Genomic DNA, 115,343 nt, shown 5'->3' with positions numbered 1-115,343 from the left:
GTCGCCGACCCCGAACCCGAGACGACCCCCGAGCCCGGGTCCGCATCGGCAGGGACCGCCGCTCCGTCGACCGTGACCCCGGTCGAGCCGGACGCCGCTCCCGGCACTCACGGCATCCAGGGCGAACGGGCATGACGGCGGCCTCCCCGCTCTCCGTCTGATGGTCGAGATCCAGGTCGCGCTCCCGACGGGACTCACCGCCGTGTCCGCCGACTGGACAGTCGGCGACAACGGGGCGACGGTGATCGTGGCCCACGGTGCAGGGACCGGCAAGGACCATCCGTTCCTCACCGGCTACGTCGATGCGCTGAGCACGATGGGCTTCTCGACCCTCCGCTTCAACTTCCCGTATGTGGAGCAGGGGCGACGGATGCCGGGACCCGCCGCGCATGCGATCGCCACATGGAACGCCGTCGCGGCCTTCGCACGCGAGTCCGATCCCTCGGCGACCCTGTGGGCGACGGGCAAATCGTACGGCGGACGCATGGCGTCGATGGCGGTCGCCGAGGGCATGCGTGTCGACGGTCTCGTCTACCTCGGGTACCCGTTGCATCCGCCCGGACGTCCGGAGAAGCCACGGGTCGAGCATCTGCCGGGGATCACGGTCCCGCAGCTGTTCGTGGAGGGGACGAACGATCCCTTCATCCAGCCGATCTCGCAGTTCGAGGAGGCGATCGCGACCTGTCGGGATGCGCGCGTCGTCTGGATCGACGGAGGAGGACACACCTTCGAGGTGAAGGGCCGCAAACGCCCCGCCGCGGAGATCGGGGCCGCACTCGCCCCGATCGTGGCGGAGTTCGCCCTCGGCGGCGCGGAGGAGTGAGGGCCTCGGTCGGACGCCCCCTCAGTCGATGAGCCTCGACAGCTCCTCATCCGCGAGCACGCGCCCCACGGTCGAGATGCCCAGTGCGCTCATCCGCGGGTTCGATTCCGCGTAATACCATCCGAGCCCGAGCGCCTGCTGCAGCGCCCATCCCGCGCCGCGCCGCCACTCGAGGTCGTCGACAGCCAGGCCCTCGCGGAGCAGGTGTCGTCCCGGCGCGTCGAAGAGGTGCCAGGCGGCGACCAGGTCGAGTGCGGGATCCGCGGGACCGAAGTCTCCGCCGTCGAGCACACCGGCCAGGCGGGTATCGCCCTCGTGCTCCGCGACGAGGAGATTGAACGGCGTGAGGTCCCGGTGGCTCATCACCGGAGCGCTGGCGGACGGGAGCTCGCGCAGCACCGACCAGAGCCGCCCTGCGCGGGCCGCATCGAAGAGATGCGCACTCCGCCTCAGGCACGTCGCGACCCATTCGTCGTGGTCTCCGAGGTCTCCGCCCCGGCCCCTGCCGTCGAACACACGGTCGCGCACGTCGACGGTGCGCAGCGCCCGGATGAGGGCGACCAGGTCGTGCGCGAGCGTCTCGGACGTGGAGGAGAGCACAGGATCCGCCGGGTCACCCTCGATCCACGTCTGCACAGCCCAGGCCGAGTCGAACTCCTCCGACGCGGAGGCGGTGCCGTAGGAGCGCGGCGCGGGGAACGGGCTCGACGCCGCGAACTCCTCGAGTGCTGCGGCCTCGCGGACGAGCTCGTGCGCCGCTGCCCCGAGGAGGGGGAAGCGGGCGACGAGTCCGTCGCCCACCCGGATGATCCTGTTCACCGTGCCCGTCATGGGGACCGGTCGCAGGGTCTCGCCACGGAGCTCGGGGAAGCGGCGCGCGATCAGGTGCGCCGCGACCTCGGTCTCGAGTGCGAGCTCGCCCTCATGCATCCGTCGGTGTCAGCTCTGCAGTCGCGCCATCCACGCCTCGACCTCGTCGGCCGTGCGGGGGATGCCGGCCGAGAGGTTCACGGGGCCGTCGTCGGTCATCACGATGTCGTCCTCGATGCGCACGCCGATGCCACGGAGTTCGGCCGGCACGGTGAGGTCGTCGATCTGGAAGTAGAGTCCAGGTTCGATCGTGAACACCATGCCCGGGGCGAGGATGCCGTCGTAGTACATCTCGCGACGGGCCTGGGCGCAGTCGTGCACATCGATGCCGAGGTGGTGCGAGGTGCCGTGCACCATGTACCGACGGTGCTGGCCGCCCTTGTCGGCATCCAGAGCCTCTTCGGCGGTGACGGGCAGCAGACCCCACTCGGCCGTCCGCTCGGCGATGACCTTCATGGCGGCTCCGTGCACGTCACGGAAGCGTACACCGACCCGAGCGGCGGCGAATGCCGCGTCGGCGGCCTCGCGCACCGTCTCGTAGACGCGCCGCTGCACGTCGGTGAACGTGCCGGAGACGGGCAGCGTGCGCGTGATGTCGGCGGTGTAGAGGCTGTCGGCCTCCACACCCGCATCCACCAGGATCAGGTCACCGGGAACCACGGTTCCGTCGTTGCGCGTCCAGTGCAGGTAGCAGGCGTGCGGGCCGGAGGCGGCGATCGTGTCGTAGCCCTCGCCGTTGCCGTCCTCGCGTGCGCGGCGGTGGAAGACGCCTTCCACGACGCGCTCGCCGCGTGCATGAGCCGTCGCGGCAGGAAGCTCGCGGATGATGTCGTCGAAGCCGTTCGCCGTGATCTCGACGGCGCGGCGCATCTCGGCGATCTCGAACTCGTCCTTGATGAGCCGCAACTCCGAGACGAAGCGGGTGAGGGTCTCGTCCTCGTCGAGCACCAGCTCGCCCTCGACGGCTTCCCTGTCGTCCAGATGGGCGGTGGCGATGTCGAGGTCGGCGGCGACGCCGGCGAGGGACGGTCGCGGACCGATCCAGAACTCTCCGACCGTGGCGTCGGCGTAGAACTCCGTCGTCGTGCGGTCGGCGCGCTCGCGGAAGAAGAGGGTGACGTCGTGGCCGGTCTCGGTCGGTGCGAAGACGAGGACCGAGTCGGGCTCGGCATCCGATGCCCACCCGGTGAGGTGTGCGAAGGCGGAATGCGCGCGGAAGACGTAGTCGGTGTCGTTGCTGCGTTGCTTGAGAGAGCCGGCAGGGATCATGAGGTGCTTGCCGGGGAAGGCCGCGGAGACGGCGGCGCGACGCGTGGCCGCGTACGACGCCTGGGTGCGCGGCGCGGGAAGCGTCTCCGGGCGCTCGGCCCAACCGGTCGAGATCGTGTCGAGGAAGCCCTGGGGGAAGGGCTGCTTGCGGTTGGTGGTGCCGTTGTCGACAGACGCTTCGACGGTGGGTTCTGCGATCGTGTCGCGCTCTCCTGTGCTCATCCCTCCAGTCTGTCACCTGGCGGGCGGGTGCGGGAGTCAGCCGGCGGGCTCGAGCTGCACGACCAGAGCGCGGTGGTCGCTGCCACCGGCATCGTCCAGCACGACCGACCCCGTCGGAGACCAGTTCTGCGACGCCATCACATGATCGATCGGGGCGCCGGCGAGGGCAGGGAGAGAGCTCGGCCAGGTACCCGTGAGGCCGTTGCCGGTGCGGGATGCGACATCGCGGCAGTAGCCGATATCTCCGCCCTCGACTCCGAGAGGGGCCATGTGGTCGATCGTCGCGTTGAAGTCACCGGCCAGGATGAAGTCGCCCTGGGGGCACTGATCCGCGATCCACTGCAGGTCGCTGCGCCACTGCTGCATCTCCTCCATGCGCGGCGCGACCGCGTGCACGGCGACGATGGTGGGGCCAGAGCCGTCGATCGGCATGAGCACGACGCTGGGCACCGAGCCGGTGTTGCTGGTGCCGTCCTTCGCCGACTCGATCACGGAGTACTCGCCGAGGTCCGGGGCGACCAGCACGGTCGTCTGCCACGACTGCGGCCCGTCCTGCACATCCGGGCGGAACTGCACGTGGTGCACCCACATCGGGTGTCCCTGCTCGCGGAGCATGATAGCGATGCGCTCGCCGACGGCCTCGGTCGTCTCGGGGAGGGCGACGATGTCGGCCCCCTGATCGAGGATCTGCTGGGCGATCGCCTCGGCAGACACCGCTTCTCCCGCCGTGTTCCAGGTGAGCACGCGGACACTGTCCTCGGTCTTCTCCGGGAGTGCGGATCCCCCGAAACCGCGAACGGCACCGATCGCCGCGGTCGCGCCGGCGCCGAGCAGCGCAACGATCAGGACGGAGGCGGCGAATCCGCGGAGCGGACGGGCGAACAGCAGCAGGAGCGCGAGCACCGCGACGACGAGGAAACCGCCGAGCACGATGCCGCGCGCGGACACAAGCTGCGCGAACGGGTAGGTCTGCTCGAGACGGAAGAACTGCGGCCACACCACGACCGCCGTCGCGATCGCGAGCAGCACGGTGAAGAGGATCCCCAGGAGACGAAACATCCCCACCAGCCTAGGAGCGTCGCCTGTGAAGTCCCTGCCTCGACATCCGCTTCCGTGCGCCTCCGCGTCCGCGCGGGTCGCCGCTCGGTACGCTCGGAGGATGGCCACTTCGTCCCACGGATTCGCCGGTCCCGCCGACCTGCACCTGCACTCCAACCATTCCGATGGCACGGAGTCGCCGGCCGAGGTCGTCCGGCAGGCGCACGCGCACGGGGTGCGCACGCTCGCGCTGACCGATCACGACCGCTCGACCGGTTGGGGCGAGGCGGGAGACGCCGCCGTCGCACGGGGGATGACCTTCATCCCGGGGATGGAGCTCTCCGCGAAGCACGAGTGGCGCAGCGTGCATGTTCTCGGCTACCTCTTCGATCCGGAGGATGACGCGCTGCGGGCCGAGACCGATCGCATCCGCGGTGATCGGATCGGCCGTGCCGAGCGGATCGTCCGCAACATCGGGCGAGACTACGACCTGCAGTGGGACGACGTGGTGGCGCAGACGGCACTCGACGCGACGGTGGGGCGTCCGCACATCGCCGACGCCCTCGTCGCCCGCGGCATCGTGCGGGATCGGAGCGAGGCGTTCGACGGCATCCTGCATCCACGGGAGGGGTACTACGAGCCGCATTACGCACCCGATCCGCTGACCGCTGTGCGTCTGATCACCGAGGCGGGGGGAGTGGCGATCATCGCCCACCCCGTGACGGCGGGGCGCGACCGCGTGATGCCCGTGGCGTTCATCGAGCGCCTCGTCGATGCAGGCCTCGGCGGGTTCGAGATCGAGCATCGCGAGAACACGGAGGCAGGCAAGCGGCTGTTGCGAGAGATCGCCGCGAAGCACGACCTCATCATCACGGGCTCGAGCGACTATCACGGCGACGGCAAGCCCAACCGTCCCGGCGAGAACACCACCTCTGACGAGATGGTGGCCAGGCTCATAGCACGCGGCACGGGCACCGCCCCGCGTTTTCCCTGATCCTCGGCATTCTGGCGGTCATCTCTCGGCGACCTGTCGAGCGGGACCGATACCGTCCGAGGCATGCAGCGAGCGACTTCCCTCGAGCGACGCGTCGACGCGTGGGCTCATCGCCTCCTCCGCGATTCCCCGTCGAACGGCATCCGCGCCGGCCTGATCGAGTTCGCGGTGTTCGTCGTCAAGCAGGCGTGGGCGTGCATCTTCGGGGCGGCGCTGCTGGTCCTGATCGTCGCCGCGCGTCTGTGGTACCCCGACGATGCGGTGCTCGCCCGCAACGACGCACTCACCATCGCCGCTGTGCTCATCCAGGTGGCGATGCTCGTCTTCCGACTGGAGAGCGGGCGTGAGCTGTGGGTCATCGTCCTGTTCCACATCACCGGCACCGCCATGGAGCTCTTCAAGACCGACGTGGGGTCGTGGGCGTATGCCGCGGACGGGATTCTCCGCATCGGCGGTGTCCCGCTGTTCAGCGGTTTCATGTATGCGGCGGTCGGGTCGTACATGGTGCGCGTCTATCGACTGTTCGACCTCGGGTTCACGCGGTATCCGCGGCGATGGATGACGGCCGTCCTCGCAGCGGCGATCTACCTCAACTTCTTCACCCACCACTGGTGGTGGGATGCCCGCTGGGTGCTCCTGGCGGGAGTCGTGGCGCTCTGGCTGCCCACAGTGATGCACGCGCGGGTGTGGCGGCGCACGATCCGTCTGCCGCTCCTGGCCGTCTTCGGCGGGGTCGCGGTGTTCATCTATCTCGCGGAGAACATCGGCACGTGGGCGGGCGCATGGGCCTACCCGGATCAGGCCGGAGGCTGGCAGCCGGTCTCGTTGAGCAAGCTGAGCTCGTGGTTCCTGCTGATGATCATCTCGGTCGTGCTGGTCGCCTGGGTGTATCCGCCGCAGGTGCCGGCAGCCGTGCTGCGCACGGCCGACGAGGCACGCGCACAGGAGTCGGATGTCGGCGACCGACGGTGAACCCGCCGCAACCGGCTCTCGGCTTCCGCGTCCACACATGCGAGAGGGCGCATACGCCGGAGTGAACCCGGTGGATGCGCCCTCTCGGTGACGTGCTCAGGCCCCGGTGACGGGAGCCGCGCCGGCGCCGGAACCGCCACGGCGACGACGGCGACGACGTGCCGGAGCCGGCTTGCCGTCGTGGTGCTCCTTGCCCGCACCGTCATGCGTGCCCGCGCCCTCGGCACCGCGATCGGCGGCCGGTGCGGACTGCCCCTCGCCGGACGTCGAGTCTGCCGCGCCTTCGGTGAAGGTCGAACCGACCGGAGTCGTGCTGTTCCGACGGCGACGACGGCGGCGGGTGCCGCCCTCATCGGTCCCCTCGGCGGCGGCGTCGGCCGCGCGCTCGGGTCGACGGGTGCGCTCGGTCTTCACGGACTCCGTCTTGGGCGCCGACACCAGGCGGCCCTTCGTGCCCTGGGGGATGTTGAGGTCCTCGTACAGATGCGGGCTGGACGAGTAGGTCTCGATGGGCTCGGGCTGGCCGAACTCGAGGGCGCGGTTGATCAGGGCCCACTTGTGCAGGTCTTCCCAGTCGACGAAGGTGACCGCGATGCCGGTCTTGCCCGCGCGGCCCGTACGGCCTGCACGGTGCAGGTACGTCTTGTCCTCATCCGGGATCGTGTGGTTGATGACGTGCGTCACGTCATCGACGTCGATGCCTCGGGCGGCCACGTCGGTCGCGACCAGGACGTCGCGCTTGCCCGCCTTGAAGGCGGCCATCGAGCGCTCGCGCTGATCCTGACCCATGTCACCGTGCACGCCACCCACATTGAAGCCGCGGTCGCTCAGCTCGTCGACGAGGCGCTGCGCCGCGCGCTTCGTGCGGGTGAAGATCACGGTCTTTCCGCGACCCTCGGCCTGCAGGATGCGGGCGATGACCTCGTCCTTGTCCATCGAATGCGCACGGTAGACGAGGTGCTTGATGTTCGCCTGCGTGAGGCCCTCGTCGGGGTCGTTCGCACGGATGTGGATCGGGTTCGACATGAAGCGACGCGCGAGGGCGACGATCGGGCCGGGCATCGTCGCGGAGAACAGCTGCGTGTGACGGACGGCCGGGACTTTCTGGAAGATCTTCTCGATGTCGGCGAGGAAGCCGAGGTCGAGCATCTTGTCGGCCTCGTCGAGCACGACCTCGGTGGCGTGCGAGAGGTCGAGCAGGCGCTGACCGGCGAGGTCGATCAGTCGACCGGGCGTGCCGACCACGATCTGCGCGCCGGCCTTGAGCTGGTCGATCTGACCTTCGTAGGCCTTGCCGCCGTAGATGGCGACGACGCTGGTCGAGCGGTTGCTGGTGAGCAGGTCGATGTCTTCGTACACCTGCACCGCGAGCTCGCGCGTCGGCACCACGATGAGTGCCTTGACGCCGTGCTCCGGGTCCTTGCCGAGGCGCTGGACGACGGGGATGCCGAAGCCGAAGGTCTTGCCTGTTCCCGTCTTGGCCTGACCGATGATGTCCTGGCCGGGAAGGCCGAGGGGGATGGTCTGCTCCTGGATGGGGAACGCGTCGACGATGCCCTTGGCGGCGAGTGCGTCGACGATGTCCTGATCGATGCCGAGATCGGCGAAAGTTGTCACTTTATTCAGATTGCCTGTCCGGCGAGCCTGCGGGATCGCCACGTTAACGGATCCACGCCGTCTCTTGTGCCACAGGCGCGGGGCCCCGCTCCGACGGCGGGGACACGCCCAGCCTACCCGAGGGGCGCATCCGGCCAGGAAGGAGCGTTCGGCACGAGTATTGTGAACGTCGTGGTGGACTCGGGAGGACGACCTCGTGGTTAAGTGGTTCTGGCAGCGCGACGACGCGCCGCGACGCACCCTCGCGCTGCGCGGCAGAGGCGAGCAGGGGGATGCGACGCGCATCGATTTCGCCGAACTCGCTCCCGAGCTCAATCGGTTCCTCGGGCAGGCCGCCTATCTGCAACTGGGCTACTTCGAGACGCTGACGCGTCTCATCCGCGCCACGACCGCGCTCTCCGAGAAGGAGTCGCTGTCTCGTGCGGCAGGGGCCGCCTTGACCAAGCATCGGGGGATCGTGGAGCTCATCGCCGAGCACGGTGACGACCCCACGCAACTGATGCTCCCGTTCCGGGAGAACCTCGACGCGTTCCGTCGAAAGACCATCGGCGCGCGCCCACGGGAGACGCTTCTCGCCGTGTACATCACCGCCGGAATGCTCGACGACTTCTATCTCGCGCTGGCGTCCAGCTACGGAGACACCGGGCGGCGCGTGGCGGAGATCCTCCGCGAGGACGACGCTCGACACGAGATCGTCGCCATCATCCAGGAGACGATCGAGAGCGACGAGGAGTGGCGTTCGCTGCTGTCGATGTGGGCGCGCCGCCTGGTCGGCGACACGATCCTCGTCTGCCGCTCTGCGCTGCGGCCCGAGCGTCTCGAGATCGACGAGGAGCGCATCGAACCGGTCTACACCGAGCTCATGGGTGCGCACGCTCGTCGCATGGACGCGATGGGACTGGCGTCCTAGGCGACACAGTTCGACGGCTCAGATGCCCAGCGCCGCCCTGCTCTGCGCGTCGGAGCGCTTGCGCATCCCGGTGATGGCCACGGTCGCCAGTGCGGCCACGACGGGAGCGCCGAGGACGCTCGCGAGCCACAGCCAGATGCTGTCCTCGCCCACACCGGCCCACTGCAGGCCCGTGTAGGTGAGCGCCGAAACGGCGGTGGCGATCGCCGGGGTCAGGGCGACGCCGCGCAGCTCGCGATCACGGATCAGGAAGTGCGCGGCGATTCCCAGAGCGCACGCGCCGATGAGTGCGAGGAGGATGTACATCGCGCGGTCAGGCGACGAAGCCGACGCGGCGCGATTCCTCGGTGCCCAGCTCGATGTAGGCGAGGTTCGCGGTCGGGACGATGTAGGAGTTGCCCTTCACGTCGGCGAAGCTCACGTGCGACGCGCTCTGCTCGAGCGCCGCGGCGACCTGGGTGCGGACCTCTTCAGCGCTGGCGCCGGTGTCGAAGCTCAGTTCACGGCCGGTGTTGATGATGCCGATGCGGATTTCCACGCGTGCTCCTTGAAGTTCGGGGACTGCGCCAACTCTACCCCGCGGGCACCGGGCAGGATCGGCCGCGGGGACCGGTTTCGCCGTGAGCGCACAGCGCGGACGACTGCGACCCCGGACGTGCCTGGCGGGTGCGGGCTGCGATGTCCGCACGTCCGGATAGCGTGGAGGTCATGACACCCGATACCGCTCAGCGCGCTGTGATCGCCGCAGAGCCGTCGGCATCCGGTGTCATCATCGGCGCGCCGGGAACGGGCAAGACGCGCACCCTCATCGAGCGTGTCGTGCACCTGCTCGACGTCGAGGGGCTGCGCCCCGAACAGGTCCTCGCCCTCACCCCGAACCGCCAGGCGGCGACGGCTCTGCGCGATCGGATCGGCGTGCGCATCGGTCAGGCGACGCCGGGACCGTTGGCCAGATCGCTCGGTTCCTTCGCCTTCCAGATCGTCCGTGGAGCGATGGTGCGAGAAGGAGCCGAACCGCCGGCGCTGCTGACCGGTGCCGATCAGGACCGCATCATCGCCGAGCTGCTCGCCGGAGATGCGGAAGACGGGCGCATCCGGTGGCCCGACGCGCTGAGCCCTTCCGTGCGCGCCTCGAAGGGGTTCCGCTCCGAGCTGCGTGCCTTCCTCGCCGAGTGCACCGAGATCGGCGTCGGCGCCGCGGAACTCCGGGCCTCGGGAAACGAGGTGTGGGTGGCGACGGCGGAGTTCCTCGTCGAGTACCGCATGGTCCTCGACGCGCTCCGCTCGGCGCACCGCGACGCCGCTGATCTGCTCAGCGAGGCGAGCACCATCCTGGATACGGCAGACGCGAACACCCTCGGCCCGCTCGCTCCCTTGCGCGTGGTGCTCATCGATGACGCGCAGGAGCTCACCCGCGGTGGGATCGCCGTCGTGACGGCCTTGCGCAGCCGCGGGATCGCCGTGCACGCCTTCGGCGATCCTGACATCTCATCCGGGTCGTTCCGTGGAGCCAGCCCCGAGCTGTTCGCCCAGCTCGCCGGCGTGCTGGGAGACGTGCACGTACTCGACGGGCCGCACCGCCAGCGTCCGGCGCTCACGGCGCTCACCCGCACCGTGACGCAGGCGATCGGCGTGTCCGGACGGGTCGAGCACCGGCGCGCTCCGGTGCCGGTGACCGCCGAAGAGGTCGAAGCCGGAGTCGCGACGTTCGTTGCTCCTTCCCCCTATGAGGAGCTCGATCGCATCGCCGGCGTCATGCGCGAGTGGCACCTCTCCGACGGCATCCGCTGGGACCGGATGGCGGTCATCGCCCACGACACCCGGCAGGTCACCGCACTCGAGACCGAACTCGCCGCCAGGGAGATCCCGACACGAGCGGCCGGTGTGCAGCGCCCGCTCGGCAGCGAGGGGATCGTACGCGACATCGTCGGCATCGTGCGTCTGGCACTCACCCCGGTCGAAGAGCGCACGTCGCCCGCACTCGAGGAGGCGCTGCGCACCCCCTTCGGAGGGATGGACGCGATCGGGCTGCGGCGACTGCGTGCGCGCCTCCGACACGTCGAACTCGAGCAGGGAGGATCGACGCCTGCACGCGAACTGCTGCGCCGGGCGATGGCGAATCCTGCGCACCTCACGCTGATCGACGCTCCGGAATCGCGCACGGCCGAACGGTTCGCCGAGACGATCGAAGCGCTCTCCCGCGGTGCGGCGGCGGGGGAGACGATCCACGACCTGCTGTGGCGGGTCTGGGATCAGGCTCGGGCCGTCGACGGCCGGCGGCTGCAGATCGCCTGGCGCGAGATCTCGCTGCTGCCGACGGGAGCGGAGACGGCTCGTTCGCTCGATGCGCTGGTCTCTCTGTTCGACGCCGCGAAGCGCTTCGTCGAGCGTACGCCGAACGAGAGGCCCGAGGTCTTCGTGCGCGACATCCTCGACAGCGAGGTTCCGGAGGATTCGCTGTCAACTCCCGACCGGCCGGGAAAGGTCACGCTGCTGACCCCCGCCACCGCCCTCGGCACGGAGTTCGACGCGGTCGTGGTCGCCGGCGTGCAGGACGGCATCTGGCCGAACGTGCGGTTGCGTGGCGGTCTGCTGCAGACCTGGCGTCTGCCGGATGCGATCCAGGCCGCCCGCACGGGGATCTCCATCGAGGCTCCAGGGGTCCTCGACCGTCGACGTGCGGCACTGCACGATGAGCTCCGGCTCTTCGTGCGCGCTGTGTCGCGCGCACGCGATCGTCTCCTGATCACGGCGGTGGACGACGACGACCTCACGCCCAGCCCGTTCTTCGGCTTCCTTCCTGCGCCGGAACCACCCGAGCGGCATGCCTCGGCGGAGCACCCGCTCACCCTGCGCGGACTCGTCGCGCGGCACCGACGCACGCTCACGACGACGGTCGCCGAGCCGGTGCGCCGTGCCGCCGCGGCACAGCTCGCCGTCCTCGCTCGCGAAGGCGTCCCTGGAGCCGACCCGGCGGAGTGGTACGGGATCACCCCGCCATCGACGCAGGCGCCGCTGCGCGATCTCGCCGTCACCGGAGCCCGGGTATCGCCCTCGAAGATGGACTCCTACGAGGAATGTGGCCTCAACTGGGTCGTCTCGGCGCTCGGCGGCGACACCGTGATGCCGCCGACCGCCGGCATCGGCACGATCGTGCACGAGGCGATGGAGAGGGTACCCGAAGGAGATCTCGAGCGGATGCGGGAGATCGTGGCCGAGCACTGGCCGGAGCTCGATTTCGAGACCGAGTGGATCGGGCGCAAGGAACGACGTCGTGCCGATCTGCTCGTCGATCGGCTGCACACCTACCTGGGCGACGTGCGCCGGGAGGGAGGGCGCGTCATCGGCAGTGAGGTCGAGTTCCGCTTCGCCGTCGACGTGGCTCCCGCGACCGACGAGGAGATCGCGCCGACGGTGCACGCGGTGGGGGAGGACCAGGCGAATAAGGCGATCATCCACGGCTACATCGACCGTGTGGAAGCCTACCCGCCGGGCGCCGGCGAGCATCCGACAGCTCGAGGCCGCGGCTGGGAGCCGATGTCGGGGGGTCCTGACGGCCCGACGGTCGTGGTCGATCTGAAGACGGGGAAGAATGATCCCGAATCCGACTCCGGTGTGATCGAGCACGCGCAGCTGGCCGCCTATCAGGTGGCGGTCCAGCAGGGACTGATCGAGGGGGCGCCGTCGTCGTCGCTGGCCGGCGCTCGACTCGTGATCGTCTCCAAGACACTCGCCAAGAGCGACTACCGCATCGCCCATCAGCACACGCTCGACGATGAGTCGCGAACGGCGTTCCTGAAGCGCGTGTCGGATGCGGCTCGCGGTATGTCGGCATCGAGCTTCACCGCGCAGGTCGAGTCGCACTGTGCGGACACGCAGCGCCGGGTGCACCCCTGCCGCATCCATACTGTGCCGGCGGTGAGCTCATGACGGGCGTGAGCGGGCCGGAGCGGAGCGGAGCAGGGTGGAGCGGCGGTGCGGGCATCTCCGCCACAGACATCGCGGCTGCGCTGGGGCAACCGTCGCCGACACCCGCACAGCAGCGGGTGATCGAAGCGCCGCCGGAGCCTGCCCTCGTCGTCGCCGGAGCAGGAAGCGGTAAGACCGAGACGATGTCGGGGCGGGTGGTCTGGCTCGTGGCCAACGGGCACGTCCGCCGCGACGAGATCCTCGGCCTCACCTTCACGCGCAAAGCCGCAGGAGAGCTCGCGGAACGGATCGCCCATCGGCTCGCGGTCATCGACGAGTACGGACGCCGGGGGCTCCTCCCGCATCTGCCCGAGATCGTGGCGGACGGGTCACTTCGGAGGGTCGACGAGGCCGTGCCGGGCCGACAGCGTGAGCTGGTGCGCGCGCACGTGCTCGACGAACTCGCTGCGCACCGCGGAACGGGATGGGATCCGGTGACCCCTCGTGCTGCGGAAGACCTGATGATCCGGCCGCGCGTCTCGACCTACAACGCCTTCGCCGACGGCATCGTCCGTGAGCACGCGGCGCGCATCGGACGGGACCCCGACGTGGCGATGCTCAGCCAGGCCGCCTCCTGGATGCTGGCACGCGAAGTGGTGCTCCGCAGCGACCTCCCCGAGCTGGAGAACATCGATTTCGCGCTCGGCACGGTCATCGACGCTGTGCAGAGGCTCGCCGGCGATGCCCTCGACCACCGCGTCGACCTCGACCGTGCCGAGCACATCGCCCGCGATCAGGCACTCGCGTTCGAGCCCTATCGGGGCAACGCCGACGTCGAGAAGGCGGCGGTGAACCTGCTCAGTCTGCCGACGCTGACCCGCCTCGTGCGCGACTACATCGCCGAGAAACAGCGCCGAGGCGTGCTCGACTTCGCCGACCAGGTGGGCGGGGCCTACGACATCGTCGAATCGGCTCCCGACGTACGGGCCGAACTGCGCGAGCAGCACCGTGTCGTGCTGCTCGACGAGTACCAAGACACGTCGGTCATCCAGACCCGCTTCCTCGCCGAGCTGTTCCGCGACTCCGCGGTGATGGCCGTGGGCGACCCGCATCAGTCGATCTACGGTTGGCGAGGTGCGAGCGCCGACAACCTCTACGCCTTCTCCCGCACGTTCTCGAGCACCGCAGCGGCGCAGACCTACAGCCTCATGACCAGCTGGCGCAATGATCGAGGCATCCTCGGGATCGCGAACCGCGTGCTCGAACCCCTGCAACGCCCGGGGCTCGACGTGCCGCCGCTCGAACCGCGCCCCGGCGCCGGGGAAGGCACCGTGACCATCGAGTACCCGTTCACGGTGGACGAAGAGGCATCCGCCGTGGCGGAATGGTTCGCCGAGCGCCGTGCCGCGCACGACGCCCGCAGCGCCGGTGAGTCCCCGGGCGCGAAGCCGCACACCGGAGCTATCCTGTTCCGTTCGAAACGCCACATGCAGACGTTCGCCGCCGCGCTCGCGGCGCGTGGCATCGCGCACCGCATCCTCGGCCTCGGCGGTCTGTTGGCGACGCCGGAGGTGGTCGACGTCGTGTCGACGCTGCGCGTGGTGCACGACCCCACCGCGGGGTCGGCGCTCATCCGCCTTCTCACGGGTCCTCGTTTCGGTGTCGGCGTTGCCGACATGGCGGCGCTCTACGACCTCGGGCGCACACTCTCCGAGCGCGACCCCGCCATGGCTCCGTTGCCCGAGGAGGTGCGCGCGCGGCTGCGTTCCTCGCGGGGGGCCGACGAGGCGGTCTCGATCATCGACGCGGTCGACGTGGTGCGTGCGGTGCGCGACGACTATCGGCTCCTCGCGTCCATCACGCCCGACGGCAGGGCGAGGGTGCGTGCGGCGGGGGAGATGCTCGAGCGACTGCGCCGCGCGTCCTCCCAGCCGATCCCCGAGCTGATCCGGCTGGTCGAGCTCGAACTGCGGCTGGACATCGAGTTGGCGGCCAACGAGACCAGAGGCCCGGCCCGTGTCGCCGCGACCCAGCTGCGGGCCTTCGCCGATGAGGTACGAGCCTTCCTCGCGGCGGACGAGCGGGGGAGCATCGGCAGTCTGCTCGCGTGGCTCGACAAGGCCGAGAGCACCGACGAGCTCATGCCCCGGCCCGAGCCGCCGGAGGCCGGAGTCGTGCAACTGCTGACGATCCATGGGTCGAAGGGGCTGGAATGGGACGCGGTCGCCGTGGTGCGGCTCGTGGTCGACGAGCTTCCCAGCCGGGTCTCCGACACCTCCGGCTGGTTCGGCTTCGGAGTCGTTCCGTTTGCTCTGCGCGGTGACCGCGACGCGCTGCCCCGATTCGAGTGGGATCCGGTCGAGGCGATGGGCGACGAGGCCGACCCCGTCAAGCGCCAGAAGCTCGCGCAGGCCTCACTGTCCGGTGGTGCGACGAAGGCGAATCCCCGGGGCGGCGCGATCAAACGCTTCAAGGATGCCTACCGGACCTATCAGCAGCAGGAGGAGCGGCGTCTGGCGTACGTCGCGGTCACCCGCGCGCGCACCGATCTGCTTCTCAGCGGTGCGCATTGGGCAGGACAGAAGTCTCCGCGCACCCCGAGCCCCTATCTGGTCGAGGCCATCGAGGTGCAGGGGCTCGACGAGGTCGAGGCGGTCGACCCCGACGACAACCCCTATGACGGCCCCGGTTCGACGTTGCGGTGGCCCCTCGACCCGTTGGGGGCACGACGAGAGGTCGTGTCCGCGGCGGCTGCGGCCGTGGATGACGCCGCCCGCAGAGGGACGGCGGAACCGTCGGTGGAGCTCGCCCGCCTGCTGGCCGAGCGTGCGGCGAGGCAGCGCGGAACCGACGCGGACGCCCCGACGCGCGTCCCGGCATCGCGATTCAAGGACTACGTCACCGACTTCTCCGGCACGCTCTCCTCGATCGTCAGACCCATGCCCGAGCGACCGTACCGGCAGACCCGGCTCGGCACGCTGTTCCACGCCTGGGTGGAACAGCGTTCGGCGCTGGTCGGTGTCGGCAGCCGTCCGGATGAGGCCCTCTGGGAGCTCGACGAGGATGAGATCGCGTCGGAACCCGCGCAGGCGACGGTGGAGACGCGGGAGGGGGCGGCAGCGACCGCAGATGCCGCCGATCTCGCCGCTCTGCAGGCGACCTTCGAGCGCAGCGAATGGGGAGGACTGCAGCCGATCGCCGTCGAGATCGAGATCGACTTCGCCCTCGGCGCCGGACTTCCCTCGTCGGAGGTGGCAGGATCGCACATCGTCATCTGCAAGCTCGACGCCGTCTACCGACGCGCCGACCGTGGTGGACGCATCGAGATCGTGGATTGGAAGACCGGGAAGGCTCCGCGAACGGCAGACGAGCGCGAGGAGCGGATGCTGCAGCTGGCGCTCTACCGTCTGGCGTACCATCGGCGCTTCGACGTGCCTCTGGAGGACATCGACGTCGCGCTGTACTACGTCGCGGACGACCTGATCATCCGTGGCGACCGTGTCTACTCGGAGGAAGAGCTCTTCCAGCGCTGGAGCGCCGCCCGCGCCGCACGCTGAGCTTCGTCCGAGTCGGACTCGTCGTACTCGGCCGCAGCGTCCGATGCGGAAGGACGTGTCTGTTCGCGGGGCTCGAAACCACGGGTACCCGCGAAGATGCTCCGCGCCTCGGAGAGATCCTCGGTCTCGACATTGAGCATCTCGGTGCGGTGAGCGCTGTCGTCCTGGTCCCGGTCGGTCGTGCGTCCGGTGTCGATGGTGCGCACCGGTTCCAGTGACTCCGTGTCCTGCGGCGACGACTCCGCCTCCTCCGGGACTTCGATCCACAGTTCTTCGGGGTTGTAGGCATCGGTGTGCATGGAGGTGTCGACCTCGGCGACGGTATCCCGGGGCACGCGGTCGAGCGCGTCCATGGCGGAGTCGACGCCGGCAGCGCGGGCATCGATGATGCTGAGGTCGTCCGTTCGCAGGCCCTCGGCGAGAGCATCGAGCAGTGCGGCGGCATCGTCGACGATGTCCGGCCGATGCATGGAGTCGCCGTGCACGAGCCAGCGTGCGAACTCGAGTTCGGCGAGCAGGCGGGCTCGCACCTCGAGGCCGGGATCGGGGGCACGGTCGACGGCGCGGGCATACGCGGCGTGGACGTCGTCTGACGCATCGGGAGCTGCGGAGAGCCAGGAGAGGTCGACCGCCGGGTCTCCCACCGCGAGCCCATGCCAACCGACGAGGCCGACCACTTCGGGCCCGCGCTCCGGATCGTCGTCGAACAGGAACGAGGTCGACTGCACGCCTCCGAGGACCACGGTGGACTCGAAGCGCCAGAGGTCGTCGTCGGCGACGGCATCGCGCCAACGCACCGTGAGACGTGCCGGCACGCGCCCGGTGGCCGCCGCGGTGTCGATCAGGCGCTCCAACTCGGCGCGGCTCTCCTCGGCGGTGCGGGTTCCGAGTCCTGCGCCCCGGACGACCGAGGTGGGAAGGCCGTGCACGGCGGCGATCGCGGCTCCCATCGACGGCGCGGCACCGCGCCCCGCGGGCACCAGGGCCGCCTCGATCTGGAAGCCGGGGAGGAGCTCGGTGACGAGCGCGCGACCCTCGCCGATGCGCGTCTCCCCGATGTAGGCGGGCACGCGGAACGGCAGCATGGCGCGGGCGCCGTCGGTGAGCGCTCGAAGAGCGAGGGCTTCGGCGGCGAGTTCGCGCGCCGTCTCGTCGTCGTCCGCGACGCGGATCGCGAGTTCACGGCCGTCCGCCAGCGAGGCGATGGCGGAGTCGAATCGACCGTCGCCGTCCGCGCTCAGACCGCGGGCACCCGTGACCTCCGCCCCGGGCAGTGCGGCGGTCACTGCCGCGGCTAGAGTGAAAGGAGAGCGTCCCATGCCCCCAGGGTAGGTCGGCTCAGGGGCGGTCCCGCCTCCGCCACGCCCGTGAAAGAGGGAGTCGATGACCATTCAGCGCCCGTCCCTCGACCGTGCAGCCGAACTCCGCGAGGAGCCGGATGTGCTCGATCGTCTGCGCGCCGACCCGGCGACCCGCGTCATCGTCGTGCGTGAGGGACGTGTCCGGGTCGTCGATTCCGCGCTGCTGCGCGTCGCACCGGATGCGGTCGTCGAGGCGACCTGGGCTCTCCTCGGCCGCGATGTCGACGGCACCGTGCTGCTCCTCGCCGCCGCCCCGCCGGAGAACGACGCACTCGACACGGCCCCGGACGAGATCTGGCTCGGCCTCCGTGACCTCGGCGGACGTCTCGACGGGCAGGAGTCCGAGCTCCTGATCGGCGCGATCGCCCTCGCGGGATGGCTGCGCGATGCCCCGTTCTGCCCTGCGTGCGGTGGAGCGACGCGACTTCAGCAAGGCGGATGGTCGCGGCGCTGCCTCGTGTGCGGGCGCCAGCATTTCCCGCGCACGGATCCAGCGGTGATCGTCGCCGTCGAGAGCCGGGACGGCGAGCGCCTCCTGCTCGGCGCCAACGCGAACTGGGGCGGACGGATGTTCTCGTGCTTCGCGGGCTTCACCGAGGCCGGGGAGTCCCTCGAATCGACCGCGTATCGCGAGATCGAGGAGGAGTCGGGCGTGCGGCTGTCCGCCCTGCGGTACGTCTCGTCCCAGGCCTGGCCGTTCCCGCGCTCGCTCATGGTGGGCTTCCGCGCCGTGGTCGACGACGAGTCCGCTGCACGCCCCGACGGGGAAGAGATCATCGAGGTGCGCTGGTTCACGCGCGCGGAGATCGGCTCCGCACTCGCCGGAGACGGGCCTGTGGGCCTTCCGGGCCCGGCATCCATCGCCCGTGCCCTGATCGTCGAATGGTACGAGGACCACGCGTGAGCGCACTCGATGCCCTCGATGAGCGGCAGCGGGCAGCGGCATCCGTGCTGCGGGGACCCGTCGCCGTGCTCGCCGGTGCCGGGACCGGAAAGACACGGGTGATCACGCATCGCATCGCGCACGGCGTCGACACCGGCGCCTATTCGCCTTCGCGTGTCATGGCCGTCACGTTCACCGCCAAGGCCGCGGGCGAGCTCCGCGGTCGCCTGCGTGCTCTCGGAGTCGAGGGTGTGGCTGCCCGCACCTTCCACGCGACAGCACTCGCTCAGCTGAACTTCTTCTGGCCCACGCTGGCCGGTTCCCCGGCGCCCTCGATCATCGACAACAAGGTGCGGATGCTGGGGCAGGCCGCCGACGCGATACGCCTCCGTCCCAGCACGGCCACACTGCGCGACATCGCCTCCGAGATCGAGTGGCGCAAGGTCTCGATGCTGTCGATCGACCAGTACGCGGCACTCGGGCGTCCGATCAGCGGTGTCGATGCGGGCCAGCTGATCGAACTGATGCGGGGATACGAAGCACTGAAGGACGATCGTCGTCAGCTCGACTTCGAAGACGTGCTCCTCGCCTGCGCGGGCATGCTGGAGGCGGAGCCCCGGGTCGCCGCATCCGTCCACGAGCAGTACCGGCACTTCACGGTCGACGAGTTCCAAGACGTCTCGCCGTTGCAGAACCGGCTGCTCGAGCTCTGGCTGGGCGATCGCCATGACATCTGCGTGGTCGGCGATGCCAGCCAGACCATCTATTCGTTCGCGGGGGCCGAGCAGCGGTTCCTGCTCGATTTCGAGCGCCGCCACCCGGACGCGACGGTTGTGAGGCTGGAGACGAACTACCGCTCGCAACCGCCGATCCTCACCGCAGCCAACGCCCTGATGCACGGCCGCCCCGGCGCGTTGGAGCTCGTGCCGGCCCGGGAGCAGTTCACCGCGGATGCGCCGACCATCACCGCCTACGACACCGAGGGGGAGGAAGCCGCGGGGATCGCTGCGGCCATCTCCGCCCGCATCGAGGCGGGTGCCTCCCCCTCGGAGATCGCAGTCCTCTACCGGGCGCACGCGCAGTCCGCGGTTCTGCAGCAGGCGCTCGCGGCCGAGGGCATCGCGACGTCGGTGCTGGGCGGCACACGCTTCTTCGCCATGCCGGAGGTTCGTCAGGCGATCCTCGCGCTCCGGGCCGCCGCCGTGGCTCCCAGCGAGCAGGGCTTCCTCCCCGGGGTGGAGCGGGTGCTTCGCGAGCTCGGTCTCACAGAGGAGCCGCCGGCGGCAGGGGGAGCGCAGCGCAGCGGATGGGAGGCGCGACGTGCCATCCTCCGGCTCGCGGAGGAGGCGGGGCCCGAGGCGGATCTGCGAAGCTTCAGCGACGCGCTGATGGCGCGGGCGAAGGACCAGCACGAGCCGACCATGCGCACCGTCACGCTGTCGACCCTGCATGCCGCCAAGGGGCTGGAGTGGCCGCACGTGTACCTCGCCGGATGGGCGGAGGGATCGCTGCCGATCTCGTATGCGACGACGTTCGAGGCGATCGACGAGGAGCGGCGACTGGCCTACGTGGGCGTCACGCGCGCCGCCCGTACGCTGGCGCTGTCGTGGTCGAGATCAGCGGGTCGGGGGGAGCGCTCTCCGTCGCGGTTCCTCGCTGAGATGGGGACCACGGGCCGCGGCACCGGCATTCTTCGTGAAACGACACCGGACGCCACTCGCGGGAACCGTCCGCGCTGATCCGCACCATCCTCCCGGACGCACCTTCGTCGTCGGCGAGGAGCAGCGCGGCGAGCCGCCCGGCTTCAGCGACCTGCGCGGCGCGGATCGGGCCCGGATCACGACCGATCATCTGCGTGTGCAGCAGTGGCCAGGCCGGGTCGAGGTCTCGGGCATGGGCGTCGCGACACGCGAGACAGGCGGACACACCGGGGACCACGAGCGGCCCGACGGTCACGCGGCCGGGCTCGAACGCGACCGGTAGGTGCGCGACGTCCTCGCGCAGGTAGCGGGCGAACTGCAGTGCCGCGGACACGCCGTTCACGAGCACGATGGCCACGCCGGGCCGGTGACCGATGTCCACGAGTTCGATGCCTTCGTCGGAGAGCGCCTCGCGCATCCGGTACTCGCTCCGGCCGTCGGCGATCCCGATGTTCTCGACCCAGGCAGGGCGTGCCGCAGCGACATCGTCGAGGAGCACGTCGTCGAGACGCGCGAGGAGTGTGCGTGCCGCCTCCCGCGGAGCGCCGGCCGCGTGCGCGATCACGTCGAAGGAACCCCGCCGGAAACCGGAGCGCAACCGGCTGAGAAGCAGTTCCACCCAGGGGTCCTCCGCATCGATGCGCAGGCCGCCGTCATCTCCGAGCTGAAGGGTGTGCTCGTCGCGCCACAGCAGGGGAGAGCTCGGGTGCAGACGTGTGAGGAGCGGAGGGGTGAGCGGCATCTCTCCGATTGTGGAGAGGATGGCGGCATCGCGGGGCCGCAACCGGGCATCCGTGGACAACTCGCCGACGTTCGTCGAGCGGGGGAGGAGAGGTGCGGGCATCCTCGGACGCCCGCACCCTGCCTCAGACCGGTCGGTCGCCCTCCGGGGCCGCGTCGCCGTCTCCGTCCGCTTCATCCGTGGTTCCCGCTGCGGGCTCGTCGGCCGAGAAGTCGTCGCCGTCGAGCAGGCGGGCCAGTGCTTCATCGAACTCGTCGGCCACCGGCTGTTCGCCACGCTCAGCCGCCTGCAGCCGGGCGACGAGTCCGCTCGGGTCGTCGATGTCCTCGGCCGTCGGCATCAGGTCGGGGTAGTCCCACAGCGAGTCGCGTCCGCTGATGCCGACGGCGTCGGTCACCGCCTGCCACATCGCGGAGGCTTCGCGTATGCGTCGGGGGCGCAGCTTGAGCCCGACCAGTGCGCCGAGTGCGTCTTCCGCAGGACCGCCGACGGCGCGTCGGCGTCGAGCGGCTTCCGCGATGCGGGCACCGTCGGGCAGCCGCGAGGTCGCCTCGGCTGTCACCACGTCCACCCAGCCGTCGATCGTCGCGATGAGGTTCTCGAGTCGGGTGAGCGCCTCGCGCTGCGCCTCGCTCTGCACGGGGAGGAGAGCGCCGCCCTCGATCGCCGCGCGCAGTTCCTCGGGGTCGGAGGGATCGAGGCGGCTGGCCACGTCTTCCAGCGCGTCCACATCGACGGTGACTCCGCGCGCGAAGTCGGTGATCTGCGCCATCACGTGCAGGTGGAGCCACTTCGCGTGCCGGTAGAGCCGCGCGTACGCGAGCTCGCGGGTGGCGAGGTAGAGCGCGATCTGGTCTTCGGGGATCTCGAGACCTTCGCCGAACGCGGTGAGGTTCTGCGGGATGACGGCCGCCGTCCCCGCGGGGAGCACGGGGATGCCGACATCGCCTCCGGAGACCACCTCGAGCGAGAGGTTGCCGAGCACCTGACCGAACTGCGCGGCGAACACCGAGCCGCCCAGGCCTCGCATCAGCTTGCCTGCCCCCTGGACGACGTCGCGCATCTCCTCCGGCACCTGCGTGTCCAGGGCGGAGGTCAGCGCGTCCGCGATGCTCGTCGACACCGGGTCGGCGATCTCCTTCCACACCGGCAGCGTCTTCTCGACCCACTCGCCGCGGGTCATCGCTGTCGGTGTCTCGGAGAGCTCCGAGATCGTCGTCGCCTCGCCGAGCCACAGATTCGCCAGCGCGAAGGAATCTGCGAGCGAGGTGCGTGAACCGTCGGTCACACCCTGCCCGTCGCGGTTGGCGATGAACAGGGCCTGGCGCAGCGCGTTCTCCCAGGGATCGCCACCGAAGGCGCCCTGCAGCTGCGACATGATCGTCTGCATCATCGCGGGATCGAGTGTGAAGCCGTCCATCCCCTCGAAGGCGCCCCGGAGCGCTTCGGGGTCGATGTCCCCGCCGCCCTGATTCGAGAGCATCTTCCGCAGGAACTCCTGGAAGTCCTCGGGTGTCGGGTCGTTGTCTGCCATGTCGCTCGCCCTCTCAGCACTTCTGTTGCCGTGGCCTCTACGCTAGTCACAGGTTTCTGCGCGCGAACCCGATGCGGGCAGATCGGTGTACGCCGCTCGCGAACGACGGAGGAATGCAGTGGATCGAACGCGGTCTGGGAAGCTCGGACTCGGAGTCTGGGCGCTGATCGTCGCGCTCATCGCCCTGGTCGTGCTGACGTTCCTGCCGTCGCCCTACGTGATCCAGCGGCCGGGCCCGGTGTACGACACCCTCGGCACTGCGGAGGGAGCGGACGGCGAGCAGGTTCCGCTGATCAGCGTCGAGGGCGCCGAGACCTTCGAGACCGCGGGCACTCTGGACCTCACGACGGTCCAGGTCGTCGGCAACCGCGAGCGCACACCGAGCTGGTTCGAGCTGGCACTGGCGTGGATGGACTCGTCCAAGGCGGTCGTCCCGCTCGACACGGTGTTCCCGCAGGGGGTGACGAGTGAGCAGCGCGACGAGCGCAACGCCACGCTGATGGTGGACTCGCAGCACGAGGCGACGGCCGCTGCGCTGAACGAGCTCGGGTACGACACCGGTGCTCAGGTCGTCGTCGTCGACGCCGTCGCCGACTCCCCGGCCGCCGGCATCCTCGAAGCCGACGATGTGATCACCGCGATCGACGGCACGCCGGTCACCTCTGCGACGCAGCTGCGCGAGGCGATCCAGGCTGCCGAGGGAGCCCCCGTGCAGCTCACCGTGCTGCGCGCCGGAGCCGAGCAGACCGTCGAGATCACTCCCGAGAAGCACACCGAGGGCGACGCGACCCTGTGGCTCATCGGCATCACGCTCCGCACCGACTACGACTTCGAGATCGACGTCACGATCCAGCTCGACAACGTCGGCGGCCCCAGCGCCGGGATGATGTTCGCGCTCGGCATCATCGACACCCTGACCGAGGGCGAGCTCAACGGCGGGAAGGACGTGGCCGGTACCGGCACGATCGACGCGGCCGGCACCGTCGGGCCTATCGGCGGCATCCGGCAGAAGCTCTACGGTGCCAGGGACGCGGGGGCCGAGTACTTCCTCGCTCCCGAGGCCAACTGCGACGAGGTCGTCGGGCATGTGCCGGACGGGCTCCAGGTCATCCGCACCGCGACGCTCGACGAGTCTCTCGCCGCGCTCGAGGTCATCGCGGACGACGGAGACGTCGCCGCTCTTCCGACCTGCGAACGCGCCGGGAGCTGAACACACATGTGCGGCCGTGACCTCGCCGTGACCGGGATGACAGCCTGCCCACAGTGAGCGATGCCTAGGATGGTGGGGTGACCTCCTCGCCTTCAGCTCCGAACCCGGCCACGCCTCGAACCTCACGACGCATTCTCGGCATCTCCCTGGTGATCATCGCCGCCTTGATCGCGGTGTTCTTCGTGTTCGCCTCCCTGTACACCGAGTTCCTCTGGTTCGACCAGGTGGGCTTCACCGGCGTCCTCACGACGCAGTGGATCGCCACGGCGGTGATGTTCGTGGTCGGCTTCCTCGGGATGGCCGTTCCGCTGTTCGTCGTCATCCAACTCGCGTACCGCCTGCGTCCGGTGTACGTGCGACTCAGCTCGCAGCTGGATCGGTACCAGGAGGTCATCGAACCGCTGCGTCGCCTGGCGATGTGGGGCATGCCCATCTTCTTCGGACTGTTCGCCGGCTTCGCGGCCGCGGGGCAGTGGAAGACCGTCTGGCTCTGGGCCAACGGTGTGGCGACGTCCGACGTCGACCCGCAGTTCGGCATCGACACCGGCTTCTACATGTTCGCGATGCCGTTCTACACGATCCTGCTCGCCTTCATCTCGGCTGTTCTGCTGCTCTCGCTCCTGGTCACCGCCCTCGTGTCGTACCTGTACGGCTCGGTGCGCATCGGCCAGGGTGAGCTGCGCATCTCGAAGCCCGCACGCATCCAGCTCGCGGTCATCGCGGGCCTCTACCTGCTGGTGCAGGCGGCGAGCCTCTGGCTCGATCAGTACAAGACGCTCGTCGAGCCCGACGACCGCATCACGGGCGCGGCGTACACGGGCGTGAACGCGACGATCCCGGGTCTCGCGATCCTCGCGATCATCGCCGCCGTCGTCGCGATCCTCTTCTTCGTCACCGCCGTCATCGGCCGCTGGCGCTTCCCGCTGGCCGCGACGGCGCTGCTCATCGTGGCGTCGCTCGTCGTCGGCGTGGGATACCCGTGGGTGGTCACCACCTTCCAGGTGAAGCCGAACCAGAACGCCTACCAGGCCGAGTACTACCAGCGGAACATCGACGGCACGAAGGAGGCGTACGGGGTCGCGGACCTCGAGACCACGCCCTTCGCCGCCAAGACCGACGCAGAGGCGGGGCAGCTGCGCGCCGACGCCGAGACCACCGCCTCGACGCGCATCATGGACCCGAAGGTCATCCCGCCGACGGTACGCCAGCTCGAGCAGTACCGCGGGTACTACCAGTTCCAGACGACGATGGACGTCGACCGGTACGAGATCGACGGGAAGATGCAGGACACCGTGGTTTCCGTGCGCGACCTCGACATGTCCGGACTCGGCGACGGCGACAACTGGAACAACCGCGTCGCGGTCTACACCCACGGCTACGGCCTCGTCGCAGCCGCTGGAAACCAGCGCACCACGGACGGCGAACCGGTGTTCCTCGAGCGCGGCATCCCCACCTCCGGGTTCCTGTCGGACCGCGAGAACTTCGAGCCGCGCGTGTACTTCGGCGAGAACTCGCCCGAGTACTCGATCGTCGGCGCCCCCGAGGGGTCGGAGCCTGCGGAGATCGACTACCCGCGCGGCAAGGACGGCTCGAGCGAGACGAAGACCACGTTCGAGGGGAACGGTGGTCCGAAGATCGGTGACACGTTCACGAAGCTCCTCTACGCGCTGAAGTTCCAGTCCGAGCAGATCCTGTTCTCGAACCTGGTGAACGAGGACTCGCAGATCCTCTACGACCGCGATCCCAAGACGCGCGTCCAGAAGGTGGCGCCGTACCTCGAGCTCGACAGCGACCCGTACCCGAGCGTGGTGGACGGCCGCATCGTCTGGATCGTCGACGGCTACACCACGAGTCAGACGTACCCGTACTCGACGAGCGTGAGCCTGTCGGATGCGATCGCCGACTCCAACATCCCGTCGCCGACGCTCGCCATCGACGACATCAACTACATCCGCAACTCGGTCAAGGCGACGGTCGACGCCTACGACGGCTCCGTGACGCTCTACGCGTGGGACGACGAGGACCCGGTGCTGAAGACCTGGCAGAAGGTCTACCCGTCGACGGTGAAGCCGATCAGCGAGATGTCCGGCGAGCTCATGAGCCACGTGCGCTACCCGACCGACCTGTTCAAGGTGCAGCGTGACATCCTCGGGGTCTACCACGTCGACAAGGCCGGATCGTTCGCACAGCAGGACAACCGGTGGCAGACGCCGAACGACCCGCGCAGCGAATCGATGCTGCAGCCGCCGTATTACCTGACCATGCAGATGCCGGGGCAGGACACTCCGAGATTCTCGATGTTCTCGACGTTCATCCCGAACTCGCAGGGCGCGGGTGGAAGCCGTGACGTGCTGATGGGCTACCTCGCGGTCGATTCGGACGCCGGCTCGGAGAAGGGCAAGAAGGCAGAAGGTTACGGCCAGCTGCGCATGCTCGAGATCGACACCGACACGACCGTCCCCGGCCCCGGTCAGGTGCAGAACACCTACAACTCGGACACGTCCGTGGTGCCTCAGCTCAACCTGCTGCAGCAGGGGGAGTCCGAGGTCATCTATGGCAACCTGCTGACACTGCCCGTCGGTGGCGGTCTGCTCTACGTGCAGCCCGTGTACGTGCAGTCGTCCGAGGGGACGCAGCTGCCTCGACTGCAGAAGGTGCTGGTCGCCTTCGGTGACCGCGTGGCCTTCGAGAACACGCTCACCGAAGCCCTCGATACCCTCTTCGGCGGTGACTCCGGTGCAACCGGCGGCGATGACACGGTCGAACCCGATCCGGACGCTCAGGTGCCCGATACCGGCGAGGTGCCGACGACGGAGCCCACGCAGCCCACGGGGGCCGAGGCGGAGGCGCTGGCGGCTGCGCAGTCTGCCTTGGTCGACCGTGAGACGGCACTGAAGGCGGGAGACCTCGCGAAGTTCGCCGAGGCGGACGAGCGTCTCACCGCAGCGGTGCAGAAGCTGATCGAGCTCGACTCCGCCGCAGGCAACTGATTCGAGACATCCGCATCGAATGGGCCTCCCTCCGGGGGCGCCCATCCGCGTCTCTCCGGTGGACCTTCCTCGGTCAGGCGGGCCGAAGTGCGGCGGAGGCGGCGTCGATGGCCTCGACGTCGAGGGAGTAGTACGCCCAACGTCCACGCTGCTCGCGCCTGACGAGTCCCGCGTCGGAGAGGAGCTTCATGTGGTGGGAAACGGTGCCCTGAGAGAGCCCGACGGGCTCCGTGAGATCGCAGATGCACGCCTCCCCGCCGTCACCGGCGGCGATGAGGGAGAGCAGACGCACGCGGGTCGGATCTCCCAGCGCCTTGAACACGCGCGCCACCCTCTCGGCTTCCTCGGTGCTGATGGTCGAGGTGATGCGCGGTACGCAGCAGGAGGTGCCGGCGTCGATCGTGGCAGGGATGGTCATAGGGCCATGCTACCCACGTATTGACAAACATCGATAGATCACGCACTGTGTTCATATCGAAGTTCATCAATGTAAGGAACGTGATGTCCGAGCTTCCCGTCGTCGTCATCGGCGCAGGCCCCCAGGGGCTGGCCGTCGCCGCACACCTCACCGAGCGCGGGTGCGATGTGATCGTGTTGGAACGTGGGTCGAGCCCCGCCACCGCGGTCTCCGAGTGGGGGCACGTGCGCTTGTTCTCCCGCTGGCCCGAGCTGACCGATGCGGCCTCCCGTCGCCTGCTGGAACCCTCGGGATGGACCGCTCCGACGGACGGGTATCCGACCGGCGCGGAGTGGATCGTGCGGTATCTCGCGCCCCTCGCTGAGGTGCTGGGGGAGCGGGTCCGCTACTCGACGACGGTCACCGGCGTCGCGCGCAAGGGGCGGGACCGTGTGGTCGAGAGCGGTCGCGCAGGACAGCCCTTCGTCGTTCATGCGCTCGGCGCGGATGGCGAAGAACTCCGGATCGGTGCACGAGCCGTCGTCGATGCGAGCGGTACCTGGGGTCGCCCCAATCCGGCCGGAGCCGAGGGGCTCCCCGCGATCGGCGAGACAGGCTTCGCCTCGCATATCTCCTACCGGATTCCGGATGATGTCACGGCCCAGGCCGGGCGGCACGTGGTCGTCATCGGGTCCGGGCACTCGGCCACGCACACCGTGCTGCGCCTGACCGCGTTGGCGCGACGACACCCCGGTACACGGGTCTCGTGGCTGATGCGCCGGGGAAAGGCGGCGTCCCGCCTGCTCGGTGGTGCAACGGGCGATGCGCTTCCCGAGCGCGCGGCGCTGGGCGCGCGGGCTCGAAAAGTCATCGAGTCCGGTCTCGTCGATGTCATCCAGGGGTTCCGCGTCGCGGAGTTCCGCGCGGACGAAGAGGGTCTCACGATCATTGCGGACAGCGGAGGTGCGGTGAGGGGCGTCTCGCACGTGTTCGCCTTGACGGGATTCCGTCCCGACCTCGGCATGCTCTCGGAGGTGCGTGTGGCATGGGACCCCACTCTGGAGGCGGTGGCCGGCATCGCCGCGGACATCGACCCGAACGTCCACTCCTGCGGGTCGGTCGGGGCGACAGGGGCGGCCGAGCTCACCCAGCCGGAAGACGATTTCTACATCATCGGCGCGAAGAGCTACGGGCGTGCGCCCACATTCCTGGCGCTCACGGGATTCGAGCAGGCACGCAGCGTCGCCGCACGGCTCGCGGGCGACCTGATCGCCGCGCGGAGCACGCAGCTCACCCTGCCTGCGACGGGTGTCTGCGGGGGATCGGGTGACTTCGATGGCGAAGGCGGCAGCTGCTGTGGGAATCCCCTCGTCCAGGTCGGCACGGTTCGGGCGAGAATGGAGTTGATTCCGGCAACCGCCGATCACGCCGCAGAGAATTCCGACAGCACGCCCGCGAGGAGCATCCGATGACCGACGTACCCGTCAAGCCCTCCGTCCTCTTCGTCTGCGTGCACAACGCCGGCCGCTCGCAGATGGCCGCGGGTTTCCTGCGTGACATCGCGGGGGATCGGATCGACGTGCGCTCTGCCGGTTCCCTGCCCGCGGATCAGATCAACCCGGTCGCGGTGGAAGCCATGGCCGAGCTCGGTGTCGATATCACGGCGGAATCGCCCAAGGTGCTGACCACCGAAGCCGTGCAGGCCTCCGATGTCGTGATCACGATGGGCTGTGGCGATGCCTGCCCGTTCTTCCCGGGAAAGCGCTATGAGGACTGGGAGCTCGACGATCCTGCCGGACAGGGGATCGACGCCGTGCGACCGATCCGGGACGACATCCGCGCCCGGATCGAACGTCTGGTGGCCGACCTGATCTGAGCCGGGTGCGACGCACTCGATCGAATCCGATCGAGTGCGTCGCACGCGAAGCAAAGCGAAAGGCCCCCTGACCTGGATTTCTCCGAGTCAGAGGGCCTTTCATTTGTTGCGGGGACAGGATTTGAACCTGCGACCTCCGGGTTATGAGCCCGGCGAGCTACCGAACTGCTCCACCCCGCGGCACAAGAAGTAACTTATCACGGATTCCGGAGTCGGTCGAATCGAGAGGGCATCGGGACGACGTCCCGGGCGTGTCGATGCGAGAGGATGGAGTCATGTCCGAGATCGCAGCCGTCCCCGTCGCCGTGTGCCAGTTCGCGCCCACCGCATCCCGAGCCGACAACCGCGAGCGGATCGCCGAATTGACGGCCGATGCCGCCGCGCGTGGTGCGAAGCTGGTCGTGTTCCCGGAGTACTCGAGCTACTTCGTGGATCCTCTGGACGAGAGCCTCGCGGCGAACGCCGAGGACCTCGATGGGGAGTTCGTCGCGACCTTGGCCGCTCTGGCCGCCGAGTACGCCGTCGTGATCGTCGCCGGTCTCGCGGAGCGGGCCGCGGACGGTGAGCGGGTGCGGAACTCCGTCGTGGCGGTGCGCGGCGACGGCATACTCGCCGTGTACCGCAAGCAGCATCTGTACGACGCATTCGGGCAGCGGGAGTCCGACTGGGTCGAACCGGGTGAGCTGGGCCCAGCGGCCACCTTTGACCTCGGCGGTCTGCGCTTCGGACTCATGACCTGCTACGACCTCCGCTTCCCCGAGGTGGCCCGTTCGCTCGTCGATGCGCAGACCGACGCCCTCGTCGTGCCGGCGGAGTGGGTCAGAGGACCGCTCAAGGAGCATCACTGGACCACGCTGCTCGCCGCCCGTGCGATCGAGAACACCGTCTATGTGATCGCCGCGGACCACCCGACTCCGATCGGCGTTGGACATTCGCAGGTCATCGATCCGCAGGGCGTGATCCTCGCCGGTGTGGGCACTGCTCCCGGGATCGCGGTCGCCGTGGTGGAGGGGGAGACGATCGCGCGCGTGCGGGCGACGAACCCGTCGCTGCGGGTGCGGCGCTACGCGGTCGTGCCGCATGACACCGTCCCCGGCGGAGCGGTCGCCCCCGGGGCTCCCTCCTGATCCGCAGTCAGGCGGAGAAGCCTGCGAGACGCGCAGCTGCCTCTTCGAGCACGTCGACGCGCTTGCAGGCCGCGAAGCGCACCAGGCCCGAGTACTCGCCCCGGTGCGCCTCCGAGACGAAGGCCGTGAGCGGGATCGCGACGACGCCCGCGCGTTCGGGCAGAGCGCGGCAGAACGCTGCGGCGTCCGCGCCGCCCAGTGCGGTCGCATCGGCGACGGTGAAGTAGCCGCCCTGCGGGGCGTGCACGGTGAATCCGGCCTCCCTCAACCCGGCTCCGAGGATCTCGTGCTTTCGCGCGAGCGCGGCGGCCGCATCCGCGAAGTACGCGTCGTCCATCCGCAGCCCCACAGCGATGGCAGGCTGGAAGGGGGAGCCGTTCACATACGTGAGGTACTGCTTCACCGTCAGCACGGCCGTGATGAGCGCGGCCGGCCCGTGCACCCAGCCGATCTTCCATCCCGTCGTGGAGAAGGTCTTGCCGGCGGACGAGATGGTCAGTGTGCGCTCGGCCGCTCCGGGGAGGGTCGCGATCGGCGTGTGCGGCGCATGGAAGGCCAGGTGCTCGTACACCTCGTCGGTGACGATGATCGCGTCGTGCCTCTCCGCCAGACGCACCACCTCGCTGAGAACCTCGCGCCCGAACACCGCGCCCGTGGGGTTGTGCGGGTCGTTGACCAGGATGATCCTGGTGCGGTCGGTCACCGCTGCCGCGAGTCGGTCGAGGTCGGGCTGGAAGTCCGGGGCCCGCAGCGGGACGGTGCGAAGGCGCGCCCCCGCGAGAGCCACGGCCGCGGCGTAGGAGTCGTAGAACGGCTCGAACACGACCACCTCGTCGTCCGGGCCGTCGATCAGCGCCAGCAGTGCCGCGGTCAGCGCTTCCGTCGCCCCGGCCGTCACGATCACCTCGCGTGTGGGATCGACGGTCAACCCGTAGAAGCGACGCTGATGAGCGCTGATGGCGTCGAGGAGATCCGGGGTTCCGCGACCGGGAGGATATTGGTTCGCTCCATCTGCGATGGCCTGTCGCGCCGCCTCCAGCACCGCTGCGGGACCGTCTTCGTCGGGGAAACCCTGACCGAGATTGATCGCTCCGGTTCGGGCCGCTGCTGCCGACATCTCTGCGAAGATGGTGGGCGCGACGGTTCCGTCCGCAGCGAGCAGACCTGCACCCGCTGCTGTACGACGCCATGCGCCGGGAGTGACACTCATGAAGAACAGGCTAAGGCCATAGCTGAAACTCATCTTCGGCATAAGGAACGCACAGATACAGGCGTCATTCTGAAATGGTCGTCGAAGGAGCACACACCATGAACGAAGACAACCCCCAGGACCAGTCGGCACCCGCGTCGAACGACGCCGTGCCGTCCACCGAGGCCGCAGAGGTCGCCGCTCAGTCGGCGACGGATGCCGCCGCTGACAACGCCACACCGGCGCCCGCCACGCCGGCGTCGGCCGCGCCGGCACCCGTCACACCGGCGTCGGCCGCGCCGGCACCCGCTGCGCCGGTGCACGGGCATGAGATGCCGTCGACGTTCGCCTCGCAGGCCCCGGCCGCACCGGTGATCGCACCGGTCCCGCAGGGCTACGCGGCACCCGCCGCCACCGCGCCGGCAACCGCCACCGCGCAGGGCGCGGCGTTCGGCATCCCCACCACATCGTCGTACACCCAGCCGACGCAGCCGCTCGACGGCGGTGCCGGCCTTCCGGGCGAGGGGACGAAGACCAAGGAGCAGAAGCCGCGTAGCGGCGCGAAGTTCGCCGCTTTCATCGTCGCGGCCGCTCTGGTCGGCGGGGTCGCCGGTTTCGGCGGAGGCGCTCTGCTGAACGGGCTCCAGGACCAGCCCTCCTCGGGCACGGCGACCGGGCCGCAGACGGTGACCGTGAACAACCCCGGTTCCGTCAACGAGACCACGGCTGTCGCGACCGCCGCACTCCCGTCCGTCGTCACCATCGAGGTGGCGGGCTCCGACCAGGCAGGCAGCGGATCCGGTGTCATCATCAGCGATGACGGCTACGTGCTCACCAACACGCACGTCGTGACGCTGGGCGGCGCTGTCGCGGATCCGACGATCCGGGTGACCACGTCCGATGGACGCATCTTCGAGGCGACCGTGGTCGGCACCGACCCGATCTACGATCTGGCCGTGATCAAGCTGAAGGATGCCAAGGGGCTCACCCCGATCGACTTCGCCGATTCCTCGAAGCTCAACGTCGGCGATACCGCGGTGGCGCTCGGAGCCCCGCTCGGGCTCGCGAACTCGGTCACGACGGGCATCGTGAGCGCGCTGAACCGGAGCATCCAGATCGCTTCCTCCGCTCTGCCCGACTCGTCCTCCGAGGACGCTCCGAACCAGCAGCAGACGCCCGATCAGGGACAGGGCCAAGGGCCGTTCCAGTTCGACATCCCGGGCAGCGGCACGCCGCAGACCTCGGACTCCATCTCGATCGCGGTGATCCAGACGGATGCCGCGATCAACCACGGGAACTCCGGTGGTGCGCTCGTGAACAGCAAGGGCGAGCTGATCGGTATCAACGTGGCGATCGCGAGCTCGGGAAGCTCCGAAGAGTCGGGCTCGATCGGCATCGGCTTCGCCATCCCGTCGAACATCGCCAAGCGGGTCTCCGACGAGATCATCGCCGACGGTGCGGCGACGCACGGCCTTCTCGGCGCCTCGGTCCAGGACGCGTCGAGCGTGCAGGGTGCCACCGTCTCCGGCGCGTACATCGCCAAGGCGACGGACGGCGGCGCTGCGGCTGCGGCCGGCATCCAGGAGGGTGACGTCGTCACCACGTTCAACGGAGTCCCGATCACCAGCGCGAGCGATCTCACCGCTCAGGTGCGTGCGGCGGCGGCCGGCAGCGATGCCAAGGTCACCTACGTGCGCGGCGGCAAGCAGTACGACGTCGAGGTGAAGCTCGGCGAACTCGCCGGCTGAAGCCCACCGCGCGCCGAGAAGGACGCCACCCCGCGATAGGCTCGCGGGGTGGCGTCCTTCTCTTTCGGCACCGGCAATGCGGCCAAGCTCCTGCGGATCCCGCTGTATGCCGTCGGACGCATCGGCACGGTCCTCCTTCCGCGCGGTCGGCGCTGGGTCTTCGGCTGCGGAGCCGGGGTGGGCGACGGCGCCCTCGCACTGCAGCGCTTCGCATCGGCGGCCGGCCACGACACGATATGGCTCACATCGTCGGAGCGCGAGGATCGGGATGCGGCGGCGCTCGGCATCCGGTCCGCGCGCAAGGGCGGGCTTCGCGGCTGGTGGCACACAGCGCGGGCCGGGGTGCTCGTCGTGACGCACGGGCTCGGCGATGTGAACCGCTACGCGAACGGCGGTGCCTTCGTGGTGCAGCTCTGGCATGGGATTCCCCTGAAGCGCATCGGCCTGGACTCGCCCGCGACCACCCAGGTTCCGAACGTTCCCGGCGCAGCGCTGCTCCGCCGTGCCGTCGGCATCCTCTACCGCGCGGCGGCCCAGCGCATCCGAGTGCTCCCCGCGGCTTCGCACCGCGCGAGAGGGCGTCTGGAGTCCGCCTTCGGACTCGGGGGCGACCGCGTAGTGGTGACTGGAGAACCCCGAGTCGACGTGCTCTCGCGTGGTGCGGTCGACGAGGTGCGGTCGGCGGCATCCACTCTTCTCCGTGCAGTGGCGGGAGAGATCCCGGAGACGGCGCGCTCCATCCTGTATGCGCCCACCTGGCGTGACGGTGCCCCCGACCCCGCGGTTCCCACCGCCGACGAGTGGATCCGCATCCTCCGGCTCCTCGAAGAACGTGACGCCGTTCTTTTCGTACGCTCGCATCCTCTCGGCGAAGGCGGTTATGCTCCGCCTCTTCCGAGCAGGCGGGTGCGCGCGCTCGGGGCCCCAGTGCTGTCGGACGTGACGCCGGCGCTCGCGGCATTCGACGTGCTCGTGACCGACTACTCGTCACTCGCGTACGACGTCGGTCTCCTGCGCATGCCGGTGCTCTTCCTGGCTCCCGATGCGGAGGAGTACGCCACCACCCGTGGCTTCTACGGTCGGTTCGATGACGTCGCGGGCCCGGATGCCGCCGCTGACTGGACGGAGCTGCTCGCGCAGCTCGACGCCCTCCTCGCAGACGATGCCGTCCGCGACGCGGCATCCGTCCGTTCCGCTACGCTCAGCGCGGAGATGCACGCGTATCGGGACGGACGCAACACCGAACGCGTCTATCAGGTCATCCGCGCACGGGGAATTCCCGCGCCGAAGGGAGCAGTATGACAACGGCCCGCATCGATGACGCGGCGGAGGCCCTGATCATCGAAGGGACCGGTCAGCGACCGGAGACGGCCGACCTGCGCGGACCGCGGGCGCACGTCGAGGCTCGTATCAGCGGAGGCGGCGCGACCTGGAAGGCGACGTTCCCGCTGCAGGCATCGCGTTGGGGCGGGCCCTCGCTCCCGCTGCCGACCGGCTCCTACGAACTGCGGATCGCCGGCGCCGACCTCGACGGCGTGCGCATCGCTCCGGTGGTGCTCACCGGGGTGCGCATCGCCGTCGAGGCCGGTGTCGTGCGCATCGCCGCGCCGATCGATCCGGTGTACGAGACGGCGGAAGGACGATCCACCCTCGAGGAGAGGTACGTCGCACAGGCGGGAGGCACGGAGAACGCCGTGTTCTTCGAGAGCTTCTACGGACGCAGCGTCGGCTGCAACCCTCGGGCCATCGACCGGGAACTGGCGGCGCGAGCCCCCCAGGTGCGACGGTATTGGAGTGTGGTCGACCTCTCCGTCGAGGTGCCGGAGGGCGCGATCGCGGTCGTCGAGGGCAGCCCGCAGTGGTGGCACGCACGCGGAGCCGCTCGACTGCTCGTGGTGAACGACTGGCTGCGACGGCGCTTCGCTCGCAAGCCCGGCCAGAAGGTGCTCCAGACCTGGCATGGCACACCCCTCAAGCGGCTCGCGCTGCACCGTCCCGGTTTCGATCCGCGCCGGATGGCGGCGGTCGTGAAGGAATCCCGGCGCTGGGACGTCCTGCTGGCGCAGAACCCGTATTCCGAGCGCATCCTCCGGAAGGCGTACGCCTTCTTCGGGCGACCGATCTGGGTGGAGGGATACCCCAGGAACGATGCGCTCACGACGGGTGATCCCGTCGCGGTCCGTGCAGCGCTCGGCATCGGCCCCGATGAGCGGGTGCTGCTCTACGCGCCGACCTGGCGTGACGATCGCGCCGAGATGGTCGACTTCGTCGACGCGGAGCTTCTGGCACGCCAGGCGAACGCCGTGGTCCTCGTTCGCGGTCACTCCCGCACTCTGGAACAGGGGCGGGATCTCGCCGGTGCACGGGTCATCGATGTGACCGGCTACCCGGAGACGGCGCGGCTGCTGCTCGCCGCGGATGCGCTGATCACCGACTACTCCTCGGTCATGTTCGACTTCAGCGTCACCGGCAAGCCGATGTACTTCCTGGTGCCCGACATCGATCACTATCGCGGACAGCTGCGCGGTTTCTACTTCGATCTCGCGGAGAGGGCGCCCGGTCCGCTCGTGCGGACGCAGGAGGAGCTCACCGCTGCCCTCGACGACGAGCGCCATGAGGCGACGTATGCGGATCGCTATGCCGCCTGGCGTCAGCAGTTCAACGCTCGCGACGACGGTCATGCCGCGCGGCGCGTGGTCGACCGCATCCTGGACCTCGGGTTCGTCACGGCCTGAGCGCGGCGGGGCGCGAGCACGCTCGCGTGGAACACCTCCGGCGAGAGATCTCGTCAGCGAGGGCGTCAGCTCGACGGTTTCCGTGCGAGGGGGTCAGGGCAGCGGGGTGTTGCGGGTGCCGAGACGCGAGGCGTCCACGGTGTCGTGGGCTCCCCGGAGCACGCCGCCGAGGAAGCCCAGACCCCAGGAGATGTGCATCGTCGGCAGGACGAGGAGCGTCCACATCCGCTGTCGCACGCCCCCTCCGCCGGGAGCCAGCGCGACGCCGAGGATGAGCAGCAGGTAGAGGGCGAGCGGTCCGTACACGAGAAGGGAGGCGACCATCGAGGCCACCCCGGTGAGCACGCCGGTCACCTGCAGGACCCCGACGAGGACGGCGAGGGCGACGACCACGACAAGCGCGGGCGGGGCGAAGTATCGAAGCCCGTTGCTCCGTCCGAACCGCCGAACGAGCTCGCCCCGCCAGGCCCCGGTGGCACGGAACTGTCGGGCCAGACGCAGCCAGCTCTCCCGTGGCCAGTAGGTGACGGACAGGTCGGGGTCGAACCAGACCCGATGACCTGCCTGGCGGATCCGGAGGTTGAGCTCCCAGTCCTCGCCGCGTCGAATCGACTCGTCGAACAACCCGACCTCGTCGAGCACGTCACGCCGCATCACGCCGAGGTAGGCCGACTCCGCCTCGCCTTCCTGGGAGCTCCCGTGATATGCGCCACCACCGAGCCCGACCGGCGAGTTGTACAGACGCGCCACGGCCTTCTGGAAGGGGGTGCGTCCTTCGGCATGCATCACGCCGCCGACGTTCGCGGAGTCGGTGCGTTCCAGGGTCTTCAGCGCCCGAGCGGCGTACCCGGGGGAGAGCTCGGAGTGCGCGTCCACGCGCACGATCGTGTCGTAGCGGCTTGCGCGGATCGCGGCGTTCAGGCCGACGGGGATGTGCGCCGCAGGATTGTCGAGCAGCCGGATGCGGTCGTCCGCGTCGGCGAGCCGTCGCGCGAGCTCGGTGGTGCCGTCCGTCGACGGCCCCAGCGCGAGCACGAGTTCGGTGGGAGCGTCGACATCCTGTGCGAGCACCGACGCGATCGCGTGTTCGAGGTATGCACGCTCGTTGAGCACCGGCATCACGAAGGACACCCCGGGCCGGGGAGTGGGGAATTCGTCTGCGGGCACATGACGATCATGGCACGGCGTCGACGGACGTTGCCTGAGGGTGTGGGAGGGGCAGACCTCGGGTACGTGGCTGGGGCTCAGCCGGAGGAAGCGACGCGGACGAACTATTCTGGAGGGATGGGTGCACTGTCTGACGCGAAGAAGGCATATCGTCTGCTGAAGCGGGCGCTCGCGTCTCGCACCGCGGTGCAGCGTGTGCGGCGGCGTCTCGCCGAGCGCGAACCGCTTCCGGCCGATCATTTCAAGGTCGCGGTCTACTTCGCCGACGGCGCGGTGAACATGTACCAGATGCGCCAGTGGTACCGCCCGCTCGCCGAGCTCTCGAAGCGCTGGCCCGTCGTCGTGCTCTCCCGCCAGGCGACCGGGACCGAGAAGCTGCTCGAGGAGGATTCGCCGCCCGTGGCTTTCGTGCCGAAGGTGCGCGACATGGAACGCTTCATCGCGACCCAGGACATCCGCCTGGTGCTCTACGTGAACCAGAACACTCGGAACTTCCAGATGTTCCGCTACGGGCGGCGTTGGCACGTGTTCATCAACCACGGCGAGTCCGACAAGATGTACATGACGACGAACCAGTACAAGGCCTACGACTACGCGTTCGTCGCCGGACAGGCCGCCCGTGATCGTCTCTCGCGCACGCTGTGGGACTACGACGTCGACCGCCGCACGATCGAGATCGGTCGCCCGCAGGCCGATCATTACGCCGGCACCCTTCCGTACACTCCCGATGAGCGCACCGTGGTGCTCTACGCGCCGACGTGGGAGGGAGACCGACCCAGCGCGCACTACGGTTCGATCGCATCGCACGGCGAGGTTCTCGTGTCTCGCCTGCTCGCGACCGGCGCCCACCGTGTCATCTACCGTCCCCACCCTCGCAGCGGGGTCGTCGACGAGGAGTACGGAGCCGCGCACCGACGGATCGTGGCTGCGATCCATGCGGCGAACACGGCGGACCCGAACGCACACCACATCTACGATGCAGCTCCGGAACTCGGTTGGCAGCTGACGGCGGCTGACGTCGCGATCGTCGACATCTCCGCGATGGTGTACGACCGGCTTGCGGCGGGGAAGCCGCTGATGATCACGCGTCCGACCGACGAGCAGGCATCGATCGACACGCAGGGCTACCTGGCGGACTGCGAATGGTTGACCGCCGAGGCGGCGGCCGACATCGTGGCCGAGGTCGACCGCGTCCGCGCGGATGAGGCTGCGATCGCCCGGTTGCGGATGTGGGTCCAGCACTATTTCGGTGACACGACGCACGGGGTGGCCACCGCGAAGTTCCATGCGGCTGTCGACGGCCTCATGCAGGAGTGGGAGCGCTGGCAGGCTCACGAGGTCGGGACCGTTCGAACCGACGAGGATGACGACGACGACGAGGAAGCCGACGAGGACTCCTGATCATGGATCTCCCCCTCGCGCGTGCGATCGCCGCTCGTCTCGATCTGGTGGGTGCCACCGGCTCCACGAACGCCGATCTGCGCGCGCACGCGTCCGATGCCGACGCGTGGCCGCACCTGGCGGTCCTGGTCACGCACGACCAGACGGCCGGACGTGGCCGCCTCGACCGCACCTGGACGGCACCCGCGGGCGCGGCCATCGCCGTCTCGGTCCTGCTTCGGGCGCTTCCCGCCGATCCTGCCGCGCGCGGGTGGATCCCGCTCGCCGCAGGGGTGGCCATGGCGGAGGCGATCGCTGAGCAGCTTCCGACGCACGACGTCGCCGTGAAGTGGCCGAACGATGTCCTCGTGGATGGACGCAAGATCTGCGGCATCCTCGCGGAAGCGACGACGGACGCCGTCGTTCTCGGCGCCGGCGTGAACACCGCCATGACGGCCGAGCAGCTTCCCGTGCCGTCGGCCTCGTCGTTCGCCGCACTCGGCGCCGTCGCGGACGACGATCTCCTGCTCTCCAGCTACCTCGAGAGACTCGACGGCCTGCTCTCCGCGCTGACCGTCACGGAGAACGCGGTCGTGAGCGGTCTGCACGGCGCCGTGTCGGCGCGGTGCGCGACTCTCGGGCAGACGGTGCGGGTATCGCTGCCGGCTGGACGCTCTCTCGAAGGAGTGGCGACGGCGATCGACCCGGACGGTCGTCTTCTCGTCGAATCCGAAGGTCTCCAGCACGCGATCTCTGCGGGGGATGTCGTGCACGTGCGCCCGGCCGGAAGCTGACACGCCGCCGCACAGACGGCTTTGTCGCAGATCACGGGCACAATGGTGGGGTGACCCAGCCTGTGACGCTCGGCGGGCGGCCCCTGATGCCGCCGCCCGGTACGCCTTCGGAGGAGCTGTTGATCGCGCGCTTCCGAAGCCACGCACGTCGGCTGTTCTGGTCGGCTCTCGTCCTCATCGCCACCTTCGGAGCGACGGCGTACTTCTTCGGCAACCTCCCGGCGGGGTTCGAGGACTGGATGCTCCTCGCCGCGGCGTGTGCGCTGTTGCTGTTCGCCGTCGTGCTGCCGTTCATCGTCTGGTACTCGCGGAGCACCACCGTCACGACGCGGCGGGTCATCGTCCGCCAGGGGATCGGTTCTCGTCGGCGCCATGAGATGTCGCATGCCCGGGGCTACACGATCGCCGTTCGGCGGGGGCCCTTGCAGCGGTTGTGGGGGTCGGGCACGATCACCCTCTCGAACGGCGTCGACGCGCCGCTGCGACTGCCGAACGTGCCGAACGTGACTCTGGTGCACGAGACGCTTGCCGACCAGATCGAGGTCGGGCAGATCCTCGCCCACCGCGACGCGCAGGCCGTCGGCGACTGAGTTCCCTCGCCGGGCATGCCGCGGAGCGAGCCGGCGCCGGCGACGCCCATCGGCAACCGGTCGTGCGCGCCCGGTCGCGTGCGGAAGAATGGGTGCAGACGAATGGAGGCGGCACATGGCGTTGCGTGTTGGCGTGATCGGCGGAGGACAGCTGGCCCGGATGATGATCGCTCCGGCGGTCGAGCTCGGGATCGAACTGCGGGTGCTCGCAGAGGGGGAGGGGATGTCTGCCGAGCTGGCGTCCACCGCCGTGGGCGACTACCGCGATCTTGATACGGTGCGGGCTTTCGCGGCCGGCGTCGATGTCGTGACCTTCGACCATGAGCACGTGCCGCAGGACGTTCTCCGACAGCTGGTCGCGGACGGCGTCTCCGTGCACCCGGGGCCGGATGCGCTCCAGTACGCCCAGGACAAGCTCGTGATGCGCGCGCGCCTCGCAGAGCTGGGGATCCCTCAGCCCGAATGGGCGGCTGTGCGCACCGCCGCCGAACTGCAGGCCTTCCTGGACGAGCACGCCGGAGCAGGCGTGGTGAAGACGCCACGCGGAGGCTATGACGGCAAAGGCGTGCGGGTCGTGCGTGCGGCGGAGGAGGCACAGGACTGGCTGGCGGCGCTCGCCGACGGAGACGCCCTGCTCGTCGAGGAGCTCGTCCCCTTCGTGCGTGAGCTCGCCCAGCAGGTGGCGCGTGGCGTCGGCGGCGAGATCGTCGCCTACCCCGTCGTCGAGACCGTTCAGCGCGACGGGGTATGTGCCGAGGTCATCGCCCCGGCTCCTGCCGCGACCGAGCGTTTGGTGGAGGTCGCGGAGTCGATCGGTCGCACCATCGCGGAAGGTCTGGGCGTGACGGGCATGCTGGCGGTCGAGCTGTTCGAGACCGACGACGAGCGGATACTCGTCAACGAGCTCGCGATGCGTCCGCACAACAGCGGCCACTGGAGTCAGGACGGCGCCGTCACCGGCCAGTTCGAACAGCATCTGCGGGCGGTCGCCGACCTTCCTCTCGGGAGCACCGCGCCGCGCGCCGCGTGGTCAGTGATGGTGAACATCCTCGGCGGCCCGGCCGAAGGGACGTTGGACGAGCGCTTCGGGGCCGCGATGTCTGAGCACCCGCAGGCGAAGATCCACACCTACGGGAAGGCGCCCCGGCCCGGTCGGAAGGTCGGCCACGTGAACGTTGCAGACGATGATCTCGACGATGCGGTCTACGTCGCCCGTGCCGTCGCCGCGCACTTCGTCTGATCAGATCGCATGTGGCGGCTCTTCGCCGACACATGCGCGGCAAGTGGTGTGCCGTTCGGGGAATCTCACAGCGGCAGACCGTACCCTGATCTGGTGACCGAGCCACTGCACTCTTCCGCCGAGCCCCTGGTCGGCGTCGTGATGGGATCCGACTCCGACTGGCGCGTGATGAGCGATGCATCTCAGGCGCTCACGGATTTCGGGATCCCCCACGAGGTGGAGGTCGTCTCCGCGCACCGCACACCCGACAAGCTCATGTCGTACGCGCGCGACGCGCGTTCACGCGGCATCCGCGTCATCATCGCCGGTGCCGGGGGAGCCGCCCATCTGCCCGGGATGCTCGCCTCCATGACACCGCTTCCCGTCGTCGGCGTGCCGGTGCCGCTCGCATATCTCGACGGCATGGATTCCCTGCTGTCGATCGTGCAGATGCCCGCGGGTATCCCGGTGGCGACCGTGTCCATCGGCGGGGCGCGCAACGCCGGTCTGCTGGCCGCGCGGATTCTCGGAACGTCGGATGAGGCTCTCGCCGATAGCGTCGAGGAGTACGCACGTGCGCTCGAGGCGCAGGTCGAGGAGAAGAACGAACGGCTGAAGGGTTCACTGTGACTCTTGCGCCTCCGCGCGCAACACGGCGCCCGCTCATCGAGACCCGGCCGCTGCGGCATCCTGATCCCGCCGATTCGGGGACGATGGTCAAACGCGGGTGGTGGCTGATCGCGGTGAACCTCCTGGTTCCGGGCTCCGCGCAGGTGCTCGCCGGCAACCGTCGCCTCGGGCGATTCGGTCTCGGTGCCACGTTGCTCTCCTGGTTCCTCGCGATCGTGGCACTGGGCCTCGCGCTCTTCGCCCGCCCTGTCCTGCTCTGGCTCACGATCGGTGGCGGGTTCTTCTCCGCCGTGGTCCTGACGATCGTGCAGGTGCTGCTGGTGGGGTACGTCGTGCTCTGGGCCGTGCTCACCTTCGACACTCTCCGCCTGGTGCGACTCGTGAAAGTGCCTGGGCCGTCCCGATTCGCCATCCCGGTCGTCGCGTTGGTGCTGTTGGGACTCGTGGGAGGCGGCGCAGGCTACGCTGCGACCGCCGTCGGATCGGTGCGCAACACGATCGGCTCGATCTTCGGACAGAGTGGACCGAGCGTGCAGCCCAGCGACGGCTACTACAACATCCTTCTCCTCGGCGCCGACAGTGGTGACGGGCGCGATTCGATGCGGTTCGACAGCATCTCGGTGGTCTCCGTGAACGCCGACACCGGGGCTGTCACGATCACCGGTATCCCGCGAGAGCTTCCGAATGCGCCGTTCAGCGACGGCAGTCCGATGCAGGAGCTGTATCCGAACGGGTTCGAAGGCCATGGCTCATCGACCTGCGGCTGGAACGGCTGGATGAACCATGTACGCAACGCCGCGGAGGTCTGTCGAGAGGATGGTGGCACCGGCCTCTATCCGGATGCCAAGGCCAACGGCTCGGAACCCGGGATCGAGGCGACGAAGGACGCGGCGGAGGGAGTTCTCGGAATCGAGATCCCGTACTACGTCTTCGTCGACATGCACGGCTTCGCAGAGCTCGTCGACGCTCTGGGCGGCGTGGAGATCGACGTCACCGAGCGTCTGCCGAAGGGCGGCCCGCCGGAGGGATGGACGGGCAGCGATGTGAACGAGTGGGCTATCGGATGGATCGAGCCCGGCAAGCAGCGCATGGATGGCGATACGGCGCAGTGGTACGCCCGCTCGCGGTACACCACCAGCGACTGGGATCGCATGAAGCGTCAGAGAGAGCTGCAGGCCGCGATTCTGGCGCAGTTCACCCCGCAGACGGTTCTCACGCGTTTCAACGAGGTGGCCGCGGCGGGGACGGCGCTGATCAGCACCGACCTTCCCTCCGACAAGCTCCCGGAGTTCTTCGATCTGATGCTCAAGGCCAAGGAGCAACCGGTCACCTCGATCGAACTCACACCCGAGACCGGCGTGGACGAGCACCAGCCCGACTACGCATTCATCCACGAGATGATCCAGCAGAAGCTGCATCCTCCGACGGAGACGCCGACTCCTGAGCCGTGACCCCGGGTGTCCCGGAGCGGCGGAATTCTGTGCTGGTCCGTGCCCGCTGGAGCGCGAGGTCAGTGCGCATGACAAAGCCCACGGTCGCCTCCCGAAGGAGAGCGGCCGTGGGCTTCCGGTGGGTTCCACCGGATGCACCAGACGACGGTGATCGGAGGGGGAGGGATCACCGTCGTCCAGTCGACCACCGCACGAGGCGGCAGCCGGACCTAGGCGCGCTTGCGGCGTGCAGCTCCGACCGCGACGAGTGCTCCGCCGGCGACCAGCGCAGCTGCTCCGCCGCCGAGGATCCACGGCGAGACGTTCCCGCCCGTGAGGGCCAGCTCGATACCCCCGCCGGTGAGCGGCAGCTCAGAACCTGCGGCCGCGACTCCAGGATCGTGGTCGCAGCTCACGGCAGCATCGTGGCCGTGCGAGACCGTGATCGTCGCCGTGTACGCACGCGAGCCGTTGAAGGCGACGGCGTAGGAGCCCTCTCCGTCGGACGGCGGACGGAACGTGAGCGTCAGGCTGCCGTCTCCGGCAGCGGTGTTGCCGGAGACCGCGGCTTTCCCTGCGTTGTAGCCGGAAACCGAAACGTTCACGTTCTCGGACGGCAGGAAGTAGCCCGGTCCGAACACGATCGTCGAGGCTTCGCAGATGTCGATGATCGGATCGCCGACCTTGGCGCCGGGAGGCGTCGGATACGAGTCGGACGACGCGGACGGAACCGTCGGCGCAGCGGTTGCGACGGTGGGCGCGACGAGTACGAGCGCGCCGGCGGCAAGGCTGATGGCAGCCAGTTTCTTCAGCATGATTTCTCCCCAGAATTTCACGCGGAATCGCCTTTGGATACACCCCTGCATCCAACTGCGTGACGTCGTCCTGCCCCCACGGCAGGATTGCGGACGTCAGATATTCCCCAGTGAGTCGACAGTACCCTATCGAGCTGTTAATGTCACGAAGCGCATCGGAGCGGTGATCGACTCGTGACGGGGGTGTCGATCAGCGGGGTGTGCAGCACTTCGGTGAGACGCTCACCTGCGCCGGTGCCCTGGAACTCGATCGTGATCGTGGTCGATTCTCCGGGCGCGAGGGAGACCTCGTGCTGCACCGCCGATCGATCCCCGATCATCGCCGTCTGCACGCCCTCCTCTGCGCCGTCCCGATCGATATGCGACGGTGTCGACCCCTCGGGGCCGTATACGGCGATCAGAGTGCGCACCGTTCCTGCCGGTACGCCGTAGAAGCCATCGGCCGTGACGTAGGCGGGCAGGGTGGTCGCGGCGTCGGCGGGGGCTGTGTTCGTCCACGTCACCCGCACCTGCGTGGTGGGTGTTCCCTGGCACGTGCCGACCGATGTCGAGATGGCGGCGCGGGTGTAGTAGTCCATCTTGCCGCCGGTGGTGTCGTTCATCAGCACCCCGACGGAGGTCGTATCGGAGGTGTCGTCGGGGATCGTCCCGCCCAGGGCGGAAGCCGCGAGCACGGTCTCCTCGGGCTCGTGGGCACTCCAGATGCGGATGCGTCCCTCGGCCGCCGAGTCAGAGAGAGCTCCGAGCAGTGCGCGCGGTTCCGCGCGGGACAGGGCGGCACCGAACAGGGCTCCAGCGGCCTGAGCGAAGATCTCGTCCTGTACCGCGGGATCGGGGACGGCAGCGTAGATCTCCGACAGGAGGATGTCGGTGATGTTCTCGGACGTGGCCGTGAAGGGGCCGAACGTGAGATCTCCGGTCGCGGCGATCAGATGCTTTGCGACGACGGCGTCCACGGCGATGACGCCGTCCACGGTCCCGCCGAACCGTCCCTCCCACCGCGCGGCGATGGCGGCGCCGGCCTCACGGAAATCAGGGATGCTGGTGAGATTCTGCAGATATCGGCCGGGGCGATCCTCGAACAGGGCGATCGTGGAGTCGCTGAGAGGCAGGCCGGTCTCCAGCGGAGGAAAGTCCCGAGTCGATGCCTGGGTCTGAAGCGAGATCTTGCCGCCCTCGGCATGCAGCAGGGCGATCGATCCGATGATCCCGCCCGAGGATCGCAGCTCCGCGTTGTTCTGCATCGCGAGCACATAGTTGCGCGGGCCTTCGCCGCCGAGCATCGTCGGCAGCAGCACGGCGGCGCCGTGGAGCGAGCCGACGACGGTCGCCGCCTCGTCGACCGATGAACGCATGGTGCGGATGGCATCGGCGAGCGGGGGGAGCGTGGCGTCCGCGTCGATGCGTCTGCCCTTCGACTCCGCGGTGCCGAGCGCCGTGTCCGCGGCGCCGAGCGGGCCGGCGATCTCGGCGAACGGTGCGAGGTCGATGGTTCCGCCGGCGAAGCCGAGGCTCGCCAGGTCGAAGTCCGCGGCAACATCCAGGAGCGGCGTGAGGGCGTCGTTCGACACATCGTCGGCGATCTCGGCGATGTCGCTCACAGCGCTGAAGTTCGGTCCGATCCAGGGGAGGGCGCCGAAAGCGTGCCACACCGGGTCGGAGGTCAGGGCGTGCGCAGACTCCGCGTTGTGAGCGATGCTCCGCGCGATCGGCCTCGCGCCGTCGAGATCACCGGTAGCGATCGAGGCCTTCAGCTGCGAGGCACCCTTCGCGACCTGCTGAAGGTCGTTCACGGCGCCGATCCCGCGGACGGTGACCCAGCCGACGGCGATGAGGAGAAGGGTCAGCAGAATGCCGACGGTCCACCCGATCCATCGGCGCCGGACGGGAAGTCGACCATCGCTCACCCGAGCATTCAAGCATGAACCGCTGCGGCCGTGGTGGGCGAAAACTGTGCGAACGCTGACACTACGGTGGCGCGGGCGCTGACCTCACGGGGGGAGCGGCACAGCGGGGATAGCCTGTGTGCATGGGTGCTCGACTGCGTGTTGTTCTGGATCAGCTCGTGGATGTCGTCGATGCCGATCACGCGGACGCCGCGGTGGGAATCACCGCCGGCCTGGTCGCGACCGCCCCCTCCGGTTGCGCCGTGGACGCCATCGTTCCGGCCGGCGCGTCCGTGCCTGTGGCGGGAATAGGGGACATCCGCACGCTCGGGATGGGGCGTCGTGAACTCGCCGCAGCCTGGCAGCTCGGGATCGCTCCGGGTGTCGGCGGCGGACTCATCCATTCGCCGACGCTGATGGCGCCCCTTGTGCGCCATGATCGGGTGCACGACAACCACCAGACCACGGTCACGGTGTGGGATCTGCGAGCCTGGGATGCGCCGGAGCTGCTGTCCAAGGGGAATGCGGCCTGGCAGCGAGGCATGCTCCGTCGAGCTGTGAGACATGCCGACGCGGTGGTGGTGCCGTCTCACGCCGTGGCTGAGCGTCTTTCGGAGCTGGCGAAGATCGGCGACCGCGTTCGGGTGATCGCGGGCGCACCGCCGCAGGGATTCGACGTTCCCTTCGACGCTGCTGCGCGTCGGAACGCGCTGTCGCTGCCCGACCGCTACATCGTGGTCAGCGGATCTCCGTCGGGACTTGCCGACGGCATCCGAGGTGCGGTGGCCGCGGGGCTCGACGCGGTGGTGTTCGACGCTCCCGAGGGGTCGGAACCACACTATGTGGAAGTCGCCTCTGCCGCCGGGCTGCCTGAGCGGCGCGCGCACGTCCGCGGGGTGCTGTCGATCGAGGATCGCGCCGCCATTCTCTCGGGTGCATCCGCCTATGTCGCCACCAGTGCCGTCGCCGGGTGGCCGTGGCGCGCCGTCGAGGCGATGGCACTCGGCATCCCGGTGGTGGCAGTCGACAGCGGGTCGCACCGTGATGTTCTCGCAGACGGCGGGGTGCTCGCTAGCGCCGATGAACTCTCCGAAGCCGTTGCCGCAGCTACCGGAGACTCCGCGACACGCCTCAGTGTCCTCGCCGCCGACCGTTCGCGAGCGTTCTCGTGGGCGAGCGCAGCTGAGCGGCTCTGGGCCCTTCACGCCGACCTCTGATTGGCTGAGAGCCACCTGCGCATACGTGCGACACGCCGGAAACTTGTGGTGCGATCCCGGCAACAGTGGCATCATCCCGCAACTTCCGTCACACTGGTCACATGTCTCGACGTGCCCCACGCTCGCGAAACACCCTGAGGACCGCCCGTCTCCTCACCTGTTTCCTTGCTGCCTCCGCCCTGGTCCTCGGCACCGTGGCCCCCGCCACTGCTGCCACGGCGTCGGTCTCCTTGAGTGCTCCGAGTACGTCTCGAACGATGGTCGACCCCGCCGCGAGCGGGATCGTCAAGACGACGCTGGCCGGCTTCACGCCTGGCAACCTCATCAGCGATGCCGTGTTCACGGACAAGACCACGATGACCGAGGCTCAGATCCAGGCATTCTTCAACAGCAAGGTGTCACGGTGTCAGGGGGGAAGGGACGAGAACAACGAGCCGATCGTGTGCATCAAGGACTTCACGATGAACACCGTCACTCGTCCGGCCGACGCTTACTGCAGCGGGTACTCGGGGGCGGCGAACGAATCGGCGGCTCGCATCATCTATCGCGTCGCGCAGGCCTGCAACATCAACCCGCAGGTGCTTATCGTGATGCTCCAGAAGGAACAGGGGCTCGTCACTCACATCTGGCCCAGCGCATGGCGCTACCGGATCGCACTCGGGCAGGGATGTCCTGACACCGCGCCCTGCGACCCGAACTACATCGGGTTCTTCCATCAGATCTACGGCGCAGCACGTCAGATGCAGATCTACATGGAGGGCAAGTGGTTCCAGTGGTATGCCCCGGGCAGGACCTGGAACATCCTCTACAACCCCAACGCCAACTGCGGGAGTTCACCGGTGTACGTCGCCAACAAGGCGACGTCGGCTCTCTACTACTACACGCCGTATCAGCCCAACGCCGCTGCGCTCAACGCCGGATACGGTCTGGGAGACGGGTGCTCCGCGTACGGAAACCGCAACTTCTACAACTACTTCACCGACTGGTTCGGATCCACCCAGGTCTCGTCGGGCCTCGCCACGGCGACGGCAGCGATTCAGGGTGAGTACCTGGCGCAAGGCGGTGCTGCCGGGCCCGGAGCCCCGGTCTCCGACGTCACTCGTCTGCAGCAGAACGGCGGGGGCTACGGGCGTGCGTTCTCCATTGCCTCGATCTACTGGACGGGATCCTTCGGAGCGAAGACGGTGTGGTCCGGTCCGCTCCGGGAGTACTACTTCGCGCGGCAAGGCGCCGACGGGCCCCTGGGGTGGCCCGTGCTGAACCAGCAACCGCTCACACAGGGCATCGGGCAGCTCTTCTCCGGAGGATCCGTGTATTCGGGCTCCAAAGGTACGTTCGTCGTCGCGGAACCGTTGCGCTCAGGCTATTTCGCACAGAACGGTGCGAACGGTGAACTGGGGATGCCTACTGCCGATCAGGTGTGTGCGGGTGGGGTGTGTTCTCAGACCTTCGAGGGTGGGATGGTGTCGTCTTCTGGGGCGGGTGCGTTCGGTGTGTCGGGCCCGGTCTATGCGGCGTATGCCGCTGCAGGCGGGATCTCCGGTTCGTGGGGGGTGCCGGTTTCTGCGGTGGCCGCTCTGCCGGGAGGGACCGGTCAGGCGTTCGGGAGTGGTTCCGCGTATGCGGTGACGAATGGGACGGCGTTCTTCGTGTCGGGTCCCATCCGTGATCAGTACTTCACGCTTGGTGGGGCCACGGGTCGGCTCGGTTTCCCCGTGGGGGCGCAGACGTGCACGTCCACGTTGTGCTCGCAGGAGTTCCAGTACGGGTGGATCAGTTGGTCGGCGGCTGCCGGAGCGCGGGTGGGTGCGCCTGCGATCGATGCCGTGGCGACGGCTCAGGCCGCGACGCTGGGGGCGAGGATTCCTTCGTCGTTCGTCTATTACTCGTTCAACGGCGGGGGGATGGCCGAGGGATTCGCGAATGGCGCCGTCTTCTTCAAGCGCACCCTGGGTGCGTTCGCGGTCACCGGAAAGGTTCGCGATGCGTACTTCGCCGCGGGAGGTGCCTCGGGTTCGTACGGATGGCCTACCAGCGCACAGGTGTGTGCGGGTGGGGTGTGTTCTCAGACCTTCGAGGGTGGGACGATCCGCTTCTGAGGGGGCGTGAGGCCTTGGGCACCGGTCCGTTCATCGGCCGGCGCCCAAGGAGTCCTCAACCAGCGTTCAAGTAGGCGTTCAGCGTCTCGCGGAACGGAGCCGGCTCGAATCCGGATTCCACGATCTTATCTAGCGCGAGCACACTGTTCGCCGGGCGCGGGGCGACCGGCGTCGAGGCAGAAGCGAAGTACTCGGAGGTCGAGACACCGCTCACGCGCTCGGGCGCATTCCCGGTCAGAGCGAAGACTTCGGCAGCGATCTCCGCCCAAGTTGCGGGTTCGCCCGTACCGGACAGGTTGTAGGTGCCGTAGGCGGCGTCGGTGTGAAGAAGGTGCACGATCGCCGCAGAGATGTCGCTCGTGAACGTCAGCCGTCCCGTTTGATCGTCGACCACTTGCGGATCGATGCCGCGCTCCGCAAGCGACACCATGGTGCGGACGAAGTTCTTGCCTTCGCCGATCACCCATGACGTGCGGACGATGTAGTGCCTCGGCACAGTGCTGACGATCGCGTCGCCCGCAGCTTTGGTCTGGCCATAAACTCCGAGCGGGCGGAAACAGTCGTCTTCGGTGTAGGCATCTTCCTTTGTGCCGTCGAAGACATAGTCGCTCGAGACGTGCACGAGGGTGATGCGGTTCTCCGTTGCCACTTGAGCCAGCGCAGCGACTCCGGCGACGTTTGCCGCCCACGCGGCGGCGCGGCCTTCCGGTGTCTCCGCGAGGTCGACCGCGGTGAACGCGGCGGCGTTGATGATCGTCTCGTAGTCACGCCAGCGCCGTGCGGAGGCGAAGCCGGGGTCAGTGAGATCCAACTCGCTGCGTCCGGCGTACTCGTACTGCGCCGAATCGCCGAGGAGTCTGCGCAGAGCGACACCGAGCTGACCGTTGGCCCCGATCACCAGGGTCTTCTTTGCCGGAATCGGGGCGATGTCCGCGAGGCGCGGATGTGCGAGGTCCTTGGCCGAGATCTCGACCTCGGACAGCGGGATGGGCCACTGGACGGACGCGGTCTCGTCAGCCAGATTCAGGAACGAGTACTCCGCATCCGCCGACCAGTGGTCGTTGACGAGATAGACATAGGCGGTGTCCGGCTCGAGTGTCTGATACGAGTTCCCGACTCCACGCGGGACGAAGATCGCGCGTGACGGATCGATCTCAGCGGTGAACACCGCGCCGAAAGTCGGGCCCTCGCGGAGGTCGACCCACGCGCCGAAGATGCGCCCGGTCGCCACCGATACCCACTTGTCCCACGGCTCCGCGTGGATGCCACGTGTGGTCCCGACCTCGTCGTTAAAGGAGATGTTGTTCTGCACAGGACCGAAGTCCGGAAGACCTGCGGCGATCATCTTCTCGCGCTGCCAGTTCTCCTTGAACCAGCCACGGGAGTCCCCGTGAACGGGAAGGTCGGCGATCAGGAGTCCGGGGATGCCCGTCTCCGACACTGTCAGCGACTTTCCGAACTCCGTCATCACTGTCCCTTGGATGCGTAGAACGTCTCGGTCGCGTCTTTGGAGGGAGCCCACCACGCCTCGTTGTCGCGGTACCACGCGATCGTCGAGGCGAGACCGGATTCGAAGTCCCCGTATGTGGGCGTCCAACCGAGCTCGTTCCGGAGCTTGGTCGAGTCGATCGCGTACCGCAGGTCGTGGCCCGCGCGATCCGTGACGTGATCGTACGCGTCCGCAGGCTGACCCATCTCGGTGAGGATGAGTTCCACGACCGACTTGTTGTCCTTCTCGCCATCGGCGCCGATCAGGTAGGTCTCGCCGATCTCGCCCTTGTCGAGGATCGTGAGAACGGCTGACGAATGATCGTCGGCGTGGATCCAGTCGCGCACATTCTGTCCGGCGCCGTAGAGCTTCGGACGGATACCGCGCAGCACATTCGTTATCTGACGCGGGATGAACTTCTCGACGTGCTGGTACGGACCGTAGTTGTTCGAGCAGTTCGAGATCGTGGCGCGCACACCGAAGGAGCGCACCCAGGCGCGGACGAGGAGATCGCTGCCTGCCTTGGTGGAGGAGTACGGAGAGGAGGGGTTGTAGGGGGTCTGTTCGGTGAACCTCTCGGGATCGTCGAGCTCGAGATCACCGTAGACCTCGTCTGTCGAGATGTGGTGGAAGCGGCGGTCATGACGGCGCGCTGCCTCGAGAAGGGTGTAGGTGCCGATGATGTTGGTGTCGAGGAACGGACGCGGATCGTGCAAGGAGTTGTCGTTGTGCGACTCCGCCGCGTAATGCACGACGGCGTCCACCTCGGAGAAGAGGTCGTCGACAAGCTCGGGGTCCGCGATATCGCCTTCCACGAACCGGAGACGATTCGCCGGGAGGCCCTCCAGCGAGGCCCGATTGCCCGCGTAGGTGAGCTTGTCGAGCACGGTGACATGGGCATCGGTCTTCTCGATGACGTGGTGCACGAAGTTGGAACCGATGAAGCCGGCGCCGCCGGTGACGAGCAGTCTCTGCATGACGACCAGCGTACCGGGTAGGGTCTGCCCGATTCGGGGCGTTTGTTCAGGCGAGCGCGATCAGGGAGACTAGTGATCATGCGTGGCATCATTCTCGCCGGCGGCACAGGCTCCCGGTTGCACCCGATCACCCTCGGCGTCTCCAAGCAGCTGGTCCCGGTGTACGACAAGCCGATGATCTACTACCCGCTGTCGACGCTGATCCTCGCCGGCATCCGCGACATCCTGATGATCACGACGCCCCACGACGCAGAGTCCTTCCAGCGTCTGCTCGGGGACGGGTCGAAGTTCGGTGTCTCCATCACGTACAAGACCCAGCCGTCCCCGGATGGCCTTGCGCAGGCATTCATCTTGGGGGAGGAGCACATCGGCGACGACTCGGTGGCCCTCGTCCTTGGTGACAACATCTTCTACGGCCAGGGCATGGGCACGCAGCTTCGTCAGTACACAGAACTCGACGGTGGCGTCGTCTTCGGCTATTGGGTCGACGACGCCGCGGCATACGGGGTGGTGGAGTTCGACCGCGAAGGCAAGGTGGTCTCCCTCGAGGAGAAGCCCGCCCACCCGAAGAGCAACTACGCCGTTCCCGGGCTCTACTTCTACGACAACGACGTGATCGAGATCGCGAAGGCTCTCAAGCCCTCACCTCGTGGAGAGCTCGAGATCACCGACATCAATCGCGAGTACCTCGACAGGGGAAAGCTCAAAGTGCAGCTGCTCACCCGTGGCACCGCTTGGCTCGACACGGGGACATTCGATTCACTCGCCGAAGCGACGGACTTCATCCGCACGGTGGAGAAGCGCCAGGGACTCTCGATCGGTTGCCCGGAAGAGGTCGCGTGGCGGATGGGGTTCCTCACGGATGACGAGCTGCGAGAGCGCGCGGAGCCGTTGCGCAAGAGCGGGTACGGCGAGTACCTCCTCAAGGCGCTCGCACAGGGACGCTGACTAGGCTCGTCCGAGTTCAGTGACATTCCGCGCTTGGCGCGGGCATGAGTTGTGCCCTCCCACCGAGGGTCTGGAGGGATCAGATGACGACGCCGGGGCAGAAATCAGCGACATTTCCTGATGGCGGGAAGCGGCTGGTCATCTACGTCGTCTACGACCGTCGTGGGACGGTCGAGGAGTTCGTCCGGTTCGCGTTGGAAGGCATGCGAGACGACGCCGCGCACATTCTCGCGGTGGTGAACGGGCCTCTGGACGATGCCGGTCGAGCCACGCTCGAGAGCGTGACCGACGACATTCTGGTGCGCACCAACACCGGTTTCGATATCTGGGCGCACAAGGAGGGACTGGCGCATATCGGCGATCGAATCGCCGAGTTCGACGAGGTGCTGCTGACGAACGACACCTGGTTCGGCCCGGTTCGTCCGTACGGTCCGGTCTTCGAGCGGATGAATGCTCGTGAGGTGCATTTCTGGGGCATGACCGATCACGAGTGGGAGCCGCTCAACAAGTTCACGAACGAGGGTGAGCTTCCGTATCACCTCCAGTCCTTCTGGATCGCCGTCCGCAAGGAGATGTTCTTGTCTCCCGACTGGCAGGAGTACTGGCGGGATCTGCCGGAGATGCCGTCCTACTTCGATGCGGTGCTCAAGCACGAGACACAGTTCACGAAGCATTTCCAAGAGCGCGGCTACTCTGCTTCGGTCGCTTTCGCGTCGCACGACTATCCGACCGAGCACCCCTCGCTGTTCAACGCCGATCTTCTTCTTGCCGACGGCTGCCCTCTGGTCAAGCGTCGTCCCTTCTTCCACTATCCCCCCTTCCTCGACCGGCATGCCGTCATCGGACGGCGGACGGCTGCGGCGATCGCCGGATACGGCTATCCGATCGAGTTGATGTGGAGCAACCTCGCGAAGAACGTGCAGCCGAAGACGCTGAACACCGATGCGGGAATGCTCGAAGTGCTCGACGAGAGCGCTCATGCCCCGGCACCGAGCAGACGCATCGCGGTCCTTGCTCACTGCGCGGATCCGCGGACGATCGACCATATTCTCAATCGGCTCGAGCAGATCCCCGTCGATTTCGATCTGGTGGTGACGACACTCGACGACGACAGCGCGACCCGTATCCGGACGGCGATCGATGATCGGCGACTCACGAAGGCGACCGGCTTCGACATCCGTGTCGTGCCGTCGAAGCACGGACGCGACATGAGCGCGTTCTTCATCGGATGTCGGGACATCCTCGTGTCCGACCGGTACGACCTCGTCGTCAAGATCCACTCCCGCGCCCCGCGGAAGCGCGGGGCGAACATCGCACGGTACTTCCGCCGCTACCAGCTCGAGAACCTCATCTCGAGTCCCGGGCAGTTCTCGAACCTTCTCGCCCTGTTCGAGCGTGAACCAGGACTCGGAGCGGTCTTCCCGCCGATGATGCATATCGGATACGCCCTCGCCGGGCGAGGATGGTCGCAGTACCGGGAGCCCGCGCTCGAGATCAGCGAGCGTCTCGGCATCAACGTGCCGTTCGACGGCGCCTCGCCCCTGGCCCCGATGGGCGGCATGTGGGTTGGACGTCCGAAGGCTCTCCGCCTGCTGCTGGATGACCAGCTCCGTTATGAAGACTATGTCGCCGCGAAGCGTGGCGGGGCCGACCTCGCCCGCGTGCAAGAGCGTCTTCTGCCGCTTGCACTGGGCGAGATCGGCTACCACTGCCGCACGGTGCTCAATCAGGAGCACGCGGGGATTGCCTACGCGAATCTTGCGTACAAGCTCGATCAGCTCTCGATCACGCCCCCGGGCTACCCTCTGGAGCAGATCCAGTGGCTGCATCGCGCAGGATGGGCCGGCGCCGGCGGAATCGTCGCGATGACCCGCATGTATATGCGTTTGAACCATCCGACGACTTCCGCGCGTCTCGCGCCGGTCATGCGCCCGTTCGTCGCCGTGGCCCGCATCGGGATGCATACGCTCCGCAAGGTGCTCCGACGAGGACGTCCGATCGAGGGAGAGCTGCTGTGATTGTCAACGATCAGCCATCGGGACTCACGTCGGAGAGCAGACGCGCGGTCATCTACGTCGTGTTCGACCGCCGCGGCGCGGTCGAGGACTATGTGCTGTATGCGCTGGAGCAGATGCGCGCAGACGCGGACCACATCCTCGCGGTCGTCAACGGCGCCCTGAGTCCGGAGGGACGCGAGCGTCTCGAGGCAGTGACGGACGACATCCTCGTGCGTCCGAACGAGGGGTTCGACATCTGGGGCCACAAGGCAGGTATCGATCACCTGGGCGACGGCATCGAGAAATTCGACGAGGTCGTGCTCACCAACGACACCTGGTTCGGTCCGGTGCGACCGTACGGGCCGGTGCTGGACAGGATGGCGTCGCAGGATCTGGACTTCTGGGGCATGACGGACAACGTCCGAATGAAGAATCCTGCGACAGGTGAGGGGCGGGTGCCTGACCACCTGCAATCGTTCTGGATCGCGGTGCGCAAGCGCATGTTCATGTCCGGCATCTGGCGCGACTACTGGCGCGATCTGCCGGCTATGGATGATTACTATGCGGCTGTCCTCAGTCACGAAGTGACGTTCACACAGCGGTTCCATGACGCGGGTTTCGTCTCTGCAGCGGCTTTTTCCGCCGAGAACTATCCGACGGATCATCCCGCGCTCTTCAACGCCGATCTGCTCATCGCCGACGGATGCCCGCTCGTCAAGCGTCGTCCGTTCTTCCACTGGCCGCCGTACCTGGACCGTCACGGCGTGATCGGCAGGTGGATCGCCGAGGACATGGCATCGCACGGATATCCCGTCGAGTACATGTTCTCGAACCTCGCCCGCAATGTGCCGCCGAAGGATCTCAACGTCGATCTCGGGTTGAACGATGTTCTGGGCGACATCGACCACGGGTTCGACCCCTTGCGCGCCCCGCGGGTCGTCGCCATCCTCCACATCTTCTACGTCGACATGACGGACGAGATGCTGGACCGCGTCGACATGCTCCCCACCACCTACGACCTCGTCATCACGACCCAGGATGAGAGGCGTGCTGCGGACATTCGTGAGATCGTCGATGCGCGGCCGCGTGACGGTCGCGCGGTCGACGTGCGCGTGGTCGCGTCGAACGATGGTCGTGATCAGAGCGCGTTCCTCGTGGGCTGCAAGGATGTGCTCCTCGACGGCGGCTACGATCTCGTCGTCAAGCTTCACTCGAAGAAGACCCCCCAGGATGGTTTCAACGTCGGGCGCGCCTTCAAGGAGCAGCAGTTCACGAATCTGCTCGCAAGTCCGGGATATGCCGCGAACGTGCTCGCCCTGTTCCAGCGCGAGCCGGGACTCGGGATCGTCTATCCGCCCATGGTGCACATCGGCTACCCGACCATGGGGCGCGCCTGGTGGGCGAACAAGCCGGGATTCGAGAAGCTTGCTGCCCAGATGGGGATCATGGTGCCTCTCGACGACATCTCACCGCTTGCGCCGTACGGTTCGATGTTCATCGCGCGACCGGAGGCGCTTCGTCTCCTGGTAGAGCAGCCGTGGGAGTACTCGGACTTCGGAGGTGCTGAGGCATACCAGGACGGCGGCCTCGCCCACGTCCTGGAGCGGGTACCGAGCTATGCGGCCGCGGAGCTCGGGTTCCACACGCGCACGATCACGAACGCCGAGTACTTCGCCGTGAGCTACACGACGCTCGACTTCAACTTCGACGAGATGTCCTCGACCGTTCCCGGACGCACCTACGAGCAGATCACCTTCCTGCGCGGTATCGGACATGTGGGGGAGGGGAAGCTGCGCGATTTCGCGCGGATGTACATGCGTCGCAACCACCCTGGCGCCGGAGCCCGAATCCGTGCCGCGCGCGAGCGTATCGTCGGCGGCATCCGCCGGCGCCTCCCCGGGCATCGGTGAGGCGCGCCGCGCCGAGGCACAGGTTCTGCTGAGGATAGGCTCAGGGACGACCCGAACACCCGAAAAGGAAACCCCCGTGGACAGATTCACTCGGCTCGCCGCCGAGCCGTTCACCACGATCGACGCGCGCGGACTCCGCGACGGTGGTCGTGGCGGCAAGGTCGGCGAACTGTACCGACGGCGCGAACTTCTGATACTGCTCATCCGTCGCGACCTCCAAGCACGCTATCGCGACAGCTTCCTCGGGTTCCTGTGGACCGTGATCCGCCCGCTGGTACAGTTCCTGGTCTATTTCATCGTGCTCGGACAGATCCTCGGCGCTTCACGGGGGATCGACAACTTCGCGATCTACCTTTTCGCCGGTTTCACTCTCTACACGTTCTTCGCCGACGTGATCTTCGGCTCGACGGGGTCGATCATCTCCAACGCCGGACTCGTGAAGAAGATCTATCTCCCGCGTGAGATCTTCCCGCTGGGAAGCATCGGTGCGGCCAGCTTCATGTTCCTGGTGCAGCTGGGTGTGCTGCTGGTCGCGGCGCTGCTCCTCAACGGACTCCCAGAGCCGGTGCACATGCTGTGGTTCTTCCCGTCGCTCGGGATGGTGCTGCTGTGGGGAATTGCGACCGGGCTGCTGCTGTCCGCCCTCAACGTCTACCTTCGGGATATCCAGTACCTCACCGAGGTCGTCATGATGCTCGCGATGTGGGCCTCGCCGATCGTCTACTCGTGGACCATGGTCAAGACGGTGGTGGCGCAGTACGACCTTCCCGCGTGGCTTCTCGAGGTGTACCTCGCGAACCCGCTCACCGTGGGGGTATTCGGATTTCACCGGGCGTTCTGGGGCTCCGGCACCGTCGCCGACTACCCCCCGAACCTCGGGCTGAGGATGGCGATCATGAGTGTCATCGGGCTCGTGTTCCTCTGGATCTCGCATCGCGTCTTCACGCGCATGCAGGGCAATTTCGCGCAGGAGCTGTAGGCCATGATCGATAACACCGACCTCTCATCCCGCCCGGACATCATCCGTCTCAAGGGCGTGAGCAAGAAGTTCCGCGTGCGCAAGGACAACAACCTCAAGGACCGCATCGTCCACTTCGGAAGGCACGGCAAAGCCTTCCGAGAGGAGTTCACCGCTGTCGACGAGATCTCGCTCGACATCAAGGCGGGCACGACCGTCGGGCTGCTGGGCCAGAACGGCTCGGGAAAGAGCACGTTGCTGAAGCTCATCGGCGGTATCGTGGCGCCGACGACCGGTACCGTGGAGGCTCGGGGGCGCATGGCCGCGCTTCTGGAGCTGGGCGCAGGGTTCCACCCCGATCTCTCCGGCAGGGAGAACGTCTATCTCAATGCCGCGATCCTCGGGCTCAGTCGCGCTCAGATCGACGAACGGTTCGACGACATCCTCGAGTTCAGTGGAATCGGCGAGTTCATCGAAACCGCCGTGAAGTTCTACTCGTCCGGAATGTATGTGCGACTGGCTTTCGCTGTTGCGGTGCACACCGATCCGGACGTGCTTCTCGTCGACGAGGTTCTCGCCGTCGGCGATGAGGCTTTCCAGCGCAAGTGCATGGACCGCATCCACCAGTTCCGTGAGGAGGGCCGGACGATCATCCTCGTGAGCCACTCCGCGCAGCAGGTTCAGGAGCTCTGCGACCGCGGCATCCTGCTCCATCACGGGAAGCTGGTGTTCGACGGGGACATCAATCGCGCGGTGGACGGACTGCGTGACGTGCTCGCCGACCGCGAGGTGGGCGAGGCGCCTCCGGAGGAGACCATCCATCCGATCCAGGTGAAGCGCATCGAGCTGGTGGACGACGATGGCGCAACCATCAAGGAGCTCCAGACGGGCGATCCGTTCACGGTCCGTGTGCATGTCGATACGCTGCGGCCGATCGAGCGATGGGAGATCGGCTTCAGCATGGACACCCCGCTCGGGCAGATGGTGATGGCCTCGAACACCGAGGTGCTCGGCGTGGTGCTCGATCCGATCGCAGGCAAGACCGTCGTGGATCTCCGCATCGCCCAGGCCGGATTCGGTCCGGGGGACTACTTCGTGAATGCGAACGCCGCCGGCGTGAGCGAACCGAGCAGCCACGGCCTCATGCGCGGCGCCACGTTGCGGGTGCGGACCGACGACACCACGATGGGTACCGTGGCGGCGAAGATCACCGTGGACTCCTCGGTGGGACGATGACGCCACCGCCGAAGGTCGCCGCTGTTGTCCTGGCCTACCGTCCGTCATCGAGCATCCGCGACAACCTTGCGAAGCTCGCCGCCCAGGCAGACCACATCTACCTGGTGAACAACTCGCCGGACGACGAAGGCACTGAGAAGCTCCTCGCCCCGTTACGCGACGGTGACGCCCTGACCGTCCTGGACCAGACGAAGAATGTCGGCGTCGCCGCAGGATTCAACGCGGGGATGAGGCAGGCTCTCGGCGCAGGATTCGACTATGTGTGGGTCTTCGACCAGGACAGCACTGTGGCAGACGGGATGCTTGAGGCGCTCATCGGTGCCTTCTCGCCTGCCGGCCGTCCCGTCGCCATCGCCGGGCCGGCGCTGCGTGCCGAGGAGACCGGCCACTTGTACGACGGCGAGAACCGGGTGGGTGTCGAGGAGCAGGTGGCAGTGATCTCCTCGGGTGCGCTCTTCTCCCGGGCGGCGCTGGAGAAGATCGGGCTTCACGATGAACGCCTCTTCATCGACTACGTCGATCACGACATTTCGCTCCGAGCACGCCGAGCGGGTTACCGCGTGGTCAAGGTGTACGACACGGTACTCGACCATCGGTTCGGCGACTCGGTGCCGTCTACTTTCCTCGGCAGACGGATCTACCTCTCGAACTACTCGCCCATGCGTCAGTACTACATGACGCGTAACCGCATGATCATGATCCGACGGTACGGCTTCGGCCGTTGGTTCTGGGACGACGCTGCATACGCGACGAAGGCCTGGATCAAGATGCTGCTCTGCGAGCGCGAACGGGGCCCGAAGATTCGCGCTGGCATACGCGGGTTCATCGACGGAGCGCGGTTTCGTCAGGTGAGATCAACCGTCGGCTGAGTGCGTGCCTTGGGCGGGCCGGCCTGCGAACGGGGGAGCACCGCGTTCTCAGGCTTGATCAGATCCTGTCGATAGGATGTGACCTGCTGTTCGGCTCGACGGGCAGTTCCCTCTTCCCGCCATCATGGCAGTGATCTAGTGAGGCATGAGTTGTTGTCATCGTCAACGCCCCCGAACGAGGCAGGGTCCAGGCCGTCCCGCTGGGCGGCGGTCCGAGATTCCTACCGCAGTTTCGTCATGCCGAGGGAGGACGGGCTGCCCAATCGTCGAGTCCTGCTCGCCCCTCTGAGCCTGCTGGCAGCGGTGTTCGTGCTACTGGTCATCCTCGGCATCACCGGTTCGTCCACGGGAGTGATGCACGGCCTCGTTAGCAACGACGCCGATTCGGATCTGATCGCAGGCATGCCCGAGCCGATCCGGAGCGACGAGTGGTTCGTGCAGACGACATGGACGATCTCGCAGGTCGAGCAGGGGCTGCCTACCCGCAACGAGACCTTCCCGGGCGGCATGGACGCGACGGTCCAGCATGACCTGCCGACGCGCGACTGGTCGACAGCCCTCCGCCCGCACCTCGTCGGCTTCCTCTTCCTTCCACTCGACCAGGCGATGGCCGTGAAATGGTGGCTCCCGGCATTCGCATTGGTCGCCGCCGCGTTCCTGTTCGCCGTGACGCTCCTCCCTCGACGCCCGATCACCGCCTTGCTCCTGTCTTGCGGCTTCTTCCTCGCGCCATTCTTCCAATGGTGGTTCTTGTCGATCACGCTTTATGCGCCCGCGTGGGCGCTTCTGGTGATGGCGGCGATCGTCTGGTGCGTGAGGTCTCGGCACCGGACGGGGAAATGGGTGCTGGCGGCGCTCGTGGCCTACCTCACCGCGACGATGGGAACGGGAATCTACGTGCCGTTCATCGTCCCCGTCGTGTGGGTGGTCGCTGCCTTCGGCGTCGGATTCGTCCTCATGCCCTCTGTCGACAGACCGCGATTCGTGGACCGTCTGAAGGCGGTGGTCCCGGTCTTCATCGCCGGTGCGGCCGGTGTGGCACTCCTCTGCATCTGGCTGGTGACCCGTTGGGACACGATCGTGGGCTTCACGAGCACGGTCTATCCCGGGGAAAGACTCCAGCCGGTCGGTGGGGGTGGCGGGTACGAGCTCGCGGCTTTGTTCAGTGGTCCCTTCTCGCCGATCATCGGACCGTCCGGCGGCGTGCCATGGGGCATGAACAGCTCCGAATCGGCGACATTCGTACTTCCCGGTCTCTTCCTGCTCGTGCCGCTCATCTGGATCGCTCTTCGCCGCTTCCGAAGAGGCGAGGGGGTCGATTGGCTCACCGTATGCCTCTCCGTCGTCGCCGTGGTGTTCCTGGCATACATGTTCCTGCCCGGGTGGGACCCGGTCTCGCACCTGCTCCTGCTGGATCGAACAACCTATGGCCGGGTGAGGCTCGGATTCGGACTTCTCAGCCTCGTCCTCGTCGTGGTCGCCGGCACCCGACTCGCCGATGAGCGCGGTCGGGGCGGCGGTCTTCGGCTGCCTGCCGCGGTCGCGACGATACTCGCCGCCGCGAGCGTCGGGGTCGCCGCTCTCATCGGCGCTTCCGGCGACTTCAGCTTCCGGGACTTCGCCGCGGCGAATCCATTGGTCGCGGGGGCCACGGTCCTGTGCGTCGCTCTGTTCGTCGCGAGCGTGTGGCTGTTCGCGACCAACCGGATCGCTGTCGGGGCGGGGCTCGTGCTCGTGCTGTCGCTGCTGTCCACGGCGGGTGTCAATCCGCTCTACCGTGGTGTGCTCGACCTCCGCGAGACGCATGCGGTGGATGCCATCGAGAAGATCGACGCGACGGAACCGGGGGATTGGGTGGGCATAGCCGACTCTCCGCTGCCGACGATGATGCTCGTTCAAGCCGGGGTCGCCTCCTACAACGGTTTCCAGAGCGCACCGTCGCCGGAGATGTGGGAGGAGATCGATCCGACGAACAGCAGTGAGAAGAACTGGAACAGGCTGGCGAACGTCTCGTGGGTGGTAGGCGACGGAGATCCCGATCCCCGCAACCCGGCACCGGATCAGATCCAGTTGACCTTCGATTCCTGCAGTGCGTTCGCGCAGGCGAACGTGGAGTACGTGATCGCCGAGAGCGACATCTCGCAGGACTGCGTCCGTCTGGTGACCACGACGACGGACGGACCGACCAAGATGCGCATCTACGAAGTCGTTCCCGTGTCCTGACGGCGATTCGGACGTCGGCGGAGGAGCCGGCGTCCGAATCCGCTCAGTCCAGGAAGCCGGCCCTCCGGCAGATATCCTCCGCGATGACCAGGGCACTCGTGGCCGCCGGTGAAGGTGCATTCAGCACGTGCACCTGCTGAGGGGCGATCTCGAACAGGAAGTCATCGACGAGTTTGCCGTCCTTCGTGATCGCCTGCGCGCGGATACCGGCGGGGGACGAGGTCAGGTCACGGGCTTCGATACCGGGGACGAGGACCGACAGACTCTGCGCGAACATCCGTCGGGAGAACGAGCGCAGGACCTCTTTCACGCCGACCGGGATGTTGTGAGAGGCCATGCGGAGGAACCCGGGGTAGGTGATGTCGCCGATCGCCTCGGGAATGTTCAGTTTCGCCCAGCTGTAGCTCTCTCGTCCGAGTGCGGTGACCGCGTTCGGACCCGCATGGCGACTGCCGTCGATCATCTTCGTCAGGTGGACGCCGAGGAACGGGAGGTCGGGGTCCGGAACCGGGTAGATCAGTCCCCGAACGAGGTGTTCCTTCTCGGCCGAGAGGTGGAAGTACTCACCGCGGAAGGGCACGATGCGTGCCGAGGGGCGCAGCCCCGCGAGTCGCGCGACCTTGTCGCTGTGCAGACCGGCGCAGTTGATTAGGAAGTCTGCACGTGTCGTGCCCTTAGTGTGCTCGACGACGACGTGCCCGTTCTCATTGCGGATCGCTGTGGCCTGGGCTCCGAGGATCATCTCTGCGCCGTGCTCGGCCGCCATCTCCGCGAGACGTCGGCTCACGGCGGCGTAGTCGATGATTCCCGTCGTCTCGACGCGAAGTGCGGCCACACAGGCGACGTGCGGCTCGTACTCGTGCGCCTCCGCGGCCGTGAGCCAGCGGGTGGGGACGCCGTTCGCCTGGGCGCGCCGCTCCAGCTCCTTGAGGTTCGGCAACTCGGACTCATTCGTCGCGACGATGAGCTTGCCCGTGAACTCGTGTGGGATGCCGTGCTCGACCGCGAACCTCCGCATGCTCGCGTTGCCCTGGACGCACATCTTCGCCTTCAGGGAACCCGGCTTGTAGTACGGTCCCGCATGAATGACGCCGGAATTGCGGCCCGTCTGGTGCAAGGCCCACGCCTCTTCCTTCTCGAGGACCACGACGCGCTGTCCCGAGCGTGCCGCGCGCTCCGCAACGGCGAGGCCGACGATGCCGCCGCCGATGATGACGACACTGGTTCCTGGCACGGTAAATCTCCTTGACGACAACAAGCGGGTAGGATGGCGGTGGCGATTCTGGTGCCCGCACCACGTTTCGATCCTACGGCTCCGAGTGCCGTGAACTCTCCGAACCCCACTTCAAGCGAAAGGTGAACGATGGCGCACACCGTCGCTCTCGGCGAACCGACTGTCGGACCAGAAGAGCTCGCGGCGGTTCAGCGCGTGTTCGATTCGGGATGGCTTTCCGGAGCAGGACCGACGTGCCGTGAGTTCGAAGGGCGCTTCGCGGAAGCGGTCGGCACCGCGCACGCACTCGCCACGAGCAACTGCGGATCTGCGCTCCACCTCGGGCTCGATGCCCTCGGCGTCAAGCCGGGGGATGAGGTCATCGTCGGCGACTACACCTTCCCTGCCACCGGACACTCCGTCATGTGGACGGGGGCGAAGCCGGTGTTCGCGGACATCCGTCCTGACATCTGGTCGGTGGATCCGGCGGCAGTCGAGGCGTCGATCACCGAGCGCACCGTGGGCATCCTCGCCGTCGACGTGTTCGGTCAGCCTGCGGATTACGACGAACTTCGCGCCATCGCCGACAAGCACGGCTTGTTCCTCATGGAGGACGCGGCCTGTTCTGCCGGAGCCTCCTACAAGGGGCGGCCCGCGGGAAGCCTTGCGGACGTGGCGACCTTCAGCTTCCACGGGCGAAAGGGCATCACGGCCGGCGAAGGCGGAGCCCTCGTCACCGACCGTTCAGACCTCGCCGAGCGCGCACGAAAGCTCCACACCTACGGCATCGCGCCCGCCCTGTCGCGCGAGGGGAGCTCGGACCTCCCGATCCCGTCCTTCGACGAAGCGGGCTACAACTACCGTCTCTCCGACATCTCCGCGGGGATCATGCTCGCGCAGCTCGATCGGCTTCCTGGGCTCGTGGCTCGCCGCGGCGAGATCGCCGCCGCCTACGCGGAGCGTCTTCGTGGCCTCGAGGGAGTCACCGCTCCGGTCGCCCTGGACGACCGCACTCACCCGTGGCAGTCGTACGTGGTGACGCTCGATGCTGATATCGATCGGGGGCTCGTCGCCGCGCATCTGCGCAACAGCGGTGTGCAGTGCAACTTCGGAACCTACGCATCGCACATCCAGCCTGTGTACGGGTTCGAGGGTTCACTGCCGGTGTCTGCAGACCTTTTCACGCGTCATCTCGCGATCCCGATGCACGCGAATCTGACGTTCGACGACGTGGATCGTGTCGTTGAGGTCCTTGCCGAAGCCATCCCGCTCGCGCGTTGACGCGGGCTGTTTCCACTTACCAAAGGAGTATCGATTCAATGAGTGACAAGAAGGTCTTCGTCGTCGGAGGCGCCGGGTTCATCGGGCTTCACGTGGTCCAGCGACTGCTCGACGAGGGATGGACCGTTCGCATCTTCGACAACATGTGGCGCGGTGACCGCGACGCAGCGAACGAACTCACGAAGACGGGCCGTGTTGACGTCATCGATCAGGACATCCGCAACGGCGCAGCCGTTCGGAACGCCATGGAGGGATATGACTACGTCATCAACCTCGCCGCGGACTCCATCAACAAGTCTGTCGCTGATCCGTACGCTTCGTTCGACACCAACGTCGTCGGCATGCACAACGTGATCGCCTCCGCATCCGAGCTCGGCGCGAAGCGCATCGTGATCGCGTCCAGCGCATCGGTGTACGGCGACCCGGAGAAGCTCCCGATGCACGAGGATGACCGCCTCAACCCCCTCACGCCGTACTGCATCGGTAAGCGCACTGCCGAGGACATGCTCGGTTACTACCAGCGTCAGACGAATCTCCCGTGGATCGCGCTGCGCTTCTTCAACGTGTACGGCGAGGGACAGAAGACGACGGCCTACTACACGTCGGTCATCAACCACTTCGTCAACCGCCTCAAGAACGGTGAGGCACCGGTCATCGACGGCGAAGGCAAGCAGTCCATGGACTTCATCCATGTCAAGGACATCGCCCGTGCTGTGGTGCTCGCCCTCACCTCGGAGAAGGCCAACGTTCCGGTCAATGTCGGAACCGGAATCGATACGACGGTCGCCGACCTCGCGCGCATCCTGATCGCCGCGGTCGGAGCTGACGTGGAGCCGCAGTTCAATCCGCGTCCGGTGCTCGTCTCGCGTCGTGCGGCAGACACGACGCGCGCGAAGGACGTGCTCGGGTTCGAAGCCGAGATCGACGTCGTGTCGGGCATGACCCGACTCGTGCAGAACTCCTGACGCGGGTTCACCCTACGAGATGGGGGCGCGATGGCCACGCCGTCGCGCCCCCAGTTCGTTCATTCGGCGCAGAGGAGCGACCATGACCAGCCTTCCGGACAACCCCTACAATCCAAATGCCTGGATCATCGGCGAGCCGCGCATCGGTGCGGGCACCTGGATCGGCGCATTCACGCTCATCGACGGGTCGGGCGGACTGTCGATCGGCGAAGGATGCGATATCTCCTCCGGAGTGCACATCTACACCCATTCGAGCGCGAAGCGCTGCGTTTCGGGTCGCGCGTACGATCAGGTCGACCGGCAGCCCGTGGCCATTGGCGACCGCGTGTTCATCGGCGCGAACGCCGTGATCAACATGGGCGTCACGATCGGTGATGAGGCGGTGATCGGTGCCGGTGCAGTGGTCACGGGGCCCGTCGCTGCGCGGAGCATCGTCGCGGGCGTACCTGCGCGGGTGATCGGTACTGTCGACTTGTCCGAGCCTGCAGATCCGAGCTTCGAGCCTGTCACGAAATCCCGTTCAGATCGCGCCTGACACCGTACCGAGACCGGTGAGCACGGCGATGACGGCGAGCAGCATCGCGAACCAGCGGTTGCGTATCATCAGCAGTGCGAGCATCGCGAGCAGCGGTGTGAACGCGCTGGAGTAGCGATCGACGATCGGGAAGTCGAACCCGAAGTTCATCCAGTTCATGATCCGCAACGCCGGCGGATACACGATGATGGTCGCGAGGGTCCCGAGGGCGACGAGATTCACCGAGGCGTCGAAGGCGGTCGGTGCCCAGCCCCGGGCACCAGTGACCTGCGCGCGCGGCAGGAGAGCGTCGACGGTGCTGAACTTGTACCATCGCTGGAGCAGCAGTGCGACGACGATGCCACCGAAGATGAGCGTTCCGATCCAGATGGGCGCTCCTTCGGAGAAGGCGTGCGCGAGCCGCCCGATGAAGCTCTCAGGCTGGCTCTTTATCCCGTGAGTCTCTCGCCAGGGCGTGTGCAGCAGAGAGAGCTCCAGAGTCGCCCCGACCAGAATGTCCTTCTTGCCGCTGGGGGGGAGGAAGCCATACAGCGCTTCGTTCGACACCGTTGCTCTCGCAGCGATGAATCGACCCCAGGCGATGATCGGCAGCAGGACCAGCGCTGAGAGGGTTCCCAGTTGCCACCATCGTGGGTGCCACTCCAGCTCGCGGAAGAACGCGGCTCGCTTCCAGATGAGTGCGACGAGCATTGCGAGGCCGAAGCCACCAGCCGGCAGCACGACGGTGACTGCGATGGACGACGCGAACGCCACGGAGAGCGCGAACCAGACGAAGCCCCTGCCTCGCCGCATCCATAGCAGCCCGGTACCCCCGATCAGTGCCCCTGCGAGTACGGATGTCGACGTCGGGTTCACGATCGTGCCGGCGAAGACGACCATCGAGGTCGCGATCGGCACAGCGGTGACGGCGATCAACCGGGCACCCCGCAAGCCGAGCAGCCAGCCGAAGACGGCGGTCGCCACGACACCGAGGAAAAGCGTGAGGGCGCTGAAGACGCGAAAGCCCTGGAGGAGATCCTCGGAGCCGGTGATTGCGCCGAAGATCTTCTGGAACCCCGCCGCTGCGAAGAAGTAGGTGGGATAGTGCCCGTAGCCTGTGCTGTACTTACCCGATGGAATAGCGTCGGGCGTGACTCTGGGGTCGCCGCACGGGTAGGGGATGTCTCCTCCTTCGTGCCCGACGCCGCAAGCCCACTCATCCAGGAGTTCCTGGCCGAGAAGCATGCCCCGGTAGGGCAACTCGCCCTGCCCCGCCTTGACCGCCGTGTCGAAGTGGATGTGCTCGTCGATGACGGAGAGCGGATGTCCGTCCTGCGCGATGGTGAACAGCCCCGCCCCGAAAAGCGAGATGAACAACGAGAGAACTACGAGGGGGATCGCCCTCCGCGCCGCCACGACGCCTCTTCTCGGGAGATCCTTACCCACGGCCTGCGAGAAGGGCAGCGATCACCATGTGCGCGGGAGCGATCGAGCTTCGCTCGGCGTCGGCGTCGGCGTCTCCGTTCACGAGGTCGACGAAGTGGTCGAACTGCGCCGCGAGCGGCTCTCGCGAGGTCACGAGTTCGGGAATGTCGATCGTTGTCTGCTGGCGGTAACCCCGTCCGTCCACGTCTACGGCATCTGCTGAGACATGCCGGTAGACGGTGACGTCGCGACGAAGGAGGTCGATCTCCACCAGACGATCGAGTTCGTGGATCAGCAGGCTCCGTTCCTTGCGCTGGCCGATACGGCTTGCTGACAACTGTGCGACCTGACCTCCGCTGAACCCGAGCGTAGCCGTCGCGACATCCTCCGCGCCGGACTCGGAGTCCGGGTGGAAGTAGCCGAGGCTTCCCTCGATCTTGGTGGGTTCTCCACCCAGCAGGCTGATCGCCAGGTCGGCGTCGTGGATGAGGAGATCCCATGCGACACCGGTTCGAATGCGCGGGGCGTAGGGGGAGTGGCGCACGGAGGTGACGTGCAACGGTTCGTTGATCAGGTGGCGAGCGGTGAGAACAGCGGGATTGAACCGCTCGAGCAGACCGCACAAGATCGGCACGCCGGCGGCTTCCGAGAGAGCGAGGATTTCCTGCGTGCGCTCGTAGCCGTTGACGACCGGTTTCTCGACGAGGAGGGGCTTGCCTGCAGCCAGGACCTGTCGGGCGAGGGCGTCGTGCGACTCGGTGGACGCGGCGACGATCACAGCATCAATGTCGTCGAGGTCGCCCAGCTCGGGTGCCCACTCGGAGTCGTACTTCGTTGCGACTGCCTCGCCGACGGAGCGTCGGCCGTCGATCACTCGCGCCAACGAGGCCCGATCGGAGGAGGCGACGACGCGGGCGTGATACGACCCCATCGTGCCGGCTCCGACGAGTGCAATACGAGGCTGGCTCATGACTCTCCTTCAGCGACGGTGCGGACTGTTGCGATGATGGTGTCGAGCTGCTCGCGTGTCAGGTGATTGTGCACGGGGAGTGAGACGACCTGGGCCGCGAGCATCTCCGCGACCGGCGTCGGCTCGATCACCACATCGGGGCGGTTGCGGTATGCGTCGTAGTCGAACACGAGTCTCGGGTAGTACACGCCCGCGCCGATTCCCGCGTCGTTCATTCGCTCGACGAACTCGTCTCGCGTCACCGCAGCGTCGGGAGTGACACGAATCGTGTACTGGTGCCACACGTGTCGGCGACCGGGAAGCTCTCCAGGGGTGATGACCCCCTTGACGTCGGCGAGACCGGCGCTGAGGTACGCGGCATTGTCGCTGCGCGTCTCGACGATGCCGTCGTAGCGATCGAGCTGCGGCAGCACCAGTGCCGCCTGGAGGTCGGTCAGACGATAGTTCTGGCCGAGCATGGCGTAGTCGTAGCGGGCGCGCATCCCCTGGTTGCGGAGGATGCGCAGGCGGTCGGCGAGTTCGTCATCGTTCGTGGTGACCATCCCGCCTTCGCCGGTGGTCAGGTTCTTCGTCGCGTAGAAGGAGAACGAGCCGATGTCGTAGCTGCCGGCCGCCTGGTCGCCGAGCTTGCTTCCGTGGGCCTGTGCTGCGTCCTCGAGGATTCGGAGGCCGCGGTCTCTCGCGATGCCGGAGATGGCTTCCATCTCGGCGATCTGGCCGAAGATGTGGACGGGCATGATCACCTTGGTGCGGTCGCTCAGGCGCGACTCGATCGAGGCAGCCGTGATGTTGAAGTCTTCCTCGGAGATGTCCGCGAAGCGTGCGGTCGCGCCGGCCTCAAGGATCGCGTTCAGTGTCGCCGCGAAGGTGAAGGGGCTCGTGATGACCTCGTCGCCGGGCTCGAGGTCGAGGCACTGCAGGGATGCGATGAGCGAAGTAGTGCCGTTGTTCACCGCGATCGCGTGTCGAACGCCCGTGAGTTCGGCGAAGCGCTTCTCGAACTCCGCGACGAGCGGACCCTGGGCGACTCGACCGGAGCGGAGGACCTCGAGCACGAGACGCTCTTCCTCGGCTCCGAACTCGACGACGGTGATTGGTATCATGAGACCTACTCATCTGGATGAACGTGAACCAGACCAGCATAACGTCGAGTGACCGTGCCCCCAGTTCACACGGCGGAAGCCCATATGTCCGGCGTCACCGCCTTGCTTGCAAAGAAAGAGGGAATCCTCATCGCTGAATCCCGCAGCGCCCGCTCCTGGGTGCTTCTGATCCTGCGCTATGTGCTGCTGGCACTGGTCCTCGGGTTTGCTGCGTACTATCTCATCTCGCAGTGGGACGAGGTCTCGGCCGCCATCAAGCTGATCGCCTGGCAGTCTGCTGTTCTGTCGTTCCTGCTCGTGCTCGCAGGCCTCGCGCTCGGCACGATCAGTTGGATCGCCATCCTGAACGGTCTCGGTGAGGACAGGGTGCCATTTCTTCGAGCGGCCCAGATCCTCCTGGTCGGACAACTCGGGAAGTACGTGCCGGGATCGGTGTGGTCGTACGTCATGCAGATGGAACTCGGGCGCCAGTACAACGTCTCGAGGCCGCGCGTGCTCATCACCGCTCTCTACTCTGCGGGCGTCGGCGTGGTGGCCTCCCTCATCCTCGGCGCGCTGGCCGTTCCGCTGCTCTCCCAGGAGCAGCCCGAGTTGCTGTGGTTGTTCGCACTGCTTCCGGTCGGGCTGATCTGCCTGCATCCCGCAGTGATGACCTGGTTAGCTTCCCTCGTTCTGAAACTGTTCCGGCGACCGCCGCTCGATCATCGGGTCAAGGTGTCGACGGTGCTCATCGCCCTCAGCACCTCCATCGGGTCGTACATCTGCTACGGCTTGCATCTGACATTGCTGGTCAACTCCCTGGCGGATCCCGACCCGCAGACCGTGGTGTTGTTGACGGGTGCGATGGCGATCGGGTTCTCGCTCAGCCTGTTCGCCTTCATCCTTCCGTCGGGGATCGGGGTGCGCGAGGCCGTGCTCGTCGCAGCGATGGCGACGATCGTCACCGTCCCGCAGGCGGCCGCCGTGAGCGCCGTGTCGCGGATGATGTTCACCGTCGGCGACGTGGCAGCGGCCGGGGTCGCGGTGCTCTTCGTCATCATCATGCGCCGTCGACTACGTGACGAAGGGTCGATCAGCACCCTCGACCTGAGCGGGGAGCACGAAGCTCCCTCACATGAGCACCCTGCAGCGCCTGTGCGCGGCGAGGATGACGCAGCCGTGAAGAAGGATTCCTCCTCGTGAACACGATCCATCCGAGCGCACATGTTTCCCGCGGGGTCGAACTCGGCAGCGGAAACGTCGTCGGGCCCGGGGTCGTCATCCATCCCGGGGTGCGCCTCGGCGACGACAACTGGATCGGTGCGGGTGTCGTCCTCGGCGCACCGCCGGAGGTCAGATCGTTCGCCCATCCTCGCGACGAGGAGGATTCGTACGGAGCTGGCCTTCTGATCGGGTCGCAGAACGTCATCCGCGAGGCGGCGCAGGTCCATCAGGGTTCCCAGCGACCGACCGAGATCGGCGACGGCGCCTTCATCATGAACCAGGTGTACGTCGCGCATGACGGCAACATCGGGAACGGCGTGACGCTCGCGTCCAGCGTGTTGCTCGCAGGTCACGTCACGGTCGGCGAGCGGGCGAACCTCGGTCTGGGCGTGGCGGTTCATCAGTTCCGCACCGTGGGCGTGGGAGCGATGGTGGGAATGGGTTCGGTCGTGACCGCCGATGTTCCCGCCTTCGCCAAGGTCTACGGCGTGCCCGCGCGGGTCGTGGGTGCGAACGTGGTCGGCATGCAGCGTTCAGGCATCGCGAACGCTGATGCCGAGGATCTCGATCGCCGCTATCGGGACGGCACAGCATTCGACGATGTCCTGTCCCGGCTGCTCGGCTGACGCGGCGCTCGCTGTCTGACCCTCACACTTCGATCAAGACTGGGAAACTGACGTGTCTACATTGGATCTCCTCGTAGTCGGTTCGGGCTTCTTCGGCCTCACCGTCGCGGAACGCGCTGCCGAGGCCGGCCGTCAGGTGACGGTCATCGACAGGCGTCCTCACATCGGTGGCAACGCCTACAGCGAGGCAGAGCCCGAGACAGGGATCGAGGTCCACCGCTACGGAGCGCACCTCTTCCACACGTCGAATCCGACGGTGTGGGAGTACGTCAACCGCTTCACCTCATTCACGAACTACGTGCATCGCGTCTACAGCACGCACAAGGGCACGGTCTTCCCGATGCCGGTGAACCTCGGCACGATCAATCAATTCTTCCAATCCGCGTACACACCCGATCAGGCTCGTGCATTGATAAGGGAGCAGGCAGGCGAATTCGATGTGAAGACGGCTGCCAATTTCGAAGAGAAGGGCATCGCGCTCGTCGGGCGCCCGCTGTTCGAGGCGTTCTTCCGCGACTACACCGCGAAGCAGTGGCAGACCGATCCTCAGAAGCTCTCCGGCGACATCGTCAGCCGCCTCCCCGTGCGCTACACCTACGACAACCGCTACTTCAACGACACTTGGGAGGGGCTGCCTACGAACGGCTACACGGCGTGGCTCGAGCGGATGGCCGATCACCCGAACATCGACGTGCAGTTGGAGGTCGACTTCTTCGACGAGTCGCAGCCGTTCAACAAGAGGGCCACGGTCGGACAGGTGCCCATCGTGTACACGGGGCCCGTCGACCGCTACTTCGGTTATGCGGAGGGTGCTCTGAGCTGGCGGACCCTCGACTTCGAGCAGGAAGTCCTCGACGTCGGCGACTTCCAGGGCACCAGTGTGATGAACTACCCCGATATGGATGTGCCGTATACCCGAATCCACGAGTTCAAGCACTTCCATCCGGAGCGCAAGGACGTCTACGACTCCGACCGAACGGTGATCATGCGCGAGTTCTCGCGCTTCGCGAGCCGTGACGACGAGCCGTACTACCCGGTGAACACGGCGGCTGACAGGGGCGGCCTCCTGGCGTACCGTGAGCTCGCCAAGGGCGAGACGGGTGTCCACTTCGGCGGACGCCTCGGCACCTACCAGTACCTCGACATGCACATGGCCATCGGCTCGGCGCTGTCGATGTGGAACAACAGTCTCTCGTAGACTCGACATCGTGAGTCACGCTGCTGTCGGGGCGCCCGGGACGCCCCGGCGATATCTGCATTCGTTGTGGCTGCTGTCGTCCCGTGACCTGAAGGTCCGCTACTCGACCAGCCTCCTCGGGTATCTGTGGTCGGTGCTGGATCCGCTCGTGATGAGTGCGATCTACTGGTTCGTGTTCACACAGGTGTTCAACCGCGACGTCGGCGAAGAGCCCTACATCATCTTCCTGATCAGCGCGCTGCTCCCGTGGGTGTGGTTTAACGCTTCGGTGTCCGACTTCACCCGTGCGTTCAAGAAGGACGCCCGGCTGGTGCGCTCCACCGCCATCCCGCGCTCGATCTGGGTGAATCGGATCGTGCTCAGCAAGGGCATCGAGTACTTGTTCTCGCTGCCGGTACTGGTGCTCTTCATCGTCGTGAACCTGTTCGTCGAGCTGGATCCGGGGCGAACCGTGCACGTCGGCTGGGGCATCCTGTGGATGCCGGTGGCGATGATTCTGCAGACCGTTCTCCTCGTCGGGTTGGGCCTGCTCATTGCCCCGCTCTGCGTGCTCTTCGTCGACCTCGAACGCACGACGGCACTGGTTCTGCGCGCGATGTTCTATGCGACACCGATCATCTACAACGTCACCGATCTTCCCGGCATCTTCCAGACGCTCGGGGCATTCAACCCTCTTGCGGGAATCATGATGCTCTATCGCATGCCTTTCTTCCCTGATCAATGGAACCCGTTCACCCTGACCATCAGCGTCGTCATGAGTCTGTTGATCCTCGGACTGGGCATCTGGACATTCCGGAGCCTGGAACGACCCGTCCTGAAGGAGCTGTGATGGGCGCGGCCATCGAAGTGCGGGGGCTCGGCGTCCACTTCCGTCGCAACAGGCGCGGCAGCCGCAGCTTCAAGGATCTCTTCGCCGGTGCTTCTCGGCGTTCGCGCCCGGGTGAGTTCTGGGCACTCCGCGACGTGACGTTCTCGGTCGAACCGGGGGAGTCGATCGGTGTCGTCGGGCGCAACGGTCAGGGGAAGTCCACTCTCCTCCGTCTGGTCGCGAAGGTGCTTCTGCCGGACGAGGGCACGGTCGAGGTGAACGGCGGAGTGGCTCCGCTCATCGAGATCACCGGGGGGTTCGTCGGAGATCTCACGGTTCGGGAGAACGTGCGTCTGACCTCGGGTCTGCACGGGATGTCACGCGAAGAGGTGAGTCGACGCTATGACGGCATCATCGAGTTCGCCGAGCTCGCTGGATTCGAGGACACGCCTTACAAGCATCTCTCCAACGGGATGAAGGTCCGACTCGCCTTCGCCGTCGTCTCGCAGCTCGACGAGCCCATCCTGCTCGTCGACGAGGTGCTGGCGGTGGGCGACAAGGCTTTCCGTGAGAAGTGCTACACGCGCATCGACGAGTTGCTGGCAGACGGGCGCACGCTTTTCTTCGTGAGCCACAACGAGCGCGACCTCCGGAGGTTCTGCACTCGGGGACTCTACCTCGACAAGGGTGCGCTCGTCCTCGACGCCTCGATCGGCGAAGTCCTCGACATGTACAACGCGGACCACTCGGGGTGAGATGTCCCCAGCCGGAGTCTTGTTAGGCTGGTCAGCTGTGCGCGGATTCCCGCGGTCGCACGTATCGAAATGGACTGGGCATGAGAATTGCAGTCGTAAACAACTTCTTCCCGCCTCGCCCTGGTGGCTCGGCGCATCTCGCTCAGCACCTTGCGAAGAAGTATGCAGCAGCCGGGCACGAGGTCCTCGTGCTCACCGCGACATACGGCGAGGCGCCGCGGGAAGAGACGAAGGACGGGATAAGGATCGTGCGGATTCCCGCCTGGACCCTGCCCAAGACGCGGTTCGCCGCGAACTTCGACATCGGGTTCGTCTCTTCCCCGAGCGCGAAGCGTCGTGTATTCGAACTGCTCGATGCGTTCGCGCCCGACGTCGTCCACCAGCACGGGCAGTTCTTCGACCTCACCTGGCTCAGTGGATGGTGGGCGAGAAAGCGACGTGTGCCCACCCTCCTGAGCATTCACACCCGGCTGGAAAGCCCGTTGAGCAAGTTCAACTCGTTCGTCTACGGGGTCGCCGACCGGATGCTCGTCGCTCCTCTCATGCGGGTCCATCGGCCGAAGCTCGTGGTGATGGACATCCTGATGGATCGCTACATCGACAAGCGGTACGCGCGCTGTATCAGTGGAAAGGTGAACATTCCGGTGGGCATCGATCCCGCCGTCATGCGAGGCGGGGATGCCTCCGTCGCGATCGCGAAGCTGGGGCAGCCGGGCAAACGCATCATCGTCTCGATCGGACACGTGATTCCGCAACGGAGCCGCATCGCGCTCGTTCGCGCTCTGCCGCAGATCCTCGTCGAGCACCCCGACACCCTGGTCGTGGTCGTCGGCGGGGTCTACCACGATGAGTTCCTGAAGATCGCGGCTGAGCTCGATGTCGAGCACGCCGTCGTCGCGCTGGGCGCTCTGCCTCAGGCAGAGGTGCCCGACTATCTCGCTGCGGCGGAGATCGAAGTCCACGAACTCGAAGGTGGTGGGTTCGGGACAGCGAGCCTCGAAGCGCTCGCATCCGGTATCCCCGTGATCGCGGCGATCGAGCCGGACAACTTCCTCGATCTCGTCGTGGAGAGCGGGCGAGAACTGTTCATCGTTCCGCCCGTGAGTTCGAAGGATCCCGGAGCCGATCCCGTGGCGCTGGCCGCTCTGATCAATCAGATTCTCGACAACCCCGAAGCGACGCGCGAGGCCGTGTCGATGAATGCTCGGGCGTTCATCGACCAGAACTTCACCATCGATGCCGTCGCCGGGCGCCACCTCGAGGTCTTGAAGGAGCTCGCGGAGGAACTGATTCAGACGGGTTCACGCTCGAACCGCGCCGGGTAGGCCGGACAGCCGGCGTGAACGTGGTTGCCGTGCCGACAGCAACCACGTCTGCCCGCTAAGAGCGGGCGACCACCCGCGCGGGGTTGCCGAGGACCTGGTCGCCGGCAGATACCTCGCGAAAGACCACGCTCCCGATTCCGATACGTGCACCCGCGCCGACCCGGACCCGGTCGATGAGCGTCGCGTTGGGGCCGACCCAGACGTCATCTCCGACTGCTGTGCTTCCTGCCAGGACCGCACCCGCGGCAACGAACACGCGTTCCCCGAGCTGGCTGCCGTGGGCGATCATCACGTTGCAATCGATGCGACAGTCTGCGCCGAGGCGAGTGTGGCGACGAGAGAAGCCACGTCCCACAACCGTGAGCGACCCGATCTCGGACCCTTCGCCGATGACCGTCTCCCCGTCGTGGACGACGCTCAACACGCCGCGGCTCGTTCGCTTGTGCTCGAATCCGCTGGTGCCGATCACTGCGCCCGCCCTGATCACGGCGTTGGCGCCGATCCGGGCCGACCGCAGAACGGTCGCGTTGGCCTCGATGATCACGTTCGCGCCGATCTCGACGCCGATGGGGTCGACGAACGCTGTCGGATGGATCGAGGCGCTGTCCGCGATGACACTGGGTTCCGTCTCGAGCGTCGAGGTCAGCGCGACCTGATTGTGCAGTGAGTAGAACGCCCAACGGGGATCGTCGGTGACGACGATCACCACGTCGTGAAGAACCGCCCGTGCATCCGTCTCCAGCGGCGTCGCGACCAGGAGGACGCGGAGGGCAGGGTTGGCTGCGGCCTCCGGCAGGAAGCGGGCGTCGTCGATGAAGCTGAGAATCGACCGACCGGGATCCGTGCCTGCCATATCCAGCCCGGCAACTTCGAATGGCTCTGCGGCTTCTATGTCGGTAGCGCGGCGGAGGTCGTCGTGAGTGATCATCTAAGTGATTCTATTCGGCCCTCGACGCCTCTCTGAGAGTCCCGAGGGATATACTTTGTGTCGTGCGTCGAGAAGTTCGATGCCTGAGAGGAGTCAGCCGTCGTGATGTCATCTGCGGAACTTAAGTCGCTCATCGATGAGGCGCTCGGCGGTGTGCAGCCCGACGGTGCTCCCAGCGATCGTCTCTGGGACTCCCTCGACCAGCTCGAGATCACCACGCACCTCCACGACCACCTCGGCGACGGCGTGAGCGACATCGACGCGCTCGCCTCGTTCAAGGATTTCGACGAGCTCGCGGGCATCCTCAGGACAGAGGGCTTCATTGAGTAAGCTCTGGGTCTACGGGCCTTCGACCGCGCTTGGTTCCGAGAGGATCGATGTCGCCGAGCTTCTCGAACAGTACGGCCCGGTGCGCCCTGACTTCATGGACAAGACCGGGTTCCACACGTTGTACGCCACACCGGACGACGTCTCGGCCATGGATCTTGCCGTCGAGTCGATCGAGAAGATCGACGATGGTTGGTGGCGGGACGCGGTCGACGGACTCGTGCATGTCTCGTCGACGAGTGTCTTGACGGCCCCGGGCAACGCACATCTCCTTCAGGCGCGGCTCGATCTCAAGAAGGAGACGTTCGTCCTCGACATCAATGACGCGTGCACCGGATTCGTCCGCGCACTGGCCGTCGTCGACGCGATTATCGCCGCGGGGCTCGCGCGTACCGTGCTTCTTGTCGCCGCTGACACCTACACGAAGCTCTACGACCCGTCGGAGCTCAAAGTCTCGCCGTTGTTCTCGGACGGAGCAAGCGTGCTCATCGTGAGCGGCGCGCCTCTGTCCAACGTTCCGGACGGTGTCGTCGCACACGAGTGGGAGATCATCGCTTCGACATTCCGATCCGAGGGAGGCCACGCAGCGGACCTCTGCATCACACCTGATGCGCTCCGCGAGTCGGGGCATCTCACGATGAATGGTGGAGCGGTCTACACGTTCGTGCTGCGCAACATCGCCGAGGTCGTCCAGGACCTGACCGACCAGGCCGGTTCGCTCGATGATGTCTCGTGGTATGTGCATCAGGGATCGAGAACTGTGGTCACCGCCGTCGAGAAGGTCCTGAACGCAGAGCAAGGCAGTCTCTTCCGCTCCGCAGGCTACGGCAACGTGGTTCAGAGCTCCATCCCGTTCCAGCTTGCGGACGCTTCGGGTGATGAGTCGATGATCGGATTCCTCGGGTTCGGAGTTGGGCTGACCATTGCGGGTGCCGTCGTCAGGCAGCGCCGCATCTGAGGTTCCTGCGCGACCCACGCGCACGATTCATCGAACCGGGGATCGGCCCGCGTTCGACGAACCGTGCGCGTGGGTCTCTTCGTTCACCTCAGCGTGCGTCTGTGAGTCGTTTCGACTCGGCCAGGCTCCACAGCGTCGTGAACTCCGCATCGAGCGTGTTCTTGGCCTCCAGCATCGACTGGATGAAAGTGCGCGCCCCAGGGGCCGTGCCTCTGAACTCGGCGGCGTCAGCTTCCGTCACGTTGCGCATGTTGCCCAGGGCGGCTTTGAGGCGCTCATACGGGCCGACGCTCGCGCTGTTGAGAGCGAAGTGGATCGGGTGGACATCGATGATCGTAATCTCATCCGACGTACCGCGATCCGTGATGAAGCGGGGCCCGTCCCAGCGGGGTTCCTCAGCGAAGAACTCGAGGTCGTCTTCCCAGACGTAAGCGAATCGAGTCAGGCTGCGTCCATGGTCCAGAGGCAGCGTCGAAGGAGAAACCCCGCTGAGGTCTCGCAGGTAGACGCTTGCGTCGACACTGATGGGGCTCGCGTCCACGACCGTCTGCAGGATCGGGGTCGATTGCACGAGGCAATGGGTCCTCATCGTGCGCGCTTCGGGGGCGAAGCGAAGACACTCGCTGATGACCTCCTCGGGGCTCTCGCCGTGGCTGGAGCCCGGGAGGAAGTTTGGGTGAACGCCGATCTCGACGAGTGTCGGGTGCTCACGCAGAACGTCGAGCATCGGAGATTCATGCGTGACGAACCACGTCGACGGTGTCTCAGCCTCCACGAGTACATCCAGTAACTGTTTCATCGCCCAATCGGGTGCCCAATCGACATCGACGGTGAGTACGACGTTGTGCATTATTGCCCTTCCGTATTGTTCTTCCGCTCACAGACCCAGGAGGGACTGAAGTTCGTGGGCGGAGGCTCGGGCTGCGGCGACAGCCGCCTTCGTCTCGTTTCCGGCAGAGGCGGCCGTGCGCAGATCTGACAGCGTCTGACCGTAGGCGGTGACGCCATCGCGCCACATCTGGTCGATCGAGGCCGGCGGTCGCGCATCCGACAAGCGCTGCGCATCCATCTGGAGGCTGTCGATCACCGACACCGCATCCTGCGCATCTGAGCTGGAAACGATATCGAGACCGCGATCGGCGGCGCCTAGCCATCCGCCCACCTGAGCACGGAAATTCTCAAGGCTCGGGTCGGTCGGCGCGGGGGGAGTGATCTCCGGCGTGCGCGTGGGAGAGCTCGACGGTGTGGTCGTCGATGACGGGTCCGGCGATGCCGTCGCCGCTGGGCTGGGAGATCCGCTGACTCCAGGCGTCGGGCTCTCGCCGCGCGGGAGAAGGAGGATCAGCAGAATGGCGAGGACCGCCAGCCCGGCGATCGCGAGGCCGACGATCAGCCAGATTCGGCCCCTGTTCCTCGGCTTCGGTTCGATCGGTGCCCACCGGAGCTCGGGGGACGGCTCACTCATGAGGCGTCTTCCAGCGCGGGCATGGGCTTCCAGGAGCGGTCGCGGCTGATCTTGCGGCCTTCCTTGAGCCCGCGGAACAGGTTGCTCGTGCCGCGGACGGTGCGCTCGACGAAGAAGAGGCGGATGAGCTCCTTCGCGAAGGTCATCCCGGTGCCGAGTCCGAACAGCACGGGGTTGTAGTTGTCGTGCGCGCGGTAGTAGTGCTTGATGTAGGCGCGATTGCGCATGATGTAGAAGCGGTAGGCGTTGCTCGAGGCGTTCATGTGGCGGATGCCCATGTCCCACTGCTTGATCTCGCGTGTGCGGCGCAGCACGAACTCGTCGACGATGACGGCCGTGGTCTTTCGCGAGGCCAGCCACCCGTACATCTGGTCATCCCAGTAGATGAAGAAGCGGTGGTCGGGCAGGCCGATCTGCTTCACGATCGATCGGTGGATGAACATGCCTTCGAAGCAACCGCTGTTCATCTCTTTGAAGCCGGAGTCGTCGAAGCCCGAGGGAGCGAAGGGGATCGGGATGCCCATGCGCTCCGCGATGCGGTACTGCCAGTAGAACTCGCTGCCGTCGTAGTCGTAGCGGCGACCCTGGATGCTCTTGAAACGAGGGGCCCACTTGCCCATCTTCGCGAGACCGTCCGGAACGACCTCGACATCGTCGTCCATCATCCAGATCCACTCGGAGCCGAGCTCATACGCGGTGCGCATGCCTTCGCTGAACCCGCCGGAGCCTCCCGTGTTGGTCTCCAAGCGGCGATACACCACCTCGGTGTCGATGGTGTCGCGGAAGGATTCGACCACGTCGGTCGTGTCGTCGGAGGAGGCATTGTCGATGATCACGACGCGCCCGGGTTTCGGGTCCATCGCCGTGATGCTGGTGAGAAGTCCGGTGAGCAGATGCGATCTGTTGAAGGTGACGACGACGATCGTCGCCGCTTTCGGATCGAATGCAGCGGGCGCCGCGGTCATACCTTCTCCTCGAAGATCGATGGCAGTTCAGGGGGCTGAGGGCTCCGTCACCACGTGTCACCGTCGGGGACGATGCGGGACATGACGAGCAGTGAGTAGCCTACCGTCCGCTCCCTCGGGATCAGCGGAGAGGCTCACCTCGGCCGCAGAGAGACGATGGTTAGACTGGCTGCGATGAAGGTACTGATCACCGGCGGCGCCGGATACATCGGATCCACTGTCGCCACCGCGTGCATCGAGGCGGGGATGCAAGTGGTCATCCTCGACGACCTGTCCACGGGCCTTCGAGCGTTCTGTGAGGGGCGCGATCTCTATGAGGGCGACATCGCCGACCCGGAGATCCTCACCCGTCTCCTTTCGGATCACCCCGACATCGATGCTGTCGTCCACTGCGCGGCCCGCATCGTGGTGGCCGAATCGGTAACCGACCCCCTCGGCTACTACGACACCAACGTGGGCAGGACCATCGTGCTGCTCCAGCGACTCCGTGACGCGGGTATCTCCCGCATCGTGTTCAGCTCGTCGGCGGCGGTGTACGCGGGGGAGAGCGGTCAGGGCGCCGACGAGAACAGCCCCCTCGCACCGTCCAGCCCCTACGCCACGACAAAGGCCATGGTCGAGCAGATCTTGAAGGACGCGGCGACGAACGACGACTTCCGCGCGATCGCTCTCCGCTACTTCAATCCGATCGGAGCCGATCCGCAGATGCGTACCGGCCTGCAGAACCCCCTGCCCTCGCACGCGCTGGGGAAGATCATGCGGGCCCGCGCGACCGGCGAGCCGTTCTCGATCACGGGCACCGACTGGCCCACCCGCGACGGCTCAGGGCTGCGCGACTACATCCATGTCTGGGACCTCGCGCTCGCGCACGTGGCCGCTGTCAAGAGGTTCGACGACGTCTCCACACCCGATGAGCCCTACCAGGTGATCAATATCGGTACAGGGGAGGGCGTGACCGTCCGCGAGCTCGTGGCGGCGTTCGAGCGCGTCACCGGTGAGCCCCTTCCCACGATCGACATCGATCGCCGCCCCGGAGACCAGGCGGGCGCCTTCGCGATCGTCGATCGCGCGGCGGATGTCCTGGACTGGCGTGCGGAGCGCTCTGTGGACGATGGCGTGCGCGACGCGATCACCTGGGCGGCGAAGCTTCCCTCGGTGCGCTGACGACGCTCTCCGGCTACTCCTGCGGACGCAGCGTCGGGATGGCGCCCGTATGCGCCGCATCGATGTTCTCGCGCCACGACCGCGATTGCCCGGCACGTAGGGCGCACAGCACGAGCATGAACCACCCGGCGCCGACGAGCGTGAAGCTCTCGAACATCGAGTCGACCGCCAGGGTCACGAGCATGATCGGGGTCCACGCGTAGACGACCGATCGTCGTGTGCTCGCCACGAGCCAGGAGCGGATCAGGGCGACACCGCCCAGGAGCAGGAACACCACCAGGCCCGCGGCGCCGAGTTGCAGGAGCACGTCGAAGAACGCGTTGAGCGCGCTCTGGTGGCGATCGTCGAGCTGGAAGTTGATGTAGGTGAACGGGTATTCGCCGCGAGCCCAGTCACCGAACCAGCCCCAGCCCTGGATCGGCTTCACCGCGACGAAGTCCAGGATGGTGTTCCACAGCGAGGCGCGGAGCGAGAAGTCGGATCCGGCGTCGAGCAGGGCGATGATCTGGTGGCGCAGCGCGAAGCCGGCAGCGAGAGCGAGGGTGACCACGACCCCGAGCATCCATTGCACGATCGTCCGTCGTTCCGGAGGCGCATGCCGGACGATCGTGAGCGCCACCGTGACGACGCCCACGGCACCGGCGAGCACCAGGACGGTCGGAGAGGAGGAGAGCACCGCCAGGAACCCCGCCAGCCCTATTGAGATCACGGCGAGTGGTGCGTTCACCGATTGCGTCCGCCACTCGATCACGAACGTGATCAGTGCGATCACCGCGATGAACCCGAGCATGTTGCGACTGCCGAACAGCCCCTGGATCGGGCCGCCCGCCGCGAGGTCGCCCTGCACGCCGAGGAATGTGAACGGCAGGTCGAGAAGCACGCCCGACAGGATCTCCACGGCGAGCGAGGCGGCGAGGAGCACCCGCAGCGTGTCTCCGATCGCCCGCACGGTCTGGAGGGTGTCCCGGATGTGTCCGATCGTGATCGCCAGGAACGCATAGCCGAACAGGGACATCCAGCCGAAGATCGTATCGGACTTGTCCGTGCTCCAGAAGACGCTCACGAGGGCCCACGCGAGGAATGCGAGCAGCGACGACGGCGCGATGCGCAGAAGGGAGAGCTCGTCCCTGCGCACCCACAGGATCGCCGCGCCGAGCAGGCACAGCGCCGCGATGATCGTCGCCAGCGTGACGGCTGACGTCATCTGCCGGATCGCGTACGATCCGAACACCGCGGTCAGGGCAGCGAGCGTGAACGCACGAGCCAGCTCCACCGATCCGAGCAGGCGGACCATCGGGCGCGCCGGCGTCACGGCACCCGCCGCTGCCGAGCGCCGCGTTCGAACAGGAGGTCGCGCTCGCCGACGCCGACCAGCGGCACCGACTTGAGCTTGAACGACAGGAGCACCAGGAGCATCCACCCCCACAGCATGATCGGGGTGGACTCGGAGAAGCCCTGCACCAGCAGCACCACCGTGAACAGGCTGGGAAGCAGGGTCAGCGGGGAGAACGGTCGTGCGCCGTCGAGATCCCAGCGGGGACGGTCGACGGCGAAGAACCAGGAGCGCCACAGCAGCGTGCCGTACGCGACCGCCATGAGCACAACGCCGACGACACCGAGCTGGAGCAGGACGTCCAACCACATGTTGTGCGCGTGGAACACGGTGATGCCGTGGTCGGTGATCCACTCGTCGAAAGCGGGGTCCGTCGGGATCCAGGGGCTCGAGAAGCCGTTGCCGAAGATCGGGTGCTCGCCGGCGCGCTGCAGCACCTTGGTCCAGATCTTGTCCGAACGGCCGGTCAGATCGGCGCTGCGGCCGAGGAGACCGAGCAGCGGCTCGCGCAGCAGCCAGACGCCCAGGGCCGCGATCGCCGCGCCGCCGATGGCCACGATGTAGATGCGCGTGCGTGCGCCGGGGGTGCGGGCGCGGCGCATCAGGAGTGCGACGACGAGGACCACCGCGACGGCGGCTGCGCACACCATCGCGGTGGCCGATGCCGTACGGAACAGGAAGTACGCCGCGAGGAGCATCCACAGGGCGAGCGTCGTGCGCCACCGCGCTCTGGCGGCGAACAGCACTCCGAATGTGATGATCGCGAAGAGCGAGATGATCGCCAGGAGATTCGCGTTTCCGACGATGCCCTGGATCCTGCCCCCGTCGAACAGGTTGTCGCGCACCCAGTACCACTGCGGATCGATCTTTCCGTCCGGGAGTTCGAGGAAGTTCGGCAGCAGCGGTCCATGAAGCACCAGAGAGACCCAGAGCTCGATCGCCAGGGAGAGGCCGAGGATCCACTTGAACGCGGAGGAGAGAGCGCGGACGATCTCATGCCAGGTGAGCACGTGGGCGATGAAGAGAGCGTTGACCGTGACGGACGCGAGCAGGACCCAGGTGATGAGCGTCGGCCCGCGCCACTGCGACCAGGCCACGGATACGAGCGCGAGGGTCGTGTAGCCGAGCGCGGTCCAGGGCAGGCGACGCCAGCGGAAAGGCTGCGGGCGATTGCGGGCGAGCATCGGAACGCCGATGCCGAGCGTCGCCAGCGTGAAGACGGCGAGCGTGATCGCGGCGCCCTCCGGCCCGAGCAGGTTGTAGACGGCAGAGTGGGCGAAGGTGACGAATAGCACGATGATCGCATACCCGCGCAGCAGGAGATGCCCCGTCGACTCGCGCTCCGGCGCGGTGGGCGGGGCAGACACCGGATGCTTCGTGTACTGGGCCATCGCGTTCAGGCTACCGCCCCGCGCTCCCGACGTCGCTGAACGCGGCGACGCGGCTCTACGCTGGTGGCATGCTGCTGAGCCTCACCAACACGCCCCGTGATTACGCCTGGGGATCGGACTCCCTCCTCGCCGGACTCGAGGGACGCACACCGACCGGCGCTCCGGAGGCGGAGGTCTGGTTCGGCGATCACCCCGGTGACCCCGCCGACGTCGCCGGTGGTGGCACACTCGATCAGGTCACGGGAGGCACGCTTCCCTACCTCCTCAAGCTGCTCGCGGCGGGACGCCCGCTCTCGATCCAGGTGCATCCGACGATCGAGCAGGCGCGCGCGGGGTGGGCGCGGGAGAGCGGTCTCGACGCCGACGACCCGCAGCGCAACTATCGGGATGACAACCACAAACCCGAACTCCTGGTGGCGCTCAGCGATCGGTTCGAGTCGCTGAGCGGACTGCGTCCCGTCCCCGACACGCTCTCTCTGCTCGAGGCGCTCGATGACAGCCGTGGGGTCCGACAGCTGCGCGCACGTCTGCGCGCCGAGGGCGACGCCCTCCGCGACGCGATCGCCTGGCTGCTCGGCGGTGAGGCGGACGACGAGGTCGACGAGATCATCGGCGCGATCGTCACGGCCGCGGCTCGGGGCGAGGCGGGGGAGTGGAGCACGACGCTCCGCGCTATCGCCGACGTCGCGGAGACGTACCCGGGGGACCCGGGGGTCGTCGTGGCGCTGCTCATGAACCATGTGGTGCTCGCGCGTGGAGAAGGCGTGTTCCTGCGCGCCGGTCTGCTGCACGCCTATCTCTCCGGGCTCGGCGTCGAGATCATGGCCGCGAGCGACAACGTGCTCCGCGGGGGCCTCACGCCGAAGCGCATCGATGTGCCCGAGCTCCTGGCCATCCTCGACACCACTCCCGGGGAGGTGCCGGTGCTGCGCGCAGAGAGCGCGGGGCCGGTCACGCCGTATCCCGTTCCGGTATCCGACTTCGCCCTCGAGCGCGTCGTGGTCGACGGAGCCGTCCTCACCCTCGACGTCTCCGGGCCGACGATGGTGCTCGCCACCGCGGGCGACGTCACCGTCTCTTCGGCCTCCGGGGACGAACTCGTGCTCGCGGTCGGCACGGTCGCCTTCGCCGACGCGGACGAGGCGACCGTCACGCTCTCGGGCGTGGGCGAGGTCTTCATCGCTGGTCCAGGGCGATGATCCCCGCGGCCGATCACCGCATCCCGACACGCCGGTGATGGTCCATGAACCTTCAAGAGTCGCTTGAGGGTTTACGATCCGCGACTTGACCGGAGCGAATGACACGGGTGTAATTAGTCATGCGCACGGCCCGCCGGGGGGCGGAGACAGGGTTGGAGATCGAGATGACGGGTTACCGTTCAGACGTACCGGAGAACTGGTTCGTCGATCCGATCAACCTCGGTGTTCCCGGGGTTCGACGCACCGATGCCGGCGATGACGACAACGCTCTCGCCTGGCAGAGCGACGCTCTCTGCTCGCAGACCGACCCGGAGGCGTTCTTCCCCGAGAAGGGTGGATCGACGAGGGACGCCAAGCGGATCTGCACGTCGTGCGACGTCCGCGGGGAGTGCCTGGAATACGCTCTCAACAACGATGAGCGGTTCGGCATCTGGGGTGGCCTGTCCGAGCGCGAGCGCCGGAAGCTCAAGCGCCGCGCGAGCTGAACGGACCCGCATCGGCGCGAGAGCGACGATGCCACCGGCTTCGCGGGCGCGCCGTATCCGGTGCGTCGACGTCGCCCCTCGCGCGCATAGGCTGACGACGTCATGCCAGCCCGAGTTCACGCCATCATCGTCGCGCGCACTGGATCCTCTTCCCGAGCGCAACTCCTCCGCACTCTCGACGCCCTTCGCACGCAGACCACCCCCGCGGCGGCGGTGACCCTCGTCGTATGCGGCGATGCGTCGTCCGTGCGCGAGAGCGACGTCGTGGCGGGCACCGTCGAAGGGATCATCGAGGCGCGTGCCTCGACGTCCTTCGCCGAGGCGGTGGAGCTCGCCCGACCTCGAGTGCCCGAGGGGTCTGCGGTCTGGCTGCTGGCACAGGACACGACGCCGCACCCTCGGGCGCTGGAGCGTCTGAGCGGCACGCTGGAGCGCTCGCCGTCCGCCGCCATCGTCGCCCCCAAGCTCGTCGCCACGGACAACGAGCGCGAGATCGTCTCGCTCGGCGTCAGCATGACCGCGTGGGGCCGCTCCGTCGAACTCGCGGCGGGAGAGCTCGATCAGGGTCAGCACGACCGTTCCGACGATGCTCTCGGCGCCGATGTGCGGGGGATGCTCATCCGCGGCGAGGTGCGCGATGCCCTGCGACCCGATCCGGCCCTCGCGGGGGCCGATGAGGGACTTGACCTCGGGGTCCGTGCACGCCTCGGTGGTGGCCGTGTCGTCCTCGCGCCGAGTGCGCGGGTCTCAGCATCATCGGGCGGTCCTGCTGCGCTTCCGCCGGGTCGATCGCGCCGCGCTTACGTGACCCGCCTGGCCCAGCTGCACCGACGGCTGGCGTACGCGCCGGCCGCGGCCGTGCCGCTGCACTGGCTCAGCCTGCTTCCGCTCGCGCTGTGGCGCTCCATCACCGACCTCGTCGGCAAGCGGCCCGAGGCTGTTTTCCCCGAATGGGGGGCTGCCCTCACGGCCATGTTCCGATTCGGTGCGGTCGCACGTTCCCGCGCCGGCATCCGCGCCTTCCGCACTTCCGCCTGGGCCAGCATCGCTCCGTTGCGCGTGACGTCCTCCGAGCTGCGACGGCGTCTGGATGACGGGCACGGAAGCGAGGGAGGTGCGGTCAGCGAACTGCGTTTCTTCTCCGGTGGTGGGGCCTGGGCCGTACTCGCGGCCCTGGTCGTCAGCATCGCGTCCTTCACGAGCCTGCTCGCCTGGCCGACGCTGGGGGGCGGGGGACTGCTGCCGCTCCGTCAGACCATCGCCGCGCTCTGGAGCGATGCGGCGTGGGGAACCCGCGACGTCGCCCTCGGCCTCGTCGGCCCTGCCGACCCCTTCGCCTCCGTGGTCGCGGTACTCGGGACGCTCTGGCCTGCCGGCCCTTCCTTCGCCATGGTGCTGTTGTGGATCCTCGCCCTCCCGCTCGCAGTTCTGGGAGGGTGGTTCGCCGCCACGCGAGTGACCGATCGCGGAGGGCTCCGGATCTTCGCCGGCATCGCGTGGGCGCTCGCGCCCACGTTCCTCACCGCCCTGGTCGACGGACGCCCGGCCGCGGTGCTCGTCCATCTCCTGCTTCCCTGGCTCTTCCACAGCGCTGTGGTCGCCCATCGGTCATGGGGCGCCGCCGGGAGCGCGTCGCTGCTCCTCGCCGCCGTGCTCGCCTGCGCACCGTCGCTGGCACCCGCCCTTGCGCTGCTCTGGATCGTCGCCCTGGGCATCGTGCTGGGAACGGCGCAGTTCCGTGGCGCGGGGCGACTGCTCTGGCTGCCGGTGCCGACGATCGCCCTGTTCGCACCACTGGTGATCTGGCAGCTCGCTCACGGCACGCCTCTGGGGATCCTCGGCGACCCCGGACTCATCTGGGCGAGCCCCCAGGCCGCCGCTGACGCCGCCGGACGCCTCGCGATCGCCGGTGGCTTCCCGACATCGGAGCTGGGCGGCTGGATGGCGCTTCTGCCCGCACCCATCGCCGTGTGGGCACCACTCCTGTGCGCACCTCTCGCCGTGCTGGCGCTCGGTGCGGCGGTCGCTCCACGCTGGCGCGCGGGGATCACCCTGCTCGTGGTCGCCCTGTCCGGGCTCGCCACGGCGTTCCTCGCGGTCGGGGTCACGGTGAGCTTCGCGCAGGGGACGCCGGTGGCGATCTGGCCGGGCACCGGACTCAGCCTGGCGTGGATCGGTGTCGTAGGGGCTGCCCTCGTGACGCTCGACACCGCGCTCACGCTTCCGCGTCTGCGGATCTTCACGGCCGTCGCCGCGGCGGTGACACTGGCGGTCTGCGCGATCCCGGCGCTCAGCGCGCTGCACATGGGGCGCTCGGTGCTCACGAACGGTCCTGAGTCGACGCTGCCCTCGTATGTGGCCGCACAGGCCGCAGGGGATCGGCCGATCGCGACCCTCGTGCTCACCCCGCAGAACGACGGAGGACTGGCCGCAGAAGTGGCCTGGGGAGCCAGCGAGACGCTGGGGTCGCAGTCGACGATGATCTCCACCGCGGTCGAGCCGCAGGGAGCCGACATCTCGGCCCTGGCCGTGGATCTCCTCTCGGCCCGCGACTTCGATGCTCCCGGAGCATTGGCCGCCGAAGGGATCAGCTACGTCCTGGTCGCTGAGGTTCCTGGTGAAGGGGACAAGGCGCGGGCGCTTCGTACCGCGGCGGTCGCCTCGATCGATCAGCGTGCCGGCCTCGTGCACGCGGGCACCACCGATCGCGGCGTGCTCTGGCGTCTCGATGCCGACGCCGCCGAACAGCCACCGCTGACATCCGCCCAGCAGGGCACTGCTCGCCTCGTGATCACCGTGCAGCTGCTCGCAGTCTTCGCGGCCCTCCTGCTGTCCATCCCGACCCGTGCGTCGCGTCGTGCGGCTCGCGCCCAGTCGCGCATCGTCGGTCGCGTGCCTGAGGAGCCGATCGTGCTGCCTCGGCACGCGGAGGACAGGGATTCCCTCGATGAAGCGCCCGTCGGGGTGATCGAGGACCCCCAGGACGCGCCCGCCCTGAACGACGAGGCACTGGCGCCGATCGCTGATCCGGTGATCGATGACGCCGCTGGGCCGGTGGACGAGGTGACAGTGGGCGACGCGACAGCGGGCGACGCGACGGTGGGCGACGCGACGGTGAGCGAGGCGACAGCGGACGGTGGGTCGGCGGACGGCGCTTCGGCGAGCCCCCACGACGAACACGCGAAGCCGATGGAGGAGGACCGATGAGCAACGGGAACCGCGCCTTCCGGGTCGCCGCGACCAGCGCCCGTGTCATCATGGGCGTGGCCGTGATCGCCGCCTGCGTCGTCGGTGTCGCCACGGCGATCCATGCGCCGTGGCCGACCGTCGCGCACGACCCCGCGCAGGTCGAGGTCACACCCGTGCCCGGCGACAGCGTGCTGGTCTGCAACGGCGATCTCCGTGCTCTCGGTCGTGACGCGTCGGCCCCCCTGGACATGCTCTCCGCGGCACCGACGAGCCTCACGTCCGGAGGCACGGCCGGAAGACCGTCGTCCGAGACGCTTGAGGTACCCGATCTGCCCGATGCGGGTGGACCGCAGGTGCTCACCGGCCCGGTCGATGGGCGTTCGGCACCGCTGATCGCCGGTGCCGAGTCCGTCACGATCGCCGCGGACGACCTCGCGGGGTACGCCGCCCTGCCCTGCGGCGTGCCGAGGCTGGAGTCGTGGCTCGTGGGCGGGAGCATCGACACCGGCACCGAAGACATCATCACCCTCACCAACGCGACCGAGGTCCCGTCGACGGTGACCCTCGCCGTGTACGGAGCCGCCCGCAGCACCCGGACCGTCATCGTCCCTCCGCGTTCGCAGACGGCGCTTCCTCTGACCTCGTTCGCCGCCGGCAACGATCTGCCGGTTGTCAAGGTGAGCGCGGTGGGAGCTCCGGTGAGAGCGGCCCTGCAGTCCTCGCTCGTGCGCGTCCTCGATCCTGCGGGCATCGATCTCCAGGACTCGGTCGCGGGCCCCCAGCAGAGACTCGTCTTCACCGGAGTGCAGGCGTTCCCGGCCAACGGCGATGACGCGGAGATGGCCGTTCTGCGGGTGCTGGCCCCCGGCGTCGACGCTCGGGTCCAGGTGAAGGTGCAGGCCGAGGGCGCCACGGTGCCTGTAGACGAGTTCACCGTGCCCGTCGAGGCGGATCTTCCCGCTCAGGTCTCGCTCTCCGGCCTCGAGCCCGGTCGGTACACCGTCGAGGTCGAATCCGACGTGCCGCTCCTCGCCGGGGTCAGACAGCAGGACGGCTTCGGTCTCGATTCGGACTTCGCGTGGGTCACCCCCGCGCCGGAGATCGACGCCGAGGTGGTCTTCGCCGTGCCCTCCGGTCCCGATGCACGACTGCAGGTGTCGAACACCTCGGACCGGGACGCGACCGTCACACTCGAGCCGGTCGACGGCGGTCAGGCCCAGGAGGTCGTCATCCCCGCGGGGGAGACCGGCGGGATCGCGGTGGAGGGGCGGACGACGTACCGGATGCGGACGACGGCGCCCGTGCACGCGGCCGTGACCCTCACGGCACCCGGGGCGCTCGCAGTGCTCCCGGTGCAGGCGAGCAGCGGCGGAGAGAAGCCGATCACGGTCTATCCCTGACGGAATGCGGGGGCCCCGGCCGCCGGAGTGTCAGTGCTCGTGACCGAGATCCCACGGTTCACGGCCGACGTACTCCGCGGCGGCCCGGAACACCGCGCTCTCGATGGCCATGCGTCTGTGGGCGGCATCGTCGTGCCCCGGAGGCAGGAGCCGCTCGATGGGAAGTCGGAACAGGACGATACGTCGATTGTCGCGATCGAGGTACCAGCGCGGCACCTCTTCGCCGGCGTCGAAACCCGGGATCGCGCCGATCTCGAACCGGACGTCCTGCAACTCTGGCCACGTCCCGCGGAGGAACTCCACGGCCGTTCCGACGGTGAGGTCGAATCGGTCGAGGCGGCCGTCGAGCGGAGCCAGCGGCGGTCGTACGACCTCGCTGCGGCCGAGACGCCCGTGTCGTCCGTGCCGTGCACCGCGCCGCGGGGCAGCGGAGGCATGAGCGGTGCGACGGCGGGGCATGACGAAAGTCTAGGCGGTGCGAGGATCACTCGGCGCGGCATCCGGCGCTCACCCGGGGCGCGCCGTACGCTGGCGGAGATGGACGGACGACTGTGCTCGAAGGTCGGCTGCGCGCGCGAAGCCGTAGCCACCCTCACCTACGACTACGGCGATCAGATGGCGGCGCTCGGCCCGCTCGGCGCCGCGAACGACCCGCAGGCACATGATCTGTGCTCACCGCATGCGGACCGGCTCTCGGTTCCCGCGGGCTGGCTGGTCGTCCGTCACGAGGCCCTCCGCGCCTGACGCGTTGCGTCGACACGCGGACGCAGCCGTCGGCGAGGATCCGAAGTCTGGATACGCTGACCGCAGGCGTGCCAGGGCGGCACGGCCGGAAAGGCACTCGTGATCGTCTGGCGTCGCTGGATCTTCCCCCTGCTTCTCGTGCTGGTCTTCGGAGCGTGTGCCGCGGCACTCGTCAAGATCGCGTTCTTCCCCGACCGCGCGGAGAGCGTCGTCAGCCCTGAGGCGGGGATCACGGATCCGGTGGTGGTGGTGGAACGCGGTTCGGTGGTCAATGCGCTGAGCCTGAGTGGGAACGTGGCCAGCGACGACGCCTACGTCGTCCGCGGCGAGCTCAACGGCACCGTCCTCGCCGTGCACGTGGGTGAAGGAGCAGCGGTGGCCGCCGGCCAGAAGCTCTACACCGTGCGCCAGGAAGAGCCGCGGAAGGACATCGACGTCGTCGCGCCGGAAGCGGGCGACGTGTCGGAGTTCGCCATGGTCAAAGGCCAGGCCACCACGGTCGGGACAGAGGCGTACAAGCTCACCCCGGCCAAGTACCACCTGCTCGCGACGGTCGACCCTGTGCAGCTGTACCGCCTCGTCAACGCGCCCACGGAGGCGACGGTCACCATCACCGGCGGTCCCGCGCCGTTCGCGTGCACCGGAGTCGGGGTGCAGGTCACCGCGGAGGGCACGGCGAGTGTGCGCTGCGCCATCCCCGTCGATCAGACCGTCTTCGCCGGACTCCCCGCGAAGATGGACCTCGCCCTCGGCCAGGTCGACGATGCTCTGGTGATCCCGGTCACCGCCGTCCAGGGCGGCGCGGGATCCGGCAAGGTCTGGGTGGACGCGGGCGACGGATCCGACCCCGAGGAGCGCGCCGTGACGCTCGGCGTCAACGACGGCGTCACGGTCGAGGTGACGGAGGGGCTGGCCGAGGGGGACAGCATCCGTCAGTTCGTCCCCGGCTTCGTGGCTCCCGTCGAGGAGTTCTGCTACGAGGTCTCCCCGGGAGTGGAGCAGTGCGACAGCGGGATGAACTGGTGAGTCTCGTCGCGCTCGACGACGTCTCCAAGAGCGTGCTCCTGGCGGACGACTCCCGGCTGGAGATCCTCCGCGGGATCACCCTCGAGGTGGGAGCCGGTGACCACGTCTCGATCGTGGGTCGGTCGGGATCCGGGAAATCCACCCTGCTCAACATCCTGGGCATGCTGGACGCACCGACATCGGGCTCCGTCGCATTCGAAGGACGCGAGGTGCGCAGGATGCGCTCCGGTCGGCTCGACCGCCTGCGCGGGGACAACGTCGGCTTCGTCTTCCAGCAGTTCAATCTTCTTCCCGGGCGCACGGCGATCGACAACGTGATGATGCCGCTGGGCCACGCCAAGGGGAAGATGTTCTGGAACCGTCGTCAGATCGCCGCCGACATGCTGGAGCGGGTCGGCCTCGGGCATCGTGTCGAGCAGATCGCGGACAAGCTCTCCGGCGGCGAACAGCAGCGCGTCGCGATCGCCAGGGCGCTGGTCCGCCGACCCGTCCTGATCCTCGCCGACGAGCCGACGGGCGCGCTCGACATCGACACCGGCGCATCCGTGATGTCGCTCCTCGACGAGGTGGCCACCGAGACGGACGCTGCACTGGTCACGATCACCCATGACCTCCATGTCGCGGCACGGGCACGTCGGCACTACCGCCTCGATGCGGGCCGCCTGGAAGCCGCCGACCTCAGCCGCGCCTTCGAAGCGTCGACCCTCGCGGCGTCGGTGCCTTCGGCGCCGCCGGAGGTGATCGCATGACCGGCTTCCTCGGTGCTCTCTCCGACGCCTGGGCCGAGATCCGGGTGCACAAGCTGCGTGTGCTGCTCAGCCTGATCGGCATCGCGGTGTCGGTGGGCGCTCTGACCGCGGTCGTCGCGTTCTCCGAGTACCAGCGCCAGTTCCAGGCCGAGCAGTCCGACCGGTGGGGCGGGCGCGCCGCGACCGTCGTCGTTTCCGTCAACAGCGATGACGGCTCTCCCGTCGACGCCGACGGCTTCGATGCCCGCTTCAGTCGTGTGTCCGAGCGGTTCGGCTTCAGCCACACCGCGCGCATCTCCCAGGGGCTGACGGTCGACCTGCAGCTTCCCGACGGCATAGCGCCGGTTCCGGCGCGCATCATGGATCCTGCGTTCTCGCAGATCCATCGCGAGCGGCTTCTGGACGGGCGCTGGTTCATCGACTCGGACACCGAGGCGATGGCACCCCCCGTCGTGATCACCGAGCCCCTCTGGGACCGTCTGGGGCGTGTGCCGCTGTCGCAGCACCCGACGGTGGCCCTGAGCGGTCCGGCCGGTGGCACGTACCAGGTGATCGGAGTCACACCTCGCCAGGGCTTCGGCGACGAGGAGCTTCGCGTCGATCTGCTCTACGACGCATACCGGGCCCGCGTGGACGCGTTGCCCACGGAGGCGTGGACCCAGTACGAGATCTGGATGGGCACGGGGCAGGTCGACCAGATCGCCCCGGTGCTCGCGATGGACCTCCGGGCGGGCCTGCCTGCCGGACAGACGGTCACGGTGAACAGATCGGACTGGGCGGCGCAGCCCGGCGCGATGGACGCCCAGGCGACCTTCGAGATGATCACCGGAGGAATCGCCGCGCTGATCCTCGCCCTCGGAGCGCTGAGCCTCATCAACATCCAGCTCGTGGCGATGCGCCAGCGCGTGCGCGAGATCGGTGTGCGACGCGCGTTCGGGGCGAGCTCGGGCCGGGTCTTCTTCGCGGTGTTCCTGGAGAGTCTGGTGGCGACGACGGTGGCCGGCGTGATCGGGATCGCGATCGTCGTCGCGGTGCTGCGGTCGGAATGGGTCATCACATCGCTGTTCTACGGCATCCAGGACATCCCGCCGTTCCCGATGCGGGCGGCGCTCATCGGGCTTCTCGCCTCCGTCATCGTCGGCGCGGTGTCGGGCTTCATACCCGCTCTCGTCGCCCTGCGGGTGAAGGTGATCGACGCGATCCGTTTCTGACGCACCGGCGGGCTCGATCGGGTCGCCCGGTGCTGGTGGGAGGGTTCCTGCGGACGTCCGCTAGACGCCGACCCGACGGCCGGTGAGCCGTTCGGCACGACGATCGGAGTTCTCCAGCGCGCGCCGCTCGCGCTCGCGACGCAGAACGGTGATGCCGATCAGAACCTGCTCGGGCGGCGCCGAGGGCAGCGGGGAGACGAACGGGCTCGCCTCGGTGAGCAGATCCTGGGCGACGCGTGCCCGCGCCGCCGGGATCATGCGCGGGGCACTCTGCAGGAACTGGGAGATCCGGCGTGCGAGACGGTCGGGCAACCGGGCGACGTCGGCGATCTGCGCCCAGCCGGCCAGCGGTGAGGGAAGGACGGGGACGTGCGAGCTCAGAGCGGGTGTGCGCACGCGCTGGCTGTAGGTCCCGGCGACGAGGTCGCCCAGACGCTGCGATCGCGCGGTGAACGCGCCCGTGAGCACGGCGATCCCGCCGAAGGTCATGTAGATCTCGAGGACGCCGAGCAGCCCGCGGATGAACGCGTGACGGAAACCCGCGGCGCCGCCGTCCATGCGCACGATCCGTCCACCGACCGCGAGCTTGCCGAGGCTGCGTCCCTTCAACGCGACCTCCATCGTGATCGGGAGCACGACGAAGCTCACCACGAACGCCGAGACCACGGCGATGCGATCCGTCGTCTCATCGAGCACGCCCGCGTCCAGCAGCCAGATGCGCAGGAAGATCCACAGGATGAAGACGGCGTAGCCGAGGAGCATGTCGATCGCGGCGCCGAGCGCTCGCAGCAGGAACCCGACGGGCTGCACGTCGAGCGCGACGGCCTCGCCGGACAGGACCTCGTCGGAGACGTCGATCGGGACGGACATGAGTACAGTAAATCAGGTGGATGCCGATGCGCTGACAGATGCACGCCGCGCCGAATGGGAGCGGCTCGACCAGCTCAGTCGCGCCCGTCTCGACGGCGACGGGGTCGATGAGCTCATCGTCCGGTATCGGGCGGCCTCCGCCGATCTCGCCGAACTGAAGACGTCCGTCGGCGACTCGCCGCAGGGCGCGTACCTGTCGACGATCCTGGTTCGCGCCCGGCTGCGACTCACCGGCGCATCCGACAGCATCCTCACCCAGACGAGCCGCTTCTTCCGGTGGCAGCTGCCCGCGGCCCTGTACCGCTTGCGTTGGACGACGCTGGTCATCGCGATCTCGTTCATCGCGGTCGCCGTCGGCACCGCCGCATGGATCGCGAGCGACCCCGCGATCGTGGCCACGCTGGGGCCGCCTGCGGCCCTCGCGCAGTATGCGGAGGAGAGTTTCACGGGCTACTACACGGAGAACCCGGCAGCGGCGTTCATGGGCATGGTCTGGACGAACAACGCCTGGATCGCCATGCAGTGCGTGCTCTTCGGCGTCACGGGGATCTGGCCGGTGTACGTGCTGGTGCAGAACGCGATGGGTCTCGGCACGACCGGGGCGATCATGGCCGTCCACGACAAGGCCGACCTCATGGTGCTGTACATCCTTCCGCACGGGATGCTCGAGATGACCTGCATCTTCGTCGCGGCCGCCGCCGGGCTGCACGTCTTCTGGGCCTGGGTCGCCCCGGGGCACCGTACGCGTGGGCAGGCGCTCGCCGAGCAGGGAAGGGCGCTGGCGACCGTCGCGATGGGTCTGGTCTTCGCGCTGTTCCTCGCCGGGCTCGTCGAGGGATTCGTGACGGGCTGGGCACTGCCCTGGCCGGTGAAGATCGGGATCGGTGCGGCCGCGCTCGCCGTGTTCCTCATCTACATGCTGGTGATCGGCGGGAGGGCGCATCGCGCGGGTGAGACCGGCGACCTCGTCGAATACGAAGCAGGCACCCCGCGCCTGGTCGTCGGCTGACGCGATCGGTTGGGCGTCAGAGTCGACCGGCGGCCTTCAGCTCGAGGTAGCGGTCGGCGATCCGCGGTGGGAGGTCTTCCGGATCGGCGGCGATCGCTTCGCCCCCGGCCCTGCGGATCGCATCGGCGACGTTCTCCGCGTCGCGGAGAGTTCGCTCGGCGGCCGCGGCGAGATACACGTCCTCGCGGGAATCACGACGGCGCGCGAGAGCGGAGATGCCGTCGTCGGTCACGGATCCGACGAGGACCGTGGTCGCACGTGAGGCGTTCGGGAAGGCACCGAGGAAGCCACGGGCCGACTCGGCCGCGTCCTGCGCCGTCAGGGCCACGATCAGCGAGGGCCGCGTCGTGAGCGAGCGCACGGCGGCGAATGCGCCGTGCCAGTCCGTGTCGACGAGCCGCGCGTGCACGGGAGCCATGGCGTCGGTCAGAGCCGGAAGCAACGCGGCGCCGTCGACCCCGGTGACCCGACCGCGGACGACCCTGTCGTACATCAGCAGGTGCACGTGATCACCGGCACGCGAGGCGAGCGCCGCCAGCAGCAGTGCCGCCTCGAGCGCGGCATCAACGCGCGTACCGTCGCCGACACGAGCTGCCGCTGTACGTCCGGTGTCGATGATGATCACCACATGACGGTCCCGTTCCGGTCGCCAGGTGCGCAGCATCGTCGTTCCTGCGCGGGCGGTCGCCCGCCAGTCGATCGAGCGCACGTCGTCCCCGCGCACGTACTCACGCAATGAATCGAACTCGGTACCCTGACCGCGCACCTGGATGCTCGTGTTGCCATCCAGCTCGCGCAGCCGAGCGAGGCGGGACGGAAGGTGCTTGCGCGAGGAGAAGGCAGGGAGCACGCGGATCGCTCCGCGGACGGAATGCCGTGCCTGCCGGCCCGCGATGCCGAGTGGTCCGCGGGAGCGGATCATCACGAACTCGCTGGCCAGTTCCCCGCGACGGCGGGGGAGGAGCGGAATGGCGACACGGCCGCGCTCACCCGGCGGGACGACCAGGTGCTGCCGGTCCGACGGCGCCCCCGCCGTCGGCTGCCATGCGTCGCGAAGCAGGGCGTGCAGTGGCTTGGTGCCGTGGTTGTGCACGGCCACGCTCACCGGGACCGGCTCCCCGATGCGCACACGCGCGGGCACTCTGCGACTCACCGTCACCGATCGGGGGCTCGCCGCGAGCGCGACGTCGACGGCGACGAGCAGCGCGCACAGGCCGATCCAGGCGCCGAGGACCGCGTACGCCGGATAGCCCGCGAGTCCAGCGATGACGAGCGGGAAGACGCCCACGGCGAGGGCGACGGCGAGGCGGCCGGTGACGAACACCTAGATCGGCACCCGGGTCTGCTGCACCACGGAGGTGAGCACCGCGTCGGCGGACACGCCTTCCATCTGCGCGTCGGGTCGCAACTGGAGGCGGTGACGCCACACGGGCACCAGCATCGTCTGCACGTGGTCGGGGGTCACCGCGGAGGAGGCGTTGAGCCACGCCCACGCCTTCGCCGCCGCGAGCAGACCGGTCGATGCGCGCGGGCTGGCACCGAGTTCGACCGACGGAGACTGACGGGTCGCCCGAGCGAGGTCTACGACGTAGCCGAGCACGTCGTCCGTGACCTCGACGGCGGCGGCCGCCTGCTGGGCTGCGCGGATCTCGTCGGCGGTGACCACCGCCTCCACACCGGTCAGCTCGCGCGGCGAGAAGCCCTCCGCGTGCCGACGCAGCACCGAGACCTCCGCGTCGCGTTCGGGCATGCCGACGACGAGCTTCATCAGGAAGCGGTCCAGCTGCGCCTCGGGCAGCGAGTAGGTGCCCTCGTGTTCGATCGGGTTCTGCGTCGCGGCGACGAGGAACGGGTCGGGCAGGGGGCGACTGACACCGTCAGCCGACACCTGGCGCTCCTCCATGGCTTCCAGGAGCGCGGCCTGGGTCTTCGGCGGCGTGCGGTTGATCTCGTCCGCGAGCAGGATGTTCGTGAACACCGGGCCGGCGCGGAAGTCGAACTCGCCGGTGCGCGCGTCGTACACGAGCGAGCCGGTGACATCGCCCGGCATCAGGTCGGGAGTGAACTGGACGCGTTTGGTGTCGAGGCCGAGCGCTCGTGCGAAGGAGCGGACGACCAGCGTCTTCGCGACGCCCGGCACACCCTCGAGGAGCACATGGCCTCGGGCGAGCAGCGACACGAGCAGCCCGGTGACGGTGCCGGCCTGGCCGACCACCGCCTTGTCGACCTCGGTGCGCACCCGGTGCATGGCCTGGCGCAGTGCGGCGTCGTCGGTGGGATGGTTCTCAACGGTCACGTGTTTCCCTCTGCTTCTCGGGGATGGGTGGTCGGTTCTGATCGGTCGACGTGCGTGCTGTCGTCCACTGCGGTCTCGAGCTCGTCGAGGCGTCTGGCGAGGTCGACCAGAGCGGCGTCGTTCTCGGGGAGCGGCCCGGCGATCAGCGCCTGGAGCGTGCCCCGGGGAATCCGCAGTCGATCAGAGGCCGCATCCGCGACCTCGTCTGCGCCTGCGTGGACGGCGAGTCCGAGCCGTCGAGCCAGTCGTCGCTGGGTTCCGTCGCGGAGCGCCTGCCCGGCGTGCGGTGCATCTGCGGCTCTGGCCGTGAGACGCGCACGTCCGTGCATCGTCTCCGACGCCCGCACGGTGACCGGCAGCGTCTCGGCGACCAGGGGACCGAACCGCTGACCGCGCCAGATCGCCGTGGCGATCCCCGCGATGATCAGCAGCAGGATCGCAGGTGTGACCCAGGGAGGCGTGAGACTGCCGAGGGTGTCGACCGGCTCGGCCTCGATGTCGGAGTCAGCGAAGCTGGGGACGTACCAGACGACGCGATCGGTCTGACCCAGCAGCGCCAACCCGAGGGCGGCGTTGCCGTTCTCGGCGAGATAGGCGTTGCCGAAGAGCCTGGTGCCCTCCACCACCACGCGTTCGGGCGTGGAACGGCGGTCCACGAGGACGGCGGCGCCCTCGGCATCGCCGAAGCAGGCCTGCACGCCGTCCGCCGGGGTGAACAGGCGGTCGGCACGGATGGTCCCGACCCTCGCGAACTCGGCGACGTCGCAGTCGGGGGCCGCCGCCGGCAGTGTTCCCGTGGCGTTCTCTCCGATGCCGAGCTCGTTCAGCAGGTGCGTGCCCGTCGAGAGGAACACGACGCGCCGCGCCGGAGCGGTGAGCGTCTCCAGGGCTTCGTCGGTCAGGGTGTACGGGTTGGCCATCACGAGTGTCGTGTCTTCGTCGATCGCTGTGAGCGCCTCGGCCCGCGAGCGGCGGACGTCGACCTCGACGCCCTGATCGCGCAGGATGTCCGCGAGCGCGAGGGCGCCGCCGTCGTCTCGGGCTTCGGGGTCGAGGGCACCGCGCGCGCCGGGGGCGGTCACGGCGACACGCAGTCCGACCGCAGCGACGATCAGGACCAGGGCGGCGACGATCGTCCATCCGATGATCGTCTTGGCCCGGCTCGGGCGGTGTTCCGCCGTGGAAGGGGCAGCCGGAGAGGAGGCGGCGTGGTCAGGCTCGATCACGGTCATGCCGGCACCGCCTCGGGGCGGCGTGCGCGGATCCGATCATCGATGTCGACGAGATCCCGATAGGTCTCGGCGCTCGCGGTGTGCCCGAGGTAGCGGACGTCGTCGAAGGAGGAGGCTGCTCGACGCATGGCGGCTGCCTCGTCGACGAACACCGTGCTCGCCTCGCGGGCGATCGACTGCGCCGTCGCGCCCGGCGCCGGATCGATCAGATCGCGCTCCCGCAGGCTGCGCGCGATCGCCCGGTACCGGAGGATCGTCGCGGCGTCCCAGTCTCGTTCGCGGGCGGCCCGCTCGGCATCCGATCTCAGCTGCGCCGCACTGCGGTCGTCGGCCGCTCCGAGGAGGTCCCCCTGTGCCCGCCTGACGGCGCGAGAGCTGCGCGGTCTGCCCCAGATGATGAGAGCGGCGACCAGCGCGGCCGCGATGATGACGATGACGATGATGAGGGCGGGCGGCCCGATGCCCGCCCCGTTGCCGGAGCTGAACAGGTCGGCGAGGAAACGGCCGATGTCACGCGCCAGGAGATCGAACCACGTGGGCTTCGCGTCGGCGTAGCGAGGGTTGGAGAGCTCTTCCTCCGCCCAGCGTCGGGCTTCGTCCCCGTCGGGGACGAACAGGTCGTCGAACGGTCGGATCATGCGGTGCCGTCTGCGCCGGGCGCGGCCCACCCGCCGTCATCGGGTGCTGCTTCCGCTGAGGGCACGCTCGGCATGGTGGATGTTCCCGATGCGGCGGTCGGCGCGGTCGGCGGCGGTGGCGGGAACGCGACGGCAGGCGGTGTCACGGGCGCCGCCGCCGGATACGGCATCGAAGGCTGCGCCGGCTGGCCCTGCGCCGGCTGGCCCTGCGCGGGGTACGGCTGTGCGGGGTACGGCTGTGCGGGATACGGCTGTGCGGGATACGGCTGCGCGGGGTACGGCTGTGCGGGATATGCCTGAGGCGCTCCCGGCTCTCCGAACGTCGGCTGTGCGCCGTAGCGCGGATACCCGTAGCCCTGCGACATCATGACGTGCTCCGGCACCTGGCGGGGCGGCGGTGCAGAGGTGACGGCCCGTGACGGATCGACGCGGAACGGATCGTCCTGCTGCTCGTCGGTCCAGCCGAGGTCACGGCGCTCCACGTATGCGATCAAGGTCTGGTCCAGACCCTCGTAGCGCATCCGGCAGTCGAGGTAGACGAGCGCCGATCCGGTGCTCTGGACCACGAGGGTGATCGCCTGGATGACGAGGAGCAGGATCTGCGGGGCGATCAAGGTCACGACGAAGGCGACCACCGCACTAGGGTCCTCTGCTCCTGTGGGCGCGACGACCGAGCCGAGGAGAGAGCCGAGCAGCGTGGCGGGGACGCTGACGACCTGGGCCGCGATGCCCATGATCGCGCTGATGAGGAAGGTCACACCGAACGCGACCCAGAAGCGCCCGCGGGTGAGCCTCCAGGAGCGGACGAAAGCGTCTCGGAAACGTGCACGCTCGAGGACCAAGATCGACGGTACGAGCAGCAGCTTCGTGGTGAGCCACACCGCCAGCGGGATGCAGGCGAGGACGATGACGATCACCACGAGCACGACGATGCCGACCATCTCGGCGCTCCCGCCCATGCCGCCGGCGATGAAGGCCGCGATGACGACGGCAGCGATGATGAAGATGCCGAACACGGCCGCGACGGAGAGGGAGGCGAAGCCGGCGAGTCGCCAGAACGCCGGGGCCATCCGGCGCCACAGCATCCGCAGCGTCGCCTTCACTCCGATCGCGGCATAGCCGATCTCCGCGGCGACGACGCCTTGCATCATCGCCGTGAAGGCGATCGAGGCGACACCCACGGCGAGCCCGGCGATCAGGTTCACCGCGATGGTCCCCGCCATCACCGCCTCGAAGTCCGGAGAAGAGGGAGAGACGGTCTCCAGGCGGCTGAACGTCGTGAAGAAGACGACGCCCATGACCACGGCCGTGACGACCACCACGACGAGCTGGATGACCACGGCGAAGCCGAAGAGCACCTTCGGGTTGTGGCGAAGCGCGGCGAAGGCCTTTCCCAGCAGCATTCCGAACGAGAGCGGATGAAGGGGGATGATGCCCTTCTTCGGGGCAGGCGTCCACGTCTGTCCGGTCACAGGCACTCCCTCTCCATCGTGCGCTCCCATCGTGTCATATCCCTCGCGCGGTGCGTCATATCCCGCACACGGTGCGCAGACCTGGGATCGCTGGGACTCGGTGCCATAAGGTAACTCTTATGACCTCACGTATTCTCGTGGTCGACGACGACACCGCGCTCGCCGAGATGATCGGGATCGTGCTGCGGACCGAAGGCTTCGAGCCGGTCTTCTGCGCGGACGGTGCGCGCGCCGTCGACGAGTGGCGAGCGCAGCGACCCGACCTCGTGCTGCTCGACCTCATGCTCCCCGGCATGGACGGGATCGAGATCTGCACCCGCATCCGTGCCGAGTCCGGCGTGCCGATCATCATGCTCACCGCGCGTAGCGACACCGCCGACGTCGTCCGCGGGCTCGAGGTGGGTGCCGACGACTACATGGTCAAGCCTTTCAACCCGAAGGAACTGGTCGCCCGCATCCGCACCCGGCTTCGTCCCACGCCGCAGGCCACGAGCGAGCAGCTCCGCGTCGGCGACCTCACCGTCGACGTCGATGCGCACGAGGTCCGTCGGGGGACGGCGCCGATCGCGCTCACGCCGTTGGAGTTCCAGCTTCTCGTCGCACTCGCGTCGAAGCCCCAGCAGGTGTTCTCCCGGGAGATGCTCTTGGAGCAGGTGTGGGGCTACCACTACAAGGCCGACACCCGACTGGTGAACGTGCATGTGCAGCGCCTGCGCGCGAAGGTGGAGCTCGACCCCGACAACCCGAAGATCGTCATGACGGTGCGCGGCGTGGGCTACCGCGCCGGGAGCGTCGGCTAGGAGCACGATGGCCGCGACGACAGCGACCACCGCGACGGTCGCTGTCCTGCGCGACTGGCGAGGTTGGCCGACGATGCTCGGCATCCTGTGGCGCCGCTCCTTGCGGTTCCGCACGCTCTCGATCACCCTGCTCGCGACCTCCCTGGCGATCTTCATCACGTGCGTGACGATGGCTCTCGTCATCCAGAACGATCTCTTCATCTCCCGCAAGGACGTCGCCCTCGAAGACTCCCGCCGCGCGGTCGATCAGGCGCAGGGGATCCTGGACGTGGCCGAGGTGGGGGATGACTCCGCGGCCCTCACCGAACTGTGGAACAGCGTCCAGTCGAATCTCACCCGCACGTCCAGCACCGATCAGCTCGCCGGCTTCAAGATCGACAATGCGAACGGGGTCCGACTGAACGGCTTCGAGGCCGGGCTGAGCAGGAGCCTGCTGAGCCCGGAGCTCCAGGCGCGCGTCGTGGAGTTCGACGACCGCCAGGCCTGGCAGTCGGTGGCTCTGCCCTCCCCGGACGGGGGAGAGGTTCCCGGAATCATCGTCGGGCAGCAGCTCCAAGTGCCGGAAGCCGGGGCGTTCGCGATCTACTTCGCCTACGACCTCGGCGACGCGGACCAGACCCTGGTGTTCGTGCAGCGGACGCTGTGGATCGCGGGGATCGGTCTCGTGGCGATCGTCGCCGCGATCTCATGGATCGTCCTCCGCGCCGTCTCGACCCCGATCGTGCAGGCTGCGGAGACCAGCGCGCGGCTGGCGGCGGGGGATCTCGGCGTGCGCCTCGAAGTACACGGAGAAGACGAACTCGCCACTCTCGGACGGTCGTTCAACGCGATGGCCGACAGCATCGAGTCGCAGATCAAGGAACTCGGCGAGCTGTCGATGGTGCAGCAGCGGTTCGTGTCGGACGTGTCGCACGAGCTGCGGACTCCGCTGACCACCATCCGTCTCGCCGCGGACATGCTCAACGATCAGCGTGAGGAGTTCGACCCCACCACCGCCCGCACGGCCGAGTTGCTGCACGCCCAAGTGCAGCGCTTCGAGACCTTGCTGTCGGATCTGCTCGAGATCAGCCGTTATGACGCGGGATCGGTGCAGCTCGAGTTGGAAGCGACCAGTCTCACCCACCTGGCCGAGGACATCATCGAGCAGATGCGTCCGCTGGCCGAGGGGCACGGCACCGAGCTGCGGCTGGTGGCACCGGGCGGCTACTCGCCCGTCGACATGGATCCGCGTCGGGTGCGCCGGGTGCTGCGCAACCTGATCGGCAACGCGATCGAGCACGGCGAGGGACGCCCGGTCGTCGTCACGGTCGACAGCAACCAGCACGCGGTCGCCGCCGGGGTGCGGGATTTCGGCCTGGGCATGGAGCCGGCCGATGCGGAGCGTGTCTTCGATCGCTTCTGGCGCGCCGACCCTTCGCGTCAGCGCACGATCGGGGGGACGGGACTCGGGCTCTCGATCGCCCTGGGAGATGCGACCCTGCACGGCGGTACCCTCGACGTCTGGTCCGAACTCGGCGTCGGGACGAACTTCGTGCTCACGATTCCCCGACACGGTGGAGTGCTGGACGGTCCGAGCCCGATCCCGATCGAACCCCAGGAGCCCTTCGCGGAGCTCGGCGACGCGACCCAGCCGATCTCGCTGACGGACGCGCCCGCCGGCATGTTCGATGAGGAGGACTGGTCGTGACCGAGCGGAGACCGAATCGGCGGCTGCGAGGCCTCGCGCTGATACTCGTCGCAGCGCTGCTTCCCGCATGCGCGGGGTTGCCGACGAGTGGTGACGTCGCGGTCGGCCTCAAGCTGGGGGAGTCCCCGCAGGACGTCGACATCCTCCCCGTGGCCTCCGGCCCGATCACCGGTGCGGGACCCGAGGAGATCGTCGAGGGCTTCCTCGAGGCCGGTATCACGACGACCGACAACTGGGACACCGCACGCGACTTCCTCGCGCCTTCGTTGCAGCGCAGCTGGAGCCCGTCGGCAGGGGTGTCGATCGACATCGGCACGGACACCAGGACCGTCACCTCTTCGGTCCCCGACGATGAGGTGGAGAGTGCGGACACCGCAGAGGTCCAGGTCACGCTCGACCTGGTCGCGAGTGTCGATGACGCCGGAGAGTACTCCGAGGCCCTCGGATCGTCCAACGTGGCATTCACGCTGCAGCGGATGGAGAACGGCGAATGGCGCATCACGCAGGCGCCGGACGGCGTGGTGATCGATGAGACGCGATTCACCAAGGTGTTCGAAGGGTATCCGTTGCAATACTTCGACCTCGGCTGGTCGAGGCTGGTGCCCGACATGCGCTGGTTCCCGCGGCGCCAGAGCCCCGCGACGACGGTGACACGGGCGCTCATCGGCGGCGAGCCCAGCGAGTGGTTGGACCCCGCAGTGCAGAACGCGTTCCCCGCCGACGTGCAGTTGGCGCAGGATGCGGTTCCCATCGTCGGCCAGGTGGCGGATGTCGCGCTCACCCGCCCCGCCTCGGGCCTCGATGCCGCCACGCTCTCCCGGATGCGCACCCAGCTCCAGGCGACCCTCCGCGCTGCCGGCGTCGCGGTGACCGAGGTCCGGTTCACGGTGGACGGCCGCAACCTCGAGGCCGGGGTGGCGGATGTCGTCCCCCCGTCGGCCACGACGGGCACTCTCGTGCTGCAGAACGGCGCGTTCGGACGCATCGTCGGCGATGAGATCTCGCCCATCCCCGGTATCAGCTCGGAGATCAGCGCCGTCACGCAGCCGATCGTCTCCATAGACGTCGCCGCCGATGACTCCCGCGCCGCCGTGCAGCTCGCCGATCAGCACGTCTATCTGATCGGCGAAGGCAGCCTCGACGAGCTGGACGCCCGTCCTGGTCTCATCAAGCCCTCACTCGATCCGTACGGCTACACCTGGTCGGTCCCCGCGGGAGCACCGGCGGCGGTGCAGGCGGCGGGAAGCGATGCCGTCGGGCATCAGATCGCGAAGGCATGGCCGAGCGCATCGACGATCTCTCATCTGCGGGTATCGGCAGACGGCGCCAGGGTGGCGGCCGTGGTGACCGTCGGCAAGCAGATGTGGGTGGTCGTCGCGGCGGTCGTCCGTGACGCCGCCGGCATCCCGATCGAGCTCGGCGAGTTCACGCAGCTGACCCAGCTCTCCGAGCCGGCGATGGGTTTGGTGTGGCTGGGGGCCGATCGTGTGGGTGTGCTCGCCGACCAGAGCAGCCCGCGTCTCCTCACCCAGGTGGTCGGCGGTCCGGGGTCGGCGGAGGCCGCACCGAGCAACGCCCTCTCGATCGCCGGCGCACGCACCGCGTCCGGGGTGAGGATCCTCGGCTCCAACGGCGAGCTGTTCGCGCACGCGGGGTCGGCCTGGCGCGAGGTCGCCTCCGACGTCTCCGTGCTCGCGACACGCGTGGGTGAATGACCTTCCCTGCACGGAGGGGACCTGCCTTCAGCTCATTCGCGCAACGGGGATGATCGGCAACTCCGGCGGAGGTCGAGGGCGCAGGATCTTCGAATGTGGAAGACAAGGGGTCCCCGCGGCGTCGGTGCCGAGATCGCCGCATTCCTCCTCGCTGCCACGTGTGCCGGATGCGATGAGCCGGCCACGCTCCTGTGCGGGCGGTGTGAAGCGGCGCTCCGGCCCGCCCTGCAGCTCGGGCAGACCCCTCGAGGCATTCCGGTCCGAACCGCCCTCGTGTTCGATGGGGTGGCCGCGCGCTGCATCCGTCGTCTGAAGGGAGAGGGGGAGACGCTTCTCGCCCGCCCCCTCGGCGCCGCCCTGGCGGCGGTGCTCGAGCCTGTGGTCACGCCGAGCACGTGGATCGTGCCGGTCCCGACCAGGAGAAGCGCGTTTCGGCGTCGCGGATACCGCGTGCCCGAGCTCTTGATCCGTCGCGCGCACGCAGAGCCTCAGCGATTGCTCTCGCTTGCGGACCGTACCGCCGATCAGCGCGGCCTCGGTGCACGCGCACGAGAGTCCAACGTGCATGGTGCGATGCAAGCACGCCGGTCAGGTGGGGGCGCAGAGGCGGTCGTCGTCGACGACGTCGTCACGACGGGGGCGACCCTCGACGAAGCGGCACGAGCACTGGAATCGACCGGCTTCCGCGTCGTGGCGGCGGTCGCGCTCGCCGCCACGCCGCGTCGTGGCGGATTCTGATGAAGCTCATCGGGAATGCACCGGCGACACAGCGGAATGATCCCGTGACATCCGTCGGCGGGCGGACTACGGTGGGGGGACACAAGGCGACCACGGTCCGCCCTTGGCCGGGAGGACCGGGACAAGGAGGCAGCAATGGAAACAAGCATCGTTGGCGTCGGAGTGGGTATCACCGATCGCTTCCGAACCGTTGTCGAAGAGAAGATCGCCAAGATCCAGATGCTCGCGTCTCGCGCGCAACGGCTGGACGTGAAAGTCACCCATCGCGTATATCGCAACGGTCATGTCCCGGATGAGACCGTCGAGCTGACCTTGATCGGCAAGGGTCCGGTCGTCCGCGCAGAGGCGACGGATGGAGACAAGTTCGTGGCCCTCGACCTCGCGGTCGACAAGATGTCCGAGCAGCTGCGTCGCGCGAAGGAGAAGCGAGTCGACGGACGACAGCATCCGCGCGGCGCGCATTTCGAGAAGGAGAGTGGAGCGCTCGAGGGCATCGACGTCCAGCCGGCATCGGCCGACATCCTGCACGCGGTCGCGACCGGCAGCGTGCCGGTGCAGCAGACCGAAGAAGACGACTATTCGCCCGTCGTCATCCGCACGAAGAGCTTCGATGCGGAGTGGATGACCGTCGAAGAGGCGGTCGACAGGATGGAGCTGGTCGGACACGACTTCTTCCTCTTCGTCGACGTCCGCACCGACCACCCGAGCGTCGTCTATCGACGCAAGGGCTGGGACTACGGTGTCATCGCGTTGAGCACTCAGGCTCCGCCGTCCGAGGCGCTCGCCTCCTGATCTGAATCGCAGAACGGCCCGATCCCGCGAGGGACCGGGCCGCTTCTGTGTCGAGGATGGACGGAGACTGAATGTCAGTCGAAGATGCCGTCCAGCAGACTGCCGATCACGAGGCCACCGAGGATGCCCGAGGCGAGATCGCCGCCGCCACCGCCGCGCCGTCCGCCGCCGCCGCCCCAGCCGCCGCCGCCCCAGTTCTGATCCTGGGGACGCGAGGAATCGATGTCGCGCTGCGCGAGCTGCAGCGCTTCGGAGGCCAGGTGCGCGACGCGACGCGCCTGGACGAGCGCCGCTTCGCGAGTGTCCTCGGCTGGGAGGAGGTCGGACAGATCGACGCGAAGGCGCTCCGCCTCGGCGAGGCGGGTGCGGGCGTCGGCACCGATCCAGCCGCGGTGTCCGGAGATGAGGCCGCGCGCCACCCCCAGCTGCCGGTCGGCATCGTCGATCGCGTGCTGCACCTGAGCGATGCTCGGGAGAGGGTTCTCGGCGCGGTGACGGGCCTGAGCGATCGCCTGGTCGAGGGCCGAGTTCGCGTCGCGCAGCTGCGACAGTTCGGCGAACGGGTCGTTGGGCTGTCCGGAGGGCGTCAGCGCGCCCAGCGCGGCCTGGAGTGCGGCGACCGCCTGGGCGACGGCAGGCACGTTCGGGGCTGTCCGCGCCGCGATGAGATCGCCGCGGGAGTCGGCGACCACCTCGGCCAGGGTGGATTCGGCGCGCAGGGCCTCGATCTCGAAGTCCTCCACCGCATCGAGCAGGGCAGACGCACGGCGGGTGGCTTCCGTCGCCGTCTCGAGGGCGACGTTGGCCTCCTCGTTCTGCTTCGCCGCGCGACGGCGTTCCGACACGTCGGCGCTGTGCGTAGCGAAGCTGATGAGCTGCTCCGCCTCCGCCGCGCTGGCGGTGATCTGGTGCATGGCGGAATCGGCGTACCGGGCCGAGAGGCGGGAGACGGCTTCGTTGGTCTGGGGGATGCGGGCGCTGAGCGCGGCTGCCTCGGCCCGCACCTGCGCGATGATCTCCGGGGCGCGTCGCACCTTGGCGACCGACTCGGCGAGGACGGAGGTCTTCTCGTCGAGCAGGTCCTGCGCCCAGTCGCAGAGCTGGAGGATGCGCGCGTTGCGCGTACGCAGCTCCTCGTCGGTGTCCGGGATCTCGTCGTGGTTCAGCTGGTGGAGCTGGAACGCTTCGCGCAAGTGGGTGCGCACCGCAGCGAGTGCCGTGCGCAGATCAGCGGTGAGCGACTCGCCGAGCTCGGCTTCCGCGAAGGAGAGCTCGTCGGAGGTCGTGCGGATCCGCTCGTCGGCGCTGACCAGGGCCTGCTCAGCACGTCGAGCCAGATCGGCATCCTGTGCGGCGAGTTCTTCCTGTTCGCGTTTGCGTCTGCCCCAAAATCCAGCCATGACCCGATCCTAGTTTCCCCGGGCACAGGGATGGCTGAGCATCCGCTCGGGGCGAACGGCGATCCCGTGTCCGTCCTGGCGTGCGGAGCGCGCCTGTGACGTGGGTCAGAGTGCCGGGAGGGCGTCGGACATCGCCGACACGGTCTTCGCGGGTCGCCCGCGCTTGGGGCGATCGGCGGTGAGCTCGAGCGCCATCGCATGGCGGGGATGCCCGCTGAGGCGCTGAGCGGTGTGATCGAGCCAGCGCACCTCGGCCTCCGCGGCGAAGATCATGGAGTCGGTCAGGAGGGCCCACGCGAGTCCTTCGGGATCGTCGGCGTCGCCCCGCGCTCGGCGCTCCTGCCGAAGAGCTTCCAGCTGTCGCAGGGAGGCCGATCGCTGGGCGAGGATGGCTGCGGTCGCATCGACGCCCGGAAGAGTCGCCGCGACCGCGAGCTTGATCGCGAGTTCGTCCCGGGTGCCCTGGGGGCGCACGACGGGGGAGGAGAGCCACTCGTCGACGTCGGCGATCCCGGCGTCCGTGATCCGCCAGTACACGTGTCCGCGATCGTCGGCCTCGCCGCGCGACACCAGGCCGTCGCGTTCGAGGCGCTCGAGGGTGTTGTAGATCTGCCCGACGTTCAACGGCCAGACCGATCCGGTGCGGCGATCGAATTCGTGGCGGAGCTGGTATCCGTAGCAGGGCCCCTGCGCGAGGATGGCGAGCAGGCTCTGGCGTACTGACATCGTTCGTCCCCCGTGACCGTTCTTTGGAATGCGATACCGAGTATATGGTTACCGGGCAACCCGACGATCCGACGCGCGGGACCGCCATGCAGGCGACGTGCAGGTCACAGCCCGGTAACATGGCGAAGTATGCCTGGCGTCGGGTTCACCGATGACCGGCGATTTACCCACTGACAGGGAGATGACATCCGTGGCCAATCCTCTTGAGAAGCTGCTGCGTGCGGGCGAAGGGCGGGTCATCCGCCGCCTGAATCAGGTCGTCAAGGCAGTGGGGGCGCTGGAAGAGGACATCTCCAAGCTCACCGACGACGAGCTGCGCAACGAGACCACGGAGCTGCGTGCTCGCTTCGAGAAGGGCGAGACGCTCGACCAGCTGATGCCCGAGGCGTTCGCCGCGGTGCGCGAGGCCGCCAAGCGCACGCTCGGAATGCGCGCGTACGACGTGCAGATCATGGGCGGCGCCGCACTCCATCTCGGCAACATCGCCGAGATGAAGACCGGTGAGGGCAAGACGCTGGTCGCCACGCTCCCGGCCTACCTGAACGCGATCGCCGGCAAGGGCGTCCACGTCATCACGGTCAACGACTTCCTCGCCAGCTATCAGGCCGAGCTCATGGGACGCGTGTTCCGCGCGCTCGGGATGACCACCGGCATCATCGTCTCCGGTCAGACTCCCGCGGTGCGCCGCGAGCAGTACGCTGCCGACATCACCTACGGCACGAACAACGAGTTCGGCTTCGACTACCTGCGCGACAACATGGCGTGGCGCAAGGAAGACCTCGTGCAGCGCGAGCACTTCTTCGCCATCGTCGACGAGGTCGACTCGATCCTCATCGACGAGGCGCGCACGCCGCTGATCATCTCGGGTCCGTCGTCGGGCGAGGCCAACCGCTGGTTCGCCGAGTTCGCGAAGATCGCCCGCACGCTCGAAGTCGGCGAGGACTACGAGGTCGACGAGAAGAAGCGCACCGTCGGCGTGCTCGAGCCCGGTATCGAGAAGGTCGAGGACTACCTCGGCATCGACAACCTCTACGAGTCCGCGAACACCCCGCTGATCTCCTTCCTCAACAACTCGATCAAGGCGCTGGCCCTGTTCAAGAAGGACACCGACTACGTCGTCATGAACGACGAGGTCATGATCGTCGACGAGCACACCGGCCGAATCCTGGTCGGTCGTCGCTACAACGAGGGCATCCACCAGGCCATCGAAGCCAAGGAGGGCGTGCCGGTCAAGGCCGAGAACCAGACCCTCGCCACCGTCACCCTGCAGAACTACTTCCGCCTGTACGACAAGCTCGCCGGCATGACCGGTACGGCCGAGACCGAGGCCGCCGAGTTCATGTCCACGTACAAGCTCGGTGTCATCCCGATCCCGACGAACCGTCCGATGATCCGCAAGGACCAGTCCGACCTCGTCTACAAGAACGAGACGGCGAAGTTCGCACAGGTCGTCGAGGACATCGCCGAGCGTCACGCATCCGGTCAGCCGGTGCTGGTGGGAACGGTGAGCGTCGAGAAGAGCGAATACCTGTCGCGCCTGCTCGCGAAGAAGGGCGTCAAGCACGAGGTCCTCAACGCGAAGAACCACGCACGCGAGGCCGAGATCGTCGCTCGGGCCGGTCGCCTGGGAGCCGTCACCGTCGCCACGAACATGGCCGGACGAGGAACCGACATCATGCTCGGTGGTAACGCCGAGTTCCTCGCCGTCCAGGAGCTCAAGGGCAAGGGCCTCGACCCCGTGGAGACGCCCGAGGAGTACGAGGTCGCGTGGGATGAGACCTACGAGGCGATGAAGGCCGTCGTCGCGGAGGAGGCCGAGAAGGTCATCGAGGCCGGCGGCCTCTACGTGCTCGGCACCGAGCGTCACGAGTCCCGCCGCATCGACAACCAGCTCCGTGGCCGTTCCGGACGTCAGGGCGACCCCGGTGAGAGCCGCTTCTACCTGAGCCTCACCGACGACCTGATGCGTCTGTTCCAGTCGGGGGCGGCCGAGGCGATCCTCGCCCGCACGAACTTCCCGGACGACGTGCCGATCGAGTCGGGGCTCGTGTCCCGTGCGATCCGCAGCGCGCAGTCGCAGGTCGAATCCCGCAACGCGGAGATGCGCAAGAACGTCCTCAAGTACGACGACGTCCTGAACCGCCAGCGCGAGGCCATCTACGCCGACCGCCGACACATCCTCCAGGGCGATGACATCGCCGACCGGGTGCAGCACTTCATCGAGGACGCCATCAGTGGCGTCGTGAAGGATCACACCGGGGAAGGTCACAACGAGAGCTGGGACTTCGATGCTCTCTGGACCGAGCTCAAGACCCTTTACCCCGTCGGCGTGACGATCGATGAGGTGGTGGCCGAGGCCGCCGACCGCAAGGGCGGAATCGATGCCGATGGACTCACCCGTGAGCTGCTCTCCGACGCCAAGATCGCGTATGAGGCGCGCGAGGAGTCGCTCGGCGAAGCCGCCACACGTGAACTCGAGCGTCGTGTCGTGCTCCAGGTGCTCGACCGCCGCTGGCGCGACCACCTCTACGAGATGGACTACCTCAAGGACGGTATCGGCCTGCGTGCGATGGCTCAGCGCGACCCGCTCATCGAGTACCAGCGCGAGGGCTACGCGATGTTCCAGTCGATGATGGGGCAGATCAAGGAGGAGTCGGTCGGCTACCTCTACAACCTCGAGGTCGAGGTGCGTCGTGCCGGTGACTCGCAGACCGCAGAGGTCGAGGCGAAGGGCCTCGCCACGGACGGCGGCGAGCAGCGACTCGAGTACTCCGCCGCGAACGATGCGGGAGAGGTCGAGGTGCGCAACGACCGCGGTCAGGTCCAGCAGGCGGCCACCGATCGCGTACGCCAGGCGGCGGCTCGCGCGCAGGCTCCGCAGACCGAGCCGGAGGAAGCGCCGCGCGGGGCTTTCGGTCAGCGCACCGATGCAGAGGCGCCCGCTGCCGGGAACCGCGAGCAGCGTCGCGCCCAGGGCAAGAAGAAGAAGTAGCGTCAGCGCAGGGAGGGCCAGTCCGCGTGGATTGGCCCTCCTTTCGTCGCTGTAGGCTTGGCCGATGACCCCAACGCGCAACTTCGACCAGTCGTCGAAGCTCAAGAACGTCCTGTACGAGATTCGCGGAAACGCCCTCGTCGAGGCGGCGCGGTTGGAAGCCGAGGGACACAAGATCCTCAAGCTGAACACGGGCAATCCGGCGATCTTCGGTTTCGACGCTCCGCACCAGATCGTGCGCGACATGCTCGCGGCGCTGCCGACGGCGCACGGCTACAGCGACAGCAAGGGCATCATCTCCGCACGGCGTGCTGTCGTGAGCCGCTATGAGGAGATCGAGGGCTTCCCTCGATTCGACCCCGATGACGTGTATCTCGGCAACGGTGTCTCCGAGCTCATCACGATGACCATGCAGGCGCTGCTGGATGAGGGCGACGAAGTGCTCATTCCGGCGCCGGACTACCCGCTCTGGACGGCGATGACCAGCCTCGCCGGCGGGACGCCCGTGCACTACCTCTGCGACGAGGATGACGAGTGGCAGCCGGACCTCGAGGACATCCGCTCGAAGATCACACCACGCACCAAGGCGCTCGTCATCATCAACCCGAACAACCCCACGGGCGTCGTGTACTCCCGTCAGATCCTCGAGGGGCTGGTGCAGATCGCCCGCGAGCACCAGCTGCTGCTGTTGTCGGACGAGATCTATGACCGCATCCTGTTCGACGGCGCCGTGCACATCCCGACAGCGACCCTTGCTCCCGATCTGCTGTGCCTGACCTTCAACGGCCTGTCCAAGACGTATCGGGTGGCGGGATACCGGTCGGGTTGGATGGTCATCACGGGACCACAGGACCACGCCAAGGGCTTCCTGGAGGGCATCACGCTCTTGGCGTCCACGCGACTCTGCCCGAACGTCCCGGCACAGCATGCCGTGCAGGCGGCGCTCTCCGGAGTGCAGTCGATCGAGGCGCTGATCGCTCCAACCGGTCGCCTGCACGAGCAGCGCGACATCGCGTGGGAGGGGCTCGAGTCGATCCCCGGCGTCTCCTGCGTCAAGCCGCAGGGGGCCCTGTACGCATTCCCGCGGCTCGACCCGAATGTGCACGAGATCCGGGATGACGCACGGCTGGTGTACGACCTGCTGGTCTCGGAGCACATCCTGCTCGTTCAGGGCACCGGCTTCAACTGGGCGACCCCGGACCACCTCCGGCTCGTCACGCTCCCCGAACCCCGAGTGCTGAGCGAAGCCGTCGAACGACTGGGGAACTTCCTCTCGAGCTACCGGCAGTAGCGGTCTCCGCCTCGGCGGGACAGAGCGTCGTCGCCAGTCGTCTCACGGCGGCAGCGAAGGGCGAGCGGGGAGCCACATCGGTCATGGGGCGCGCATGCAGCAGCGCCGCGTCGGCCGCGCGCTGGTCGAACGGCAGGAAGACGACGTCGGTGATGCCCGCGAACCTCTCGAGCGTGCGCCGCACCTGCCCTCGCGCATCGATCCCGAGGGGCCCCGATCGCACCCGATTGACCACGACGACCACGGGAGTGCGTGCGGCGATGCGTCGCAGCTCGGCATGGTCGCGCACGAATCTGCTGATTCCGAGCGGATCGGCCGAGGCGACCGCGATGATCAGATCAGCCTCTTCCAATGTCGCCGAGGTCGCCGCGTGACGACGTGGCCCCGCGAGATCGTACGTGACCTCGTCGTCGGCATCGAAGGCGTCGGACACATCGACGACGGTCTCCTCGATCCACTCGCGGCAGGCGGCGAACGTGGCTCTGAGGCGCGTTGCAGAGAGCTCCGGCCAACGGCTGGGACGGTTGATGCCGGGCAGCACCTCGACGTCCCCTCCGCCCGTGGAGACCGTGGTGGCGAGTCTGGTCAGTTCGGCGGAGTCGAGAGCCCCGCGCTCCGCCCGCCGGCACGCGGCGGCCACGCCCGGTGAGTCGTCGCCGAGCCCGAGCAGGAGAGCGAGAGCCGGAGCGACGGTATCGGCGTCGACCAGAGCGGTCCTGCGTCCGGTGCGGGCGAGCTCGGCCGCCAGCTGGATAGCCAGCGTGGATCGCCCCGGGGCGCCATGCGGACCCCAGACGGCGATGACGCGGTGGGGGAGGATGGACGGCGGCCGCGGCGCCGCATCCGCCTCTGTCGCCAACGTGGCTGCGACCTCCCATCCCGCGGCGTCGGCGCGCAGGGCCGCGGACAGCCCGAGACGGCCCAGCAAACGGCTGTCCGCTCCGCCGAGAGCCAGGATGCGCACGCCGGCCCGATCGCAGGTGGAGATCAGTTCTGGGGTCAGCACCGCGCGCGTGGCGGGGACGATGACGGCTTCGGTGCCGGGAGGGATCTCGACGCCCGGGGCGGGCACGACGATCGAGACCACCTCGATGCCTTCCAGTCCGAGTTCCGCGGCCAGCACGCTCGCGCGGGGCTCGGGAACCGCCACGACGACAGCCGTCACGATCCGGACCCGACCGGCACGACCGAGAGGGCGGCCCCACCGGTGATCGCGGCGAGCACGTCGGCCACATCGGCGCGGTCGATCACGACTTCGAGCTGGCTTCCGGTATCGGCGAGCACGCCCTCCTGGTCGAGCACGTCGTGCACGATCACGTCGGCGACGAGGATGCGCGGGACATCGTAGGACCTGCCCTCGTCGAGGGGCGGCGCCTGCCAGATCTCCACAACCGTGCCCGCCTCGACTCCTTCCGGGATCCCGGTGCTGCTCTGGATCACGACGGTCGTGGAACGGCTGCTGTCGGCGTCGGTCAGGGCTGACGTCGGAACGAGCTCGCCGCTCTGCAGAGTGCGCGCCGCCACGCTGCCAGGACGGACGTCTTCGGGCCCGAGATAGTCATCGGCCAACGAGCCCAGACCGACGTCGACGACCTGGAAGTCGGAGGAGGTCAGCTCCTCTCCCTGCGTGATCGTCCGCGTGGCCTGGAGGGCCGGTACCGCATGGTCTGACGCCGACACGATCAGCCAGACGCCTGCGATGGAGAGCGCTACCAGTGCGATGCCCACGAGGAAGCGGACGTCGCCCCAGAACGCACGCCGAGGAGGAGGGAGGGATGCCATGGCGATATCGTCACAGAAACGGCATCGATGGTCCGTGAGTTATCCACAGGAGGCGATCGGACCGGAATTCTGGCTCTCCGCGGGAGAGAATGAGGACATGTCCGCCTCTCCTGTTCGCGCCTCGCGTTATCTCGCGCCGGCACAGGTGGCCGAGCTGCTGAGCATCGAGGTGGATGAGGTCATCGCCCTCGTGCATGAGGGACGACTTCGGGGCGCACAACTCGGATCGCCGCCTCGGTGGCGGGTGGAGGAGACCAGTCTCGAGGGGTATCTGGCCGAGGAGTCCGAGAACTCCCGACGGATGGCGCTGTGGCATCAGTCCCAGACCGCGAGCTTCCCCGAGGTCTGGGGCACATCATCGGCTCATCGCAACTGATCGCCGGGGGCGCGTACCGCGACGAGCGCTGAGAACGGGATGATGCGGAACCCGTGCACGGCCCCGGCGAGCCGAGCCTGGCCCGCGTCGTGTACGGCCA

General features: G+C 67.7%; 98 protein-coding genes and 1 tRNA gene (2 of these 99 cut by a window edge). 61 read left to right on the top strand and 38 right to left on the bottom strand.

What is annotated here, in order from left to right; translation table 11 throughout:
• Positions 1-135: the end of a general stress protein gene (locus GLO27_RS09335; protein WP_167254523.1), read on the top strand. Its footprint begins 624 nt before the window's first position; 135 of the gene's 759 nt are visible here — the last part of the coding sequence; the start codon falls outside the window, past its left edge; its stop codon occupies positions 133-135.
• Between the two features lie 25 nt (positions 136-160).
• Positions 161-823 (top strand): alpha/beta family hydrolase, encoded by a 663-nt coding sequence (locus GLO27_RS09330; RefSeq protein ID WP_167254521.1) that lies wholly within the window; start codon positions 161-163, stop codon positions 821-823.
• A gap of 21 nt (positions 824-844) precedes the next feature.
• On the opposite strand, the gene GLO27_RS09325 is transcribed toward GLO27_RS09330, so the two are convergent.
• From GLO27_RS09325 to GLO27_RS09315, 3 genes are read right to left on the bottom strand one after another with little or no spacing between them, the layout of a single operon-like run.
• Positions 845-1,753 (bottom strand): phosphotransferase, encoded by a 909-nt coding sequence (locus tag GLO27_RS09325; RefSeq protein WP_167254519.1) that lies wholly within the window; start codon positions 1,751-1,753, stop codon positions 845-847.
• 9 nt (positions 1,754-1,762) lie between these two features.
• A complete protein-coding gene (locus tag GLO27_RS09320) occupies positions 1,763-3,184 on the bottom strand; it encodes an aminopeptidase P family protein (RefSeq protein ID WP_167254517.1) in 1,422 nt (473 codons plus the stop codon).
• A 36-nt stretch (positions 3,185-3,220) separates the two neighbouring features.
• Positions 3,221-4,243, bottom strand: coding sequence for an endonuclease/exonuclease/phosphatase family protein (locus tag GLO27_RS09315; RefSeq protein WP_167254515.1), 1,023 nt, complete (start codon positions 4,241-4,243; stop codon positions 3,221-3,223).
• Positions 4,244-4,343: 100 nt separating this feature from the next.
• Here GLO27_RS09315 and GLO27_RS09310 point away from each other — a divergent pair, with 100 nt between their 5' ends.
• Positions 4,344-5,216, top strand: coding sequence for a PHP domain-containing protein (locus GLO27_RS09310; protein ID WP_167254513.1), 873 nt, complete (start codon positions 4,344-4,346; stop codon positions 5,214-5,216).
• Between the two features lie 63 nt (positions 5,217-5,279).
• Complete coding sequence (locus GLO27_RS09305) at positions 5,280-6,188, top strand: DUF817 domain-containing protein (RefSeq protein WP_167254511.1); 909 nt, start codon at positions 5,280-5,282, stop codon at positions 6,186-6,188.
• A gap of 96 nt (positions 6,189-6,284) precedes the next feature.
• On the opposite strand, the gene GLO27_RS09300 is transcribed toward GLO27_RS09305, so the two are convergent.
• The gene (locus GLO27_RS09300) at positions 6,285-7,805 is read right to left on the bottom strand and encodes a DEAD/DEAH box helicase (protein ID WP_167254509.1); all 1,521 of its coding nucleotides are present in this window, start codon (positions 7,803-7,805) and stop codon (positions 6,285-6,287) included.
• A 196-nt stretch (positions 7,806-8,001) separates the two neighbouring features.
• Between GLO27_RS09300 and GLO27_RS09295 the strand changes: the two genes are divergently transcribed.
• Positions 8,002-8,715, top strand: a complete 714-nt coding sequence (locus GLO27_RS09295) for a ferritin-like fold-containing protein (RefSeq protein WP_021199631.1) — start codon at positions 8,002-8,004, stop codon at positions 8,713-8,715.
• Between the two features lie 18 nt (positions 8,716-8,733).
• Here the strand turns inward: GLO27_RS09295 and GLO27_RS09290 are convergent, their stop codons facing one another.
• Together GLO27_RS09290 and GLO27_RS09285 are read right to left on the bottom strand one after the other, a co-directional pair.
• A complete protein-coding gene (locus GLO27_RS09290) occupies positions 8,734-9,021 on the bottom strand; it encodes a hypothetical protein (RefSeq protein WP_021199632.1) in 288 nt (95 codons plus the stop codon).
• A gap of 7 nt (positions 9,022-9,028) precedes the next feature.
• Positions 9,029-9,253 carry a DUF3107 domain-containing protein gene (locus tag GLO27_RS09285; RefSeq protein ID WP_017828623.1) on the bottom strand — a complete coding sequence of 75 codons (225 nt, stop codon included), beginning with the start codon at positions 9,251-9,253 and terminating at the stop codon, positions 9,029-9,031.
• Between the two features lie 170 nt (positions 9,254-9,423).
• Here GLO27_RS09285 and GLO27_RS09280 point away from each other — a divergent pair, with 170 nt between their 5' ends.
• Together GLO27_RS09280 and GLO27_RS09275 are read left to right on the top strand one after the other, a co-directional pair.
• Positions 9,424-12,645, top strand: coding sequence for an ATP-dependent DNA helicase (locus GLO27_RS09280; protein WP_167254507.1), 3,222 nt, complete (start codon positions 9,424-9,426; stop codon positions 12,643-12,645).
• On the top strand, positions 12,642-16,181 hold the full coding sequence (locus GLO27_RS09275; protein ID WP_167254505.1) for an ATP-dependent DNA helicase: 3,540 nt from the start codon (positions 12,642-12,644) through the stop codon (positions 16,179-16,181). Before GLO27_RS09280 ends, GLO27_RS09275 begins: the two co-directional genes overlap by 4 nt.
• Here GLO27_RS09275 and GLO27_RS09270 read toward each other — a convergent pair.
• A complete protein-coding gene (locus GLO27_RS09270; RefSeq protein ID WP_208323587.1) occupies positions 16,127-17,500 on the bottom strand; it encodes a hypothetical protein in 1,374 nt (457 codons plus the stop codon). The two genes, GLO27_RS09275 and GLO27_RS09270, sit on opposite strands and share 55 nt — an antisense overlap.
• A gap of 64 nt (positions 17,501-17,564) precedes the next feature.
• Here GLO27_RS09270 and nudC point away from each other — a divergent pair, with 64 nt between their 5' ends.
• Together nudC and GLO27_RS09260 are read left to right on the top strand one after the other, a co-directional pair.
• Positions 17,565-18,446 carry an NAD(+) diphosphatase gene (gene nudC / locus GLO27_RS09265; RefSeq protein WP_029260318.1) on the top strand — a complete coding sequence of 294 codons (882 nt, stop codon included), beginning with the start codon at positions 17,565-17,567 and terminating at the stop codon, positions 18,444-18,446.
• Positions 18,443-20,164 carry an ATP-dependent helicase gene (locus GLO27_RS09260; RefSeq protein WP_021199637.1) on the top strand — a complete coding sequence of 574 codons (1,722 nt, stop codon included), beginning with the start codon at positions 18,443-18,445 and terminating at the stop codon, positions 20,162-20,164. Before nudC ends, GLO27_RS09260 begins: the two co-directional genes overlap by 4 nt.
• Positions 20,165-20,991: 827 nt before the next feature.
• Here GLO27_RS09260 and GLO27_RS09255 read toward each other — a convergent pair.
• Positions 20,992-22,401: a zinc-dependent metalloprotease gene (locus GLO27_RS09255; protein ID WP_021199639.1), complete on the bottom strand. Its 1,410-nt coding sequence runs from the start codon at positions 22,399-22,401 to the stop codon at positions 20,992-20,994.
• Positions 22,402-22,519: 118 nt separating this feature from the next.
• Between GLO27_RS09255 and GLO27_RS09250 the strand changes: the two genes are divergently transcribed.
• The gene (locus GLO27_RS09250; RefSeq protein WP_021199640.1) at positions 22,520-23,611 is read left to right on the top strand and encodes a PDZ domain-containing protein; all 1,092 of its coding nucleotides are present in this window, start codon (positions 22,520-22,522) and stop codon (positions 23,609-23,611) included.
• Between the two features lie 77 nt (positions 23,612-23,688).
• Complete coding sequence (locus tag GLO27_RS09245; RefSeq protein ID WP_029260315.1) at positions 23,689-26,601, top strand: UPF0182 family protein; 2,913 nt, start codon at positions 23,689-23,691, stop codon at positions 26,599-26,601.
• Positions 26,602-26,674: 73 nt separating this feature from the next.
• On the opposite strand, the gene GLO27_RS09240 is transcribed toward GLO27_RS09245, so the two are convergent.
• Positions 26,675-27,019, bottom strand: coding sequence for a metalloregulator ArsR/SmtB family transcription factor (locus GLO27_RS09240; protein ID WP_167254503.1), 345 nt, complete (start codon positions 27,017-27,019; stop codon positions 26,675-26,677).
• Between the two features lie 83 nt (positions 27,020-27,102).
• Here GLO27_RS09240 and GLO27_RS09235 point away from each other — a divergent pair, with 83 nt between their 5' ends.
• Positions 27,103-28,470 carry an FAD-dependent oxidoreductase gene (locus GLO27_RS09235; RefSeq protein WP_208323586.1) on the top strand — a complete coding sequence of 456 codons (1,368 nt, stop codon included), beginning with the start codon at positions 27,103-27,105 and terminating at the stop codon, positions 28,468-28,470.
• The gene (locus tag GLO27_RS09230; protein ID WP_021200357.1) at positions 28,467-28,874 is read left to right on the top strand and encodes an arsenate reductase ArsC; all 408 of its coding nucleotides are present in this window, start codon (positions 28,467-28,469) and stop codon (positions 28,872-28,874) included. Before GLO27_RS09235 ends, GLO27_RS09230 begins: the two co-directional genes overlap by 4 nt.
• Before the next feature lie 106 nt (positions 28,875-28,980).
• Here the strand turns inward: GLO27_RS09230 and GLO27_RS09225 are convergent.
• Positions 28,981-29,054, bottom strand: a tRNA-Met gene (locus GLO27_RS09225).
• 95 nt (positions 29,055-29,149) lie between these two features.
• Here GLO27_RS09225 and GLO27_RS09220 point away from each other — a divergent pair.
• Positions 29,150-30,001, top strand: coding sequence for a carbon-nitrogen hydrolase family protein (locus GLO27_RS09220; RefSeq protein ID WP_167254499.1), 852 nt, complete (start codon positions 29,150-29,152; stop codon positions 29,999-30,001).
• A 7-nt stretch (positions 30,002-30,008) separates the two neighbouring features.
• Here GLO27_RS09220 and GLO27_RS09215 read toward each other — a convergent pair whose 3' ends face one another.
• A complete protein-coding gene (locus GLO27_RS09215) occupies positions 30,009-31,211 on the bottom strand; it encodes an aminotransferase class I/II-fold pyridoxal phosphate-dependent enzyme (protein WP_167254497.1) in 1,203 nt (400 codons plus the stop codon).
• Between the two features lie 98 nt (positions 31,212-31,309).
• On the opposite strand from GLO27_RS09215, the gene GLO27_RS09210 reads away from it, so the two are divergent.
• From GLO27_RS09210 to GLO27_RS09200, 3 genes are read left to right on the top strand one after another with little or no spacing between them, the layout of a single operon-like run.
• The gene (locus GLO27_RS09210; protein ID WP_167254495.1) at positions 31,310-32,938 is read left to right on the top strand and encodes a trypsin-like peptidase domain-containing protein; all 1,629 of its coding nucleotides are present in this window, start codon (positions 31,310-31,312) and stop codon (positions 32,936-32,938) included.
• A gap of 48 nt (positions 32,939-32,986) precedes the next feature.
• Positions 32,987-34,240 carry a CDP-glycerol glycerophosphotransferase family protein gene (locus tag GLO27_RS09205; protein ID WP_167254493.1) on the top strand — a complete coding sequence of 418 codons (1,254 nt, stop codon included), beginning with the start codon at positions 32,987-32,989 and terminating at the stop codon, positions 34,238-34,240.
• Positions 34,237-35,673: a CDP-glycerol glycerophosphotransferase family protein gene (locus tag GLO27_RS09200; RefSeq protein WP_029266770.1), complete on the top strand. Its 1,437-nt coding sequence runs from the start codon at positions 34,237-34,239 to the stop codon at positions 35,671-35,673. The genes GLO27_RS09205 and GLO27_RS09200 overlap by 4 nt, the downstream gene beginning before the upstream one ends.
• A 93-nt stretch (positions 35,674-35,766) precedes the next feature.
• On the opposite strand, the gene GLO27_RS09195 is transcribed toward GLO27_RS09200, so the two are convergent.
• Positions 35,767-36,840, bottom strand: a complete 1,074-nt coding sequence (locus tag GLO27_RS09195) for a glycosyltransferase family 2 protein (RefSeq protein WP_292776374.1) — start codon at positions 36,838-36,840, stop codon at positions 35,767-35,769.
• Positions 36,841-36,957: 117 nt separating this feature from the next.
• On the opposite strand from GLO27_RS09195, the gene GLO27_RS09190 reads away from it, so the two are divergent.
• The 6 genes from GLO27_RS09190 (at position 36,958) to GLO27_RS09165 (ending at position 42,904) form a co-directional block, all read left to right on the top strand.
• Complete coding sequence (locus GLO27_RS09190; RefSeq protein WP_021200313.1) at positions 36,958-38,241, top strand: CDP-glycerol glycerophosphotransferase family protein; 1,284 nt, start codon at positions 36,958-36,960, stop codon at positions 38,239-38,241.
• A 2-nt stretch (positions 38,242-38,243) separates the two neighbouring features.
• On the top strand, positions 38,244-39,014 hold the full coding sequence (locus tag GLO27_RS09185; RefSeq protein ID WP_167254491.1) for a biotin--[acetyl-CoA-carboxylase] ligase: 771 nt from the start codon (positions 38,244-38,246) through the stop codon (positions 39,012-39,014).
• A gap of 86 nt (positions 39,015-39,100) precedes the next feature.
• On the top strand, positions 39,101-39,604 hold the full coding sequence (locus GLO27_RS09180) for a PH domain-containing protein (RefSeq protein ID WP_208323730.1): 504 nt from the start codon (positions 39,101-39,103) through the stop codon (positions 39,602-39,604).
• Positions 39,605-39,719: 115 nt separating this feature from the next.
• Positions 39,720-40,844, top strand: coding sequence for a 5-(carboxyamino)imidazole ribonucleotide synthase (locus tag GLO27_RS09175; RefSeq protein WP_021200310.1), 1,125 nt, complete (start codon positions 39,720-39,722; stop codon positions 40,842-40,844).
• Between the two features lie 141 nt (positions 40,845-40,985).
• Positions 40,986-41,453 carry a 5-(carboxyamino)imidazole ribonucleotide mutase gene (gene purE / locus GLO27_RS09170; RefSeq protein ID WP_036271441.1) on the top strand — a complete coding sequence of 156 codons (468 nt, stop codon included), beginning with the start codon at positions 40,986-40,988 and terminating at the stop codon, positions 41,451-41,453.
• Positions 41,450-42,904 (top strand): LCP family protein, encoded by a 1,455-nt coding sequence (locus tag GLO27_RS09165; RefSeq protein WP_029266776.1) that lies wholly within the window; start codon positions 41,450-41,452, stop codon positions 42,902-42,904. Before purE ends, GLO27_RS09165 begins: the two co-directional genes overlap by 4 nt.
• Before the next feature lie 209 nt (positions 42,905-43,113).
• On the opposite strand, the gene GLO27_RS09160 is transcribed toward GLO27_RS09165, so the two are convergent.
• Both GLO27_RS09160 and GLO27_RS09155 read right to left on the bottom strand, forming a co-directional pair.
• Positions 43,114-43,698 (bottom strand): hypothetical protein, encoded by a 585-nt coding sequence (locus tag GLO27_RS09160; RefSeq protein WP_021200307.1) that lies wholly within the window; start codon positions 43,696-43,698, stop codon positions 43,114-43,116.
• Positions 43,699-43,841: 143 nt separating this feature from the next.
• Entirely contained in the window at positions 43,842-45,605 is a 1,764-nt protein-coding gene (locus tag GLO27_RS09155) for a DUF4012 domain-containing protein (protein ID WP_167254487.1), read from the bottom strand.
• Between the two features lie 122 nt (positions 45,606-45,727).
• On the opposite strand from GLO27_RS09155, the gene GLO27_RS09150 reads away from it, so the two are divergent.
• Together GLO27_RS09150 and GLO27_RS09145 are read left to right on the top strand one after the other, a co-directional pair.
• Complete coding sequence (locus GLO27_RS09150; protein ID WP_167254485.1) at positions 45,728-46,801, top strand: glycosyltransferase; 1,074 nt, start codon at positions 45,728-45,730, stop codon at positions 46,799-46,801.
• A gap of 257 nt (positions 46,802-47,058) precedes the next feature.
• Complete coding sequence (locus tag GLO27_RS09145; protein ID WP_208323583.1) at positions 47,059-48,900, top strand: hypothetical protein; 1,842 nt, start codon at positions 47,059-47,061, stop codon at positions 48,898-48,900.
• 55 nt (positions 48,901-48,955) lie between these two features.
• Here GLO27_RS09145 and GLO27_RS09140 read toward each other — a convergent pair whose 3' ends face one another.
• Both GLO27_RS09140 and rfbB read right to left on the bottom strand, forming a co-directional pair.
• The gene (locus tag GLO27_RS09140) at positions 48,956-50,368 is read right to left on the bottom strand and encodes a bifunctional dTDP-4-dehydrorhamnose 3,5-epimerase family protein/NAD(P)-dependent oxidoreductase (RefSeq protein ID WP_021199797.1); all 1,413 of its coding nucleotides are present in this window, start codon (positions 50,366-50,368) and stop codon (positions 48,956-48,958) included.
• The gene (rfbB, locus tag GLO27_RS09135; protein ID WP_021199798.1) at positions 50,368-51,366 is read right to left on the bottom strand and encodes a dTDP-glucose 4,6-dehydratase; all 999 of its coding nucleotides are present in this window, start codon (positions 51,364-51,366) and stop codon (positions 50,368-50,370) included. Before rfbB ends, GLO27_RS09140 begins: the two co-directional genes overlap by 1 nt.
• Before the next feature lie 78 nt (positions 51,367-51,444).
• Between rfbB and rfbA the strand changes: the two genes are divergently transcribed.
• The 7 genes from rfbA to GLO27_RS09105 all read left to right on the top strand — a co-directional run bounded on the left by rfbA (position 51,445) and on the right by GLO27_RS09105 (position 61,507).
• A complete protein-coding gene (gene rfbA / locus GLO27_RS09130; protein ID WP_031207335.1) occupies positions 51,445-52,314 on the top strand; it encodes a glucose-1-phosphate thymidylyltransferase RfbA in 870 nt (289 codons plus the stop codon).
• Between the two features lie 83 nt (positions 52,315-52,397).
• Positions 52,398-54,332 (top strand): rhamnan synthesis F family protein, encoded by a 1,935-nt coding sequence (locus GLO27_RS09125; protein WP_021199800.1) that lies wholly within the window; start codon positions 52,398-52,400, stop codon positions 54,330-54,332.
• Positions 54,329-56,221, top strand: a complete 1,893-nt coding sequence (locus tag GLO27_RS19770) for a rhamnan synthesis F family protein (RefSeq protein ID WP_292776396.1) — start codon at positions 54,329-54,331, stop codon at positions 56,219-56,221. The genes GLO27_RS09125 and GLO27_RS19770 overlap by 4 nt, the downstream gene beginning before the upstream one ends.
• A 76-nt stretch (positions 56,222-56,297) precedes the next feature.
• The gene (locus GLO27_RS09120; RefSeq protein ID WP_021199802.1) at positions 56,298-57,200 is read left to right on the top strand and encodes an ABC transporter permease; all 903 of its coding nucleotides are present in this window, start codon (positions 56,298-56,300) and stop codon (positions 57,198-57,200) included.
• Between the two features lie 3 nt (positions 57,201-57,203).
• Positions 57,204-58,415 carry an ABC transporter ATP-binding protein gene (locus tag GLO27_RS09115; RefSeq protein ID WP_021199803.1) on the top strand — a complete coding sequence of 404 codons (1,212 nt, stop codon included), beginning with the start codon at positions 57,204-57,206 and terminating at the stop codon, positions 58,413-58,415.
• Positions 58,412-59,284, top strand: a complete 873-nt coding sequence (locus GLO27_RS09110; protein WP_167254482.1) for a glycosyltransferase family 2 protein — start codon at positions 58,412-58,414, stop codon at positions 59,282-59,284. Before GLO27_RS09115 ends, GLO27_RS09110 begins: the two co-directional genes overlap by 4 nt.
• A gap of 237 nt (positions 59,285-59,521) precedes the next feature.
• Positions 59,522-61,507 (top strand): hypothetical protein, encoded by a 1,986-nt coding sequence (locus GLO27_RS09105; protein WP_021199805.1) that lies wholly within the window; start codon positions 59,522-59,524, stop codon positions 61,505-61,507.
• 43 nt (positions 61,508-61,550) lie between these two features.
• On the opposite strand, the gene lhgO is transcribed toward GLO27_RS09105, so the two are convergent.
• Positions 61,551-62,741 (bottom strand): L-2-hydroxyglutarate oxidase, encoded by a 1,191-nt coding sequence (lhgO, locus tag GLO27_RS09100; RefSeq protein WP_021199806.1) that lies wholly within the window; start codon positions 62,739-62,741, stop codon positions 61,551-61,553.
• 129 nt (positions 62,742-62,870) lie between these two features.
• Between lhgO and GLO27_RS09095 the strand changes: the two genes are divergently transcribed.
• The 3 genes from GLO27_RS09095 (at position 62,871) to GLO27_RS09085 (ending at position 65,501) form a co-directional block, all read left to right on the top strand.
• Positions 62,871-64,001: a DegT/DnrJ/EryC1/StrS family aminotransferase gene (locus tag GLO27_RS09095; RefSeq protein ID WP_021199807.1), complete on the top strand. Its 1,131-nt coding sequence runs from the start codon at positions 62,871-62,873 to the stop codon at positions 63,999-64,001.
• Between the two features lie 38 nt (positions 64,002-64,039).
• A complete protein-coding gene (locus GLO27_RS09090) occupies positions 64,040-64,966 on the top strand; it encodes an NAD-dependent epimerase/dehydratase family protein (protein WP_021199808.1) in 927 nt (308 codons plus the stop codon).
• Between the two features lie 82 nt (positions 64,967-65,048).
• Positions 65,049-65,501: an acyltransferase gene (locus GLO27_RS09085; protein ID WP_021199809.1), complete on the top strand. Its 453-nt coding sequence runs from the start codon at positions 65,049-65,051 to the stop codon at positions 65,499-65,501.
• On the opposite strand, the gene GLO27_RS09080 is transcribed toward GLO27_RS09085, so the two are convergent.
• The 3 genes from GLO27_RS09080 to GLO27_RS09070 are packed head-to-tail and all read right to left on the bottom strand — an operon-like array spanning position 65,487 to position 68,978.
• Positions 65,487-66,896 (bottom strand): hypothetical protein, encoded by a 1,410-nt coding sequence (locus GLO27_RS09080; protein ID WP_021199810.1) that lies wholly within the window; start codon positions 66,894-66,896, stop codon positions 65,487-65,489. The two genes, GLO27_RS09085 and GLO27_RS09080, sit on opposite strands and share 15 nt — an antisense overlap.
• Positions 66,897-66,918: 22 nt before the next feature.
• Positions 66,919-67,875 (bottom strand): Gfo/Idh/MocA family oxidoreductase, encoded by a 957-nt coding sequence (locus GLO27_RS09075; RefSeq protein ID WP_021199811.1) that lies wholly within the window; start codon positions 67,873-67,875, stop codon positions 66,919-66,921.
• Positions 67,872-68,978, bottom strand: coding sequence for a DegT/DnrJ/EryC1/StrS family aminotransferase (locus GLO27_RS09070; protein WP_021199812.1), 1,107 nt, complete (start codon positions 68,976-68,978; stop codon positions 67,872-67,874). Before GLO27_RS09070 ends, GLO27_RS09075 begins: the two co-directional genes overlap by 4 nt.
• Before the next feature lie 84 nt (positions 68,979-69,062).
• Here GLO27_RS09070 and GLO27_RS09065 point away from each other — a divergent pair, with 84 nt between their 5' ends.
• From GLO27_RS09065 to GLO27_RS09040, 6 genes are all read left to right on the top strand, one after another.
• Positions 69,063-70,160, top strand: a complete 1,098-nt coding sequence (locus GLO27_RS09065; protein ID WP_021199813.1) for a lysylphosphatidylglycerol synthase domain-containing protein — start codon at positions 69,063-69,065, stop codon at positions 70,158-70,160.
• Positions 70,157-70,807, top strand: coding sequence for a hypothetical protein (locus tag GLO27_RS20250; protein WP_021199814.1), 651 nt, complete (start codon positions 70,157-70,159; stop codon positions 70,805-70,807). Before GLO27_RS09065 ends, GLO27_RS20250 begins: the two co-directional genes overlap by 4 nt.
• Positions 70,808-70,868: 61 nt before the next feature.
• Complete coding sequence (gene glf, locus GLO27_RS09055; RefSeq protein WP_167254782.1) at positions 70,869-72,005, top strand: UDP-galactopyranose mutase; 1,137 nt, start codon at positions 70,869-70,871, stop codon at positions 72,003-72,005.
• 10 nt (positions 72,006-72,015) lie between these two features.
• Positions 72,016-72,834, top strand: a complete 819-nt coding sequence (locus GLO27_RS09050; RefSeq protein WP_031207347.1) for an ABC transporter permease — start codon at positions 72,016-72,018, stop codon at positions 72,832-72,834.
• The gene (locus GLO27_RS09045; protein ID WP_021199817.1) at positions 72,834-73,568 is read left to right on the top strand and encodes an ABC transporter ATP-binding protein; all 735 of its coding nucleotides are present in this window, start codon (positions 72,834-72,836) and stop codon (positions 73,566-73,568) included. Before GLO27_RS09050 ends, GLO27_RS09045 begins: the two co-directional genes overlap by 1 nt.
• A gap of 80 nt (positions 73,569-73,648) precedes the next feature.
• Positions 73,649-74,893, top strand: a complete 1,245-nt coding sequence (locus GLO27_RS09040; protein ID WP_167254480.1) for a glycosyltransferase family 4 protein — start codon at positions 73,649-73,651, stop codon at positions 74,891-74,893.
• A gap of 55 nt (positions 74,894-74,948) precedes the next feature.
• On the opposite strand, the gene GLO27_RS09035 is transcribed toward GLO27_RS09040, so the two are convergent.
• A complete protein-coding gene (locus GLO27_RS09035) occupies positions 74,949-75,821 on the bottom strand; it encodes a hypothetical protein (RefSeq protein WP_152525883.1) in 873 nt (290 codons plus the stop codon).
• 102 nt (positions 75,822-75,923) lie between these two features.
• Between GLO27_RS09035 and GLO27_RS09030 the strand changes: the two genes are divergently transcribed.
• Together GLO27_RS09030 and GLO27_RS09025 are read left to right on the top strand one after the other, a co-directional pair.
• Complete coding sequence (locus GLO27_RS09030) at positions 75,924-76,151, top strand: hypothetical protein (protein ID WP_152525884.1); 228 nt, start codon at positions 75,924-75,926, stop codon at positions 76,149-76,151.
• Positions 76,144-77,106 carry a 3-oxoacyl-[acyl-carrier-protein] synthase III C-terminal domain-containing protein gene (locus GLO27_RS09025; protein WP_167254477.1) on the top strand — a complete coding sequence of 321 codons (963 nt, stop codon included), beginning with the start codon at positions 76,144-76,146 and terminating at the stop codon, positions 77,104-77,106. The genes GLO27_RS09030 and GLO27_RS09025 overlap by 8 nt, the downstream gene beginning before the upstream one ends.
• Positions 77,107-77,194: 88 nt before the next feature.
• On the opposite strand, the gene GLO27_RS09020 is transcribed toward GLO27_RS09025, so the two are convergent.
• The 3 genes from GLO27_RS09020 to GLO27_RS09010 all read right to left on the bottom strand — a co-directional run bounded on the left by GLO27_RS09020 (position 77,195) and on the right by GLO27_RS09010 (position 79,536).
• Positions 77,195-77,881 (bottom strand): hypothetical protein, encoded by a 687-nt coding sequence (locus GLO27_RS09020; RefSeq protein ID WP_208323582.1) that lies wholly within the window; start codon positions 77,879-77,881, stop codon positions 77,195-77,197.
• A 102-nt stretch (positions 77,882-77,983) separates the two neighbouring features.
• Positions 77,984-78,571, bottom strand: coding sequence for a hypothetical protein (locus GLO27_RS09015; RefSeq protein ID WP_021199823.1), 588 nt, complete (start codon positions 78,569-78,571; stop codon positions 77,984-77,986).
• Positions 78,568-79,536 carry a glycosyltransferase family 2 protein gene (locus GLO27_RS09010; protein ID WP_167254473.1) on the bottom strand — a complete coding sequence of 323 codons (969 nt, stop codon included), beginning with the start codon at positions 79,534-79,536 and terminating at the stop codon, positions 78,568-78,570. Before GLO27_RS09010 ends, GLO27_RS09015 begins: the two co-directional genes overlap by 4 nt.
• Before the next feature lie 174 nt (positions 79,537-79,710).
• Between GLO27_RS09010 and galE the strand changes: the two genes are divergently transcribed.
• The gene (galE, locus tag GLO27_RS09005) at positions 79,711-80,700 is read left to right on the top strand and encodes a UDP-glucose 4-epimerase GalE (protein WP_167254471.1); all 990 of its coding nucleotides are present in this window, start codon (positions 79,711-79,713) and stop codon (positions 80,698-80,700) included.
• 13 nt (positions 80,701-80,713) lie between these two features.
• On the opposite strand, the gene GLO27_RS09000 is transcribed toward galE, so the two are convergent.
• Positions 80,714-81,994 carry an O-antigen ligase family protein gene (locus GLO27_RS09000; RefSeq protein ID WP_208323581.1) on the bottom strand — a complete coding sequence of 427 codons (1,281 nt, stop codon included), beginning with the start codon at positions 81,992-81,994 and terminating at the stop codon, positions 80,714-80,716.
• Positions 81,995-82,008: 14 nt separating this feature from the next.
• On the bottom strand, positions 82,009-83,424 hold the full coding sequence (locus GLO27_RS08995) for an O-antigen ligase family protein (protein ID WP_021199827.1): 1,416 nt from the start codon (positions 83,422-83,424) through the stop codon (positions 82,009-82,011).
• Positions 83,425-83,492: 68 nt separating this feature from the next.
• Between GLO27_RS08995 and manA the strand changes: the two genes are divergently transcribed.
• The 4 genes from manA to GLO27_RS08975 all read left to right on the top strand — a co-directional run bounded on the left by manA (position 83,493) and on the right by GLO27_RS08975 (position 89,697).
• Positions 83,493-84,623, top strand: coding sequence for a mannose-6-phosphate isomerase, class I (gene manA / locus GLO27_RS08990; RefSeq protein ID WP_167254469.1), 1,131 nt, complete (start codon positions 83,493-83,495; stop codon positions 84,621-84,623).
• A gap of 164 nt (positions 84,624-84,787) precedes the next feature.
• Positions 84,788-85,108: a WhiB family transcriptional regulator gene (locus tag GLO27_RS08985; protein WP_081859749.1), complete on the top strand. Its 321-nt coding sequence runs from the start codon at positions 84,788-84,790 to the stop codon at positions 85,106-85,108.
• Positions 85,109-85,210: 102 nt separating this feature from the next.
• Positions 85,211-88,315, top strand: coding sequence for a glycosyltransferase (locus GLO27_RS08980; protein ID WP_243844757.1), 3,105 nt, complete (start codon positions 85,211-85,213; stop codon positions 88,313-88,315).
• A complete protein-coding gene (locus tag GLO27_RS08975) occupies positions 88,312-89,697 on the top strand; it encodes a DUF5719 family protein (protein WP_167254467.1) in 1,386 nt (461 codons plus the stop codon). Before GLO27_RS08980 ends, GLO27_RS08975 begins: the two co-directional genes overlap by 4 nt.
• 30 nt (positions 89,698-89,727) lie before the next feature.
• Here the strand turns inward: GLO27_RS08975 and GLO27_RS08970 are convergent, their stop codons facing one another.
• Positions 89,728-90,156, bottom strand: a complete 429-nt coding sequence (locus tag GLO27_RS08970; protein WP_231479885.1) for a hypothetical protein — start codon at positions 90,154-90,156, stop codon at positions 89,728-89,730.
• A gap of 78 nt (positions 90,157-90,234) precedes the next feature.
• Between GLO27_RS08970 and GLO27_RS08965 the strand changes: the two genes are divergently transcribed.
• The 4 genes from GLO27_RS08965 to GLO27_RS08950 all read left to right on the top strand — a co-directional run bounded on the left by GLO27_RS08965 (position 90,235) and on the right by GLO27_RS08950 (position 93,427).
• Complete coding sequence (locus tag GLO27_RS08965; RefSeq protein ID WP_021199833.1) at positions 90,235-90,441, top strand: DUF3499 family protein; 207 nt, start codon at positions 90,235-90,237, stop codon at positions 90,439-90,441.
• A gap of 99 nt (positions 90,442-90,540) precedes the next feature.
• A complete protein-coding gene (locus GLO27_RS08960; protein ID WP_167254465.1) occupies positions 90,541-91,467 on the top strand; it encodes a hypothetical protein in 927 nt (308 codons plus the stop codon).
• The gene (locus GLO27_RS08955) at positions 91,464-92,216 is read left to right on the top strand and encodes an ABC transporter ATP-binding protein (protein ID WP_081859744.1); all 753 of its coding nucleotides are present in this window, start codon (positions 91,464-91,466) and stop codon (positions 92,214-92,216) included. The genes GLO27_RS08960 and GLO27_RS08955 overlap by 4 nt, the downstream gene beginning before the upstream one ends.
• A complete protein-coding gene (locus GLO27_RS08950) occupies positions 92,213-93,427 on the top strand; it encodes an ABC transporter permease (protein ID WP_029258259.1) in 1,215 nt (404 codons plus the stop codon). Before GLO27_RS08955 ends, GLO27_RS08950 begins: the two co-directional genes overlap by 4 nt.
• A gap of 60 nt (positions 93,428-93,487) precedes the next feature.
• Here GLO27_RS08950 and GLO27_RS08945 read toward each other — a convergent pair whose 3' ends face one another.
• Positions 93,488-94,297: an RDD family protein gene (locus GLO27_RS08945; protein WP_029258258.1), complete on the bottom strand. Its 810-nt coding sequence runs from the start codon at positions 94,295-94,297 to the stop codon at positions 93,488-93,490.
• Positions 94,298-94,313: 16 nt separating this feature from the next.
• On the opposite strand from GLO27_RS08945, the gene GLO27_RS08940 reads away from it, so the two are divergent.
• Complete coding sequence (locus tag GLO27_RS08940; protein WP_021199838.1) at positions 94,314-95,306, top strand: stage II sporulation protein M; 993 nt, start codon at positions 94,314-94,316, stop codon at positions 95,304-95,306.
• A gap of 16 nt (positions 95,307-95,322) precedes the next feature.
• Here GLO27_RS08940 and GLO27_RS08935 read toward each other — a convergent pair whose 3' ends face one another.
• Genes GLO27_RS08935 through GLO27_RS08915 form a run of 5 tightly spaced genes read right to left on the bottom strand, consistent with a single transcriptional unit; the run spans position 95,323 to position 100,944 of the window.
• A complete protein-coding gene (locus tag GLO27_RS08935; protein ID WP_021199839.1) occupies positions 95,323-96,630 on the bottom strand; it encodes a DUF58 domain-containing protein in 1,308 nt (435 codons plus the stop codon).
• Positions 96,631-97,554, bottom strand: a complete 924-nt coding sequence (locus GLO27_RS08930; RefSeq protein ID WP_208323723.1) for a MoxR family ATPase — start codon at positions 97,552-97,554, stop codon at positions 96,631-96,633. It abuts the gene before it with no gap.
• A 44-nt stretch (positions 97,555-97,598) separates the two neighbouring features.
• Entirely contained in the window at positions 97,599-98,834 is a 1,236-nt protein-coding gene (locus GLO27_RS08925) for a DUF4350 domain-containing protein (RefSeq protein WP_167254463.1), read from the bottom strand.
• Positions 98,831-99,472, bottom strand: coding sequence for a DUF4129 domain-containing protein (locus GLO27_RS08920; RefSeq protein WP_167254460.1), 642 nt, complete (start codon positions 99,470-99,472; stop codon positions 98,831-98,833). The genes GLO27_RS08925 and GLO27_RS08920 overlap by 4 nt, the downstream gene beginning before the upstream one ends.
• On the bottom strand, positions 99,469-100,944 hold the full coding sequence (locus GLO27_RS08915; protein WP_167254458.1) for a hypothetical protein: 1,476 nt from the start codon (positions 100,942-100,944) through the stop codon (positions 99,469-99,471). The genes GLO27_RS08920 and GLO27_RS08915 overlap by 4 nt, the downstream gene beginning before the upstream one ends.
• A gap of 119 nt (positions 100,945-101,063) precedes the next feature.
• Between GLO27_RS08915 and mtrA the strand changes: the two genes are divergently transcribed.
• The 5 genes from mtrA (at position 101,064) to raiA (ending at position 106,676) form a co-directional block, all read left to right on the top strand.
• Complete coding sequence (mtrA, locus tag GLO27_RS08910; RefSeq protein WP_021199844.1) at positions 101,064-101,744, top strand: MtrAB system response regulator MtrA; 681 nt, start codon at positions 101,064-101,066, stop codon at positions 101,742-101,744.
• A 7-nt stretch (positions 101,745-101,751) separates the two neighbouring features.
• On the top strand, positions 101,752-103,431 hold the full coding sequence (gene mtrB / locus GLO27_RS08905) for an MtrAB system histidine kinase MtrB (protein WP_021199845.1): 1,680 nt from the start codon (positions 101,752-101,754) through the stop codon (positions 103,429-103,431).
• The gene (locus GLO27_RS08900; RefSeq protein ID WP_051668012.1) at positions 103,428-105,146 is read left to right on the top strand and encodes an LpqB family beta-propeller domain-containing protein; all 1,719 of its coding nucleotides are present in this window, start codon (positions 103,428-103,430) and stop codon (positions 105,144-105,146) included. The genes mtrB and GLO27_RS08900 overlap by 4 nt, the downstream gene beginning before the upstream one ends.
• Positions 105,147-105,239: 93 nt before the next feature.
• A complete protein-coding gene (locus tag GLO27_RS08895) occupies positions 105,240-105,884 on the top strand; it encodes a phosphoribosyltransferase family protein (RefSeq protein ID WP_029266816.1) in 645 nt (214 codons plus the stop codon).
• Positions 105,885-106,019: 135 nt separating this feature from the next.
• On the top strand, positions 106,020-106,676 hold the full coding sequence (raiA, locus tag GLO27_RS08890) for a ribosome-associated translation inhibitor RaiA (protein ID WP_029258249.1): 657 nt from the start codon (positions 106,020-106,022) through the stop codon (positions 106,674-106,676).
• 74 nt (positions 106,677-106,750) lie between these two features.
• Here the strand turns inward: raiA and GLO27_RS08885 are convergent, their stop codons facing one another.
• On the bottom strand, positions 106,751-108,076 hold the full coding sequence (locus tag GLO27_RS08885; protein WP_167254456.1) for a hypothetical protein: 1,326 nt from the start codon (positions 108,074-108,076) through the stop codon (positions 106,751-106,753).
• Positions 108,077-108,181: 105 nt separating this feature from the next.
• The gene (locus tag GLO27_RS08880; protein ID WP_021199850.1) at positions 108,182-108,802 is read right to left on the bottom strand and encodes a PadR family transcriptional regulator; all 621 of its coding nucleotides are present in this window, start codon (positions 108,800-108,802) and stop codon (positions 108,182-108,184) included.
• Positions 108,803-108,992: 190 nt separating this feature from the next.
• Between GLO27_RS08880 and secA the strand changes: the two genes are divergently transcribed.
• Both secA and GLO27_RS08870 read left to right on the top strand, forming a co-directional pair.
• Positions 108,993-111,794: a preprotein translocase subunit SecA gene (secA, locus tag GLO27_RS08875; protein WP_029258246.1), complete on the top strand. Its 2,802-nt coding sequence runs from the start codon at positions 108,993-108,995 to the stop codon at positions 111,792-111,794.
• Positions 111,795-111,858: 64 nt separating this feature from the next.
• The gene (locus GLO27_RS08870) at positions 111,859-113,085 is read left to right on the top strand and encodes a pyridoxal phosphate-dependent aminotransferase (RefSeq protein ID WP_021199852.1); all 1,227 of its coding nucleotides are present in this window, start codon (positions 111,859-111,861) and stop codon (positions 113,083-113,085) included.
• Here GLO27_RS08870 and GLO27_RS08865 read toward each other — a convergent pair.
• On the bottom strand, positions 113,009-114,250 hold the full coding sequence (locus GLO27_RS08865) for a P-loop NTPase (protein ID WP_167254454.1): 1,242 nt from the start codon (positions 114,248-114,250) through the stop codon (positions 113,009-113,011). The two genes, GLO27_RS08870 and GLO27_RS08865, sit on opposite strands and share 77 nt — an antisense overlap.
• Positions 114,247-114,867, bottom strand: a complete 621-nt coding sequence (locus tag GLO27_RS08860; protein ID WP_021199854.1) for an SAF domain-containing protein — start codon at positions 114,865-114,867, stop codon at positions 114,247-114,249. Before GLO27_RS08860 ends, GLO27_RS08865 begins: the two co-directional genes overlap by 4 nt.
• Positions 114,868-114,964: 97 nt before the next feature.
• Between GLO27_RS08860 and GLO27_RS08855 the strand changes: the two genes are divergently transcribed.
• Complete coding sequence (locus tag GLO27_RS08855; protein WP_029258242.1) at positions 114,965-115,243, top strand: helix-turn-helix domain-containing protein; 279 nt, start codon at positions 114,965-114,967, stop codon at positions 115,241-115,243.
• Here the strand turns inward: GLO27_RS08855 and GLO27_RS08850 are convergent.
• Positions 115,231-115,343 carry the end of a hypothetical protein gene (locus GLO27_RS08850; protein WP_029258241.1) on the bottom strand. Its footprint extends 499 nt past the window's final position, so 113 of the gene's 612 nt are visible here — the last part of the coding sequence; its start codon lies beyond the right edge, outside the window; its stop codon occupies positions 115,231-115,233. The two genes, GLO27_RS08855 and GLO27_RS08850, sit on opposite strands and share 13 nt — an antisense overlap.

The sequence above is a fragment of the Microbacterium sp. Be9 genome (assembly GCF_011754135.1).
In the GTDB taxonomy this organism is placed as follows: Bacteria; Actinomycetota; Actinomycetes; order Actinomycetales; family Microbacteriaceae; genus Microbacterium; species Microbacterium maritypicum_A.
Note: the sequence above shows the minus strand (reverse complement) of the source record. Positions and strands in the feature narration are given on the sequence as shown.

Excerpts from the sequence above, each read along its gene's own strand:
- GLO27_RS09200 (WP_029266770.1), top strand. The coding sequence starts at position 34,237 with ATGACAACGGCCCGCATCGATGACGCGGCGGAGGCCCTGATCATCGAA.
- GLO27_RS09065 (WP_021199813.1), top strand. The coding sequence starts at position 69,063 with ATGTCCGGCGTCACCGCCTTGCTTGCAAAGAAAGAGGGAATCCTCATC.
- GLO27_RS09190 (WP_021200313.1), top strand. The coding sequence starts at position 36,958 with ATGGGTGCACTGTCTGACGCGAAGAAGGCATATCGTCTGCTGAAGCGG.
- GLO27_RS09015 (WP_021199823.1), bottom strand. The coding sequence starts at position 78,571 with ATGAGTGAGCCGTCCCCCGAGCTCCGGTGGGCACCGATCGAACCGAAG.
- mtrB (WP_021199845.1), top strand. The coding sequence starts at position 101,752 with ATGGCCGCGACGACAGCGACCACCGCGACGGTCGCTGTCCTGCGCGAC.
- GLO27_RS09235 (WP_208323586.1), top strand. The coding sequence starts at position 27,103 with ATGTCCGAGCTTCCCGTCGTCGTCATCGGCGCAGGCCCCCAGGGGCTG.
- GLO27_RS09315 (WP_167254515.1), bottom strand. The coding sequence starts at position 4,243 with ATGTTTCGTCTCCTGGGGATCCTCTTCACCGTGCTGCTCGCGATCGCG.
- GLO27_RS08920 (WP_167254460.1), bottom strand. The coding sequence starts at position 99,472 with ATGATCCGACCGTTCGACGACCTGTTCGTCCCCGACGGGGACGAAGCC.
- GLO27_RS08995 (WP_021199827.1), bottom strand. The coding sequence starts at position 83,424 with ATGGCCCAGTACACGAAGCATCCGGTGTCTGCCCCGCCCACCGCGCCG.
- GLO27_RS09330 (WP_167254521.1), top strand. The coding sequence starts at position 161 with ATGGTCGAGATCCAGGTCGCGCTCCCGACGGGACTCACCGCCGTGTCC.
- galE (WP_167254471.1), top strand. The coding sequence starts at position 79,711 with ATGAAGGTACTGATCACCGGCGGCGCCGGATACATCGGATCCACTGTC.
- GLO27_RS09090 (WP_021199808.1), top strand. The coding sequence starts at position 64,040 with ATGAGTGACAAGAAGGTCTTCGTCGTCGGAGGCGCCGGGTTCATCGGG.
- GLO27_RS09145 (WP_208323583.1), top strand. The coding sequence starts at position 47,059 with ATGGTCGACCCCGCCGCGAGCGGGATCGTCAAGACGACGCTGGCCGGC.
- GLO27_RS09240 (WP_167254503.1), bottom strand. The coding sequence starts at position 27,019 with ATGACCATCCCTGCCACGATCGACGCCGGCACCTCCTGCTGCGTACCG.
- raiA (WP_029258249.1), top strand. The coding sequence starts at position 106,020 with ATGGAAACAAGCATCGTTGGCGTCGGAGTGGGTATCACCGATCGCTTC.
- GLO27_RS09255 (WP_021199639.1), bottom strand. The coding sequence starts at position 22,401 with ATGGCAGACAACGACCCGACACCCGAGGACTTCCAGGAGTTCCTGCGG.
- GLO27_RS08870 (WP_021199852.1), top strand. The coding sequence starts at position 111,859 with ATGACCCCAACGCGCAACTTCGACCAGTCGTCGAAGCTCAAGAACGTC.
- GLO27_RS09075 (WP_021199811.1), bottom strand. The coding sequence starts at position 67,875 with ATGAGCCAGCCTCGTATTGCACTCGTCGGAGCCGGCACGATGGGGTCG.
- GLO27_RS09305 (WP_167254511.1), top strand. The coding sequence starts at position 5,280 with ATGCAGCGAGCGACTTCCCTCGAGCGACGCGTCGACGCGTGGGCTCAT.
- mtrA (WP_021199844.1), top strand. The coding sequence starts at position 101,064 with ATGACCTCACGTATTCTCGTGGTCGACGACGACACCGCGCTCGCCGAG.
- GLO27_RS09210 (WP_167254495.1), top strand. The coding sequence starts at position 31,310 with ATGAACGAAGACAACCCCCAGGACCAGTCGGCACCCGCGTCGAACGAC.
- GLO27_RS09275 (WP_167254505.1), top strand. The coding sequence starts at position 12,642 with ATGACGGGCGTGAGCGGGCCGGAGCGGAGCGGAGCAGGGTGGAGCGGC.
- rfbB (WP_021199798.1), bottom strand. The coding sequence starts at position 51,366 with ATGCAGAGACTGCTCGTCACCGGCGGCGCCGGCTTCATCGGTTCCAAC.
- GLO27_RS09220 (WP_167254499.1), top strand. The coding sequence starts at position 29,150 with ATGTCCGAGATCGCAGCCGTCCCCGTCGCCGTGTGCCAGTTCGCGCCC.
- GLO27_RS08885 (WP_167254456.1), bottom strand. The coding sequence starts at position 108,076 with ATGGCTGGATTTTGGGGCAGACGCAAACGCGAACAGGAAGAACTCGCC.
- GLO27_RS09320 (WP_167254517.1), bottom strand. The coding sequence starts at position 3,184 with ATGAGCACAGGAGAGCGCGACACGATCGCAGAACCCACCGTCGAAGCG.
- GLO27_RS08925 (WP_167254463.1), bottom strand. The coding sequence starts at position 98,834 with ATGACCGTGATCGAGCCTGACCACGCCGCCTCCTCTCCGGCTGCCCCT.
- nudC (WP_029260318.1), top strand. The coding sequence starts at position 17,565 with ATGACCATTCAGCGCCCGTCCCTCGACCGTGCAGCCGAACTCCGCGAG.
- GLO27_RS09140 (WP_021199797.1), bottom strand. The coding sequence starts at position 50,368 with ATGACGGAGTTCGGAAAGTCGCTGACAGTGTCGGAGACGGGCATCCCC.
- manA (WP_167254469.1), top strand. The coding sequence starts at position 83,493 with ATGCTGCTGAGCCTCACCAACACGCCCCGTGATTACGCCTGGGGATCG.
- GLO27_RS09035 (WP_152525883.1), bottom strand. The coding sequence starts at position 75,821 with ATGATCACTCACGACGACCTCCGCCGCGCTACCGACATAGAAGCCGCA.
- GLO27_RS09180 (WP_208323730.1), top strand. The coding sequence starts at position 39,101 with ATGCCGCCGCCCGGTACGCCTTCGGAGGAGCTGTTGATCGCGCGCTTC.
- GLO27_RS08980 (WP_243844757.1), top strand. The coding sequence starts at position 85,211 with ATGCCAGCCCGAGTTCACGCCATCATCGTCGCGCGCACTGGATCCTCT.
- GLO27_RS09045 (WP_021199817.1), top strand. The coding sequence starts at position 72,834 with ATGGGCGCGGCCATCGAAGTGCGGGGGCTCGGCGTCCACTTCCGTCGC.
- GLO27_RS09125 (WP_021199800.1), top strand. The coding sequence starts at position 52,398 with ATGACGACGCCGGGGCAGAAATCAGCGACATTTCCTGATGGCGGGAAG.
- GLO27_RS08930 (WP_208323723.1), bottom strand. The coding sequence starts at position 97,554 with ATGCACCGGGTGCGCACCGAGGTCGACAAGGCGGTGGTCGGCCAGGCC.
- GLO27_RS08985 (WP_081859749.1), top strand. The coding sequence starts at position 84,788 with ATGACGGGTTACCGTTCAGACGTACCGGAGAACTGGTTCGTCGATCCG.
- rfbA (WP_031207335.1), top strand. The coding sequence starts at position 51,445 with ATGCGTGGCATCATTCTCGCCGGCGGCACAGGCTCCCGGTTGCACCCG.
- GLO27_RS08895 (WP_029266816.1), top strand. The coding sequence starts at position 105,240 with ATGTGGAAGACAAGGGGTCCCCGCGGCGTCGGTGCCGAGATCGCCGCA.
- GLO27_RS09070 (WP_021199812.1), bottom strand. The coding sequence starts at position 68,978 with ATGATACCAATCACCGTCGTCGAGTTCGGAGCCGAGGAAGAGCGTCTC.
- GLO27_RS09160 (WP_021200307.1), bottom strand. The coding sequence starts at position 43,698 with ATGCTGAAGAAACTGGCTGCCATCAGCCTTGCCGCCGGCGCGCTCGTA.
- GLO27_RS08860 (WP_021199854.1), bottom strand. The coding sequence starts at position 114,867 with ATGGCATCCCTCCCTCCTCCTCGGCGTGCGTTCTGGGGCGACGTCCGC.
- GLO27_RS09175 (WP_021200310.1), top strand. The coding sequence starts at position 39,720 with ATGGCGTTGCGTGTTGGCGTGATCGGCGGAGGACAGCTGGCCCGGATG.
- GLO27_RS08945 (WP_029258258.1), bottom strand. The coding sequence starts at position 94,297 with ATGTCCGTCCCGATCGACGTCTCCGACGAGGTCCTGTCCGGCGAGGCC.
- GLO27_RS09105 (WP_021199805.1), top strand. The coding sequence starts at position 59,522 with ATGCCGAGGGAGGACGGGCTGCCCAATCGTCGAGTCCTGCTCGCCCCT.
- GLO27_RS09150 (WP_167254485.1), top strand. The coding sequence starts at position 45,728 with ATGGGTGCTCGACTGCGTGTTGTTCTGGATCAGCTCGTGGATGTCGTC.
- GLO27_RS09290 (WP_021199632.1), bottom strand. The coding sequence starts at position 9,021 with ATGTACATCCTCCTCGCACTCATCGGCGCGTGCGCTCTGGGAATCGCC.
- GLO27_RS09085 (WP_021199809.1), top strand. The coding sequence starts at position 65,049 with ATGACCAGCCTTCCGGACAACCCCTACAATCCAAATGCCTGGATCATC.
- GLO27_RS09000 (WP_208323581.1), bottom strand. The coding sequence starts at position 81,994 with ATGGTCCGCCTGCTCGGATCGGTGGAGCTGGCTCGTGCGTTCACGCTC.
- GLO27_RS09280 (WP_167254507.1), top strand. The coding sequence starts at position 9,424 with ATGACACCCGATACCGCTCAGCGCGCTGTGATCGCCGCAGAGCCGTCG.
- GLO27_RS09115 (WP_021199803.1), top strand. The coding sequence starts at position 57,204 with ATGATCGATAACACCGACCTCTCATCCCGCCCGGACATCATCCGTCTC.
- GLO27_RS09325 (WP_167254519.1), bottom strand. The coding sequence starts at position 1,753 with ATGCATGAGGGCGAGCTCGCACTCGAGACCGAGGTCGCGGCGCACCTG.
- purE (WP_036271441.1), top strand. The coding sequence starts at position 40,986 with ATGGGATCCGACTCCGACTGGCGCGTGATGAGCGATGCATCTCAGGCG.
- GLO27_RS08950 (WP_029258259.1), top strand. The coding sequence starts at position 92,213 with ATGACCGGCTTCCTCGGTGCTCTCTCCGACGCCTGGGCCGAGATCCGG.
- GLO27_RS08975 (WP_167254467.1), top strand. The coding sequence starts at position 88,312 with ATGAGCAACGGGAACCGCGCCTTCCGGGTCGCCGCGACCAGCGCCCGT.
- GLO27_RS09310 (WP_167254513.1), top strand. The coding sequence starts at position 4,344 with ATGGCCACTTCGTCCCACGGATTCGCCGGTCCCGCCGACCTGCACCTG.
- GLO27_RS08970 (WP_231479885.1), bottom strand. The coding sequence starts at position 90,156 with ATGCCCCGCCGTCGCACCGCTCATGCCTCCGCTGCCCCGCGGCGCGGT.
- GLO27_RS08880 (WP_021199850.1), bottom strand. The coding sequence starts at position 108,802 with ATGTCAGTACGCCAGAGCCTGCTCGCCATCCTCGCGCAGGGGCCCTGC.
- GLO27_RS09040 (WP_167254480.1), top strand. The coding sequence starts at position 73,649 with ATGAGAATTGCAGTCGTAAACAACTTCTTCCCGCCTCGCCCTGGTGGC.
- GLO27_RS09010 (WP_167254473.1), bottom strand. The coding sequence starts at position 79,536 with ATGACCGCGGCGCCCGCTGCATTCGATCCGAAAGCGGCGACGATCGTC.
- GLO27_RS08965 (WP_021199833.1), top strand. The coding sequence starts at position 90,235 with ATGGACGGACGACTGTGCTCGAAGGTCGGCTGCGCGCGCGAAGCCGTA.
- GLO27_RS09185 (WP_167254491.1), top strand. The coding sequence starts at position 38,244 with ATGGATCTCCCCCTCGCGCGTGCGATCGCCGCTCGTCTCGATCTGGTG.
- GLO27_RS08855 (WP_029258242.1), top strand. The coding sequence starts at position 114,965 with ATGTCCGCCTCTCCTGTTCGCGCCTCGCGTTATCTCGCGCCGGCACAG.
- GLO27_RS09270 (WP_208323587.1), bottom strand. The coding sequence starts at position 17,500 with ATGGGACGCTCTCCTTTCACTCTAGCCGCGGCAGTGACCGCCGCACTG.
- GLO27_RS09230 (WP_021200357.1), top strand. The coding sequence starts at position 28,467 with ATGACCGACGTACCCGTCAAGCCCTCCGTCCTCTTCGTCTGCGTGCAC.
- GLO27_RS09095 (WP_021199807.1), top strand. The coding sequence starts at position 62,871 with ATGGCGCACACCGTCGCTCTCGGCGAACCGACTGTCGGACCAGAAGAG.
- GLO27_RS09110 (WP_167254482.1), top strand. The coding sequence starts at position 58,412 with ATGACGCCACCGCCGAAGGTCGCCGCTGTTGTCCTGGCCTACCGTCCG.
- GLO27_RS09215 (WP_167254497.1), bottom strand. The coding sequence starts at position 31,211 with ATGAGTGTCACTCCCGGCGCATGGCGTCGTACAGCAGCGGGTGCAGGT.